Origin of the sequence: Ekhidna sp. (assembly GCF_965227465.1) — a bacterium.
Classification (GTDB): Bacteria; Bacteroidota; Bacteroidia; order Cytophagales; family Cyclobacteriaceae; genus Ekhidna.
The window spans coordinates 115,156-230,498 of record NZ_OZ245746.1 but is presented as its reverse complement, the minus strand read 5'-3'; the positions used below and the strand labels follow the sequence as shown (position 1 = coordinate 230,498).

Annotated in this window: 89 protein-coding genes (2 of these 89 only partly in view); 47 read left to right on the top strand and 42 right to left on the bottom strand. The window is 39.7% G+C overall.

The window, feature by feature from the left end:
* The 8 genes from leuC to ilvA form a co-directional block, all read left to right on the top strand.
* Positions 1-729: the 3' portion of a 3-isopropylmalate dehydratase large subunit gene (gene leuC / locus ACO05G_RS01005; RefSeq protein ID WP_421764292.1), read on the top strand. The gene continues 642 nt to the left of window position 1, outside the view; 729 of the gene's 1,371 nt are visible here — the last part of the coding sequence; the start codon falls outside the window, past its left edge; its stop codon occupies positions 727-729.
* Complete coding sequence (gene leuD, locus ACO05G_RS01000; protein WP_421764291.1) at positions 719-1,306, top strand: 3-isopropylmalate dehydratase small subunit; 588 nt, start codon at positions 719-721, stop codon at positions 1,304-1,306. Before leuC ends, leuD begins: the two co-directional genes overlap by 11 nt.
* A gap of 4 nt (positions 1,307-1,310) precedes the next feature.
* Entirely contained in the window at positions 1,311-2,429 is a 1,119-nt protein-coding gene (gene leuB, locus ACO05G_RS00995) for a 3-isopropylmalate dehydrogenase (protein ID WP_421764290.1), read from the top strand.
* 141 nt (positions 2,430-2,570) lie between these two features.
* Entirely contained in the window at positions 2,571-4,247 is a 1,677-nt protein-coding gene (ilvD, locus tag ACO05G_RS00990) for a dihydroxy-acid dehydratase (RefSeq protein ID WP_421764289.1), read from the top strand.
* A 1-nt stretch (position 4,248) separates the two neighbouring features.
* Positions 4,249-5,976 (top strand): biosynthetic-type acetolactate synthase large subunit, encoded by a 1,728-nt coding sequence (ilvB, locus tag ACO05G_RS00985; RefSeq protein WP_421764288.1) that lies wholly within the window; start codon positions 4,249-4,251, stop codon positions 5,974-5,976.
* Positions 5,976-6,533 carry an acetolactate synthase small subunit gene (gene ilvN / locus ACO05G_RS00980; protein WP_421764287.1) on the top strand — a complete coding sequence of 186 codons (558 nt, stop codon included), beginning with the start codon at positions 5,976-5,978 and terminating at the stop codon, positions 6,531-6,533. The genes ilvB and ilvN overlap by 1 nt, the downstream gene beginning before the upstream one ends.
* 19 nt (positions 6,534-6,552) lie before the next feature.
* A complete protein-coding gene (gene ilvC / locus ACO05G_RS00975; RefSeq protein WP_421764286.1) occupies positions 6,553-7,599 on the top strand; it encodes a ketol-acid reductoisomerase in 1,047 nt (348 codons plus the stop codon).
* A 3-nt stretch (positions 7,600-7,602) separates the two neighbouring features.
* Positions 7,603-8,862: a threonine ammonia-lyase gene (gene ilvA / locus ACO05G_RS00970; RefSeq protein ID WP_421764285.1), complete on the top strand. Its 1,260-nt coding sequence runs from the start codon at positions 7,603-7,605 to the stop codon at positions 8,860-8,862.
* 1 nt (position 8,863) lies between these two features.
* Here the strand turns inward: ilvA and ACO05G_RS00965 are convergent, their stop codons facing one another.
* The 3 genes from ACO05G_RS00965 to ACO05G_RS00955 are packed head-to-tail and all read right to left on the bottom strand — an operon-like array spanning position 8,864 to position 11,646.
* A complete protein-coding gene (locus ACO05G_RS00965; protein ID WP_421764284.1) occupies positions 8,864-9,814 on the bottom strand; it encodes a zinc dependent phospholipase C family protein in 951 nt (316 codons plus the stop codon).
* Positions 9,815-9,854: 40 nt separating this feature from the next.
* Positions 9,855-10,565, bottom strand: a complete 711-nt coding sequence (locus ACO05G_RS00960; RefSeq protein ID WP_421764283.1) for a zinc permease — start codon at positions 10,563-10,565, stop codon at positions 9,855-9,857.
* A gap of 52 nt (positions 10,566-10,617) precedes the next feature.
* A complete protein-coding gene (locus ACO05G_RS00955; RefSeq protein ID WP_421764282.1) occupies positions 10,618-11,646 on the bottom strand; it encodes an FAD:protein FMN transferase in 1,029 nt (342 codons plus the stop codon).
* Between the two features lie 69 nt (positions 11,647-11,715).
* Between ACO05G_RS00955 and ruvB the strand changes: the two genes are divergently transcribed.
* The 4 genes from ruvB to ACO05G_RS00935 all read left to right on the top strand — a co-directional run bounded on the left by ruvB (position 11,716) and on the right by ACO05G_RS00935 (position 19,038).
* Positions 11,716-12,741, top strand: a complete 1,026-nt coding sequence (ruvB, locus tag ACO05G_RS00950; protein WP_348280189.1) for a Holliday junction branch migration DNA helicase RuvB — start codon at positions 11,716-11,718, stop codon at positions 12,739-12,741.
* A gap of 42 nt (positions 12,742-12,783) precedes the next feature.
* On the top strand, positions 12,784-13,383 hold the full coding sequence (locus ACO05G_RS00945; protein ID WP_421764281.1) for a superoxide dismutase family protein: 600 nt from the start codon (positions 12,784-12,786) through the stop codon (positions 13,381-13,383).
* A 251-nt stretch (positions 13,384-13,634) separates the two neighbouring features.
* Positions 13,635-17,093, top strand: coding sequence for a two-component regulator propeller domain-containing protein (locus tag ACO05G_RS00940; RefSeq protein WP_421764280.1), 3,459 nt, complete (start codon positions 13,635-13,637; stop codon positions 17,091-17,093).
* Positions 17,080-19,038 carry a response regulator gene (locus ACO05G_RS00935; RefSeq protein WP_421764279.1) on the top strand — a complete coding sequence of 653 codons (1,959 nt, stop codon included), beginning with the start codon at positions 17,080-17,082 and terminating at the stop codon, positions 19,036-19,038. Before ACO05G_RS00940 ends, ACO05G_RS00935 begins: the two co-directional genes overlap by 14 nt.
* A gap of 287 nt (positions 19,039-19,325) precedes the next feature.
* Here ACO05G_RS00935 and ACO05G_RS00930 read toward each other — a convergent pair whose 3' ends face one another.
* Together ACO05G_RS00930 and mscL are read right to left on the bottom strand one after the other, a co-directional pair.
* Entirely contained in the window at positions 19,326-19,460 is a 135-nt protein-coding gene (locus tag ACO05G_RS00930; protein WP_421764278.1) for a hypothetical protein, read from the bottom strand.
* 171 nt (positions 19,461-19,631) lie between these two features.
* Positions 19,632-20,024, bottom strand: coding sequence for a large-conductance mechanosensitive channel protein MscL (gene mscL, locus ACO05G_RS00925; RefSeq protein WP_421764277.1), 393 nt, complete (start codon positions 20,022-20,024; stop codon positions 19,632-19,634).
* A gap of 64 nt (positions 20,025-20,088) precedes the next feature.
* Between mscL and queG the strand changes: the two genes are divergently transcribed.
* Positions 20,089-21,018, top strand: a complete 930-nt coding sequence (gene queG / locus ACO05G_RS00920) for a tRNA epoxyqueuosine(34) reductase QueG (protein ID WP_421764276.1) — start codon at positions 20,089-20,091, stop codon at positions 21,016-21,018.
* Here queG and ACO05G_RS00915 read toward each other — a convergent pair.
* A complete protein-coding gene (locus tag ACO05G_RS00915) occupies positions 20,999-21,901 on the bottom strand; it encodes a LytTR family DNA-binding domain-containing protein (RefSeq protein WP_421764275.1) in 903 nt (300 codons plus the stop codon). The genes queG and ACO05G_RS00915 overlap by 20 nt on opposite strands.
* Before the next feature lie 157 nt (positions 21,902-22,058).
* On the opposite strand from ACO05G_RS00915, the gene ACO05G_RS00910 reads away from it, so the two are divergent.
* The 9 genes from ACO05G_RS00910 to ACO05G_RS00870 all read left to right on the top strand — a co-directional run bounded on the left by ACO05G_RS00910 (position 22,059) and on the right by ACO05G_RS00870 (position 37,901).
* A complete protein-coding gene (locus tag ACO05G_RS00910) occupies positions 22,059-22,964 on the top strand; it encodes a DUF5694 domain-containing protein (protein ID WP_421764273.1) in 906 nt (301 codons plus the stop codon).
* 5 nt (positions 22,965-22,969) lie between these two features.
* A complete protein-coding gene (locus tag ACO05G_RS00905) occupies positions 22,970-23,743 on the top strand; it encodes a type II CAAX prenyl endopeptidase Rce1 family protein (RefSeq protein ID WP_421764272.1) in 774 nt (257 codons plus the stop codon).
* Positions 23,744-23,818: 75 nt separating this feature from the next.
* Complete coding sequence (locus ACO05G_RS00900; protein ID WP_421764271.1) at positions 23,819-24,181, top strand: VOC family protein; 363 nt, start codon at positions 23,819-23,821, stop codon at positions 24,179-24,181.
* 27 nt (positions 24,182-24,208) lie between these two features.
* Positions 24,209-24,811 (top strand): trimeric intracellular cation channel family protein, encoded by a 603-nt coding sequence (locus ACO05G_RS00895; RefSeq protein ID WP_348280182.1) that lies wholly within the window; start codon positions 24,209-24,211, stop codon positions 24,809-24,811.
* 35 nt (positions 24,812-24,846) lie between these two features.
* On the top strand, positions 24,847-30,297 hold the full coding sequence (locus ACO05G_RS00890) for an alpha-2-macroglobulin family protein (RefSeq protein WP_421764270.1): 5,451 nt from the start codon (positions 24,847-24,849) through the stop codon (positions 30,295-30,297).
* A gap of 73 nt (positions 30,298-30,370) precedes the next feature.
* On the top strand, positions 30,371-32,485 hold the full coding sequence (locus tag ACO05G_RS00885; RefSeq protein ID WP_421764269.1) for a M3 family metallopeptidase: 2,115 nt from the start codon (positions 30,371-30,373) through the stop codon (positions 32,483-32,485).
* Between the two features lie 19 nt (positions 32,486-32,504).
* Positions 32,505-34,808, top strand: a complete 2,304-nt coding sequence (pbpC, locus tag ACO05G_RS00880; RefSeq protein ID WP_421764268.1) for a penicillin-binding protein 1C — start codon at positions 32,505-32,507, stop codon at positions 34,806-34,808.
* 78 nt (positions 34,809-34,886) lie between these two features.
* Positions 34,887-37,325: a zinc-dependent metalloprotease gene (locus ACO05G_RS00875; protein ID WP_421764267.1), complete on the top strand. Its 2,439-nt coding sequence runs from the start codon at positions 34,887-34,889 to the stop codon at positions 37,323-37,325.
* A gap of 81 nt (positions 37,326-37,406) precedes the next feature.
* Positions 37,407-37,901 carry a phosphoglycerate mutase family protein gene (locus ACO05G_RS00870; RefSeq protein ID WP_421764266.1) on the top strand — a complete coding sequence of 165 codons (495 nt, stop codon included), beginning with the start codon at positions 37,407-37,409 and terminating at the stop codon, positions 37,899-37,901.
* Here ACO05G_RS00870 and ACO05G_RS00865 read toward each other — a convergent pair.
* Positions 37,898-39,010 (bottom strand): THUMP domain-containing class I SAM-dependent RNA methyltransferase, encoded by a 1,113-nt coding sequence (locus ACO05G_RS00865; protein ID WP_348280176.1) that lies wholly within the window; start codon positions 39,008-39,010, stop codon positions 37,898-37,900. The genes ACO05G_RS00870 and ACO05G_RS00865 overlap by 4 nt on opposite strands.
* A 154-nt stretch (positions 39,011-39,164) precedes the next feature.
* On the opposite strand from ACO05G_RS00865, the gene ACO05G_RS00860 reads away from it, so the two are divergent.
* The 3 genes from ACO05G_RS00860 (at position 39,165) to ACO05G_RS00850 (ending at position 42,890) form a co-directional block, all read left to right on the top strand.
* Positions 39,165-41,468, top strand: a complete 2,304-nt coding sequence (locus ACO05G_RS00860; protein ID WP_421764265.1) for a response regulator — start codon at positions 39,165-39,167, stop codon at positions 41,466-41,468.
* A gap of 118 nt (positions 41,469-41,586) precedes the next feature.
* Positions 41,587-41,736: a hypothetical protein gene (locus ACO05G_RS00855; protein WP_421764264.1), complete on the top strand. Its 150-nt coding sequence runs from the start codon at positions 41,587-41,589 to the stop codon at positions 41,734-41,736.
* Positions 41,737-41,747: 11 nt separating this feature from the next.
* Positions 41,748-42,890: a hypothetical protein gene (locus tag ACO05G_RS00850; RefSeq protein ID WP_421764263.1), complete on the top strand. Its 1,143-nt coding sequence runs from the start codon at positions 41,748-41,750 to the stop codon at positions 42,888-42,890.
* Between the two features lie 60 nt (positions 42,891-42,950).
* On the opposite strand, the gene dnaK is transcribed toward ACO05G_RS00850, so the two are convergent.
* The 3 genes from dnaK to ACO05G_RS00835 all read right to left on the bottom strand — a co-directional run bounded on the left by dnaK (position 42,951) and on the right by ACO05G_RS00835 (position 46,964).
* Entirely contained in the window at positions 42,951-44,882 is a 1,932-nt protein-coding gene (dnaK, locus tag ACO05G_RS00845; RefSeq protein ID WP_421764262.1) for a molecular chaperone DnaK, read from the bottom strand.
* 182 nt (positions 44,883-45,064) lie between these two features.
* Positions 45,065-45,259 carry a hypothetical protein gene (locus ACO05G_RS00840; RefSeq protein ID WP_421764261.1) on the bottom strand — a complete coding sequence of 65 codons (195 nt, stop codon included), beginning with the start codon at positions 45,257-45,259 and terminating at the stop codon, positions 45,065-45,067.
* A 49-nt stretch (positions 45,260-45,308) separates the two neighbouring features.
* Positions 45,309-46,964 carry a serine hydrolase domain-containing protein gene (locus ACO05G_RS00835; protein WP_421764260.1) on the bottom strand — a complete coding sequence of 552 codons (1,656 nt, stop codon included), beginning with the start codon at positions 46,962-46,964 and terminating at the stop codon, positions 45,309-45,311.
* A gap of 115 nt (positions 46,965-47,079) precedes the next feature.
* On the opposite strand from ACO05G_RS00835, the gene ACO05G_RS00830 reads away from it, so the two are divergent.
* Positions 47,080-47,841: a LytR/AlgR family response regulator transcription factor gene (locus ACO05G_RS00830; RefSeq protein WP_421764259.1), complete on the top strand. Its 762-nt coding sequence runs from the start codon at positions 47,080-47,082 to the stop codon at positions 47,839-47,841.
* Here ACO05G_RS00830 and ACO05G_RS00825 read toward each other — a convergent pair.
* Positions 47,825-49,429, bottom strand: coding sequence for a class I SAM-dependent methyltransferase (locus ACO05G_RS00825; RefSeq protein ID WP_421764258.1), 1,605 nt, complete (start codon positions 49,427-49,429; stop codon positions 47,825-47,827). The two genes, ACO05G_RS00830 and ACO05G_RS00825, sit on opposite strands and share 17 nt — an antisense overlap.
* Before the next feature lie 115 nt (positions 49,430-49,544).
* Between ACO05G_RS00825 and ACO05G_RS00820 the strand changes: the two genes are divergently transcribed.
* The 10 genes from ACO05G_RS00820 (at position 49,545) to ACO05G_RS00775 (ending at position 62,290) form a co-directional block, all read left to right on the top strand.
* Positions 49,545-51,125, top strand: coding sequence for a peptide chain release factor 3 (locus ACO05G_RS00820; RefSeq protein WP_421764257.1), 1,581 nt, complete (start codon positions 49,545-49,547; stop codon positions 51,123-51,125).
* 31 nt (positions 51,126-51,156) lie between these two features.
* The gene (locus tag ACO05G_RS00815; RefSeq protein WP_421764256.1) at positions 51,157-52,506 is read left to right on the top strand and encodes a glycoside hydrolase family 113; all 1,350 of its coding nucleotides are present in this window, start codon (positions 51,157-51,159) and stop codon (positions 52,504-52,506) included.
* Between the two features lie 38 nt (positions 52,507-52,544).
* Positions 52,545-54,305: a tetratricopeptide repeat-containing sensor histidine kinase gene (locus tag ACO05G_RS00810; RefSeq protein ID WP_421764255.1), complete on the top strand. Its 1,761-nt coding sequence runs from the start codon at positions 52,545-52,547 to the stop codon at positions 54,303-54,305.
* Positions 54,306-54,998, top strand: a complete 693-nt coding sequence (locus ACO05G_RS00805) for a LytR/AlgR family response regulator transcription factor (RefSeq protein WP_421764254.1) — start codon at positions 54,306-54,308, stop codon at positions 54,996-54,998.
* A gap of 97 nt (positions 54,999-55,095) precedes the next feature.
* Positions 55,096-58,254, top strand: coding sequence for a beta strand repeat-containing protein (locus ACO05G_RS00800; protein WP_421764253.1), 3,159 nt, complete (start codon positions 55,096-55,098; stop codon positions 58,252-58,254).
* Positions 58,255-58,258: 4 nt separating this feature from the next.
* A complete protein-coding gene (locus ACO05G_RS00795; RefSeq protein ID WP_421764252.1) occupies positions 58,259-59,398 on the top strand; it encodes a gliding motility-associated C-terminal domain-containing protein in 1,140 nt (379 codons plus the stop codon).
* Between the two features lie 4 nt (positions 59,399-59,402).
* Positions 59,403-60,305: a type IX secretion system membrane protein PorP/SprF gene (locus ACO05G_RS00790; RefSeq protein WP_421764251.1), complete on the top strand. Its 903-nt coding sequence runs from the start codon at positions 59,403-59,405 to the stop codon at positions 60,303-60,305.
* Positions 60,306-60,359: 54 nt separating this feature from the next.
* Positions 60,360-61,043 carry an RluA family pseudouridine synthase gene (locus tag ACO05G_RS00785; RefSeq protein WP_348280162.1) on the top strand — a complete coding sequence of 228 codons (684 nt, stop codon included), beginning with the start codon at positions 60,360-60,362 and terminating at the stop codon, positions 61,041-61,043.
* The gene (locus ACO05G_RS00780; protein ID WP_421764250.1) at positions 61,030-61,341 is read left to right on the top strand and encodes a DUF6787 family protein; all 312 of its coding nucleotides are present in this window, start codon (positions 61,030-61,032) and stop codon (positions 61,339-61,341) included. The genes ACO05G_RS00785 and ACO05G_RS00780 overlap by 14 nt, the downstream gene beginning before the upstream one ends.
* Positions 61,325-62,290, top strand: coding sequence for an aminodeoxychorismate synthase component I (locus tag ACO05G_RS00775; protein WP_421764249.1), 966 nt, complete (start codon positions 61,325-61,327; stop codon positions 62,288-62,290). Before ACO05G_RS00780 ends, ACO05G_RS00775 begins: the two co-directional genes overlap by 17 nt.
* A 46-nt stretch (positions 62,291-62,336) precedes the next feature.
* On the opposite strand, the gene ACO05G_RS00770 is transcribed toward ACO05G_RS00775, so the two are convergent.
* Entirely contained in the window at positions 62,337-65,585 is a 3,249-nt protein-coding gene (locus ACO05G_RS00770) for a WD40/YVTN/BNR-like repeat-containing protein (protein ID WP_421764248.1), read from the bottom strand.
* A gap of 226 nt (positions 65,586-65,811) precedes the next feature.
* Between ACO05G_RS00770 and ACO05G_RS00765 the strand changes: the two genes are divergently transcribed.
* Positions 65,812-66,918 (top strand): fatty acid desaturase family protein, encoded by a 1,107-nt coding sequence (locus ACO05G_RS00765; RefSeq protein ID WP_421764247.1) that lies wholly within the window; start codon positions 65,812-65,814, stop codon positions 66,916-66,918.
* Here ACO05G_RS00765 and ACO05G_RS00760 read toward each other — a convergent pair.
* Positions 66,915-69,842 carry a CHAT domain-containing tetratricopeptide repeat protein gene (locus ACO05G_RS00760; RefSeq protein WP_421764246.1) on the bottom strand — a complete coding sequence of 976 codons (2,928 nt, stop codon included), beginning with the start codon at positions 69,840-69,842 and terminating at the stop codon, positions 66,915-66,917. The genes ACO05G_RS00765 and ACO05G_RS00760 overlap by 4 nt on opposite strands.
* Positions 69,843-69,897: 55 nt before the next feature.
* On the opposite strand from ACO05G_RS00760, the gene ACO05G_RS00755 reads away from it, so the two are divergent.
* On the top strand, positions 69,898-70,509 hold the full coding sequence (locus tag ACO05G_RS00755; RefSeq protein ID WP_421764245.1) for an aminotransferase class IV: 612 nt from the start codon (positions 69,898-69,900) through the stop codon (positions 70,507-70,509).
* On the opposite strand, the gene ACO05G_RS00750 is transcribed toward ACO05G_RS00755, so the two are convergent.
* The 9 genes from ACO05G_RS00750 to ACO05G_RS00710 form a co-directional block, all read right to left on the bottom strand.
* The gene (locus ACO05G_RS00750; RefSeq protein ID WP_421764244.1) at positions 70,481-71,737 is read right to left on the bottom strand and encodes a CHASE2 domain-containing protein; all 1,257 of its coding nucleotides are present in this window, start codon (positions 71,735-71,737) and stop codon (positions 70,481-70,483) included. The genes ACO05G_RS00755 and ACO05G_RS00750 overlap by 29 nt on opposite strands.
* 40 nt (positions 71,738-71,777) lie before the next feature.
* On the bottom strand, positions 71,778-72,788 hold the full coding sequence (locus tag ACO05G_RS00745) for a hypothetical protein (RefSeq protein WP_421764243.1): 1,011 nt from the start codon (positions 72,786-72,788) through the stop codon (positions 71,778-71,780).
* Positions 72,789-72,833: 45 nt separating this feature from the next.
* Positions 72,834-73,433 carry a hypothetical protein gene (locus ACO05G_RS00740; protein ID WP_421764242.1) on the bottom strand — a complete coding sequence of 200 codons (600 nt, stop codon included), beginning with the start codon at positions 73,431-73,433 and terminating at the stop codon, positions 72,834-72,836.
* The gene (locus ACO05G_RS00735) at positions 73,423-73,965 is read right to left on the bottom strand and encodes an RNA polymerase sigma factor (RefSeq protein ID WP_421764241.1); all 543 of its coding nucleotides are present in this window, start codon (positions 73,963-73,965) and stop codon (positions 73,423-73,425) included. The genes ACO05G_RS00740 and ACO05G_RS00735 overlap by 11 nt, the downstream gene beginning before the upstream one ends.
* Before the next feature lie 179 nt (positions 73,966-74,144).
* Positions 74,145-74,396, bottom strand: a complete 252-nt coding sequence (atpC, locus tag ACO05G_RS00730; protein WP_348280150.1) for an ATP synthase F1 subunit epsilon — start codon at positions 74,394-74,396, stop codon at positions 74,145-74,147.
* A gap of 113 nt (positions 74,397-74,509) precedes the next feature.
* Positions 74,510-76,018: a F0F1 ATP synthase subunit beta gene (gene atpD / locus ACO05G_RS00725; protein ID WP_421764240.1), complete on the bottom strand. Its 1,509-nt coding sequence runs from the start codon at positions 76,016-76,018 to the stop codon at positions 74,510-74,512.
* Between the two features lie 86 nt (positions 76,019-76,104).
* The gene (locus ACO05G_RS00720; protein WP_421764239.1) at positions 76,105-77,322 is read right to left on the bottom strand and encodes a sensor histidine kinase; all 1,218 of its coding nucleotides are present in this window, start codon (positions 77,320-77,322) and stop codon (positions 76,105-76,107) included.
* 35 nt (positions 77,323-77,357) lie between these two features.
* Positions 77,358-78,674 carry an ABC transporter permease gene (locus ACO05G_RS00715; RefSeq protein WP_421764238.1) on the bottom strand — a complete coding sequence of 439 codons (1,317 nt, stop codon included), beginning with the start codon at positions 78,672-78,674 and terminating at the stop codon, positions 77,358-77,360.
* Positions 78,675-78,696: 22 nt separating this feature from the next.
* The gene (locus ACO05G_RS00710) at positions 78,697-79,620 is read right to left on the bottom strand and encodes an ABC transporter ATP-binding protein (protein ID WP_421764237.1); all 924 of its coding nucleotides are present in this window, start codon (positions 79,618-79,620) and stop codon (positions 78,697-78,699) included.
* Between the two features lie 281 nt (positions 79,621-79,901).
* Here ACO05G_RS00710 and ACO05G_RS00705 point away from each other — a divergent pair, with 281 nt between their 5' ends.
* The 3 genes from ACO05G_RS00705 to ACO05G_RS00695 are packed head-to-tail and all read left to right on the top strand — an operon-like array spanning position 79,902 to position 83,361.
* On the top strand, positions 79,902-80,480 hold the full coding sequence (locus ACO05G_RS00705) for a lysophospholipid acyltransferase family protein (protein WP_421764236.1): 579 nt from the start codon (positions 79,902-79,904) through the stop codon (positions 80,478-80,480).
* 8 nt (positions 80,481-80,488) lie between these two features.
* The gene (gene gatC / locus ACO05G_RS00700; RefSeq protein ID WP_421764235.1) at positions 80,489-80,776 is read left to right on the top strand and encodes an Asp-tRNA(Asn)/Glu-tRNA(Gln) amidotransferase subunit GatC; all 288 of its coding nucleotides are present in this window, start codon (positions 80,489-80,491) and stop codon (positions 80,774-80,776) included.
* 2 nt (positions 80,777-80,778) lie between these two features.
* Entirely contained in the window at positions 80,779-83,361 is a 2,583-nt protein-coding gene (locus tag ACO05G_RS00695) for a tetratricopeptide repeat protein (RefSeq protein ID WP_421764234.1), read from the top strand.
* A gap of 64 nt (positions 83,362-83,425) precedes the next feature.
* On the opposite strand, the gene ACO05G_RS00690 is transcribed toward ACO05G_RS00695, so the two are convergent.
* The 16 genes from ACO05G_RS00690 to ACO05G_RS00615 form a co-directional block, all read right to left on the bottom strand.
* Positions 83,426-84,103 (bottom strand): energy transducer TonB, encoded by a 678-nt coding sequence (locus tag ACO05G_RS00690; protein ID WP_348280142.1) that lies wholly within the window; start codon positions 84,101-84,103, stop codon positions 83,426-83,428.
* A gap of 107 nt (positions 84,104-84,210) precedes the next feature.
* Positions 84,211-84,585, bottom strand: a complete 375-nt coding sequence (gene gcvH, locus ACO05G_RS00685; RefSeq protein ID WP_348280141.1) for a glycine cleavage system protein GcvH — start codon at positions 84,583-84,585, stop codon at positions 84,211-84,213.
* Between the two features lie 56 nt (positions 84,586-84,641).
* A complete protein-coding gene (sprA, locus tag ACO05G_RS00680) occupies positions 84,642-91,769 on the bottom strand; it encodes a cell surface protein SprA (RefSeq protein WP_421764233.1) in 7,128 nt (2,375 codons plus the stop codon).
* Positions 91,770-91,794: 25 nt separating this feature from the next.
* Positions 91,795-92,388, bottom strand: coding sequence for a Holliday junction branch migration protein RuvA (ruvA, locus tag ACO05G_RS00675; RefSeq protein ID WP_348280139.1), 594 nt, complete (start codon positions 92,386-92,388; stop codon positions 91,795-91,797).
* Positions 92,385-94,667, bottom strand: a complete 2,283-nt coding sequence (locus ACO05G_RS00670) for an NADP-dependent malic enzyme (protein ID WP_421764232.1) — start codon at positions 94,665-94,667, stop codon at positions 92,385-92,387. Before ACO05G_RS00670 ends, ruvA begins: the two co-directional genes overlap by 4 nt.
* An 85-nt stretch (positions 94,668-94,752) precedes the next feature.
* Positions 94,753-95,838 (bottom strand): DUF4837 family protein, encoded by a 1,086-nt coding sequence (locus tag ACO05G_RS00665; protein ID WP_421764231.1) that lies wholly within the window; start codon positions 95,836-95,838, stop codon positions 94,753-94,755.
* Positions 95,839-95,920: 82 nt separating this feature from the next.
* A complete protein-coding gene (locus ACO05G_RS00660) occupies positions 95,921-97,291 on the bottom strand; it encodes a lytic transglycosylase domain-containing protein (RefSeq protein WP_348280136.1) in 1,371 nt (456 codons plus the stop codon).
* Positions 97,292-97,294: 3 nt separating this feature from the next.
* Complete coding sequence (gatA, locus tag ACO05G_RS00655) at positions 97,295-98,728, bottom strand: Asp-tRNA(Asn)/Glu-tRNA(Gln) amidotransferase subunit GatA (RefSeq protein WP_421764230.1); 1,434 nt, start codon at positions 98,726-98,728, stop codon at positions 97,295-97,297.
* 3 nt (positions 98,729-98,731) lie between these two features.
* Entirely contained in the window at positions 98,732-98,932 is a 201-nt protein-coding gene (gene tatA, locus ACO05G_RS00650) for a twin-arginine translocase TatA/TatE family subunit (protein WP_348280134.1), read from the bottom strand.
* Between the two features lie 91 nt (positions 98,933-99,023).
* On the bottom strand, positions 99,024-100,220 hold the full coding sequence (locus tag ACO05G_RS00645; protein ID WP_421764229.1) for a murein hydrolase activator EnvC family protein: 1,197 nt from the start codon (positions 100,218-100,220) through the stop codon (positions 99,024-99,026).
* Positions 100,207-100,950 (bottom strand): DUF4292 domain-containing protein, encoded by a 744-nt coding sequence (locus tag ACO05G_RS00640; protein WP_421764228.1) that lies wholly within the window; start codon positions 100,948-100,950, stop codon positions 100,207-100,209. Before ACO05G_RS00640 ends, ACO05G_RS00645 begins: the two co-directional genes overlap by 14 nt.
* On the bottom strand, positions 100,943-102,646 hold the full coding sequence (locus tag ACO05G_RS00635; protein ID WP_421764227.1) for a tetratricopeptide repeat protein: 1,704 nt from the start codon (positions 102,644-102,646) through the stop codon (positions 100,943-100,945). The genes ACO05G_RS00640 and ACO05G_RS00635 overlap by 8 nt, the downstream gene beginning before the upstream one ends.
* Before the next feature lie 4 nt (positions 102,647-102,650).
* Positions 102,651-103,649: a sugar phosphate nucleotidyltransferase gene (locus tag ACO05G_RS00630; protein ID WP_421764226.1), complete on the bottom strand. Its 999-nt coding sequence runs from the start codon at positions 103,647-103,649 to the stop codon at positions 102,651-102,653.
* 21 nt (positions 103,650-103,670) lie between these two features.
* On the bottom strand, positions 103,671-105,143 hold the full coding sequence (locus tag ACO05G_RS00625) for a lipopolysaccharide biosynthesis protein (protein WP_421764225.1): 1,473 nt from the start codon (positions 105,141-105,143) through the stop codon (positions 103,671-103,673).
* Positions 105,144-105,146: 3 nt separating this feature from the next.
* Positions 105,147-105,935, bottom strand: coding sequence for an enoyl-CoA hydratase/isomerase family protein (locus tag ACO05G_RS00620; RefSeq protein ID WP_421764224.1), 789 nt, complete (start codon positions 105,933-105,935; stop codon positions 105,147-105,149).
* Between the two features lie 42 nt (positions 105,936-105,977).
* Entirely contained in the window at positions 105,978-106,928 is a 951-nt protein-coding gene (locus tag ACO05G_RS00615) for an NAD-dependent epimerase/dehydratase family protein (protein ID WP_421764223.1), read from the bottom strand.
* 82 nt (positions 106,929-107,010) lie between these two features.
* Between ACO05G_RS00615 and ACO05G_RS00610 the strand changes: the two genes are divergently transcribed.
* Positions 107,011-107,265, top strand: coding sequence for a hypothetical protein (locus tag ACO05G_RS00610; RefSeq protein ID WP_421764222.1), 255 nt, complete (start codon positions 107,011-107,013; stop codon positions 107,263-107,265).
* Position 107,266: 1 nt separating this feature from the next.
* A complete protein-coding gene (gene kbl, locus ACO05G_RS00605; RefSeq protein ID WP_421764221.1) occupies positions 107,267-108,454 on the top strand; it encodes a glycine C-acetyltransferase in 1,188 nt (395 codons plus the stop codon).
* 50 nt (positions 108,455-108,504) lie between these two features.
* On the opposite strand, the gene cdaA is transcribed toward kbl, so the two are convergent.
* Together cdaA and folP are read right to left on the bottom strand one after the other, a co-directional pair.
* Positions 108,505-109,374 carry a diadenylate cyclase CdaA gene (cdaA, locus tag ACO05G_RS00600; protein WP_421764220.1) on the bottom strand — a complete coding sequence of 290 codons (870 nt, stop codon included), beginning with the start codon at positions 109,372-109,374 and terminating at the stop codon, positions 108,505-108,507.
* Entirely contained in the window at positions 109,371-110,204 is an 834-nt protein-coding gene (gene folP / locus ACO05G_RS00595; RefSeq protein ID WP_421764219.1) for a dihydropteroate synthase, read from the bottom strand. Before folP ends, cdaA begins: the two co-directional genes overlap by 4 nt.
* A 31-nt stretch (positions 110,205-110,235) precedes the next feature.
* Between folP and ACO05G_RS00590 the strand changes: the two genes are divergently transcribed.
* From ACO05G_RS00590 to ACO05G_RS00580, 3 genes are read left to right on the top strand one after another with little or no spacing between them, the layout of a single operon-like run.
* Positions 110,236-110,778 (top strand): DUF1599 domain-containing protein, encoded by a 543-nt coding sequence (locus ACO05G_RS00590; protein ID WP_421764218.1) that lies wholly within the window; start codon positions 110,236-110,238, stop codon positions 110,776-110,778.
* Positions 110,775-111,869: a BT_3928 family protein gene (locus ACO05G_RS00585; protein WP_421764217.1), complete on the top strand. Its 1,095-nt coding sequence runs from the start codon at positions 110,775-110,777 to the stop codon at positions 111,867-111,869. The genes ACO05G_RS00590 and ACO05G_RS00585 overlap by 4 nt, the downstream gene beginning before the upstream one ends.
* Entirely contained in the window at positions 111,866-112,336 is a 471-nt protein-coding gene (locus ACO05G_RS00580; RefSeq protein ID WP_421764216.1) for a shikimate kinase, read from the top strand. The genes ACO05G_RS00585 and ACO05G_RS00580 overlap by 4 nt, the downstream gene beginning before the upstream one ends.
* Here the strand turns inward: ACO05G_RS00580 and ACO05G_RS00575 are convergent.
* Together ACO05G_RS00575 and ACO05G_RS00570 are read right to left on the bottom strand one after the other, a co-directional pair.
* Complete coding sequence (locus ACO05G_RS00575; RefSeq protein WP_421764215.1) at positions 112,333-113,874, bottom strand: OmpP1/FadL family transporter; 1,542 nt, start codon at positions 113,872-113,874, stop codon at positions 112,333-112,335. The genes ACO05G_RS00580 and ACO05G_RS00575 overlap by 4 nt on opposite strands.
* Before the next feature lie 14 nt (positions 113,875-113,888).
* The gene (locus ACO05G_RS00570) at positions 113,889-115,109 is read right to left on the bottom strand and encodes a hypothetical protein (protein ID WP_421764214.1); all 1,221 of its coding nucleotides are present in this window, start codon (positions 115,107-115,109) and stop codon (positions 113,889-113,891) included.
* 132 nt (positions 115,110-115,241) lie between these two features.
* On the opposite strand from ACO05G_RS00570, the gene proS reads away from it, so the two are divergent.
* A protein-coding gene (gene proS / locus ACO05G_RS00565; protein ID WP_421764213.1) for a proline--tRNA ligase crosses the window boundary here: on the top strand, positions 115,242-115,343 show its start. It continues 1,368 nt past the right edge of the window; only the first 102 of its 1,470 coding nucleotides appear in the window; the start codon lies at positions 115,242-115,244; its stop codon lies beyond the right edge, outside the window.

Here is a 115,343-nt window from a genome sequence, read left to right as displayed (position 1 = left end):
GAGCGAATGACGGTTTGTAACATGAGCATTGAAATGGGTGCCCGTGGCGGCCTCATTGGAGTTGATCAAACCACAATCGATTACGTTTTAGAACGAAAAGAAATAAGTGAGGAAAAGATATCCTGGTGGACATCATTAAATACAGATCCAGACGCAAAATTTGATAAATCTGTGACCTATAGTGCAGAAAATATTTTTCCGATGGTGACTACAGGAACGGCTCCCGATACGGGTATTAGGTTAAATGAACGAATTGGAGCTGCTCCTCACCTATCGGAAAAATCCTTGAAATACATGCAATTCAGCTCCGATGAAAATGTAGCAGACCAAGCGGTTGACTATGTATTTATAGGCAGCTGTACAAATGGACGAATTGAAGATCTTAGAGCAGTTGCCAACCTCATTCGAGGCAAGAAAAAAGCAGATAGCGTAAATGCATGGGTAGTTCCTGGATCAATGAAAGTACGCTCTCAGGCAATAGAAGAGAATCTTGATCAAATATTTCGAGATAGTGGATTCGAATTTCGTGAGCCTGGTTGCTCAGCTTGTTTGGCAATGAACGACGACAAAATTCCTTCGGGTTCATTATGTGTTTCAACCTCTAATAGAAATTTTGAAGGAAGACAAGGAGATGGTGCTCGCACTGTATTGGCAAGTCCGTTGACTGCAGCTGCTTCGGCCTTAACTGGAAAAATCACGGACCCAACCATATTTCTCGATGCAAATTAGCTCAAAAGCCATACCGCTACCTATCAGTAATATCGATACAGATCAGATAATACCTGCTAAGTTTTTGAAACAAGTGGATAAGCTAGGCTATGGTAAAAATCTATTCTACAGCTGGAGATATTTGGACAATGGAGATTCTAATCCAGAATTTATTCTAAACCAGCCTGAAAGATCCTCAGCACAAATCTTAATCGCCGGTAACAATTTTGGTTGTGGCTCAAGTCGTGAACATGCTGCATGGGCTGTGGCCGATTATGGCATTAAAGCAATCATATCTACCCAGTTTGCTGATATTTTTAAAGGAAATGCCTATAACAATGGCATTCTGCCAATTGAGTTAGATAAGACCTCCGTAGATCAGCTGATGCAGAAGTCATTGGATTCCGCCAATGTGACGATAGAAATTGACCTGGAAAGTCAGGAGGTATCGTGCGATGATATTAACCTCAGACAAACTTTTGACATTCACCCATTCAAAAAACAATGCTTGATGCAAGGAATGGATGAAACAGAATTCTTAATCAATCTCAGGCCTGAAATACAAGCCTACGAAAATCAAAGAAGCATTCCTGTTTAAGCTCATGAAGAAGAAAATAACAATATTGCCCGGAGACGGCATTGGACCTGAAGTTGTAGATCAAGGATTGAAAGTAATCAATGCAATCAATCAATCATTTGATCATAAATTCGAATTAAAAGAAGCTGATTTTGGTGCAATTAGTATTGATAAGCATGGAACCCCACTGACTGACGAAACTCTTAAAGAGTGCCTATCCAGTGATGCCATATTTCTTGGAGCCATTGGCGATCCAAAATATGACAATAATCCGAATCTTCCTATTCGCCCCGAACAAGGGCTATTGAAGTTGAGGAAATCTCTGGAATTATTTTCAAACATTCGTCCAATTAGTACCTATGATCTGCTTTTCAATGTTTCACCTCTTAAAAACACCTTGCTGAAAGATGTTGATTTTGTAATCTATCGAGAGCTTACAGGTGGTATCTATTTCGGGGAGAAGCAGTTGTCTGAGGATAAGACAATTGCATCAGATCTCTGTGAGTATTCAGACAAAGAAATTAGCAGAATTGCATATCAGGCCTTTGAAGCTGCTGCTGCCAGGAGAAAAAAGTTAACCCTTGTTGATAAAGCCAATGTCCTCGAAACCTCAAGACTCTGGAGGAGAGTTATCCAAGAGATTAGCCAGGAATATCCGGACGTTGAAGTCGATTATTTGTTTGTGGACAATGCCGCTATGCAAATTGTTCTCAACCCAGGCCAATTCGATGTAATACTTACTGAAAATATGTTCGGAGATATCATTTCAGACCTTGCGAGTGTTATCACGGGATCTTTAGGTATGCTTCCTTCTGCTTCAGTTGGAAAGAAAGTTGCCTTGTTTGAACCCATTCATGGCTCTTATCCACAAGCGCAAGGCCTGGACATTGCAAATCCTATGGCTGCCATACTATCTGTAGCAATGATGTATGAGCATTTTGGTCTATTTCAAGAAGCCGACATGATAAAGAATGGGATTAAATGGGCACTGGCCAATGATGTTGTGACACAAGATCTCAGTGCAGATAAAGAAGCAAGTCCATGTTCTAAAATTGGAGATGTACTAGCGTGGTACATCGAAGAAAAAGGAGAACTTAAGATTAAAACTGATCCAGCCAACGTGTCTCTAAATTGTATCATCTAAACCAAACATTTTTCCATGCGCAGGCAATCAATAAATATTATCCTCTTCTACGTCATTATTATTCTAATATGAATTGAGAAGTGTATTGATATATAATCAAAACCCTTCTCAGAAAAGAGAAGGGTTTTTTCATACTTTTTTATGAAAGAACTAAACAAATACAGCAAAGTAGTCACACAAGATCCCTCACAACCAGCAGCACAGGCCATGTTGCATGCTATTGGTTTGAGCAAGGACGATCTTAAAAAACCATTGGTAGGTATTGGAAGCACAGGTTTCGAAGGGAATCCATGCAATATGCACTTAAATGACCTTGCTCTTCATGTAAAAAAAGGAGTAAATACATCTGGTGGAAATGGATTGATCTTCAACACAATTGGTGTAAGTGATGGAATATCAATGGGAACCCCCGGCATGCGCTATTCTCTCCCTTCTCGTGATCTGATAGCCGACTCGATGGAAACTGTTGTGAGAGGTATGAGCTATGATGGCCTGGTCACCGTAGTTGGTTGTGATAAGAATATGCCAGGAGCATTGATGTCAATGCTAAGGTTAAATCGCCCATCAATATTAGTTTACGGAGGAACGATTGCTTCCGGCTGTGTAAATGATAAAAAGCTAGATGTAGTTTCAGCATTTGAAGCCTGGGGTAAGAAAGTATCGGGAAAAATTGAGGAAGAGGAATTCCAACAGGTAATTGAAAATGCCTGCCCTGGAGCTGGAGCCTGCGGAGGTATGTATACAGCAAATACGATGGCTTCTGCCATTGAGGCTCTGGGAATGTCCTTGCCTTACAATTCTTCTAATCCTGCTGTAGGGAAGGAAAAAATTAGTGAAAGTGAAAAGGCCGGTGAATGTATAATGACGCTTCTCGAAAGAGATTTGAAACCGTCAGATATAGTTTCAAAAACATCCATAGAAAATGCCGTGACCCTGCTAACAGTCCTCGGCGGTTCAACAAATGCAGTATTACATTTTCTAGCTATTGCCGATGCAGCCGGAGTAGACTTTAGTCTTTCTGATTTTCAAAGAATAAGTGATCGTACGCCTTTTTTAGCTGACCTAAAGCCAAGCGGTAAATACCTAATGGAGGACATTCATAAAATGGGCGGAATGCCTGTCGTTCTAAAATATCTTATTGAGCTAGGTATGATAGATGGTAGCTGTATGACAGTGACAGGAAATACGCTCAGAGAGAATGTTTCTACAGTTCCTGACCTTTCTTTTGACCAGAAGATTATTCACCCTATAGATCAACCAATAAAATCTTCAGGTCACATCCAGATTCTGCATGGTAACCTGGCTGAAGAAGGAGCTGTCGCCAAGATCACCGGAAAAGAAGGCCTACAATTTACGGGTAAGGCGAAAGTATATGACGGGGAGTATTCGGCAAATGATAGCATCCAAAATGGAGATATAGAGAAAGGCGATGTGATAGTTATTCGGTATGAAGGTCCTAAAGGAGGTCCAGGTATGCCTGAAATGCTAAAACCCACTGCTGCCATTATGGGAGCTGGTCTAGGTAAAGAAGTAGCTCTAATTACTGATGGTAGATTTTCAGGAGGAACACACGGATTCGTCGTGGGTCACATCTCACCTGAAGCTCAAGAAGGAGGAGCCATTGCGCTTGTAAATACCGGTGACACCATTACCATAGATGCCGAAAAAAGAAGCATTCGATTGGAAATAAGTGATGAAGAGTTAGCGAAAAGGAAAGCCAACTGGAAAGCCCCTTCATTAAAAGTAGATAGAGGAGTCTTGTACAAATACGCCAAGGTGGTTTCATCCGCATCTCAAGGGTGCATAACAGATTATTGATATGGAAGTACTAGTAAAAAACTCAAAAAAGAAAATAGAATCAGAAAGACTATCAGGCTCTGAAGCGATTCTGAGATGCCTTATCAATGAGGGAGTAAATACAATTTTTGGTTACCCAGGTGGTGCGATTATGCCTGTATACGATGCGCTTTATGATTATGAAGCTCAACTGAAGCACGTACTTGTGCGACACGAGCAAGGAGCCATCCATTCGGCTCAGGGGTTTGCTAGAAGCTCCGGGAAGGTGGGTGTTTGCCTTGCAACATCTGGCCCTGGTGCTACAAACCTCATTACAGGAATAACTGATGCTCAAATTGATTCAACACCAATTGTTTGTATCACAGGACAAGTAGCGAGTCACCTGCTTGGCAGTGATGCATTTCAAGAAACGGATATCATAGGTATATCTATGCCCGTCACAAAGTGGAATTTTCAGGTAACAAGACCAGAAGAAATCCCAGAGGCACTTGCCAAAGCTTTCTATATCGCTCAATCCGGACGCCCGGGACCTGTATTGATCGATATCACAAAAGATGCACAGCAAGCTTTTTTTGACTTTACTTACGAACCATGCGAGAGAATTAGAAGCTACCAGCCGTATCCAGAGTTAAACGAAGAACCACTGAGAGCTGCTGCAGAGCTAATAAATAAAGCAAAGAAACCTTATCTCCTCTTTGGCCAAGGAGTGATTCTGTCAGGAGCTGAAAAAGAGCTTAAAGCGTTCATAGAAAAAACAGGTATTCCTGCAGCTTCTACCCTACTTGGTCTATCTGCTTTTTCAACTAGGCACCCACTCTATGTAGGCTATACCGGAATGCATGGAAACTATGGCCCCAATCTAAAAACCAATGAATGTGATGTTTTTATCGCGATTGGAATGCGATTCGATGATCGAGTAACCGGAGATGTGAATACTTATGCCAAGCAAGCAAAAGTGATTCATATTGAATTGGACCCAGCAGAGATTAACAAGAACATTCCCGCTGATGTGGCCATCAATGGAGATGCCAAACAAGCTCTTCAGTCACTACTTCCTTTAGTAGACAAAAAATCTCACGATGAGTGGCTTAAAGAATTCCGCGAATGTGATATGGTTGAAATGGATAAGGCAATCAGGAAATCAATACAGCCTAAATCCAAATTGATGACCATGGCAGAAGTGATTCATAAGCTATCTGAAAAAACTCAAGGAAAATCCATTGTGGTGACGGATGTAGGTCAACATCAAATGATGGCGGGTAGGTACTACAAGTTTGATCAAGTCAAAAGTCACATCACTTCAGGTGGATTAGGAACTATGGGGTTTTGTTTACCTGCTGCAATTGGTGCCAAAATAGGCAAATCCAATCGTGAAGTAATCGCAATCATAGGAGATGGTGGATTTCAGATGACCATACAAGAATTGGGAGTAATCATGCAATATCAAATAGGAGTAAAAATTCTAATTCTCAACAATAGTTTTCTAGGAATGGTACGTCAGTGGCAACAACTTTTTTTTGATAGAAGATATTCATTTACTGAGATGGATAACCCTGACTTTATAAAGATTGCTGAGGGCTATCGAATTCCTTCACAACGAGTACACGAAAGAGAAGATTTGGATGAAGCATTTAATCAGTGGCTAAATCCAGAAGGCCCGAGCCTCTTGGAAGTTGTGGTAGAAAAGGAGGAAAATGTATTTCCGATGGTCCCTTCGGGAAGTTGTGTATCCAAAATAAGACTGGACTAATGGAGCCTAAAGAATATACCATATCTGTTTTGACAGAGAATAAACCAGGTCTTTTGAATAAGCTCACAATCATTCTGAGCCGAAGAAAGATTAACATAAATAGCCTCAATGTTTCAACTACTGAAGTTGAGGGCGTGAGTAGATATACCATAGCAGCCACGGCTAGCAAATCAGATTTAGAAAAAGTTATCAAACAGATTCGCAAGCTAGTAGATGTATTGGGTGCCTTCCTATATGATGAAGATCAGATCTACTATCAGGAAATAGCACTTTATAAGCTTTCCCTCGAGGTATTTCAGAGAAACGGGCTTTTAGAGAAACTCATAAGGCAGTATGGAGCTAAGATTATTGCAATTGAGGAAAATCAGATTGTAATAGAAAAGACAGGCACCAAGCAAGAAACACATGAATTGTATGAAATCCTGAAGCCTTATGACATTCTGGAATTTGCACGCTCTGGTAGAGTGGCAATTTCTAAATCTAAAAGGCGAACTGAGGCATTCATTCAAGAATTGGAAACCTCACAGTCTAACACTTTAAGTATCAAAGAATTTTAACACGAATAAAAATAGAGACATGGCAAAAATTGATTTTGGAGGAACACTAGAAGAAGTAGTTACCCGAGAAGAATTTCCCCTGGAAAAGGCAAGAGAAGTATTAAAAGATGAGACCATCGCTATTATAGGTTATGGAGTGCAAGGTCCCGGTCAGGCACTCAATCTGAAAGACAATGGCTTTAACGTTATCATAGGTCAAAGAAAAGGAGGTCAATCATGGGAAAAAGCTAAAAAAGATGGATTCAAAGAAGGTGTAGATCTATTTGAAATTGGAGAAGCCTGTAAAAAAGGTAGCATCATCCAATACCTCCTCTCAGATGCAGGACAAATTGCACAGTGGGAGACAGTCAAAAATAATCTTACTCCAGGCAAGGCACTCTACTTCTCTCACGGATTTGGCATTACGTATAAAGATCAGACTGGCATCATTCCTCCTCATGATGTAGATGTGATTCTTGTAGCTCCAAAGGGATCTGGCACTTCGCTCAGGAGACTGTTCGTTGCGGGAAAGGGTTTGAATTCTTCTTTCGCGATTCATCAGGATGCTACAGGTAAAGCTAGAGATCGGGTAATAGCTCTGGGAATTGGGGTAGGTTCAGGGTACCTGTTTGAGACTGATTTCAAAAGGGAAGTATATAGTGATTTAACAGGTGAGCGAGGTAGTCTTATGGGAGCAATCCAAGGATTATTTGCTGCTCAGTACGATTTACTTAGAAAAAAAGGCCACTCTCCTTCTGAGGCTTTTAATGAAACTGTAGAAGAAGCCACACAATCCTTATATCCGCTTATTGCAGAAAATGGAATGGATTGGATGTATGCCAACTGCTCCACCACTGCTCAAAGGGGAGCACTAGACTGGTGGAAAAAATTCCGAGATGCCGTATATCCGGTTTTTGATGATCTCTATGAAAGTGTGGCCACTGCAAATGAAGCAAAGATCACAATTGAGGCTAATGAGAGAGATGATTATCGTGTGGGACTTGAGAGAGAACTCAAAGAACTTAGTGAATCAGAAATGTGGAAGGCTGGTGCAGCTGTCCGCAAGCTTAGACCTGAAAACAAATAATTAGTGCAAGCAACCACTCAACACATCTCTCTTCATGAAGTGCAAAGGGCGACCGGCTACTTAAAAGAAGTAGCTAGCCTTACACCTTTGTTGCCTAACCTCAATTATTCAGAGCAATATGAGGCTACTATTTTGCTGAAGCGTGAGGATTTGCAATCTGTAAGATCTTACAAGATCAGGGGAGCTTATAATAAAATGCGTTCATTATCGTCAAAAGAATTGGCTTATGGAGTGGTGTGTGCGAGTGCAGGAAATCATGCCCAGGGAGTAGCACTTTCCTGTCAAAGACTTAAAGTGAATGGCGTGATATTTATGCCTTCAACCACTCCTTTGCAAAAAGTGCAACAGGTTAGAATGTTTGGTAAGGAGTACGTTGAAATTCGGCTAATAGGAGACACTTTCGATCAATCCAAAGAAAACGCTCTTGCATTTTGCGAAAAAAGTAATACTACATTCATTCATCCATTTGATGATCCAAAAGTGATCGAAGGACAAGGCACAATAGGCCTTGAATTAATAAAACAATCACATGAACCAATCGACTATTTACTACTACCAGTTGGAGGAGGTGGACTGGCGGCTGGTGTGGGTAGTGTAATCAAAACACTTTCTCCTGCCACTAAAATAATCGGTGTAGAACCTGCGGGAGCTCCTTCTATGAAAACATCTCTGGAGAATGGTGAAAATATCGCTTTAGATCACATTGAAAAATTTGTGGATGGGGCTGCAGTTCAAAAAGTGGGTGATCTCACTTTTGAAATATGTAAAGAAGTGATTGATGAGATGTTGATCGTGCATGAAGGAAAGATTTGTGAAACCATGCTCGAGTTGTACAACAGAGATGCGATTGTTGTCGAGCCAGCAGGAGCACTTACACTCTCAGCGCTTGATCAACTTTCCGATAGAATCAAAGGGAAGAATGTAGTATGCCTGGTAAGCGGTAGCAATAATGACATCACCCGCATGGAAGAAATCAAAGAACGGGCGTTACTCTACAAGGGGTTAAAGCATTACTTTGTTGTACGATTTCCACAGCGAGCAGGAGCACTTAAAGAATTTGTAGCGGACATACTCGGTCCTAAAGATGATATCACTCATTTCGAGTACACCAAAAAAAACTCCAGAGAAACAGGTGCTGCTGTGGTGGGTATAGAGCTGAAGGATAAACGAGACCTCTCGGTGCTCATGGAACGAATGAAAGAGAAACAGTTTTTTGGGGAGTATTTAAATGATCGATCGGATCTTCTTAATCTAATTGTCTAGGTCAATTATCTATTCCGGCTTCATGATTTCTTAGTTTAACCTCTGGTCTCACAACAAACACTGAGTCTTGAAGCTCTATACCATTCATGATTTGACCTAGATCTGGTTGCCCTGCCTTAACCCAACACGTAAACCAGAAGTCGCCAACCATTTTTATTGAAGCCCTCATTCTTCTTTCGACCATCCCATTCAATCTTCTGTGATAATCGGAAGAGAAATCAAATGTGTAGGTTCTGATTGTCGCATTACCTCTTTCTTCATATCCATATTTTTTTGATTCAGGATAGCGCCTTGTAAGTTGTTTCTCAAACATAAAAACAGAATCCAGCGCTTCATGAGCTTTTACTACCGCATCCCATGCATATAATTGCAAATTCTCTACGTATTCAGCTTTGCCGGAAAGCAAATCATAATTCTCAAAAAAAAGCTCTGGGAGCCTCGACTCCCAAAATCCATGGATTCCGTATTGATTGGTTAACTGACCATTATAATTTTCGGTAGTGTGCAACGGAACATTCGCATCCGCTATGTAATGGCCCACATCAGAAGAAAGTCTCAGAATTTGAGCCGCATCTTTATTCTGAAATGCTTTAATCAACCAAAAAGACATTCTATTTATATGATAGGGCACGATACCGTATGCTTGTAAGGTATCCTCTGAGTATTTTTCAACAGCCTCACTCCAGTAACGCGGCATCTTATAAACCGCTGAATCCCCATAGACATCTACATCTATGTAATGTCTGGCCGCCTCTTCCTTCACGGCATATCGCCTCATATCCGGATTTACTGCTTTTTCCGTTATGTACTGAATATTTTCCTTATAAAACCCAATCAATTCCGGAGGTAAGGTGAATACTGCTAGCCTATTGATTTTTTGATGAGCGAAAAAACCCCAGCTTTGTGAAAGAATGGGCATTATGATTAAAGCTGAAAGTAGCAAGATTCGCATGGGTGAAAGGTAGAAAAAATATTATTTCTCTCCTTGGGAATCAAATCATAAACTCTACCAGAATGGCAAGTAATGCTCCCGAAATACTTATCAATATCTTATTTAATCCAAAATGATGCTCAGGGCTCGCTTCCACAAAAATGGTGGTAGAAATATGGAGAAAACTCCCACAAACGACTGCAAAAACTATGAGAACAGCTTCTTGTGATAACAACACAAAGTCACTTAATAAGAGACCAATTGGAGATGCCAGGCTAAATAGAACCAGCAGGTAAACCGCTCTTTTCCCTAAGCCCTGCATAGTTGCCATTAAAGCGAAGGCAGCTGGCATTTTATGCAATACGATTCCAAGTAATAAAGAATACGACTCGTGTTTTTCATGAAAAGGTGAATCATGTGTTAGTAAAGTTCCTTCTAAAAGTGAATGAATCATTAAGGCAGTGATAATTGAAAATCTTCCGCTAGTCGATACCGCCTTATTCGTATGCACATGTCCATGTTCTACTCCGGAAGAAAAATATTCGAGAAACTGCTGCATAAAAAATCCCACCAAAACAAACAATCCGATTTTAGATGGATTTGCACTTACAGAAAACAGTTCGGGAATAATGTGAATGATGGTAATAGCAAATAAGTAGGAACCGGCAAAAATGAGTGGTAGCCTCAGGTTCTTCCGCATTCCGGGGATGAGGTTCAAGCTCAAGCCCCCTATAAGTGTGCATGCGATTAGAATGATTATTGTAAGAAGCATGTAGGGTTTAGGTTGTCAACTTTACAAGGGTTCTAACTACTTATTTACTTTTTTAATTCCCTGTAGCAGTGTTCATCTCCAAAAATGGTCGAATCCCCTCTGAAACAAAACTTTCAATACCATTTTTTGATCGATAGATTAATATAGCGTCCAAACCTTCAGCGGAAATTACCTCTTTTGAATACTCTAGTCCAAGTACCATAAAAGCCGTTGCATATGCATCTGCGGTCATGCAATCATTCGCAAAAACTGATGCACTCAGCAAATTATGTTTAGCTGTATACCCAGTCCGAGGGTCTATGATATGAGCATAAACCTCTCCGTCCTTTTCATAATAATTTCGATAATTACCTGAAGTTGCTAAAGATAAATTTCTAAGTCTCACAATAGCCATCAATTGCTGTTCTGATTGCGAGACTGTAGGATCTTCTATACCCAGCGACCATGGTTTATCATCTTCATTTCGACCCCTGCAGCGTACCTCTCCTCCTATTTCGACCAGGTAATCATCAATCCCTTTTGATTCTAATAATTCGCTAACAACATCTACAGCATATCCCTTCGCTATCGCACTGAAATCTATTTGAAAATTGGAAGGTAATTCTACTTGTTGCTCATCAAAACTCACTTTATCAAAGCCAATTATTGACTTCAGCGAATCAATTTGTGCAGAATCAAGATTAGGAAGCTGCTTGTTGGGACCAAACCCCCAGGCTTGAACCAAAGGACCAATACTCGGATCGAATGTACCATCTGTTGCTTTAAAAATTTCTTTGCTTTTTTCAAGCACGGGCCAAAAATACTTAGACTCGTACCGCAACGTACCACTTTCATTAAGTCTTGAAATTTCAGATGAAGGGATGTAGGTGGAAAGCGATTCATTAAACGAAACCAACTCCTCTGCGATTTCTTCATCCAATCCCTCTTGCAGTGAGCCAATGTACTTGACATTGTAAATGATCGCACCCATGGTTTGCCCGGCAATATGATGTTGCCGAGGAGCATCTTTCCTGAGGTATGAGACAATTACAAATGCGATGGCCAGTCCTATGCCAAAAATGAGTAGTCGCTTTTTATTCATTCGTCTTTATCTAATCACAAAACTAATTCAATCGCACTTCAATCTCTTTGTGAGTTATATTTGAGGCTCATGAGAGAAGACTATCTACAGGCAGACGGTGAGGGAATGGAATCCTCAGAAAAAGAATTTGAAAAGGCATTAAGACCCCTTTCATTTTCAGACTTCACTGGGCAGCATAAAGTAGTTGAAAACTTGAAAATATTCGTTGAAGCTGCAAAACAGCGAACAGAACCACTCGATCATGTTCTACTACATGGTCCTCCTGGATTGGGCAAAACAACGCTTTCGTTCATTATCGCAAATGAACTGCAATCAAACATCAAAGTAACCTCCGGCCCTGTCCTCGATAAGGCTAGCGAACTGGCAGGTTTGCTGACCAACCTTGAACCGCACGATGTGCTTTTCATTGATGAAATTCATCGACTCAACCCGGTAGTAGAAGAATATTTGTATTCCGCAATGGAGGATTACCGGATAGATATCATGCTGGACTCAGGGCCTAATGCGCGTTCTGTACAAATCGAATTAAATCCATTTACACTAATTGGCGCTACGACACGATCCGGGCTGTTAACCTCTCCTTTAAGAGCCAGGTTTGGAATCAATTCAAGGCTGGAATATTATGATTCCAAGTTGCTAACAACAATTGTTGGCAGGTCTGCTGACATACTCAATTCAGTAATAGATCAGGAAGCTGCCTATGAAATTGCCCGCAGAAGCAGGGGAACCCCTCGAATTGCAAATAATCTACTAAGGAGGACCAGAGATTTTGCACAAATTAAAGGAGATGGAGCCATAACATTGGATATTTCAAAAATGGCCCTTAAAGCACTGGATGTAGATGATCATGGTCTCGATGAGATGGATAATCGAATTCTCTCCACTATTATCAACAAATTCAAAGGTGGTCCTGTCGGGTTAAGTACAATTGCTACGGCATGCGGGGAAGAATCCGAGACCATTGAAGAAGTATATGAACCTTTTCTGATACAAGAAGGATACATCAAACGTACTTCTCGGGGACGGGAAGCTACAGAACTAGCTTACAAACACTTGGATATTTTACCTCCTTCACAAACCGGATCATTGTTTTAATGGTTTAATTTTTGTGAATTGTTAATCATAAAAGATTTTCAAATGAAATTAACTCGTATTCTGCTGTTACTGATCCTGACATCTATTGGTTGCAAAAGTGATGATCCGGCACCCGAGCCTGGACCCTTGGTTTTAGCTAATGCAGCTATATTCTGGGTAGACTCTGAAGACGGTGTAACCTATGAATTAGGCGAGCAAATGGGATTTGCAACATTCGCTTATCAGGATGGAATAACCACCTTTGAACTAACAGTAAATGATATGGAGCCCAATACAGCCCATGCAATGCATCTTCACATGGGCACGCTAGAAGAGCCAGACCGACATTGGAATCAAGGGAAATTTGTTGCCTTTTGTGAAGTCGAGAGTATGGGCAGAGTATGGTTAAAACCATTTGCAGGTGATGTTGGGAACATTCAGGTAGATGAGAATGGTAATGGTGAGTTTGAACTACAAACAGATTTATGGAGTGTGGGCACTCAGAATGAAACTGATATCTTAGGAACCGTTCTATTTATCCATCATAAATCACAAGATTTCGCTAACGAATGTGATCCCAATCATACACACAACCCCGGATCACACACCAATGCCAAGATTGCAGGCGGAACAGTTACACTCGCTCCAACTTTTGGGGTCTAGGAAACACCAAAATGAGGAGGTATAAAATTTCTACTAAATAAACGTAGAAAGAACTAAAACTATCGCGTAAAGAGCAATTATTAATACCTTACCCATATGATGTTCTGTTGTCCTGTGCATGGTTTTATTATTTTTATTTCAAAGATCTAGAAGCAATACTTAGCATTCTTGTCGAAATACTTATAATATCCGCATTGTTCTATCTCAAATTTGTTGATTAAGAGAGATCAAATAGTAATAAATCGAAGAGTATGGCCATAAACAAAGCTATAAGGTCACTTTTAATGATTGTTTGTATACTATCAGCCAGTCTGGCAAATAGTCAAGATTTTTCTGTGGCTCCTAGCTTCACATTCGAGTCATTTTTCAAATCCGATGGATTAAATCAAAGCAGCACAAATAAGATTTTCCAGGATAGTGAGGATATGGTTTGGATTGCCAATTTTGGTGGGATCAATCGATTTGATGGATATGATTTTGAGTCTTTCACACATCAATTTGGTGATTCCACAACTATTCCGGATAATTCTGTTTGGACATTTTTTGAGGATAACAGCAACCGATTGTGGGTTGGAACGAAGGCAAGCCTTAGCTTATTTGACCGAAGTAGCAACAGCTTTGAAAATTACATTCTTAAAGAAGGGGCCTCTACGCTGGCCATCAAGACAATTGTTGAAACAGAAAGAGAAAAATTATTGGTTGGAACTGAAGGGGATGGTATCTATGAGTTTGATGCCAAAACTAAGATTTTCAAAAAAATTAGTGCATTCCCCAATAGTAAAGTGATGGATATTGAGATTGACCCTAATGGATATCTATGGGTAGCTACTGAAGATAAAGGTGTGTTTCGATGGAATCAAAAACATTCTGAAGCCGAAAAGGTGCTAGCAGAAATAAATTCAGCATGGGACATTCTGGTGGATAGCAATGGGAATATCTGGGTGGGTACTGACGAAAATGGTCTATGGTTTAAAGAAAAAAATGGGGATTCTTTTCAGGAAGTTAAAAACCTACACCCTTCCTATCGAGCCGGAGACCGAATTAAGTCTGTGACAGAAGCTAAAGATGGAAAAATATGGATTGGAAGCGCCACTGAAGGCATTTCCATTTTTGATCCTGACCAACGATTTTTTCATCATTATTTGCACGATCCTAATACGCAATTCAGCATTTCAGATAATGATGTTAGCACTGTTTTTCATGGCTCCAATGGCGTTACATATGTAGGGTATTACATGAAGGGTTTTCAAAAACTTGTAAGAAGTCCTTTTCACTTTATCAAAAATAATCCAGGTGATGAAGGCTCTTTGTCAAATAACAACGTCTACTGTATGTATAGGGACAAGTCTGACAATTTTTGGATGGGAACATTTGGTGGGGGATTAAATCTGATGGAGTCAAATAACCCGGCCAAGTTCAAGCGATATGTACATGATCCTGATAACCTTCAAAGTGTCAGTCACAACTGGATAAGGATCCTGTATGAGGATTCGAAAGGCCGGTTTTGGGTAGGGACCTGGGGTGGAGGTCTCAACATCTTCGATCGAAATAATGGAATATTTAAACGATATAAATCTTCGCTGTATGGCAATAAGTTAAGCATGAATATTATTACAGCGATTTTTGAGGATAGTAAAGGAACAATCTGGATTGGTACTTATGGAGAAGGTATTAATATTTATCAGCCAGAAACTGATGACTTCAAACACATACGAAGTATACCTGGAGATACTACCTCGCTTTCAGACAATCACATTACATCCTTCATGGAAGATGAAAGTGGATTATGGGTATGCACCTATGGTGGGGGACTCAATAGGTATAATTATGATACTAAAACATTTGAATCATTTGTTCCGGACGCTAAAAAAAAATCAAGCCTAAACAATTTCAAGGTACTTCATCTATATCCTGATGGCGATAATTACTGGTTAACCACCTTAGGAGGAGGACTTAATTACTTTAACCCTGCATCAAAAAGCTTTTCCCACTGGACAGAATCTGATGGGCTAAGTAATAATTCAACCATGGGGATGCTAAAAACAAAAACAGGCACATATTGGATTTCCACGAATAATGGGTTAAGCCACTTCAACCCTATAAACAATTCATTCAAAAACTACACAATGAAAGATGGATTAGGTAGTGATGATTATAACCTGGAGGCTTACATGGAGGATGCGGACGGGTATTTCTACTTCGGGGGCAAAAACGGCATCACCTTTTTCAATCCAAATGAAGTAAAAGTGCAGGCAACTTTCCCTAAGTTGGTCTTAAGAAATATCCTGATAGAAGATAGGAAGCATGAATCTTTAGAAAAGGAAATAGTGCTTCCGTATGACCAGCGCCTGACCTTTCAATTCGCCACAATAAATCCGGCAAGAAAATCTAATGTCTCATATTCTTACATGCTAGATGATGACCAAAATTGGCATCAGCTGAATAATCAAAACAGTTTGGAGTTTTTTGCTTTAGATCACGGCAGTCATATCCTCAAAGTTCGGAGTACTAATAGTGACAAAATATGGAATCCCGACGCAATTACAATAAACTTCTTTATCCCTCCCCCATGGTACGAAACATGGACATTTAGAATATCCTCCATTTTGCTGATCCTACTCGTTGGTATTCTTTATTACAAATCTCGGGTGAACGCTCTTAAGAGGAATCAATTGATTCTTGAGAAAAAAGTGGCAGACAGAACACATACTATTGCACAGAAAAATAAGGATCTTCAAAAGGCCTACGATAAACAAAAAGAATTGGAGCATTTCAAGGAATCAATGGTAAGTATGATCGCACATGATCTTAAAAATCCTCTTGTCTCGATTATCAGAAGAGTGGATGGAGACAAGAACGATGACATCAAACAAATTGATCGTTCAGGCAAACACATGCTCAATCTGATAGAAAACATGCTCGATGTTCTTCGTTTTGAAAAATCGAAAATGAAGTTAGATATCACCGATTTTGAAATATCAGAAACCATCAATGAGGTTATAGATGAGCTAAAGCCCGTTGCAGAAGAACGAAATATTCAAATAATGAACAAAATGAATCGGAAATACAGGGTACAGGCCGATCAGCAGCTCATTCATCGTGTGCTAAACAACCTGATATCGAATGCCATTAAATATTCTCATTTCAATTCCCCTGTTGAAATCCAGACAAGTGAATCCATTGCAGGAATCAAAGTATCTGTAAAAGATTATGGTGATGGCATCCCAACACAGGATCTAAAAAAAATATTTGAACAATTTGAACAATCTGAAGCTCGATCCTTTGGAGGAGCTTCTTCTACTGGTCTAGGGCTCTCTTTTTGCAAGCTCGCCATACATGCACATGGACAAAAAATGGAGGTAGATTCTACCAAAGGCAAGGGCAGTGTTTTTTCTTTTATACTACCTATGGTGAGTAAGGGCGCAAGCATGATCAGCGATCAATTAAACGATCAAACATTCTTTAATTTCAAAGATGAAGATTATCTTGTTTGGGAAGGAATAGCAGGAAAAATAAACGAATTGGAAGTTTATGAGGCAGGTAAGTGGTCAGAGTTAGTCGACTCACTTTTAGAAAAGAGCAGCAGCACTAAATCAATATGTGATCAACTCATGCAGCTGGTAACTGAATATGATCAAAACGGAATAGCTGAATTCAAACAAAAGTTAGGTGAATTTTTAACCACCACATCGGCGCATGAATCAAACTGAGTCAAATACAAGTATTCTGGTCATCGATGACAACCCTGACAATCTCAAGATTATTATCGATGAGCTAAAAGAATTAGGATTGCATAAACATGCACTCACAGCTCCAAATGGCAAAATTGGACTGAAATTAGCCAAAAAATACATTCCTAAATTAATCTTAACAGACTGGGAAATGCCTGTAATGGACGGGTATGAATTAGTCGAGGCGGTAAAGGCTGATGAAGCTCTCACACATATACCTATCATTATGGTAACAGCTGTGATGAAAAAACCGGAAGATTTATCAGAGTCTTTTAAAGCAGGAGTACACGATTTCTTATCCAAGCCCTTCATTAAACTAGAATTCCAGGCAAGAGTGAAGAATGTAATTCGCTTGTCTCAAACTGAGAAAGAGCTGAGGGAGAGTTATGAAAAGCTTTCTGAACTAGATAAGGCAAAGTCAACGTTTTTCGCGAATGTTTCTCATGATTTAAAAAACCCTATTGCCATTATTTTAGGACTCACTGATATGCTTTTAGCAGAACATGAGGATGTACTTCCATTAGACACGATGGATAAATTAAAAGCGATCCAACGATTCAGTCATAGTTTAAATAATCTTTCAAGTGAAATCCGAGAATTAATTAGGCTTGATGAGGGGTTGCTAAAACTTAACAAATCGAAATGCTATCTTAATGAATTCATTGATGAGTTCATTACTATTTTCAAACCAACTGCAGAAGCAAAAGGTGTTGCACTTGAAATGAAATCGTCATTGGACGATACTGAATGGATCATGCTGGATACCTGGCACTTTGAAAAAGTCCTTTTCAATCTCGTTTCAAATGCACTGGATTTTGCCCAACCTAATACCAAAATTGAAATTGAATGCAAAAGGGACGAAGAGGATATCTGTATCCTGGTATCTGATGAAGGGCCAGGAATTGATCCCTCAAAGACTGAGCAAATGTTTAATCGCTTTTATACAAGTGATGAACTGAATACCAAAAGAGAGGGACTTGGTATTGGTCTTGCAATAGCCAAGGAAATTGTGACGCTTCATGAAGGTACCATTTCTGCTTATAACCGAAGCAAGAAGGGGGCTACATTCGAAGTGAGAATTCCCATGCTTAAAACAAACGGTGATCATGAAGTATTGAAAGATAGTTGGATAAAAGATCAACTTAAGCACAATGAAGTATCAGAAGCACAAGCAGAAACATTGCCATCTGAAAATCAGAGCTCCGTACTTATTGTGGATGATAATCCGGATATTAGATTACTTATTTCGGAAATATTAAGAAAGGATTTTCGAATTCATGAAGCTGCTGATGGCAGGCAGGCACTTGAAAAATTAAAGGAACGTGACATCAATTTGATCATCATTGACCTGGCTATGCCAGTGATGGACGGGTTTGAGTTAATTGAAAAAATGCAAGAGACTAAATACAAAGACATCCCTTGTCTTATTGTTTCTAGCAGAGTAGGCAAAGAGCAACTTGAGAGAGCATTAGACCATGACGTAGAACATGTTCTTCCTAAACCTTTTGACACAAAAGAGCTCAAAATCCGAGTACATCACCTATTAAAAAAGAAAGGCGAGGAAAACAGTGTTGCTAGAACATTCTCCCATTTTGACCCGGAAAATACCAGAAAGGAAATGATCAGGCAGTTAGAAACATTAGTGATAAAAAACATTGACAACACCCTGTTTGGAATTCAGGATCTGGCAAGTGAAATAGCAGTTAGCCAAAGGAAACTCTTTCAGGTATTCAAAGTAGCATTGAATATTACTCCTCTTGAGTTCGTAAAAAAAATCAAATACCAATATGCCGCTCAACTAATCAACCTGAATAAAGTTGGGACACTAACAGATGCTGCAAAAGCAATTGGTATGACCAATGTAACCATGTTCAAAAAGCAGTATGAAAAATATATTGGTGAAGAGCCGGTTTTGAATAAATAAAAAAGTCCCGACACACCACTGTCGGGACACCATCGCGCAAGTTTACTTGCTTACTCACCATTATTATCTTTCTTATAAAGCAACTGGGTCCCCAAACCCAAGGTGCTAAGAGCTTAACGCTCCTTTACTCGCCTAAATAATTAGTCTTGAATCTTTAGGAAATTCAAAATTGACGGAATCATACTTTATAATTTTGCATAAATACTTCAATATTTTGCATTAATATATAAGAATTGATTGCTTCTAATTGAACAGATTTAGCTCCTATTTCAAGCTTCCAGATAGTCTTAAATGGATTGAATTAAGGTATGTAAAGCAAAAGTAACCAGTGTGTAGTAGGCGAGTACAGCTGCATTTGTTATTAGTATATCCATTTTTGATAGCGTAATTTCTGCTTCCTTAATTTTTGATATGTATTTCATCTCTAATTATTTAATTATCGATGCAAACATCCGACACTCAAGATTACTGATCCCGCATAGATACTTCAATTTCCTGCAACAGAATATTGGCAAGCAACCATGCTGAAGTCTAGTATATAGATTTAAAAAAAACCTATCATTTCCGACAGGCTTTTTTGTAATCCTATAAAATCACTTTTTGAGTAAATCTCTGATTTCACCTAGCAAAACCTCCTCATTGGATGGTGTCGGAGGCGCAGCAGGAGCTTCTTCTTTTTTCTTCTGCATGGAATTATAAGCCTTTAATACCATGAAGATCACAAATGCGATGATTAGAAAATCAATCAATGTCTGTGTAAAAGCTCCATAATTAATAGCTACTGCTTCCACACCGTCCGATGCTTCCTGTATGGTATATCTTAGGTCAGAAAAATCTACACCCCCTAGCGCCATCCCAATTGGAGGCATTAAAATATCATTGACAAATGAGCTAATAACCGTCTTGAAGGCAGCTCCAATAATAACAGCAACGGCCAAATCAAGGATGTTGCCTTTCATGATAAATTCTTTAAATTCTTTTAACATAATTATTAGGTTTAATTTGATGATCAATTTAACTACGAGGATATTTCCATAAATGGCTTATTAGATGAACAGTTCGTCATTCACGCCAGGCACACAAAATATTAAGGTGTGGGCAAAAGAGATTGGATTTAGCTTTTGTGGAATTTCCAAAGCGGAATTCTTAGAAGAAGAAGCGAATAAGGTAGAAGAATGGCTGAAGCGTGGATATCAGGGTAAGATGAGTTACCTGGAAAATCATTTTGACAAACGACTGGATCCTACTAAACTCGTACCTGGAGCAAAATCTGTAGTATCGCTGGTTTACAATTATTATCCCGAAAAAATCCACCAATCAGAGGATAAACCGAAAATTGCAAAATACGCTTACGGACAGGATTATCACTTTGTGATCAAGGACAAGTTGAAGACTTTCATGAACAGAATTCAGGAGGAAATTGGCGAAGTAGACGGCCGGGTCTTTGTGGATTCTGCCCCGGTGCATGAACGTGCATGGGCCGCTAAAAGTGGGTTAGGATGGGTTGGTAAAAATTCATTACTCCTAAATCGGGAGATGGGAAGCTTCTTTTTTTTGGCTGAACTCATCATTGATCTGGAATTGGAACCAGATGGACCAATGAAAGATTACTGCGGTACCTGTACGGCATGCCAGGATGCGTGCCCCACGGACGCAATACCAGAGCCCTATGTTGTAGATGGCAGCCGTTGTATTTCTTATCTAACAATAGAGCTAAAGGAAGAAATACCTCTTGAGTTTAAAAACAAAATGGAAGGATGGGCTTTTGGTTGTGATATCTGCCAGGATGTATGTCCATGGAATCGGTTTTCAAAACCACACTCAGAACCGGCATTTCAACCACAAGGCTGGGAAGATTTCTCGAAAAAGGACTGGCAGGAAATGACGGAAGAAGTCTTTCAAAAAGTCTTTAAGAAGTCCGCAGTGAAGCGGACAAAGTTTGAGGGTTTGAAAAGGAATATTAGGTTTCTTGAAGACTGAGCAGACGTGCTTTAATCTTATTCAACCTATCTCTGGACATGACAAACTCCGTTTGATCATCATCTTTCATTCGTAGGATATATTTATCATTTTCCCAAAAGGAATAGTTCAAAACCCATTCCAGGTTTACAATCGTACTTCTGTTGATACGTAAAAATTGCTCCGGGTTTAACATTTCCTCTAACTGTGAAATGTTTTCTTTTAACCGATACTTTTCAGATTCTGTGATCGCAAAAGTCTTTCGATCAGCTCGGACTGCCCACCTGATTCGTTCAACATCCAGGAATACTTCCCCAAACTCATCAGATGCCCATAGCCGCTCTTTCTTTTTTCGATTCTTTTCCTTAATCAGGTTTGTTTTTGTCTCATTTAGTTGCTGGTTGTACAGAACTATCAAATTCACATTCAATATTCCATAGCCAAATAGCAATGAAGGAAATAAATAAACAATATAGAGTTGTGCACTGTAAAAATATTCCGTGAAATACTCCTGCAAATTAGGATCAGGAAGTGTGTGATAAAGGAATCGTACCGTCAAGGTAAAGGGGGCGAATACAAAAAATGCTACTAAAAGAATCGGTAGAAATTTAAGTTCATAGAGCAATAGTTCTTTAGGTCTCAGCTTGAGCTGATCGAGTGAAAAAATCTGAGCATATTTCCTGATAAGGAAGAAAATGATTGTCACTGTAATGCACTCAATCATCATCTGATCAATCACCACAAACTGAAATAGATTAGACCAGGAAAAATATTTACTCTCGGTCCACCCCAGATTTTCAGGGTGAAAATAAACAAGTACCTGATAGATCAATACCACCGTTACTGAAGTTCCTATTACAGCCTTCCAGTTTTTGAGCAAATCATAATTTATCGATAGCCACATGATATCAGATTTCAGACATCAATATAGCTGTTTCAAGCAATCCAATTTGCATTACTGATTTCAAAATACCCTGATTTAAGACATTGAAATCAGGATTACAGACAATCTTTAAAAAATGAATTCTCTCATGAACGTCTTTTGAATAAAAAGAGCAATCATGAAAAACATACTGGCGTCAATACTCATTGGTATCTCCGTGCTGGCTTCCGGTCAAGATCAACTGAATGTGACCATCATTGGAACCGCTCATTATTTCAACCCTGATTATCAAACCATTCAAAACTTTGGTGCTGTCCAGGATTTCATTTTAGAACTCAATCCTGACATTTTTTGCATTGAATCAATTCCTGTGAATGACACCCTTAGTCTTCAGGAAATTTGGCCGAACACGATGAAAAGAGCCGATAAGCTAAAGGATAGCCTAAGGGCATACTCCATCGCTGATGTCGGAGCAACATACTATGCTAACTATGACTTTTGGAATGCCTATTATCAATGGCATCTTAAAATTCTAAGTGGAGATTCGTCTCAAGGATTCTCAAAATATCACAAAGACCAATCGAATTCAGAGTTTGGGTTAATGATTTTCCCAGCAGCTCAAAAACTAGGAATACCTTATTTATATGGCATTGATTATAGGGATGGTGAAGGTGAATTCATGTCAGCTAACAACAAGGTCCTAAAAAGACTGTTTTTCAGCTTAAAGTGGAAACCCCTAAGGATTTATTTAAAAACACAGAAACGTTATAAAAAAGCAGAAAAAACGGGGCAACTCATTGAATTCATTAACAGTCCTGAATTTCAAGATGCATTCAGTTCACTCATTGATAATCTCCCTCAGCGGCTTCCGAAATCGGAAGAAGCCAAATTCATTAAAGCTTATTGGCTTAATAGAAATAAAGTGATGGCTGAGCGTATCGTTGAGACCGCACAGGTCAATGGTGCTCGAAAGGTATTACTCACTGTAGGGAGTGCCCATGTCACCCACATTCAACGATTCCTGGAGGAGATGGGACACTCCGTAACGACCTATGGCCAAATCCTTAATAACTCAAATAACTAATCACCATGGAAACGATTATGCAGTCAAACTCATTTTTTATTTTACCACTTACTCTTGCGTACCTAAGTATCTGTATCGCATGGTTTTGGCTAGATAAAAAGGGAAAGTCATGGCCTCTGGAGTCAATTAAATCCACATCCAGACCATGGATTGATTTATGGATAGGACTATCCGCGTGTATTGCTATCATGGGTATTGGTCAGCTATACTCAGCAGGTTACCTAATACCAAGATCGGAGAGCACAATATTTAATCAAGTAGTTATTTGGCCGTTAAACAATGTAATCATCTTTTCTCCTATCTTTTTAATACTCATTATCAGAAGACAATCTCTAAAGACCATTTTTATATCTTTTAAAAGCATTGAAAGGAAGCTTCTATTTGGATTGATAGCATCAATCATTGGTATTTTAGTCTTTACCGGACTAAGAGGAGAATGGGCTAGAATCCCTGAAATAGCAAGATCATCCATACAATTGAAAACGTTATCCAATTTTCCGGCTATCTTCTTTGAAAACGTGGCACTCGCCTTTCTGTTCGTACGATTAAAATGGGCAACAGGGATCAAATGGGCTATTGGCATCCCTGCTGTCTTGTTTGCTTTTGCTCATGTTCCCGGCTCTATTGCTGAGGGTGATCCTGCTAGCCATATCCTCATCTTTTTCGTATTAACCGGGTGCCTGACTACATTCATTCTATACACCGCTTATCGTAGCAGAGACATTCTTTGGTTGGGAGTTGTCCATTATGTAATGGATATTGTAATCAAAGCGATTTGATAAAATCACCCAATAGTATGAGTCCATTAAGGAAACATTGTGCGATAATTGAGTCCTAATCAAATTATTAAGCAAATGGATTTAGGACAGTTCTCTTTAAGTCTTCCTGTTAAGAATATGGAAGCAAGTTTAGATTTTTACCAAAAACTAGGATTTAACATCATTGACGGAGGTCATATGAATGAAGGATTTCCGGATGGAGAAAATACAGCATGGAGAATTTTAAGATCAGATAGTGTCGTGATTGGCCTTTTTCATGGCATGTTTGAAGAATCAATTATGACGTTTAATCCGAAAGATGTTCGAAGCATTCAAAAAAAACTAAAGGCAAATGGGATAAAGTTGATCAAAGAGGCAGATAAATCAACTAAAGGGCCCGAACATATTATTATGATGGACCCAGATGGCAACCAAATTATGATGGATCAGCATAACTAGAATTTTGAAAGTAGCTACTTTCGCCATGTGACTATTCTCTATTTCATAGACATTGTCGGAACAATGGTATTTGCCATCTCAGGAGCTCTTGCCGGGAGAGACAAGAAACTTGATTTCTTCGGAATTGCTGCCGTTGGTTTAATAACTGCTATTGGAGGTGGTACTGTCAGAGATGTATTGCTGGGAAGCACTCCCGTTGGCTGGATGGAAGACCTGATATATATCACCATGATCGGTTCTGGCATCCTAATTTCCTTACTATTTGGCAAAGTCGTGTTGAAATTGAGAAGAACCTTCTTCATGTTTGATACTGTTGGGATTGCAGTCTTCACCGTCTTAGGTCTTCAAAAAGCATTAACACTTGGCGTTCATCCCATCATTGCTATTCTGATGGGGATGGTATCCGCCGTTTTTGGTGGTGTTCTACGGGATATTGTCTGCAACGAAATACCACTTATTTTCAGAAAAGAAATATATGCACTTACGTGTCTTTGTGGTGGCATTCTGTATGTAATCATGCAAAAAATAGGGCTAGAACAAGGATGGAATATTCTAATAACTGTCGTATTTATTGGTTCATTCCGAATACTTGCAGTCAAGTTTAAGTGGCAATTACCTGATATTTCCTAACTTCCCACTCTACCTATTACCAATTTCAATTTTCTATGAAAAAGCTATTTATAGTTCTTTTAGGAACGTTATTTCTAATTACTTCTTGTCAAAAAACACAAGAAACTCAGGTTTCACAGGATGCCAGATTTATGGATTACGTTGTGGGGTTCACCACAGGCATTATTTCTAAAAAAGATAACATAACCATCCAGTTCGCCAATGATGTTGTTTTCCCTCAGGAAGTATCTGATAGTTGGATATCAATCTCCCCATCTGTTAAAGGTGAAGTTGTACGATCGGGTCAATCATTGGTTTTTAGCCCAAGTATTCCGCTAAAATCCGGTCAGGAATATGCAGTTAAATTAAGTCTATCATCCATGGTAGAAGTTCCTGAGGCACTCAAAGAATTTGTTTTTAAGGTACAAACCATTCCTATGGACTTTGAGGTAGACTATGAAGGCCTGCGCACGACAGACAATGAAAATCCGAAGGTACTGGAACTCAACGGAGAGTTGAGCACCTCAGACTTTGTAGCAAATGAGGAAGTAGAGAAAATGATCAATGCCGGAGGAAAAAAGGTAGAGTGGGTTCACCGAACCAGCACCTCGCATAGATTTACTGTAAAAAACATTGAACGAACAGACGATGGATATGACTTAAAGGTGGCTGTTTCGGGACAAACAATTGGAGTTGAGAAAAAAGACGAAGAAACGCTATCTATCCCTTCTACCAAAAATTTTTCATTGACCTCCACAAGCGTACAAAAAACGGGTACTCCATACGTTTCTCTCCTGTTCTCCGATCCGCTACAACCTAACCAGAACCTAAAAGGGCTAATTACTATAGACGGAGAACCTAATCCCAAATTTGTAATAGATGGAAATCAAGTACAGGTTTATTTGACCCGGATGCTGGCCGGAAGCAGGCCGATTAAGATAGAGAGTGGAGTTAAAAATGTTTTTGGTCATCCGCTTCAAGAAACACTCAATCGCTACCTCGCTTTTGATCCTGAAAATCCCAAAGTCAGATTAATTGGGAAAGGAAGTATCCTGCCATCTACTGATGGCTTGGTGTTGCCTTTTGAAGCCATCAATCTCAAAAGTGTTCAGGTAGATGTAATTCAGGTCTTTGAACAAAACATCCCACAATTCTTACAAGCCAACTCGATCAATGGCAGTAACCAAATGCTAAGAACAGGTAGGCATATTATGTCTAAATCAATTGACCTTTCTGAGTATTCAAATGACCTTTCTAATTGGAATCGATTCACACTTGATATAGCCTCACTTTTTGAAACTGAAAAAGGAGCGATCTATCAGGTTCAATTAGGATTTGGACCTGAGGATTCAGTCTTTCCATGTGAGGACATCCCTACAGGTAGCATAAAATCTACCCCAAACGACTCATGGAGTATTTATGATAATGATGGCTTCAATAATTACTATTCTAACTACTACTACCCTCGAGGGTATCGATGGAACGAAAGAGATAATCCATGTCATATTTCTTATTACCACAGTGATCGGTTTGCCACACGAAATCTAATCGCTTCAGATATTGGGTTGATAACCAAGATCGGTGGCGATAATTCGCTAAATGTGTACGCAACAAATATGATATCAGCTTCTCCAGTAGAAGCTTCGGTCAAGGTACTCGACTTTCAACTTCAACTTTTGGATGAAGCAAAAACAGATGCTAATGGAATGGTCACTTTCAATCCTGTAAGAAGGCCATTTCTGATCATAGCGGAGGCAAACAATCAAAAGTCCTATCTCAAGCTCGATGATGGGTCATCTCTCACCATGAGCAATTTTGATGTTTCAGGAAATAGAGTTAGAAATGGCATTAAAGGATTTATTTATGGGGAAAGAGGCGTTTGGAGACCAGGAAATGACATTTTTCTTTCATTCATGCTGGAAGATACCGATGATCGTGTCCCAGCGGATCAACCGGTTATTTTTGAATTAAGAGATCCGCAGGGAAACCTAAAAGATCGACAGGTAGCAAATGCCAGCGTGGAAAACCTGTATTCTTTCATTACCAAAACCGACCCTACAGACATTACTGGTAATTGGAATGCTACCATTAAAGTCGGAAATGCCTCTTTTAACAAGCAGGTAAAAGTGGAGACAATCAAACCGAACCGATTAAAAATCAATTTGGATTTTGGGGCTGATAAAATTGCATTCGATAAACGAACACTATCTCCTAATATGTCAGTGAACTGGCTAACGGGAATCAAAGGAAATAATCTAAAAGTAGAAACATCGGTAAGCTACCGTCCAGTCAAAACCACCTTTGACGGACTGGCAAATTTCAAGTTTGATGATCCGGTAAAAAATGTAATTCGTGAGAAAAAAATTGCTTTTACCGGACGAACCGACGCAAGCGGAAGCACCACATTTAATTACACGCTTCCTAAACAAAAAGAAGCAGGAGGTGCTGTCAGAGCAACTTTCGAAACTAAGGCATTTGAACCCGGAGGAGATTTCAGCATCAACACCCAATCATTAATCTATTACCCGTTTGAGTCTTTTGTTGGACTTCAACTACCCGAAGGCGACAATTGGGGAAGATTACAGCGTGACGTGAATCACAAGGTCAACATTGCATCTGTCGATAGCGAAGGCAACCCAATTGCCTCCAAAAGAATTAAAATGAAAATCTACGAAGTGAACTGGCGTTGGTGGTGGGATGAATCAGAGGATAACTCCGTAAACTACATCCGTAGTTCCAATAGAAATCTGGTCACAGAAAAATGGGTGGACATTACAAATGGACGAGGAGTGGGAACATTCAATATTGATAATTGGGGAAGATACCTAATGGTGCTTGAAGATCCGATATCGGGTCATACCTCGGGCGACTATTTTTATATGAGCTGGAGAGGTGGAGAACAAGGTGAGCTGGGAGCTACTTTCATGTCCGTCTCAACGAATAAAACAGCGTTCGAGGTGGGTGAGGAAATTGAACTCACTATTCCTGGCACTTCTGGTGCCCAGGCATTGGTTAGTATTGAAAGTGGAAGCAAGGTATTGGACCATTTCTGGACTAAAACTGCTGACGGAAATACGACGGTTAAAGTAAAAGCCACTGCCGAGATGGCACCAAACATTTACGCACATGTAACATTGCTACAGCCGCATGCTCAAACAAAAAATGACTTACCAATAAGGCTCTATGGCATTGCTCCTATTAAAGTCGTAGACAATGAGACCATCCTTGAACCTGAAATTGCCATGAATGATGAGCTTGCACCTGGTAAAGAGGTGACTATCAAGGTTTCTGAGAAAAATGGTAAGGCTATGGCTTATACAATTGCAGTGGTCGACGAAGGACTTTTAGATATTACCAACTTTAAAACCCCTGATGCCTGGAATCATTTCTACAGCAGGGAAGCAATAGGAGTAAAAACCTGGGACCTGTACGATGAAGTTATTGGAGCTTACGGGGGTAGATTAGAAAAGGTACTTACAGTAGGTGGAGATGGTGAGGGCGCAGATGGTGAAAAAGGAAAGAAGCCTGATGAACGCTTCAAACCGGTAGTTCAGTTCATGGGGCCTTTTTTTACCACGGGAAAAGCACAATCTCATACGTTCACCATGCCGCAGTACATTGGCTCAGTTAAAACAATGGTTGTAGCAGGGATGAATGGAGCGTACGGAAAAGCTGATAAAGCTACTCCGGTTATTAAACCTTTGATGGTCTTGGGTACACTTCCTCGAGTGACCGGTCCCGGTGAAAAAATCAAGCTGCCTGTAAATGTTTTTCGATATAAAGAAAATATTAAGAGTACTACAATTACCATTGAAACAGAAGGCTTACTATCTATTTCAGGTAATAAATCTGTATCAGTTGACTTATCCACTTCAGAGAATGTGATTCAATATTTTGATCTGGAAGTGGCAAAAAGACTGGGAAGTGGTAAAGTGAAAATCACTGCGAAATCAGGAAAAGAAGTTGCTACCCATGAAATATATCTGGAAAGTAGAGCTCCAAATGCCGAGCAAACACAGGTAGAGCTCTTCACGCTAGAAAAAGGAAAGACGTATAAAGCAGAGCTAGCCACCTTTGGCATGGAAGGGACCAATACGGCCACTCTTGAAATAGCAACCGTACCATCATTGAACCTGGAGAAAAGACTACAATACCTCATCCGATATCCCCATGGATGTATAGAGCAGACTGTTTCTGCCATATTTCCTCAGCTATTTCTGGGTGACATCACTGAGCTTACAACCACACAAAAGATTAGAATTGAGCAAAATGTGAAATCAGCCATTGAAAGACTGAAAAAGTTCCAGGCTATTGAGGGTGGATTGGCCTACTGGCCAGGACAGAGTGAGGTAAACGACTGGGGGACTAATTACGGCTATCACTTTCTTCTTGAAGCAGAAGCTAAAGGCTATTTTGTTCCAAAAGAGCTGATGAACAGTATAAAAAAATATCAAAGTAGACGTGCGAAAAACTGGAGCAAAGGGGACACCCGGTATAATGATGATCTCATTCAAGCCTACCGATTGTTTACTCTTGCATTAAGCGGAAACGCTTCCCTTAGCAGTATGAACCGCATGCTTAATACTCCAAATCTTAAGAGTCAGTCGCTTTGGAAATTGGGAGCAGCGTATAGTCTAATCGGAAAGAAACAAATCGCCCTCGATTTGCTAAAAAAAGCGGGGACGCAACCTTCACGTTATAATTATTGGTATTCCTATGGCTCATCTATGAGGGACAAAGCCTTGCTTTTAGAAAGCTATACGTACTTGGCTCAAAAAGAAGAAGGCTTCAAATTACTGAGAGAGCTTGCAGACAATTTGGCTAGCAAAAACTGGTATAGCACACAAACGACCGCCTATACCCTACTTGCAATCAGTAAATATCTGGGACAAATGGCTGCCTCTGACCTGACAGCTAAAGTTACGTACGCAGGCAAATCAGAAAACTGGGAGAGTGAGCTGCCGATTATTCGATCCTCTATCAATGCAGAATCTAAAGACAAAAAGCTATCCATAAGCAATGAAGGGGATGGAATGTTATTCATCACACTCACCACTACCGGAACTCCTTATCCGGGAGAAGAACCAGCCACCAGTTCCGGTTTGAAGATGAATATCAATTATTTCAATCAGCGTGGAGAGAGTGTCAGTGTGACAGATATTAAGCAAGGGCAAACCTTCACGGCAGAAGTAAAGATTGCAAATGAATCAACCTCTGCGGTAAGAGATGTGGCACTGACTCAAATCTTTCCTTCAGGATGGGAGATCAATAATGACCGTCTAAATGATACAGACGCTTTCAGCAATTCTCGTTTTGATTATCAGGATATCAAAGATGATCGGATATACACGTATTTCTTTCTGAAAAGAGGTGAATCAAAGACCTTTAAAGTCAATTTGACTGCCACTTATGGAGGAGAATTCTATTTACCCGGCCCTTATTGTGAAGCCATGTATGATGCAAGTATCAATGCAAAAGGCAAAGGTCAGTGGATCATTGTTGAGTAGAAGAAATATGAGTTGAGAAATTGTCTCTGAGCTCTTTACTACATTTACCTATTCAACCTAAAGACTCTATACTATGAGAAAACTACTTTTTATCCTGGCTGGAGGAGTACTATTCAGCTGCCAAACTCAATCAGAAAATACCGAAATGCAAACAGAAAATCCATTCTATCAGGAATGGAATACACCCTATGAAGTACCTCCATTTGACCTGATCAAAGACGAGCATTACATGCAGGCTTTTGAAGATGGAATGACCGAGCAAATAGCCGAAGTTGAGGCAATTGCCAATAATGAAGAGGCTCCAACCTTTGAAAATACCATTACCGCTTTCGAAAAGTCCGGAGATTTATTAAATAAAGTAAGTAATGTATTCTTCAACTTAACTTCCGCACATACCAATGATTCCCTCCAGGGAATCTCAAGGGTCATCAGTCCAAAATTATCTGCGCATGGAGATAATATTTTCCTCAATGCAAATTTCTATGAGCGTGTAAAGACGCTATACAATCAACGATCGGAATTGGATCTTACGATTGAGCAGAATAAGCTTTTAGAAGATTATCATACCGGATTCGTTCGGGCGGGTGCTGCGTTATCTGATGAAGAAAAAACAAAAATGCGAGAACTGAATGAGCAGCTTTCTTCCCTCTCAGTAGCATTTGGTGAAAATGTGCTGGCAGAGACGAATAAGTTTGAGATGGTGCTGGAAGAAGGTGACCTTGACGGTCTCCCAGAAAGCGTCATCAATGCGGGAGCAGATGCTGCCGCAGAAAGGGGCTATGAAGGGAAATATGTTTTTACCACTCATCGCCCAAGCCTCTACCCTTTCATTACTTACTCGACTAGAAGAGACTTGAGAGAAACGTTGAAAAAAGGATACATCAATCGAGGCAATAATGATGATGAGAACGACAATAAAGATCTGGCTGTACAATTAGCCAATGTAAGACTAGAAAAAGCAAAACTTTTAGGCTACAACACGTGGGCGGATTATGTTTTAGCAGAACGCATGCTTGATACTCCCGATAATGTTTACAACCTATTAGATAAAGTCTGGCCAGCTGCTATTGAAGCTGCAAAAAATGAGCGAGACATGATGAAAGAAATGGCTGTCAAGGAAGGTTTTGACTTTGACGTCATGCCGTGGGACTGGTGGCACTATGCTGAAAAAATTAAGATGGAAAAGTATAACCTGGATGAAAATGAAATCCGACCATACTTAAAAGTGGATAATGTAATCAATGGCACTTTCACCCTTGCAAACAAATTGTTTGGAATGACATTCGAGGAACAAACCGATATTCCGAAGTATCATGAAGATGTCAGAACATATACTGTTAAGAATGAAAAAGGTGAACTGATTGGTATCTATCTGTCTGACTGGTTTTACAGAGGAAGCAAAAGAGGTGGTGCATGGATGAATACCTACAGAAGTCAAAGCAATATGGATGGCAACCGTATCATTCCAATTGTTACCAATGTAGGAAACTTTACCAAGCCATCAGGAGATACACCATCACTTCTTTCACAGGGTGAGGCAACAACACTTTTTCATGAATTTGGCCATGCGCTCCATGGCTTACTTTCCGAGTGTACCTATCCATCTATTTCAGGAACGTCAACTCCTCGAGATTTTGTAGAATTCCCATCTCAGGTAATGGAAAATTGGGTTTTTGAACCTAAAATGCTGGAGCTCTATGCCTTCCACTACGAAACAGGTGATGTAATGCCAACTGATCTGGTTGAAAAAATAAAAAATGCAGGTCAATTCAACCAGGGTTTTGGAACTGTTGAATACATGGCTGCCTCCTATTTAGACATGGCCTACCATACGGTTTCCGAACCAATCACCATAGGAGCAGATGAATTTGAAGAAGCTGAAATGAATCGAATTGGCATGATTGACGCGATTGTACCTCGTTACAGAACAGGTTATTTTTCGCATGCCTTCTCAAGCCCGGAAGGATATTCGGCTGGGTATTATAGCTACTTAAACTCTGAAGTGATGGATGCAGATGCATTTGGTGCTTTCAAAGAAAATGGTCTCTTTGATAAGGAAACGGCCAATGCATATCGTGAGCATATACTTTCTAAAGGAGGCACACGAGATGCCATGGAAATGTACGTGAATTTCCGGGGAAGAGAACCAAAATTCGAAGCTATCCTGGAAAGAAGAGGTTTTAATTAATCACCACTTCATAACAAGTATGAGCAGGCTTTTCAAACTCAATCGAACGAAGAAAAGCCTGCTTTTTTTATTTCTGGGGATTGGTTTCATCTTTTTTATTTATCCCCTGAATGAGCCCAGATATTCATATTCCACGGTTCTAAATGATCGAAATGGCAATCTTTTAGCCGCCACCATTGCGAAAGACGGACAGTGGCGGTTTCCTGAACCGGATTCTATTGCTCAAAAACTGAAACTTTGCATTCAATACTTTGAGGATCGCCATTTTTATAAACACCCGGGGGTGAATCCACTTGCGATTGGAAGAGCTGCAATTCAAAATGTCCGGGCAGGAAAGGTCGTTAGTGGAGCCAGTACGCTGACCATGCAGATTGCCAGAATGATGAGAGGTCGGGATCGAACGGTCTGGCAAAAACTCATCGAAATAGGTCTGGCGATTAAGCTTGAGTTGAAATATTCGAAAAAAGCGCTGATGACCAAATACCTATCCATGGCTCCATTTGGGGGCAATGTAGTTGGGATTGAAGCCGCAAGCTGGCGATATTTCAACAGACCACCACACCTATTAAGTTGGGGAGAATCAGCAGCACTGGCAGTCTTACCTAATAATCCTGGGGCCATATATCCGGGTCGATCCAATGCGCAATACCTAACAAAAAGAAATCGACTGCTTGAAACCTTAAAAGAGCATCAGATAATCGATCAAAGGACCTACGAATTAAGCCTCTTAGAGGAGCTGCCCGAAAAGCCTTATCCCATTCCACAAAAAGCTCCGCATTTGCTAACTACCATTCAGGAAACTAACCCTGAATCCATTATTCAATCTACACTGGATCCTTTTTGGCAATCGAGAGCCACACAAATTTTGGAACGCCATCATGCACAGCAAATGGGAAATGGTGTCGACAATTTAGCTACAATTGTCATTGATCTTCAAACTGCCAAAGTGCTGGCTTATATAGGAAATACCTCCGATCCTAAAGCCGAGGGCTATCAGGTAGATATCATTCAGAAATCGAGAAGTCCCGGCAGTAGCTTGAAGCCCATCCTTTATGCTCATGCCCTTTCCGAGGGTGAAATTTTACCTGAAACTCTACTTCCCGATATCCCTACCTTTTTTGGAGGCTTCAGTCCAAAGAATTTTTCCGGGGGCTATGAAGGTGCTATTCCGGCAAATCAGGCGCTGGCCAAATCACTCAATATTCCATTCACTTACATGTTAAGAGATCATTCCTATGAAAAATTTCATTTCGACCTTAAAAAATTAGGGATATCCACATTGGATAATCCGCCTGGACATTATGGATTGTCTATGATACTTGGAGGAGCAGATGTGAAGATGTGGGACCTGGCTAACGTTTATGTAAAAATGTATCAGTCTTTGGCTGGTATTTTAACTCGAGACATCTCATATACAAGCAACTCAATTCAATCTGAAAAAGTAAACCTGGATCCAGCTGCCATTTGGTGTACGTTTGATGCAATGACTGAATTATCACGCCCATCGGAGGAGCAGGAATGGAGGTCGTTTTCATCTTCGCAGCTTATCTCATGGAAAACCGGTACGAGTTTCGGATTTAGAGATGCTTGGGCTGTCGGGTTAAATGGAAATGTGTTTGTGGGGGTTTGGGTAGGTAATGCAGATGGTGAAGGGCGGGCAGGATTGACGGGTATCAATGCAGCTGCTCCCGTTTTGCTTGAATTGATGCGGCTGGCTGATCACGATAGAAATTGGCTTGAAAAATTGAAGCCACGCATGAAACAAATGATGATTTGCACAAAATCAGGAATGATCGCCAATGCCCTCTGTCCATCAGAGCAAAAAATGGTGCCTCTCAATGCGGAAAATAGTGGAGTATGCACCTACCATCAGGAGTTTCAAATGGATAAAAGCCTAACCTTCCGAGTAAACAGCTCTTGTTATTCATTGGCAGAGTCGGTTCCTCAAACCCATTTTGTTTTACCTCCATCTATGGGCTATTATTATTCAAAAACCCATGCTGATTACAATGGCATTCCGCAATTATTTCCTTCCTGCAAAGCAGGAACCAGAAACCCAATCGAAATCATCTATCCAAATGCTAATAGTAGGGTATTTATTCCACTTACACTCGATGGTGAAAAAGGCAGGATCGTGTTAGAAGCTTCTCACCAGAATGTGTCTTCAACCCTATTTTGGAGTATTGGAGAAGAATTTTATGGAAAAACCAGCTCCGATCATCAGTTAGAGGTCTTTCTCTCAAAAGGCATGCATGTCCTGCGACTTACAGATGAAAAGGGAAATGAAAGAAGAGTGACATTTGAGGTGATAAGTGAATCCTGATAGCTACCGCTCACATAAAACCAAATCCTTTTCACACACTTGGTGGTTAAGTTGCTACTAAATTTAACCCCCAGTAGTATGAGACAACTATTTACACTCATGTTGGCTTTGGTTTTTGTAGGATTTTCTATCGAGACTCAAGCTCAAAAAAAGAAAAAAAAGAAAGGTGATGATACCGAACAGGCAGCACCCAAGAAAAAGAAAAATGGCCTGAAGGATTACTCGGAGGTAATAACCGATGAGGCCATTTCCGATGAAGGCTTAATTACTTCACATCAAGTAGCTGACGATTTCTATTTTGAAATTCCTTCAGATCTTTTGGAAAAGGAAATACTGATTGTTTCAAGAATTGCAGGGCATGTCAAAGGGCTTAATTTCGGTGGAGCAGGCATGAAATCAAGACCGCAGCAAGTAATCAGATTTCAAAAAATGGGAGGCAAAATTCTTATGCGTTCCGTTTCATTCAACAATGTAGCTGATGAAGATGAGCCTATTTACACCTCAGTAAAGAACAACAACTTTGAGCCAATTATAGAGACTTTTTCATTAGAAACGATGAAAGAAGACTCTTCTGCTTATGTGATTAAAGTAACCGATTTCTTTTCCAGCGACATCCCGCTGATCGGCGGATTGAGAGACTTTGAAAGAAAGCGATTCAAAATCAAAGGAATCGATAAATCAAGATCACTAATCACCTCAGTAAAGTCGTTTCCGGAAAATGTGGAAGTACGTCACATACTTACGTACAGAGGTGATGAACTACCGGCAAATGGCCTAACTGAAACATTGTCGATAGAAATGAATCAGTCCATGATTCTTCTACCAGATGATCCGATGGTTCCCAGGTATCATGACGAACGAGTTGGTTTTTTCTCTCTTAGACAAATTGACTACAGCTCTGATGAACAAAAGGCTGCTCAACGCAGATTTATTACTAAGTGGAGATTAGAACCCAGTGATTGGGATGCATTCAACAATGGCGAATTAGTTGAACCCGTAAAACCTATTGTTTATTACATTGATCCTGCTACTCCTGAGAAATGGAGAAAATATATCAAACAAGGAGTTGAAGATTGGCAAGTTGCATTTGAAGCTGCCGGATTTAAAAACGCCATTCTTGCGAAAGACCCTCCCAGTAAGGAAGAAGATCCGGAATGGAGCCCGGAAGACGTTAGATATTCGGTAATTCGATACATCGCTACAGACATTCAAAATGCACAAGGTCCTCACGTGCACGATCCTCGTACAGGAGAAATTCTCGAAAGCGACATCTTATGGTATCACAACGTAATGAACCTGCTTAGGAATTGGTATTTCGTACAAACAGCTGCGGTAAATCCTGAAGCTCAACGAGTGAAATTTGACGATGATTTAATGGGTGAACTCATTCGATTCGTTGCTGCGCACGAGGTAGGTCATACACTAGGATACCCTCATAACATGGGGTCTTCTCCAGCCTATACGGTGGATCAACTTCGTAACAAGGAATTTACGGATACTCATGGAGTAGCTCCCTCCATTATGGATTATGCACGATTCAATTACGTCGCACAGCCGGAGGATGGAATTACTAATTTCTTCCCAAGAATCGGGGAATACGATCTATGGGTTACTCAGTATGGCTACCAACCAATAGCTAATGTGAGCTCGCCGGATGATGAGGAAGATATCCTAAATACATGGATCAAAGAAAAATCTGATGATCTTATTTACAGGTATGGTCAAGCCAACGGAGTAGATCCAACATCCCAAACGGAAGATATTGGGCATGATGCGATGATTGCTAGTGAATTGGGCATTAGAAACCTGAAGCGGATTACTGACAGGTTAATGGAATGGACTACAGAAGACGGTAAAAACTATGATAACCTGGAAGAACTTTATGGAAATGTCGTAAATCAATTCAACAGGTATAATGGTCATGTGGTTACACATGTGGGTGGTGTTTATCAATACTTCAAAACCTCAGATCAGGATGGGGCAGTATATACCCATGTGGAGAAAGACAAACAGCAAAGAGCTGTAAAGTTCTTAAATGAGCAACTTTTCGCCACTCCTAATTGGCTGGTCGATGCTGAAATCCTCAGCAGAATACAGCAGGATGGTTTGGTTGATCGAATGCGAGGCATCCAGGTTCGAATACTAAATCGATTGACCAGAGAAGAGATGCTTATGAGAATGATCGAAAATGAGGCATTAAATGGGAATGATGCATACACCATCACCAGTCTTTTCACCGACATGCGTCAGGGAATCTGGAGTGAGTTGTACAATGGCAGAACCATCGACACTTACAGAAGAAACCTTCAAAAAGAGCATGTAGATCGATTAGGCGAGTTGATGAATTTAGACGATGATGAATTTTCAAATTCAGATATTCCATCTATTGCCAGAGCTACATTAAGTAGGTTGGAGAGAGACGTAAGAAGTGGGCTGGCAAGACAAAACAATGCAACCTCGCGTTTCCACCTCCAGGACATTCAGAAACGCATCGATGCAATTTTGAATCCGAAATAAGTAGATTCAAGGTGTCATTCTGAGTGAAGTAAAGATTTTTTAAAACTCACTCAGGATGACATTTTTTAATTAAATTCCTATATGAAAAAGCTACTTCTTACTACCCTTCTTTTCGTTTTTGTATTAATCACTTTTGCTCAAGATCCAACCACATTTATTTTGGTCCGACATGCAGAAAAGGCTGATGATGGCACACGAAACCCTCCACTAAATGAAGAAGGGGTGAGCAGATCCGCCGACCTGGCTGAAATGCTTTCCAAGCAAGAAATTACCGCACTCTACTCCACCCCATTTAAGCGTACACAGGAAACGCTACAACCGATAGCTGACTTGAAAGGATTGGATGTTCTGGATTACGATCCTTATGCCAAAGGTGAATGGCTAAGCTCTCTAGCAGAAAAGCATGCAGGTGGAACAGTAGTAATATCTGGTCATTCTAACACCATTCCCTTATTAGCAAATGCGTTACTAGGCAATGAAACTTTTGCGCAATTTGATGAAAGCGACTACACTAACCTTATCATCATCGTGACAGATGAAGTAGGAAAAGGAAAGTTGGTCAGGTTGAAATTTTAATACAATTCATATTTGCAGAAATCGCATTCAAGCTTACCATTGTAAAGCTTGATTCTTTCGGAATCTTTCAGTCCGATTTGTTTCAATGCCTGCTTATTAGAACTGATCAGCCAGGCGTCATATCCAGTAAAATTTTGCTTAAATGCATCTCCCAGGGTTTTATAGAATTCCAGAATATCATCACCAATTCGTTCTCCATATGGAGGATTTGTGATAATCATGCCCTTATCATTGATCGGTTTAAACTCTCTGAAATCCATTGTTTTGATTTTCACTTCACGTCGCAAGCCAATCTTCCCTAATGCTTTTCGTGCCAGAGTTATTGCACTATCATCGATATCAATTCCGGTGATATCCATACTTGGCTTACGCATCTTGTTCAATTCCTCCGTTTTGACATTATTGAACAGGATGGGACTGTATTCCGGCCAGGTTCTGAATCCGAACTCTTTACGTTTCAAATTAGGCCCCATATTCATGGCAAGCATAGCAGCCTCTGTTAGAATTGTACCGCTACCACACATTGGATCAACCAATGGTGACTTCTTATCCCATCCGGACAAAATAACCATTCCGGCAGCCAGCACTTCGTTCATTGGAGCTCGGTGACCCTCCTCACGATATCCACGTTGATTTAAAGCAGCACCTGAGCTATCCATGGAGATCGTGAAAAAATCATTAGCACAATGTACATTGAATAGTACATCCGGTTTATCCGTATCGATTGATGGTCGCCTTCTATACTTGTTGCGATACTGATCCACCATTGCGTCTTTTGCTTTCAATCCAACATATTTGGAATGAGTGAATACCTCAGAAAAAATAACAGGATCAATAGCAAACGTTTGGTCTACATCCAAAAAATTAGACCAATCAAATTCCATCATTTTGTTGTACAACTGCTTCTCATCCCGAGCATGAAATGTATAGATCGGTACAAGTATTTTTAATGCTGTTCGTAGCGATAGGTTTGCTCGGTACAAAAAAGCAGGGTTCCCTTCGCATTTTACCCCCCTTGTGATTTTTTCAACTTTCTCTCCGCCCAGAGCCTTGACCTCCTCCGCAAGGATATCTTCAAATCCGAAAAGTGTTTTGATGGTTAATTTCACGCCTCTGTATCTTATTTATGCTCGCAAAGATGGGCTAAAAATCATGCCTGATAGAAATAATTAGTGATTGATTTGAATTCGCTTTATGGAAAGTAGACGGAAAGAATTCTAGTAAAAAAGCTCTCAAATTCCTCCATATTAGGTTAATTTAAGTATGCTATGGAGGTTAATTGGAGGGTTAATTCTCATATTTTCTTATGAGTTTACTTTTGGGCAAGCACCAAAGTCAGGACAATTAAACCTAATCAGTCATGATTTTCAGCGCCAGGAATCATTGAGCCTCAATGGTGAATGGAAATTTTATCAATCACAATTTATAGATCCGAAAACAGGAATTGGGAAGGATCCCATCCTCATCCAGGTACCTAAAAGATGGGATCAAAGTGGGTTATCCGCGATGGGTTATGGATCGTATGCTCTTACAATTATTAAGGATACGGACATTCCGCTAGCCTTAAAGGTTCCTGATCTCTTTAGTGCATATCAGCTATACATAAATGGTGAGCTTTTAGCTAACATGGGTGTCCCGGGCATCAGTAAGGAAGATGAACAGCCCGGACGAAAACACAACATGGTAGCATTCGGTCATATTAAAAGAGATACACTACATCTTGTCATCCACATTTCAAATTTTGTCCATAGTAAGGGCGGTCTTGGATCCACGATCACACTCGGAACGCTAGACTATATGATGAATGAAAAGTTCATCAACGACGTATACGATGTGTTTATGGCTGGATGTTTAGTTATGGGCGCATTCTTTTTTCTCGGCCTCTACCTGTACGGTAGACATGAAAAAATGGTATTGTACTTTGCTTTCTTTTGCCTGGTATATGCCTATCGGATTATTGGTTGGGGCAACTACGTTTTACATGACCTGATAGACATTCCTTATCGACTTGGAATGACCATCGAGTACAGTACTTTTTATCTAACGGCCTTCTTTTTCTGCTTGTATCTGAAGCACCTGTTTCCTGAAGAAACCCCCAGAAAAGTTGCGAATTTTTTCATTTACCTCTCCTTGATCTGGGCAGTTATGACACTTTTGCCAGTTCGGATATTTACCCGGTTGAATGAGCCTTTTTTACTACTCGTTTTGCTGGGAATGTTTTTCGCTGGGTCTGTTTTCTTTAGAGCCATAATCAGAGGCAAAAAGGGAGCAAGATATTCCATTTACAGTACCATTGGCATCTTAGTGGTCTTCTGTATGAAGTCCATGGCCTACCTCAATATCGTGGAAGAGATATTGTGGGTTTCAATGATCGGACAACTCATTTTCTTCCTCTTCCAATCATTGATACTTTCTCAACACTTTACTGAATCCTGGAGACTGGCACAACGTGAAGCTGAAAATGCCGCAAAAGCAAAAACGGACTTTTTATCCATTATGAGTCATGAGATACGTACCCCTCTAAACTCCATCATTGGAACCACCTATCACCTCATTGAAGAGAAGCCAAGAAAAGATCAGCAAGTAGACCTGAACAACTTAAGAAATTCCTCCGAATACCTACTTACACTTATTAACAACGTGTTAGACTACAGTAAGATTGATGCCGGTAAGCTTGAATTAGAGCTTGTAAACGTAGATTTAAGACAATTTTGCTCTAATATTCATAACGTCTTTAAATCCATTGCAGAAACCAGTAACATAACACTCAATTTCAATTATGACGATAGTCTACCGGCAATTGTTGAAATGGATAAGACACGAGTCAATCAGATTCTCACCAACCTTATTGGAAATGCAATAAAATTTACAGAACAAGGAAGTGTGAATTTCATAGTTTCAAAAGGAATACTGGAAGATTCAACAATCGAGGTAATCTTTAAAATTGAGGATACAGGGATTGGAATCAGTGAAGGCCTAAGAGACAGAATTTTTCAATCATTTCAGCAAGCCAGTTCATCAACTACAAGAAAATATGGAGGCACTGGCTTAGGTCTTTCAATCACCAAACAGCTTGTTGAGCAAATGGGATCCAAAATCTATCTGAAAAGTGAACTCAATAAAGGGTCCGTATTTTACTTCTCACTAAACCTTGAAATAAAAGATGAGTTGGAGGTAAGTGCAAAAAGAGATGCACTCAAACTTACTGATCATAAGGTTCTTTTGGTAGAGGATAATCAGATGAACGTACTTATTGCCAAGAGACTTCTTGAGAAATGGGAAATGCATGTTGATATAGCCAGCAATGGAAAAGAAGCAATAAGCATGGTAGAATCGTCAGATTATGACATAATTTTGATGGATCTTCAGATGCCGATAATGGATGGTTATGAGGCTACCCGGATTCTTCGTAAGAAAGGCTATGACATACCCATTCTCGCACTGACAGCCTCTGCCATGTTTGAGAAAGCGACCAAAACCAGCAAAGCTGGCCTTGATGGCGTGGTGACCAAACCTTTTAATCCGCATGATCTTTTCGATGCGATTAGTGGTCAGCTGAAAAAGTGAGCGAATATGAGAGATTGTTTGGATTAGGTTCAGATCCTTCACTGCGTTCAGGATGACACTTCGATTTTAATTCAATTTAAGACCTTAATCAATCTCCGCAATCAAGTCCTGTGCTGTCATGCTGAGGAACGAAGCATCTCTCTCTACATTAGCGTCATTCCTGAGACTGACGAAGGAAGGATTCAGGAATCTTCAACTCTTCATGGAAGATTCCGGTATTTCTCATTCTTCGAAAACCGGAATGACGTTTTTATACAAAACGGTTTAAGTCACCGATCTATGATACTTAGCTGGTTAACCTCTGCTGGAAACAACTTAGTTGAAAAAACAAAAAATCCTTTTTTGGGGACATTTACGCTTGTTTGGCTAGCAAGAAACTGGGAGCTTGTATTTGCTCTATTCAACTTTGATGACTCTTACAATCTAGATTCTAAAATTGAGTTTCTTTCTGAACGAATTAAGTATGACACTTTTTGGACAGAAGTGTGGTGGAATATTGTGTGGACTTTCACAGTTCTTGTCCTAACCTATCTCCTTATTAACATAGCAAGAGCGATTTCTAATCTTTTTGAAAAACGCTTATCACCATTGATTTATAAATGGACAGATTATAAATCTCTGGTTCCAAAATCTGAGTATCAGAGTATACTTGATCGGATGAATGATCTGCAAGTACGACTCGAAAAGGAGATTCAAGAACGGTTAAAAGCTCAATCGGAAAGAGATGAATATGAAGAGAAATATAATATCCAGATTCTCGAAAATAGTGGATCAGAAGATTCAACGGTTCCAATAGAAAATCCAGCGGAAAAAAATGAATCAATAGAATATTCAAAAGAAATTAGGGATTTAGTTGGAGGCTTTACTATTGAAGATCTTGAATACACATTGAACTTAGTAAAAAATCAAAATCCTATTTGGTTCAATGTGAAATATGAAGCTATAGCTCATAATTTATTTGAAAAAGGTTATTTCGAAAATCAAAGGAAAGAGGAGAATGGAACACGTTATGACTTGTCCAAAAAAGGAGAAAATCTAATTTCTAGTTTTTCAAACAATAGTGAATTCCTAACACTTTCTAAAAGCACAAATTCCCCAGATGTTACACACTCAATAAGTGGACAAATACAAAAAATCAAATCCGATTTGCGAAAGGTAAAAGAGGAACCACTGGACAATATTTTCGCCGAATTAAAAAAGTATAAAAAAAAACAGCAAGGTGACTTTCTTTACGTAATGAATTCCTCACTTACCAATCTTCCTATCGATACTGAATCATACATCGAGATTCTTGGCGATTTAATTAGATGGAATTTGATTCAAAAAATTGATGCAGATGAGAAAGGTGATATTTATGCAACAACAGATCTTGGAGTAAGATTTTTCAACTTCTATCAAAACAAAACCCTTCCTCCCAAATAGGGAAGAAGGGTATAATCTATATCTAGGGTAAGTAAGATAATTCCAACCGCCGCAGGCAGTTTACTTCTTATCCTCCTCTACCTCTTCGAATTCTACATCAGACACATCATCTGCAGAACCATTTTCTGAAGCTCCGGCTCCCGGATCAGCTCCTTCTGCGCCAGCGTCAGCTCCTCCAGCTTCCTGCTGTGCTGCATACATCTCCTGAGAAGCTGCCTGCCATGCCGCATTTAGTGCTTCCATTGCAGAGTCAATCTCAGCCAAATCTTGCTTACCATGCGCTTCTTTTAGCTTGGTTAGCGCACCTTCGATGGCCGTTTTGTTGCCTTCCGAAAGTTTGTCCCCAAACTCTTTCAATTGCTTCTCCGTTTGGAAAACCAATGAATCCGCCTGGTTGATTTTCTCTACTTTCTCTTTGGCTTGCTTATCCGCCTCAGCGTTTGCCTCCGCTTCCTGCTTCATCTTTTCGATTTCCTCATCAGTCAATCCTGAAGATGCCTCGATTCTGATTTTCTGTTCTTTACCAGTGCCTTTATCTTTTGCACTCACATTCAGGATACCATTCGCGTCGATATCGAAGGTTACCTCAATCTGAGGAACACCTCTTGGTGCTGGTGGTATTCCATCCAGGTGGAACTTACCGATTGACTTGTTGTCTTTCGCCATTGGTCGCTCACCTTGTAGTACGTGAATCTCCACAGATGGCTGATTGTCTGCAGCAGTCGAGAATGTTTCAGACTTCTTCGTAGGAATCGTCGTATTTGACTCGATCAGCTTCGTAGACACACCACCCATGGTTTCGATACCAAGTGATAGTGGAGTTACATCAAGAAGAAGTACATCCTTCACTTCCCCAGTCAACACACCACCCTGAATTGCAGCACCAATTGCTACAACCTCATCCGGGTTTACTCCTTTTGAAGGCTTCTTACCGAAGAACTTCTCAACCTCCTCCTGGATCTTAGGGATTCGCGTAGAACCACCCACCAAGATCACTTCGTCGATATCAGAAGTAGAAAGACCTGCATCTTTCAAAGCAGCTTCTACCGGCTTCATTGATCTTCTCACCAAATCATCAGCCAACTGCTCAAACTTTGCTCTCGTCAATTTTCTTACCAAGTGCTTTGGCACACCGTCTACCGGCATAATATATGGTAAGTTGATCTCTGTTTCAGAAGAACTGGAAAGTTCAATTTTTGCTTTCTCTGCAGCCTCTTTCAATCGCTGAAGTGCCATCGGATCTTTTCTAAGATCGATGTTCTCATCACTCAAAAATTCCTCTGCCAACCAGTTGATGATCACACCATCAAAATCGTCTCCACCTAAGTGAACGTCTCCGTTTGTGGACTTCACTTCAAATACGCCTTCTCCAAGTTCTAATATTGAAATATCGAATGTACCACCTCCAAGGTCATACACTGCGATCTTCATGTCCCGATCTTTTTTGTCCAACCCATAAGCCAAAGCTGCTGCTGTTGGCTCGTTGATGATTCGTTTCACATCAAGGCCGGCAATCTGTCCCGCTTCTTTAGTAGCCTGACGCTCTGCATCGTTGAAGTATGCGGGTACAGTTACTACTGCCTCTTTCACTTCCTGTCCAAGGAAATCCTCAGCAGTTGATTTCATTTTTTGAAGAATCATCGCAGAAATCTCCTGAGGAGTATATGTTCTGTCACCGATCTTCACTCGAACTGTGTCGTTACTTCCAGACTCTAGCCCGTAAGACACATTCTTCATTTCAGCTTTGACCTCAGAAAATTTCTTACCCATGAATCGCTTCACTGAGCTTACGGTGTTCTGAGGATTAGTAATCGCCTGTCTTTTGGCTGAATCACCTACTTTTCTTTCACCCTTACCGCCATCGAGAAATGCTACGATGGATGGGGTCGTTCTTCTTCCTTCACTATTCTGGATCACAACCGGCTCATTACCCTCCATTACCGAGACGCAAGAGTTGGTAGTTCCTAAGTCGATACCTATGATTTTTCCCATTTCTATGATTTATCTGTTATTCGTTAATTCAAGTTTCACATTTGAATTATCAATGGATGTGCCAAAGGAAAAATTATGACACATTGACAGGGATAAATAGTTAGTCTGGATTATTTCTTGCCAAAATGCTGGGGAATTAACGTTTTCAGAAAGATATGGCAGTTAAACAGTGTATCTGGAGATCATTCTTCTCCTCTGTTATCATATCTATTTTTGATTATACGGACTATCAGAAGGAGAATAAAAACAATCACCATTCCTATGATCAAAGTGGTTTTCACTTCGGAATGCGTAAAACCTGTTTCTCCTGAATCAATGATTTGGTAGATCAAAAATCCGATAACTATATAAAGAACATATCTGAATGGCGCTCTCATGACTCGAAAGTAAGAAACACCAACCACATTAGACTAGGTTTCCATAAAATCATTGACGCCTTCCGGAGACAGATCTATCCAACTGATAGAATACGATCTCACCTTCCAGAATTTTTAATTTGGCAGACTTTTCACCATAAGGCAATCCATCGAGGTAATACAAGTTATTTCCAAGTGGATATGCCAGCATCTCCATCTTTTTATCTCCATCGTACTTCCCATGCTCAAAAATTCCCTGAATCAGACCCTCCGAATCAAAGTAAACGATTAGGTCAAGAATCCTTTCCGTACCTTTCATACGTAGCAACCCATGACTTTCATCTACATAGTAGGGTATAATGTTCGTCATTTTTCCCACCTGATTCTTCATCATTCTCATGCCTATAGACATCATCCCTGAGTACATAACAAACTTCATTTCTCCATCACAATGACCTGCCAGACTCCAATATTTTCCTTTTTCGAGAAACCGTGCAATCTCAACCATTTTCAAGGACTGTTGATCATTTGCCTCCAAAGTAGTGTTGATAACAATTCTTGAAGGCGGCATTTCAGATGTTGAAACCCAAAGACTTGTGTCATTTTCGCTTACTTCTACACTTATCTCATCAATGATAAAACTCCCGGTTGTTAATGCCCCCTGGACTACCGCTGGTAGCACCTCAACATCTTCGCCATTAATCACGCTCCAAGATTTGGTTACTAGCCCTCTTATATAATCTGCACTTTTACCAAACATGCTGATATCCTCAAAGCTTCGATTGGTCAGAACAACAATGTGATCTTTTGTTTTTGGATGAAAGCTTAGAAAGCTAATGAACCCTGCATTTCCCCCATCGTGTTGTATGTATTCCCCATCAAACTGCCATCCATACCCGTAACCTGCAGGAATATGTGGCTTTAAAAACAAAGCTCTCAGCTCTTCATTTAAAAACTCATTTGATGTAATTATTTCAACCCATTTAGAAAGATCACCGACTGTAGAATAAACACCTCCTGCTCCTTTGAACCATGAATAATGGTAAATAGGTGCTTTTTTTAATAAATCATTACGATATCCATAAAACGGAAAAGCTGAATCGGAATCCCGTGAAAAAGAAGTCTCCTGCAGTTCATACTTGCTAAACATTTCAAGCATATAATCCTGATGGGTAAGTCCTGATACTTGTTCGATGATGGTAGCAAGTAGAATATATCCGGAATTGCTGTAGCTAAATTCTTCCCCTGGAGAGAAGAGTAACTTTGCTTCCGTAAATCTTGAGATTAATTCGTCCAGCGATATCTCTTTTGATTCTGGAAAAAATACTTCCAGCCCCTGCTCCGTTTGATATAGACTTGGTATACCCGAAGTATGTGTTAGAAGCTGGTGTATTGTAACCTTCCTCCATCGCTCGGAACGGTACTCGCCTAAATGTGAATTAATAAAATCATGCAACTTAATTTTATTATCCATTACCAAATGGAGAATTGCTGCTGCTGTAAACTGCTTGGTGATTGAGCCAATATCAAATCGGGTATGTAGCTCGTTTGGCACCTGACCATCAGAAGTCCCATAACATTCTGCCATCCTAATGCTATCATCAGATTGGATTAGGACTACTCCGTTGAAGTGTTGATAAGCGGCCTCCCGACCATATAGTTTTTTTTGTTGTCCATGGCATATGGTAGTCCAAGCCATCATTAAAATTAATATTGTCTTTTTCATTTAGTTAATTTTTGACTGTGCAACATTCGTGATAATGATGCACGCAAATAAGCTTGCGGACCAGGGTTGTGACAAACAACCGAAATTTGTATATGATCGACTATTATTGCGATAAATGAAGCTGAATAACTTATTTCCCATTCTATCAGCTAAGGAGAAAAAAGTGCATGCCATCATTTGGTTGGTGGGGCTGATCATGATTAACATACCCGATTGGCGTGTGACAATGGGTCCTTTTCACAGTGATGATTATTCACTGCTTATCCCAAGTTTTTATGGAGTAATCCTAAACATTTATCTGTTTTATAACAGTAGCACTCATATTAGAGATAACGCCAGGGAGGACCTTTCAAAAGCATTAAAAAAATCATCAATCACCTTGCTGAAGGTAAGTCTTATTGAAGCTGTTCTTGACATTATTTTCTATGCGCTATTCTACTGGAGTTTATCAAAAGAACTTTCGCTGGAGATTCTTTGGGGTCAGATTTTGATGAACGGAATTTTCTTTTATCTCCCTTCCATTATGTTCGGACTTATTAAGGCCTGGCAAAAGGAAGAGCCTGAAAAGCAATCGGAAGCTAAAATAATCCTGAAAGATGGGGCGCAGACCATTCACCTCAATCCGAATGAATTGACTCATGTAAAGAGCAATGGAAATTATTGCATTTACCATGCTGAGAAAAAACATCTTATTCGTCAAAGCCTTTCTCAAGCAGAAGTTTTACTTCCGCATTATTTTGCAAGATCTCATAAATCCTTCATTGTGAATTTAAGAATGGTAGAGAAGCACACTTATAATGACCTGATAGTAGGAGGTTTTATCATTCCGATTGGAAGGAAATACCGAAAGGAATTGAAAGCTATTTTAGATAGTTGATACTGACAGTCGCCAATTCTGAATTTGGAAATTTATACCGATACCTGGGATCTATTGAGAGACCTGCTTCATTTATCACCTTATCGAAACTATCGATTTCCAGGATATATTGATCCGAAAAACCATGTGTTGCTTCATATGCAGTACTCGCAGTTTTACCAAGGTTTGCAGCAGTCAGCTTTGGATCTAGCCCGTGCAATTCGATTACAATCAATCCAAATTTTTGAATATAAGGCTTCCATTTATTCAAATGGTTTCTGAGATTTGATTCAACAACATTGTTGCTTAGCAACCTACCCTTTGTCGCAAATGCTCCGGTGGAAATACTAGCATTATCAACTTGCTCATCAGCTTCTTCCCACATGCGGTTATGATCTAAAAAGGTTCGTACATTCAATAAATCAGACAGATTCATTTCGAAATTCGAATTTAGATCCTTGTCCAGTTGCTGAGGATTTCCAATATCACCCCAGACTACTTTAGCCCACACGTCAGCATTAATTAAGTTTTCTCTGGTCACCTTAAGCGCGGCTTCATTATAGTCTGCTCCAACTAGAAAGAGTGGATATTCTTCCAGTAGCTTACCTCGCTTGGTTTTATGATAAACCACATCAAAAATATGAATAAGAAATGCGCCATTGCCACAGCCCATATCCAATATTCCTTTTGGCTGCTCATCAATCGGCTTGTTAAACAAGTCAATGATGATATCATCGACTTTTTCAAAATAAGCAACATGAGCTCCCCCACTTCCCCATACATTCATTTCTCGATCTACCCCTTTCTCTTTTTCCCCTTTGCCAACCTTCAAAACTTCAGGATTTCCAAAGATGAGTTCATCCAGACTTCTGAATGTAGGAATGTAAGAAACCGTCACTCCGTAAGCGGGAGATCGCTTGGCAAAAAACAGACCTTTTTCAGTGAATTTATAGGTATTTGTTTTTTTCTTAAACCATCCCAAATGAGTGAAAAAATCCAATATATGTTCAAAGCTTTCTGGATCCTGATGATACTCAGACGGACTAAAGGACATATCCATAAAGTACTTATGAAACATTCCTCCCATACCCAATTGTACAGTACTTGGACCTACCAATACACCCTCTATGTGTTTAAGAACCTGCTCTTGAATGGCTTTCGTACTTTGATTATCAGAGATTGGGAAATAGCCATGCATAAATTTCTTTGCTATTCCATTCCAAACTTCAAACGGCTCTTTTTCAAACTTTCTGGTATGGAAGCTGGCTGAAAACTTCATTAAGTCTACAACTTCCTTGTAATGAATAGCCAAATTGAAAGCACTCTCGCTTTGCTCATTTGTTTCAATGGTAATTGTTTTTTCAGGATTGTTTACGCTGTAGCTCAGCCAACCTTGAGAAGCCAAAAGTCTAAGTGCTACATTTAGATAACCATCATTCGCATTGAATTTTGATACTAGATCTTGAATCGGTGAAGCTTTTACTTCAAATAAATGAGATAATACCCCATGATCATGCAGTTCATGGACTACCGGAGCTATTGCTATTCCATCCAGATGTCTAAAAAGCTCCTCACGGTAAATTTTGTTTCTCTCTTTTATTGAATCCATAGGTGACATTTAGTAAGTGAAATATATTTCAATTCTTACACATAAGGATCATTCTTTTAGTGAGTGATGCGATGATGGTACCTATTGGCTAATTTTGCGGTTCAATTTGATCAATATGACACTGGAGCAGGAAATAGGTAGACGAAGAACTTTCGGAATCATTGCCCACCCGGATGCGGGAAAAACAACATTGACGGAAAAGCTTCTATTGTTTGGAGGGGCTATTCAAACGGCCGGAGCAGTGAAATCAAACAAAATCGATATGGGCACTCGCTCAGATTGGATGGATATTGAAAAACAAAGGGGTATCTCGGTTGCGACCTCTGTCATGGGATTTGAATACAAAGACCTTAAGATCAACATTCTCGATACTCCTGGCCACAAGGACTTTGCGGAAGATACTTACAGGACACTTACTGCCGTAGATAGTGTAATCATGGTGATCGATTGTGTGAAAGGTGTGGAGGAACAGACAGAAAAACTCATGGAGGTGTGTCGGATGAGAAATACTCCGGTGATCTGTTTTATCAATAAGCTCGATCGGGAAGGTCAGGATGCATTCACATTACTTGATGAAATTGAAGAAAAGCTTGCCATTAAGGTTAGACCTATGAGTTGGCCAATAGGAATGGGGAAATCACTGAGAGGTGTTTACAACATTTACGAAAATAACCTAAACCTCTATGAGCCCAACAAGCAAAAGCGAGTGGACGATGTAGTCGAGATTAAAGGGGTTAATGATCCTGAATTAGATAAAAGATTGCCTGAATCCTTGGTAAAAGAGCTGAGAGAGGAAATAGAGTTGGTGAATGGGGTTTATGATGAATTTAATGCTGAAACGTATTTAAAAGGTGAGGTTGCACCTGTATTCTTTGGTAGTGCTGTTAACAACTTCGGGGTTCGCGAACTTCTTGACTGCTTTACCGATATCGCTCCTCCACCTAAACCAAGAGAAACGGAAGAAAGAGAGATTACTCCTGACGAAAAGGAATTTTCCGGTTTCATTTTTAAGATTCACGCAAACATGGATCCGAAGCATAGAAACAGAATTGCCTTCGTGCGGGTTTGCTCTGGGAAGTTTGAAAGAGGAAGTAACTATTATCATGTAAGAGACGATAAGAAGATTCGATTTTCAAATGCTACGGCTTTCATGGCTCAGCAAAAGGAAACGGTAGAGGTGGCATTTCCAGGCGATATAGTCGGGCTTTATGACACGGGTAATCTTAAAATCGGAGATACGCTTAGTGAAGGTGAAAAAGGATTGTACAAAGGAATACCATCTTTCTCTCCGGAAATGTTCCGTGAAGTAATAAACATGGATGCAATGAAATCCAAGCAGCTGGATAAGGGATTGAACCAACTAATGGATGAAGGTCTGGCGCAGTTATTCACCTTTGAGCTCGGCTCTAGAAAAGTGGTCGGCACTGTGGGTGCCCTCCAATTTGAGGTATTACAACATAGGCTGCTCAATGAGTATGGGGCAAATGCCAAATTTGAACCTGTCAATATTTACAAGGCATGCTGGATAAGCTCTGCTGATCCATCTAAGTTAGACGCGTTTATCAAAGACAAACAGCGTCATATCGCCAAAGACAAAGAAGGAAAGCTAGTTTTTATGGCAGAGTCTAAAGCATGGCTTCAAATGGTAGAGGACAATTTCCCGGATATTGACTTCCACTTTATCAGCGAGTTTTAACTTCTCAATCTTCTAATCGTTAATGGATGGAATGACTAAGAAAAAAATCTTTTGGTTTTTAGCATCTATCCTCATTTCCTTCTTTCTGGTACTGATAGCCGTTGGTATTCTATTCATAGTAAATGATTTTTCAATTTCTGAATACCTCGATAGGCTGCCTTCTATGTTAAGGCAGTTTATATCTGCGCCGCTTTTCTGGATCTTTCTTTGCCTACCCTATCTAATCATTCGTTTGATTCGTTTTTGGGTACTAGGCTACAGAAAAGGGGGATTTAGCGGATTAACTAAGCGTTTTGGTTACTCTTTCATACTTCCTGTAATCATCATTTTTCTGCTTGTTAGTTGGTCTACCTGGCATCAGAATAGTGAGCAATTCGAATACAAATGGGATGAAGCTGCATACAATACATCTGACATCAGCAATCGTTATCACTTTGAAGATCAAAAGGTACGAGGAATGCACGTATTTGGAAGAATTGACTCTGTCCGTTTACAAAAACTGAATTCAGCTAATATTGAACACATCATTTTGGTCCCTTATGCCTATCAGGAAGATTATAACTCACCTGATGTGGTATACAATAGCACAAATTCACGCAGAGACTCTGCTTATGCTGAATTTATTTCAGCCAGTAAAAGCTTGGGATTGGAGGTGATTATTAAACCCCACATCTGGATATCGAACCCGAGTGATGGAAAATGGCGTTCAGATATAGCGATGGCTACAGAATCAGAGTGGCAGCAGTGGGAAAAAAGCTACACCGAATTTATTCTACATTATGCTCGGCTGAGTGAAGAATATCATTTGCCTTACTTCTGCATGGGAAACGAATTTTATATTTCCACTACAAAACGATCTAAATTCTGGGTTTCGCTGATTGATAAAGTCAGAAGTGTATATTCTGGAAAGATCACCTATGGAGCCAACTGGGACAAAGAGTTCAAGGAGATCACTTTCTGGGATAAGTTGGACTACATAGGAATTCAGGCCTATTTTCCAGTAGCTGATACAAATTATCCTAAATACAATGAAGTGCTTTCCGGATGGGATCCACACCTTTCTGAAATTGATTCAATCAGCAAAATTTTTGACCGAAAAGTCATTTTCACAGAGCTGGGTTATAAAAGCACACCGGATGCTGCACGATATCCATGGGGATGGGAGAATTTTACCGAGAATATTTTTCAACAGATATCTACAAAAACCCAAGCCTACTGCTATCAAGCTTTCTTCGAAAAACCCTGGAAGCAAGAATGGATGGCTGGGGTCATGATCTGGCAGTGGCAAACAAGTGAGCGAGACGATGATGGTAATCATAATTTTACTCCTGAGGGTAAACCCGCCATAAATGAGCTTGCAAAAGGTTTTAAATCCAATTAGCCATATCCAGAGGATTGATTAATTTGATTGATCCTTTTATGATGAAATACCTAGCCACCATTTTTATGCTGATCTGGTTTTCGGCATTTGGTCAGAATTCTACATTGACTGACAGCCTTAAACTGCGCCTAAAGACCAGCACTTTAGATCAACAACATTCCATTCTTATTGACCTTTCCTGGGAGTATTCCTATTCTGATATTGATTCCGCAGAATACTACGCTGTGAGAGCACTGGAGCTCGGGGAGGAGAGAAATATCGCTTTGGAAATCACTCGGGCTAAGAGTATGCTGGCGATCGTTTATGACATAAAAGGTGAAGTAGAAAAAGCTGCGGAAACGTACTTAGAAGTTGCTACATTTTACGAATCTTCCGGAAATAAGTCTGAACTCAGTCGCGTGTATAATAACCTTGGCGTGCTATTCTTTTATAACGGAGATATGGATCAATCCTGGAAATATTATAGAAAAAGCATCACCCTCGATAGCATATTAGGTGATTCAATTGGAGTAGCTGCCTCACTTATTAATCTGGCTGCCATTTCAAATAAATGGGAAAAGCTGGACAAAGCCCATCAATACCTAAAACGCGGAGAGCGAATCGCTGAAAAGAGCGGTGATGAATGGATTATACGATCAATCTATGAAGGTCTCGCCAACAATTATTTGTATAAAGGGGAATATGATAGCAGCTTAAAATACATTAACAAAGCACTGCCACTCTTCAAAAAAATAAGTGATCATCACAGTACGCTCACCAACCTCAATGGGCTTACAATAGCATACATTGGACTAGAAGATTACGGAAAGGCTGAAGCCGCCTTATTAGAAGCTCAAAAACTGGCTAAAGTTTATGATGATATAAATATTCGAAGCAAGAGAAATAGTACGGCTGCTCGACTATATGCTGTCCAAAATAATTTTCAAAAAGCCTATAAGTATCAGAAATTATATCAAGCAGATCATGATTCAATTACAAATCAAGAGCGATTGCGTATAACAAGTGATTTGGAGAAGAAATATCAAACGGAACAAAAGGAAAATGAAATTGTAAAACTTCAAATCCAGCAGCAGCAATCGCAAAACCAACGAAATATATTGTTACTTATATCAGCGCTAGTCATTCTTGGATCAGTCATGTTATTCATTTTATTTAGATCTAAAGCCAAAGCCAACGCAATTATTTCTAAGTCTTTGTCTGAAAAAGAAACGTTGCTTAAGGAAATTCATCATCGTGTGAAAAATAATCTACAAGTTGTATCCAGTCTACTCAGCATGCAATCCAGATTCATCACAGACGAAAGTGCACTGGGTGCGGTGAATGAAGGGCAAACACGGGTTGAGTCCATGGCCCTTATTCATCAAAAGCTCTACCAGGAAAACAACCTGTCGGGTGTCAATGCCAAGGAATACATCGAAGATTTGGCTGAGATACTCAAGCAATCTTACGCCACAGATACCAACGTAGAGTTCGAGTACGATGTGGACGAGTTGATGATTGATGTAGATACAATCATCCCAATCGGATTGATCTTGAATGAATTGATTTGCAACTCGCTGAAGCATGCCTTCCCCGAGTCAGAAGAAGGATTAATTAAGGTTGGTTTGAAGGAGGTTGATAATGAGTTGAAACTTGAAATCAGAGATAATGGTATAGGCTCAAAAAGTGCACCATCTGAAAAATCTTTTGGAATGGTCCTGATCGATTCGCTGGCAATGAAGCTAAAAGCAACACTGCAAATAAATACTCAAAGCGGTACTTCAGTGATGCTTAATATTAGCAAGTATAAACTGGTCTAGATGGATAGAAAGATACTTATTGTCGAAGATGAGCCATTAATTGCCAAGGACCTGAGTTTCATTTTGGAAGATTTAGGTATCGATACTATCGAGTTTGCCATGAGCTATGAGGATGCTCAACAAGCGCTTGAAAAAAGGGAATTTGATTTGATTCTCCTGGACATTAATCTTTCCAGTGAAAAAGATGGAATTGACCTGGCTCATGAGATCAATGAGTCTCAGAAGACACCATTTATTTTCATCACCTCTTATTACAATCCTACAACAGTAACTCGGGCAAAAGTCACCAATCCATTGGCCTATTTGCTCAAACCATTCAACCAGCATGATATAAGAATCAATGTGGAAATGGCTCTTTACAAGTCGGATCAAAGCAAGGAAAACTCAACCATATATATACGTGAAAAAAGTGGAACCATCCAGCTAGAGTTGACTTCTGTGATATTCCTGGAAGCCCAGGACAATTACACAAAAATTGTATGCTCAGATAAAGCGTTATTAATTAGCCAGACATTAAAATCTATGTTGGAGAAGCTTCCCGAATCGGATTTTGTACGAACTCATAAATCCTTCGCGGCTCGAATTGATCATATCACTATGATCAAAGGCGGGTATGTTTTTTTAGGAGATGAAAAAATACCTATCGGAAGGACATACAAAACAGAGTTTCAAGAACGAATAGCTATCCTCTAATGTCGTTCACTCACAATTTCGGTTGTTCACTTAAAATATTATTAATCTAATTTTTAATTGGATAATTTGGTTAGATAGTCTCTAAAAGTTCTTAGAAATGAAACACCAAATCATACGCTATTTAGGAGTAGCACTGCTATTTCTATGCATAAAATCCTATTCTCAATCCGTTGGCATAGGAACTGAAACCCCCAATTCAAATGCCATATTGGAACTCGTAGCACCTGACGCGAATCAGGGTCTTCTTGTTCCGCGACTAAGCACTTCAGAAAGAACGGCTGCTACGTTCACGAGTAATCTTGCAGCAGCGGACAATGGCTTGCTTGTATATGATTCGGACGAGCAAAAGTTTTACTTCTGGATGACGGATCAGTGGGTTGAAATTGCCTCTGGAAACTTGGATACACTTCCAGATCAAGTCGGACAGGCAAACAGATTCCTGACCACAGATGGCACAAATGCGCAATGGTCAGATATTGATTTTACTAGTCTTGCAAATGTCCCGGCTGACCTTGCAGATGGCGATGATGACACTCAGTTGTCCGACGCAGACATTACAGCTCTTGGTTATATAAAAAGTGCAGATGATGCAGATGCAGATGCATCCAACGAATTTCAGGATCTTACGCTTTCAGGTAATACACTTTCACTCACTAGTAGTGCTATTGAAATCGATCTATCTCCCTTATCAGGTACCAATACTGACAACCAAACATTAAGTCTTTCAGCTAATGATCTCTCCATTTCTGGAGGTAATACCATTGATATTTCTAGTATTAATACAAATCTGACAGAAGTTGAAGTAGATGCATTTGTAAGTGATAATGGATATCTAACTTCTGAGGTGGATGGAAGCATATCCAATGAAATCCAGGACATCAGTACGGATGGAACAGCAGGAGACATTACACTCTCAAATGGATCATCACTCACCTTGAACGTCGACGATGCAGATTCGGATCCAACTAATGAAAATCAGACAGTTTCAGCAGGAACCGGCATCTCTATCAATAATGTGGGTGAGGATTTTGAAGTAACCAATACAGCTCCCGACCAAACAGTATCACTTACTAATGGTGGAAATGTAACTGTAACAGGCACCTATCCTAATTTCACTCTGTCTGTCTCTGACAACCTGGACAATGATCCTACCAACGAAAATCAGACCGTTACAGCAGGAACCGGCATCTCCGTAAATAATGTAGGCGAGGATTTTGAGGTAATTAACACTGCACCCGACCAAACAGTATCACTCACGAATGGTGGAAATGTAACTGTAACAGGTACCTATCCTAATTTCACTCTGGCTGTCCCTGACAACCTGGACAATGATCCTACCAACGAAGATCAGACCGTTACAGCAGGAACCGGCATCTCCGTAAATAATGTAGGCGAGGATTTTGAGGTAATTAACACTGCACCCGACCAAACAGTATCACTCACTAACGGTGGAAATGCAACCGTTACAGGAACTTACCCCAACTTCACCCTGACGGTCCCGGACAATCTGGACAATGATCCGAACAATGAAATTGAACTTCCCACTCAAACAAGTCAAAGCGGCAACTTCTTAACTACAGATGGCTCCACCCCTAGCTGGTCAGCCATTAACGAAACTCAATGGAACACCAATGGCTCAAGTATTAATTATACAACCGGAAATGTAAACATCGGAGCTGGAACTATTCCTTCTTCAAAATTGCAGCTTAGCACAAATAATGCCAGTAGTACTTCGCCTCAATTTACCATACAAGAATCAAATGCTACTTCTGATGCTTCCCTCTACTTTAACAGATCTGGCACGAACATTACCATGGGTATCGACGCTACTGACGGGTTTTTCAAAATAAGTGGTGCGAATTCCCTGGGCAGCAACGATCGAATCATCGTGGACAATCAGGGAACGCTCGGTATAGGAGTTTCACCTAATGCTCAATTTCATGTACAAACTAATTCAATAGAATCAACCACGGCCAGGTTGACCAATACTACAACCAGTGCTGCATCCAAAATTGGGATTATGAATGAGCTCGACAATCAAGGAACTGCAAACAAAACGGGTCTATGGAATGATATTGATGGTACGGCAAGTGAAACCGGAGATGTAAAAGGGATTTACAACATAATAACTCCTACGGACGGAACTACTTATGGTGTCCACTCTCAAGTTAATTCAGCTGGAACAGGCGTGAGATACGGTACTTTTTCCGATGTAAGAGGGGCCGGAGGCAATAGTTCCATCATCTATGGTTTCAGAGCCAATGTTGATCATGATGGCTCAGGAGATGCTTTTGGACTTCAGCTCAATATGCTTGGTACCACCTCAGGCAGGCAATACGGTCTTTATTCTTCGGGAGAAGATTTCAATTATTTTTCTGGAAATGTTGGTATTGGAGATGTAGAATCTGACGTGGAATTAACCATTCAGTCATTTAATATTAATTCAATTTTACCATTATTAAGGCTCAACTCAGGTGCAGCAACAAGCGATGCAGGTGTTAGCTTTAGTATTCCCGGTGGTAATGAATTTGTTGTTGGTGTGGATGCTACGGATAATTCTTTTAAAATCAGCGATAATGCTTCCTTAGGGTTTGGCAATCGTCTAACCATTGATGCAACTGGTAATATGGGTGTGGCCCAGCCTTCCCCAAGTGCTCGTTTGGATGTGGTAGGTACTACCGAATTAAACGGTGCAGTAGATGTGCAAAGTTCCATGGATGTTAGCGGGCTTCTAACTGTAACAAATGACATAGAAATACCAGAAACAAATGCCTATACTTATGCATCAGCTCAAACACGCTACATCACGTATCATCCAACAGATTTTAAGTTGATGAAATTTGACGGTGGATCTGTTGATTTGGTTGTTGGAAATTTCACAAATCCATATACGTATTACTCGGGAGGTGGTGGAAGCCTAGGGTACGCAACAGCACCAGTTAAACTTCCAAATGATGCAGTCGTCACGGAAGTTGAAGCGTGGATCCTAGACAATGATGCTACCGCAAGCAACTTTGCCAGAGTGAACCTTTACAGAAGTCAAATTGGAGTAATAAACTCAAACAATAATATGGCTCAGATGGAGACCTCTACTGAAAGTGCTACTGTACAGGCGCTCAATGACAATACTGTATTTTCTCAAACTATAGACAATAATAATTACACTTATCGATTGCTTTTTACCGCCAGGGATAACTCTTCGACGTTGCAACTCCATGGGGTTAGAATCACTTACACTGTACTTCAGGTAGACTAGGAACATGAAAAGATTTAAAATCCTTCTTCTGCTCATTATGGCTTGCTTTTTTAAGCTAAGTGCACAAAACCTTTTGACCAATGATAACAGCCTAGTAGTAGTTAATACCGGTGTTCCCTTCACAATTGAGGGTGATTTATCAAATAGCGGTATAATCCGAAACGAAGGAGCAATGAGACTACACGGAAACTGGGCAAATAGTGGTGACTATAGCTCAGTTTCTGGCTCCTTCTACCTAATCGGTCAAAATCAATTATTTGCGCCTGGAGAATCAACTTATAGCCAACTATCCGTAAACTCAGGTGGGGTGGTAATATTAAGCGATTTACATATTACTGAATCATTGGAATTGATTGATGGAATTGTATCTATTGTCGCAGGTTCGAAAGTTTTACTTCAGTCTAATGCACGTATTTCTGGTGGTGATGTAAATAGCTACATAGATGGATCACTATTCACAACAACTCAGGGAGACTTTACTTTTCCCATAGGAACAGAAGCTGAATATCTTCCTGTAACGCTAAAAAACATTCGGGCAACTGATTCTGTCGGAGTAAAAGCATTTAATTCACCCTTAAATGCAAGTATTTCTTCTGAATTGGATGCTTTCTCAGAGACCCGGTACTGGGAAGTAATGGGGGGTAGTTCATTTGAGGCACAAAGTATAGGTCTGCCGCTATTGAATGAGACATTCATTGAAAGTGAAGATGAAGCTGTCATTGCATTTACAACAATTGATGACCAAATTCTTAATGTTCTTGGCATTCCGAAAATAGTCGGATCTCTGGAATCAGGCACTATAAATACCCCTGGAAATATTTTAGCGGGTTATTATGTCTTAGGAGACCAAAGTATGATTGGACCTCCTATTACAGTAATCAATGTAGTCACTTCCCTTCAGGATGGTAAACATGATTTTCTAAGAATTGATAACATTGAATTCTATGAAAACAATCTAGTCGAGATATTTGATAGACAAGGTGTCAAAGTATTTGAAATGACCAGATACAACAATTCCGATCGGGTATTCAGAGGCAGTGCCAATGTTGGTTCCAGAGGAGACTTACAAACAGGTAATTACTATTACACCGTAAAGCTTACCAATAGCAAGCGAGAGTCGGGTTTTGTTTACATAAAAAATTGATGTCATGAAAAAAACCTTAGTCATTTTACTTGCGTGTTTTTCACTGGCATCTTATGCTCAGCAAGATCCTTTATACAGTCAGTACCAATTCAACCAGCTAATGGTAAATCCGGCCTATGCAGGTATATATAATCGACTTTCAGTTGGCGTCATCAGTCGATTTCAATGGGCAGGAATTGAAGGTTCTCCAAAAACAAATACAATCACAGCACAATCCGCTCTTGCTGATGGGAAAATTGGACTGGGTACTATGATTTTAAATGATCGATTTGGTGTAAGTAACAATTACGAATTGCAGATCGCTTCTTCCTACAATATCAAATTCAACAATACTACGAAGCTAGCAATGGGAATACAGGGTGGTTTCGTTCAATTTGCCTATGACTTCAGTAAAGTCGATTTAGATTTCTTTGATGACCCTGAGCTAATCAATGGCCATGATAATGTCACAAAGCCTAATTTCGGTGTAGGTTTTATGCTCATGAATCCAAACTTCTTCATTGGAGCATCTGTCCCTCGTATTCTTAATGTGTCAGTTACTGATGGATCTACACAGTCCCAACGCTACCGAAGGCATTATTACCTAACTGCAGGTGTTGCCGCAGAAATCCAAGGAACACCGGTAAAAGCCACAACTTTGATCCGATCCATGGCGGGCGAAACCTACTCTTTTGACATCACGATGAGTACTTTTTTAGATGATGTTTTGTGGGCTGGTGTAACCTTAAGGGATTTTAAACACTTTGGTGTCCTTGGTATTTTTGAAATTGGGGAGAGCTTAAAGCTAGGATATTCGTTTGAACTACCAACTAATAATCTAGTCTATGGGAATTATGGCACGCATGAGGTATCCGTATCATACAGCTTGAGATATGGATATGGGAGACAAGAACCGATATTCTTTTAAGCTTTTCTACTAAGACATGTATGGCACGACGCAATGGTTTAATTTTGCGGCTTTATGGCAAAGCCAATTATAATACATGAAGACAATCACCTGCTGATTGTGGAAAAACCGACGGGATGGTTGGTACAAGGAGATGAAACCGGGGATGGCACGCTTACAGGTTGGGCCACCGAATACATTCGTAGGAAATACAATAAACCCGGAAACGTTTTTTGTCAACCATGCCACAGACTGGATCGACCGGTAGGAGGACTTGTGATCTTTGCCAGAACATCAAAGGCACTTGAGCGAATGAACAAGCTCTTCAGGGACAGAACCATTAAAAAGAGCTATTTAGCTATAGTGGAAGGTGTTCCGGAAAATCCTGAGAAAACCCTTAAACATTGGCTGGATAAAGACTTTCAGAAAAACAAAGCTCATGCCTATACCAAGCCCAAAGGCAATGCAAAAGAGGCTATTCTCTCTTACCGCATGATCGCCACTCACAGTAAGATTTCCTTGTTGGAAGTAAACCCGGAGACAGGCAGACCTCATCAGATACGTATCCAAATGCGGGAGAACAAAACTTCCATCAGAGGCGATTTAAAGTATGGTAACTCAAAAGCAAAGCAGGACAAAAGCATTGACTTATACGCCTATAAGCTAGAGTTTGAGCATCCGGTAAAAAAGGAGCCGATAAAAGTAATTTCAAAACCTAAATGGCCGGATTTTCAGGCCTTTATTAATGAGTTGGATTGAGCGATTAAAAGAAAAGTGGGAGCTTGAGAATAACTGGCAGTTTCTGATGATCATGGTTGTTTTTGCATGTACAGGAACCACCGTAGTTTTAATTAAGAAGCCACTAATTAATTTACTGTTTGAAGATGGCGTTCGTCCACTCTGGTTCCAGATTGCATACTGGGTGTTGATACTCCCATTTTACAATATCATTCTGCTTTTCTACGGATTCCTATTTCGGCAATTTGACTTCTTCTGGAAATACGAACAAAAAATGTTGAGGAGATTTGGCATTAAGGTGAATGCTGACAAAAAGTGAAGCTATATCGAAGATAAATGATCTTGGGGCGGCCGGTAAGCCGTTTTCTTTTTATTGCAATTTTTTAGGAGAGGAGTGGTGTGTTGAGACAGGTAGCCAGCCAAATAAATTTCAACTTGAAATCTCAGAAAGTAATTCTAATAATCAATCGACAATTGACAGTCGACGGCTATTTTTCAAAAAAAAACCTATCTCTATTACTGATTTTAAATCAGCTTATAATTATGTCATTCATCAAATCAATATCGGCAACTCCTTTTTGACTAACCTCACCTTTGAAACTCCTATTGAAACAGACCTTTCGCTCGAAGAAATATTTCAACATTCTTCAGCTAAATACAGACTCTTAGTCCCAGATCAGTTTGTTGTGTTCACTCCTGAGACATTTGTGAAGATTAAAAATGATTGTATTTATTCCTACCCGATGAAGGGGACGATTGATGCTGATCAGCCCAATGCCAAAGAAAAAATCCTTAAAGACGTAAAAGAAAAGGCAGAGCATGTAACGATCGTTGATTTGATCCGAAATGATTTGAGCAGAGTAGCGGAAAATGTTGAAGTAACAAAATTCCGATTCATTGACGAGCTGGCTACCAATGACAAGAAGCTTTTACAGGTCAGCTCTGAAGTGAAAGGTGAAATGAGCACGGACTGGAATGAAAATCTAGGTAGCATCCTTTCACAACTCTTGCCCGCTGGATCTATATCCGGAGCACCAAAATCAGCGACTATTAAAATTATTCAGCAAGCCGAGAATTATAATCGCGGATTTTACACCGGCATATGTGGTCACTTTGATGGAGAATCGCTGGATAGTGGGGTAATGATTCGCTTCATCAAAAAAGAAAATAATCAACTTGTTTTCTGTAGTGGAGGTGGAATTACCTCATTCAGCAATGCAGAAAAAGAATATCAGGAGATGATTGACAAGGTGTATTTGGCTATTTGAAAATACGAGTGAAACAATTTTTGTTTCACTCGTATTTATTTTCAATTTATTGTCCTTCAATCCACGAACCTCCTGCAGCTTTTACCTGATCAGCCAGGCTTGAAGCCCTGGCTCTTTGAGCTTGAAGCTTCGTGTTCATAGCGCCCAGTTGATCTTTAATGATCTGCATGGTTGCCTTATGAGTTTCTGTTGGTCCATAGGTTGAAATTGAAATTCCACGATTCAGAGCAAATAGACGTCCACCTATATTCGGCTTACTACGTTCCCCAATTTGGTTTTTAGCCGGATGACCGTTAAGCTCGGTATCCAATTTGTCAAGCTCCATTTTCATGGTTACAATTTCACTCATCACATCATTTCCAACATTAGCTTTCCTAGCAGCTATAAATAGTTTTTCTGCCGTTTTACGTGCATTAGAGAGCTGAATGGCTGTTGTTCCAACATCTCGCCCCAAATCTTCATAGGCTCTCCAAAAAGCGACCACTTCATTCATCGAACTACCTTCAAGTGTTCCATCCCTTAATGGTGTAACCTCAACATTCACTGGGCCGGCAAGCTGAGAAAAGGTTCCTCGCTCATACTTGTTGAGTGTGGCGGTATACATCCCTGGTGCGCAAAGCAATCCATTAAGTTCCTGCGTATTTCCATTCAGTGTGAGTGCCTCTGTACCACCTACTCTCAGGTTCCAGGCTACCCTATTAAACCCTTTCTTATTCGGTGCTTGTACTCGATTCACCATATTGCCTTGCTGATCTTTGATTTCGACGTAAACAAACGGATCGATCTCACGGGTTTCATTTTCCAGCGCATCCCATCCCGGAAATGGAATATTCCCATTTTGGCCTTTCTCTCTTGCCTGACGTTGATCTTCCAGACTCTTAAGCTCCTCCTTCAAATAGTAGGTGAAAACAGCTCCAAACTCCGGATTCGGCGCAAGGTAAAGCTGCGAACCTTGTGATCCTCTTGCATCATCAAAATCCAATGTTGAACGCTCAATGTACCACCATGCTTTTCTTGGTTTGAAAAGAGTGGCTGATTCGTTGATCTGATTTTTGTTCACATTTCGCAACGCGGTATAATCATCCAGCACGTAAAATCCTCGACCAAACGAAGCTGCAACCAAATCATTTTCCCTTCGCTGAATGGCTAAATCTCTAAAGGAAATCGTTGGAATGCCGGCCGCTAATTTGGTCCAACTTCTGGCTCCATCAACCGTTACGTAAACGCCAAATTCTGTAGCCGCGAACATCAGGTCTTTGTTCACGTGATCCTGTACAATTCGCCATACCAGATTCTGAGTACCAAAACCATTTTCTATGCGGGTCCAGGTTGCTCCTTTATCTGTACTCTTTACCAGGTATGGCCGATAATCACCTTCTTTGTGATTGTCTAATGCTACATATAGCGTATTTTCATCAAATAAGTCCGCTTTGACATCATTTACATAACACCTTGAAGGAACACCCATTGCGCTCACTTCTATTTTCTTCCATGTTTGGCCTTCATCATTCGTGACCTGAATTAGACCATCATCTGTGCCAATAAAGATTACTTGTCCATTTTGTGGAGAAACCGCGATGGATGTAATCGTGTTGAAGTTGGACATGGCTCCCACATCCCATGGTGAATCCCAACTTTGAGTGCGTCCCATGATTGGTAGCGTTAAGCGCTCCTGATCTCTGGTCAAATCGTCTGAGAGAGCAGTCCAGCTATCTCCTCGATTGGTTGACTTCCAAAGTCGTTGTGAACCGTGATAAATAGTGGCAGGATCATGAGGAGAAACTAAAATAGGCGCATCCCAATTGTAGCGTTCATAGTCCTCGTCGGCTCCCGGTTGTGGCATCACATCAGTAACCTCTCCTGTAGCCAAATCAATTCTTGATAGCGTTCCTTGCTGGCGCTGACCATACATGATATTCGGATTTCCAGGTTCGGTGGCTGGCTGGTGTCCATCCCAATTTAGCACTACTTTCCAATCTGCGTTTCTAATGCCGTGATGGTTATCAGTTCGCACCGGTCCACCTTCGGTACTGTTGTCCTGAGTACCACCATAAACATTGTAGAATGGCTCAGCATCATCTACTGCCACCTTATAGAATTGAGTTAGTGGTAAATTTTCCATAAATCTCCAGCTAGCACCCAAATCAAAAGTCTCATAAACTCCCCCATCTGTTCCTACCAGCACATAATTTGGATCAGAATTTTTAAATGCAATTGCATGATTATCTCCATGCTTGGCAGTCTCATCCATATTTTCAAAAGTCTTCCCACCATCTTCTGATTTCATGAGACTATTGTTCATCATGTAAAGACGATCAAACTTATGCGGAGAAGCATATATCTCTTGGTAATAATGTGGCCCGGTAGCTCCAGCAACTGCATCAGACATCTTTGTCCAGCTGCCTCCGCGATTTTCCGACCTCCACAGGCCTCCTGTGGTTCTGTTTAACTCAATTGCAGCATAAAGAACATCCGGGTTAATTGGAGAAATTGCTAAACCAGTTTTTCCCCATTTTCCTTCCGGCAATCCGGTTTTTAACTGCTTCCATGTGTCCCCAGCATCGTCACTGACGTAGAGTCTGGATTTTTCACCCCCACCCATCCAGGCAGCAATGGTTCTATGATGATCCCATGTCACTGCATATACTCTGTCAGGATTTCTCGGATCTATAACCATATCAGTCACTCCAGTGTACTGATCATCTCCAAGGGTTTTTTTCCAGGTCCTACCGCCATCGGTAGATTTGAAGAATCCTCTTTCGCCTCCCGGGCTCCACAATGGCCCTTGCGACGCGACCATAATCACATCAGAATTTCCGGGATGCACAATGATTTTTGAAATATGCTCGGAATCTTTCAATCCCATATTGGTCCAGCTGGCGCCCCCATCGTCACTGCGATAAACGCCATCTCCAAATCCTGCGTGTCTGCCACCCACATTTTCTCCCGTTCCCACCCAAACGGTGTAGGGATTGTTGGGGTCCAGAGTTACACAGCCTATGGAATAAACTGGTTGATCATCGAATATCGGTTCGAAAGTTGTGCCTGCATTGCTTGTTTTCCAAACGCCTCCAGATCCTACAGCCACATACCATACATTTTCGTTGGTAGGGTCTATTGCTAAATCTGCTATTCGACCAGACATAAAAGCTGGGCCGATATTTCGGAATTTAAAATTTGAAAACAGCTTAGAATCGATAGGTTGAACGGTACTTGAATTTCTTCTTTGTGCAGCAACATGCACTGCAAGCATCAACAATACCATACTGAATAAGGTGAGGAATAAACGTTTCATGATGTTAGGATTTAGGTTTCTTCTAAATTTAGTCAAGAAAATAATTAATTATTTATCTCCATTGATGGAAGGTGACTCTGCTTTTAGAGCGGTCAATACTCGTTATATCTTCAATTTGCTCCGATGTATCAGGTTGGCGCTCAGATCTTTTGTTGGTAACTTTGCGGTTTCAATTAAAACCCTCTTGGGATTAGGGGTGTTGTATTGAAAATGAAACATTAAGAGCATGATCAGATACAAATTTGAAAATAAGCTTGACAGAGAATTTGCCGCCGCTATGAGGAAGCGGGTGAATGATTATTTTCAGGATAATGAGATTCAGCGAAATGCAAATTCTAAAATGATCGTAAAAACCATCGTAATATTATCGATGTATTTGATTCCTTTCTTCCTGTTAATATCTGCAGGATTTACCAATCTATTTCTGCTAATGGGGCTCTGGATGGTTATGGGGATTGGGAAGGCCTTTATAGGCACTACCATCATGCATGACTCGATCCATGGCTCATATTTTAAGAAAAAATCCATGAATGCAATTATGGAATTTTCTGCGGCTATTATAGGAGTAGATCGATTGATCTGGCACATTCAGCACAATGTACTTCATCATACATACACCAATATTGAAGAAACAGATGAAGACATCCTACCTCGATTCGTATTCAGGTATTCTAAGAACCAGCCCCATAAGTGGTTTCATCGCTTTCAGCATATTTATGCTCCTATTTTCTATTGTGTGCCACTTTTGGAGTGGATTACCACCAAAGATTTTATAAAAGCTTTTGACTACAGGAGAGAAGGCTTAATAAAAAAGGCTGACTTCCCTAAAGAGTTTACATTGATTGTTCTTCGAAAGGTTTTTTATTGGGTAGTCTTTTTGGCAGTTCCTGTTTTATTGATTCCAATTCCAGCCTGGATTACCATACTGATGATTTTTGTATCCCATTGTATTACGGGTATCATGCTTGCCATGATTTTCCAAACTGCACATGTGGTGGAGCCAGCCGAATTTTTCAAAGGGGAGTCTGAGCATGTTAAGCATAGTTGGGTAGTACATCAGCTAAGAACCACTTGTAATTATGGCATGGATCACAAAGTCCTTTCCTGGTTTTTAGGAGGCCTCAATTTCCAGATTGAGCATCACCTATTTCCAGATGTATGCCACGTTCACTATCCTGCTATTTCCAAATTCGTTCAACAAACTGTGAAAGAATTTGATTTACCATATTATGCATTTCCTTCTTTCGGAGCTGCAGTAGCAAGCCACTTTAAACATATGAAAGAGATGGGGAGTGCAAAAGACCTTAAGGTTGGAACTGTTCAGGCAGCTTAGTTTAGCATTACAAAAGCACCCCAATAATACGGCTCAGGGAATGACGCTCTGAGCATTCTTTGAGCTGCAAAGAATGCTTCTTCTTTGGGCTTACCTCCCATCCATTCCTTATAGAAATTAGTCATCAGCTGCATAGTTGCTTCATCGCTTACCTTCCAAAGGCTCATAATTACTGATTCAGCGCCTGCCACCTGAAAGGCTCGCTGCAAGCCATAGACGCCTTCCCCGGCTTTGATTTCACCGAGTCCAGTTTCGCAGGCACTCAAAACCACCAAATCCGTATTTTTCAAATCTAAGGTGATTACTTCGTAGGCAGTCAATACACCATTATTTGCGGTATTCACCTCAGTACCTTGAGTAGCCGCACCCATCGTCTGCTCCGCGTCTGCCAGCATAAGTCCTGAGCGTAGTAATGGATTATCTTTTGCCTGATTCACTTCCACACCAAATACCTTTTCTCCAGAGGTTTTACTTTCAGGCAAGAAAAATCCATGTGTGGCGATATGCAATAGCGAAGGAGATGTGATTTCCTTGAACTTGGCTTCTGTGGCCTGGCTTTGCATGTAGGTATTTGTCGCAAACCCCTTCGTTCTGGTGATTTGACTTGCTGCTTCTATCTCAGCTTTAGTGCCTGGAAGAGCTGCTAACAATCCTTTAGCACCAAAATCCGGGTAGCCGAAGAAATCGGCCTTTTTTGAAGCAAATCCAGCGCTCTTTGGTTTAACTAAATCTCTGGTGCTTGTATAAAGATGTAGGTCAAATGCATCCGAAACAAACGAACCATCCGGTCGCTGAAGTGCTCCCACATTTACCTGAAAGTAGATTCCATCCAGGCTTAAGTAAACATTTTGCTTACCACTCAATTCTATATCTACTGATTTCCAAAATTTATCATAAGTAATCCGGTCCTGGGCCTTCAATCTGACCATATTCAAGTATGCCTTGGCATACTTTGTATCCAAATCTTGACCTCCCTCGATCACGACCAATTTTGGATGGGTTAAACTTGGATCAGCAATTAAAAAAGCATACTTCTTATCCGCTGTAAAGCTTCTGTCAAACACAGGGTAACCAATTATTTCTATGGCGGCATCAGTAGATCTTAATTTTGACTTAACATCAGCAAGTGTAGTGGTGGGCAACTTATTAGAATTTGCAAATGCCGCCGATAGTGAATTAAGTTTTTTCTCTAGCTGATTTGCTTCTGATTCAAGTTTTTCCAGATCTATTTTCTGTTCGCTAAGCTGCTCTTTTGAAAAGGAATAATAATGAATCAGGCTTTCTTTTGCTTCTACCCATTTTTTATAAGTAGTTTTCAATTGCTCATCATTGCTGTTCAAAATCTGCTCTCTTACTTTAGTGGAGGCACTTAGCAGTATTCCTTTGGTCTTTAAGTGGATATTGTACATTTTAGTTAATAGGGAAGGGTTTTCGGCTCCATTCTCAACAGCAAAGGAGAAAAACTTCAATAAAGATGGTCTTACCTTAGCCCAATATTGACCTTTCTCATATTCGCTCATTGCTCCAAAATAGTCTTCAACCAATTGCAGGCTTGAAGCTATTACCTGTTCAAATCTAGTCGTAGCTTGAGCAACATTATTCTGTTTCCATGCGACAACTGCCAGGTCCTCAACTGAACTTAGATAGTCTGGATGCTTTTCTCCAAAAAGATCTTCATACTTTAGGTTGACTTCTTTGAGCAGCCTTTCTGCTTCTGGTAGGTTACCAACAAAGAGCTGATATCTGGCTAAGTTATGAGCGGTCTTGATGTATGCAGGGTGATCAGTATTGTACTTTTTCTCAAAAATTCTTAATGCGTCTGAAAGAAGTTCTGCAACTTCGGACGGCTTACCAGACTCCATCAGTGTTGATGCTAGATAGTTTTTAACATTCCCCACATCCGTTTGATTTTTTGCAAATCGCTTCTCTTTCAATTCAATAATCCCTCTAAAGATTTGTTCTGCGGTTTCGTATTCTCCTGCACTGTAGTGAATAAGACCCTGATTGATTTGAAAACTCACATTATCTCTACCTTTGCTCCGCAATTCTCCTGAAGCCATATCTATGGCTTCTGTAATTGCCGACTTTGCTTCCTCATATTGACCGACTTCATTGTAGAGTAAGGCACGATTGCTGGTGATTATTGCATGCGATATGGATCCAACTCGTTCATTTGACCGTATTATTTCCTCTGATTGATCAAAGTAGTTTTCAGCTTCAGTGTAGCGCCCCTGTGATTGCGCAATTACTCCATGATTATTGTAAAGTGAAGCTAATGCGATGCTTCTTTCCCCAATCTCTTCCTGAAAGTATTTTGTTGTTTGATTGATAAAAGCTTCTGATAAATCATACTTTCCCTCTGCATGAATCACAATAGAGATATTTGCTATGGTTTTTCCGAGTGCATACTTCTCTGGTAGGTTTAGCGTGTCCATATTGACAAGCTTTGTAATATCAAAAGCTGAATCCAATAATGCTTCAGACACCCCGAATTCATTCGTTAGTAAACTCAATGCCTCAATGAAGTTGGTATTGGCCACAATTGGATTTATGTAAATGGACATTTCGCCTGCTCGGTTGGCATCAAATGCCTGCTCATATATTTCCAAGTCAACCGCTTCAACGCCCTCTTCTTCATCTTCATAATTTTTTGCGAATGTGAGTAGTAGACTTTCCTTTCCTTCTCTGTTAGCGAAAAAGGAGGCTCTATTTCCCTGAGAAAATATGTAATTATAATTAGAGGTGTCTTTTTCGAGCTGCTTTGACCGAAATTCTGCCATCCGATCATCTTTATTCATCAATGATTCAGCGTCAACTTCCTCTACCTGCTCCTCTACTGCTTCTTTCAACTTCTTAAGGAACCCTTGAGAATAGGTGGTGAATGATATTGATAGTAGAACTAAAAGAAATAAAATACGAATCATGTCAATTAGGAATATTTTTATATAAAGTTAGAGTTTTGCAGGGAGACAGAAAACTATGAGATTCATTGAAAGTATACTTTTAAAAGATGGAGAGTACCAAAACTTACAGCTACATCAGTCTAGGATGGATGAGGTATTTAATAGACACCATTTGAAAAATGCATCTCATAACCTCAATGATATACTTCCTGACTTAAAAATGAATGGTACCTTCAAGGTTAGACTTGTATACGATATGGATTCTGAGGATGCTGAATATGACATTGAATTTTCAGAATACCACCCTCGTAAAATTAAAACTCTGGAAGTAGTTAGTTCACCGCCTTTCGACTACTCGATGAAATTTGAGGATCGGTCAGAAATAAATAAATTGGTCAAATCTTCAATGGCAGATGACATCATCATTGGAATAGACAACCACCTAACTGATGGGTCATACTTTAATCTGGCTTTTTGGGATGGAGAAGAATGGCTCACGCCGGACAGCTATTTGCTAAATGGTGTGCGGAGACAGCAACTATTAAATGAATTGAAAATCAAAGAGACCGCCATTAAAATTCATGACTTGAAAAATTTTGAAAAGATCAGTTTAATCAATGCCATGATGGACTTAGGAGAGTTAGAGTTGCCTATATCGGCTATTGATATTCCCAAAAACGACGGTTGATTTTAAAAACTTCTTTCCGACGCTCTTTTGAAAATAGATTTTTAACAACTCCATGATAAACTTCCAATGAATCCCCTGAGAGTGCGATGACGATCATTGATAGCGTAAAATCAGCTTTATAATTAAAAACCAACAGAAGATAAATCATTAACGTGGCAAGTCCTGCAACTTCAATCAATTGGAAGATCTTAGTAATTCCATCATACCATCTGGGCATAGCTCCATAAATGATTTTGAAGAGGAAAACATTGAACAGACAGAAAAATATAGCAAGGGCTATTTGAGCTTTTTCAGACATCTGATCAATGGGCTCATCATCCAAAATCTGGGAGACAATATTGGCATGAACGACTCCCCCGAACATATCATTTTTAGCCTTCCCAACATAATTTTCATTCATCGGGGTGAAGTAAAAATCCTCAGTAGTTTCTGTGTCACCAATGTATTTCCCTAAAAAACACATAATGACAATTTTGTCTTTAAAAAGATCCTCAGTGAAGTTTTCATCAATCACATCATATACATCTAGTGCGAAATACTTCATTCCATATTGGGCTGAAGAAAAGCTGATAATGTTTCCTTTATAATTAACGACTTCTAAATCGTTTCCTCTAGCTAAGAATTTCTCTGTCATTGCTGAATCATACGCATAGGCCAACCGTACCGGGAAAGAATATCGTGTCTCTCCAGCTACCATTTCATAAGGAGTAAACTCCCGACACATCTTTAAATCTTCTTGAGTTCTTGCATCTGTAATCATATTGACATACCCTAATGCTGACTCTTGTACGATATGGTCTTCAGGCTTGATGGTCGTTTCAAACTCTCCCAATTCCTCATTGTAGTTAATTAGTTTCTCCCCAATGATAATATTTGGTGTTTCAGATAAAACCCTTGTGAGCGCGCTATCCTCAGGCCATTCTTTCGGAGCATCCAGCATAACATCCAGTCCTATAACTTTCGGATTGTATTTATTAATTATCTCGATTTGACGTGCTATTCCTTCTCTGGGTATTTCACCAATATTCACTATCACGATTCGCTCATCTGCAATGGGATCATCCTGTAGCTGAGAGAATACGATATCGGTCAATTCAAAGTCTGAAAACATTTCACCTATTGGATCAAATGCATCAAATATTTTCAAAAAAGTAAGCGAGGCAAATGCCCCCATAATTCCGAAAATGAATAGGGAGCATAAGATGGTGTCGGTGATGAATCGTTTCATCCACTAAAAATAATTCATCACCGCATTTTTCAGAAATGGATTAAAACGACAAACCAAATTTCAGCGCTGGAATTACTTGCTTAAAGTCATCTGTGAAAATAAGTTCAGGGGTGAAGTTGATCTTTGAGTCTCTGCGCTCAGTATAAAGCGAAACCTTATATGTATTTCCTTTATAAAAATTCCCGTTTTGTTGAATTAAAGCTCCAATACCTGCTCCTATTTTGTATTGATCAGAAAACTCAATAGAAAAGAATCCCGTGAGAAATCCATTGATATCCAAATCGTATTCTTGCTCAGGTTTTCTCTCAAAGAAGTATTGTTGTGTGTACAAGAAGCCAAATTGAAGATCTTTATTTCCTAATCTATCGGGAAAATTAACCGCTAGCTTGAAGCTGAGATCCGGTACGAATCGATCTCTATAAAAACCAATTCCTACTCCTGCCGAAAGCTCCAGGTTGTCAAGCTTTATGGGGCCGCCTTTCGTCGGATCCAAATTGGCATTTCCGTATTTAAATACTCCGGTTCCCGTGTATAGATTCCTTTTACCTTCATTTTCAAATTTCTGATCTATTTGGTCCCATACTGACTCAACACTAAGCTCTTTGATTGACTGTAATTCTGATAGATCATTTATTGAAAAAGTGATAGACATTTTAGGTTGATAAATCACAAAGTCTATTCGATTAGAAAGCACCTCCTTCATCCCATCATTTCCAATTAAGTAAACATCCGCTTTACTTTTTAAAGGTTCAACACTCACTTGTGCAAGTTCCTCATCTTCCTTTTTAACCTTTTGATAGGAAACAACAATCCCGCTTTGATTAGATGAAGATTCAACAGCTGACTCCATCACATTTAATATTGATGCCCAGAGGTCATCTGTCAAGTAATCTTCTTTGTTACTCATGCGATAAAAAGAGAAAATAACCTCAACTTGAGCATCCGTCTTCATCCTAAGCGTATCCGGATATGGATTTTCTACATGCTGTGCTTTTGCTAAAAAAGTACTGAGTAGGAGCATCCCTACGACTAATATTTTATTCGTTTTCATAGTCTATTTTATTTAATCTTTGAACTCAATAGTGACTATACCACACTAATTATTTGAACCTTCAAAGAGTTTGATTTTTACAGATTGATTATTGAATTGTAAAGGCTGAGAAGAGGTGTGCAGCTGAGCTCTCACTGTAACCTTCTTCTCTTTTTCAATCGAAGGCCTCCCGAGACTGGCTTGAATGATCGAAATATCTTTTGATGAAAAAACGGACTTATTTCTTTCATTTTGAACTGGCTTGATAATTGGCTTCAGTAATAATTTAACTGAAGCCACTTCGGCCAATGCTGGTGAAACACCTTTCCGACTCACACGATTGGGAACTATTGCTGTCCTTTTCTCATGACTCTGCACCGGTATTTCAACAACTTTTTTCTCAATCACCACAGGTTCCAAATCATTTATAATCGCTCCTGTGTCAGTGATCATTGACGGATAGGTGCTGGTTTCTTTTAAAAGACCAATAGGTAATATGGTAAATCCTATCAGAAAACATGCTGCAGCTATCCACCAGTTCGCGTATGCCCTCTTAGAGCCAAGTCGTTGATCCAGAGCTGACCACACAGCAGCATCATCAAATTCAAATCCCAAATCATGCTGGGAGATATTATCCAATTTTTCTGAAAGTTTACTACGAACCATAATCCTGATTTTTTCCAATTAAATGATCTCTCAAAAGCTTCTTCGCCTTAAATAACTGCGACTTGGAGGTGCCAATGGATACACCTAGTTTATCCGATATTTCCTGATGAGAATAGCCTTCTATTTCGAACAGATTAAAAACCGTCCTATATCCAACCGGAATTGACCGAATCAATTTCAATAAATCTCTAGTCTCCAACTCTTCCAAAGGAGAAACATCTACTTCCTTATCTAAATCTTCATTGATGGCTAAGATTTGAATCTCTTTATTCTTTCTTAGCTTCATCAGTGCCTCGTTAATCATAATTCGCTTCACCCACCCGAAAAATGCACGCTCATTTTCATAAGTAAATTTTTTCAAATTCTTAAATACCTTATGGAACCCTTCCAATAACACATCTTCCGCATCTTCCGTATTTTTCATATACCTAATGCAGACTCCCATCATAGGCGCATTAAGCCTCGTATAAAGTTTCTGCTGAGATACACGATCCCCCGATTTGCTTTTATCTATTAAGTCTTTGGTGTTCAAGTGAAGCATTTGGTAGTAGAATGCGATTAAATAGCAGAAGGTTGTCCGCAGCTAAATTTTATTGAATAATAAGTTAGATCAGCTTTTCAGGAAAATCTGAATTTATCAGTTAAAGCTTGTTAAACAAAAAAAGCCATCCGCTGTTAGCAGATGGCTTTTAAAACTCTTTGTTCTATTTCTTATTCGGAAATAATTTTTTCGACAAGTACATTCACTTTGTTATTCATTACCTCAACTACTCCTCCTTCAACAAGTATATGAACTTCCTTCTCCTTTTCTTGCTGATAACGAATATCCCCTTTGCCCAGTGTAGAGACCATTGGAGCGTGATTGTTTAAAAGCTGGAACGAACCATCGCTTCCGGGAAATGATGCGCTGACCACTTCTCCTTCAAATACTTTCTCGTCTGGTGTTACTATTTCTAGAAACATAATTTTATTTTATTTCCTCTCTTAACCCCTCCAAAGGGTGATGATAAATTTATCCTTGAGATGAACTGTATATAGAAATCAATCCGTCTCAAATATTTCCTACCACGTAGTGGTTAGGCGTTTGCTTCAGCCATCAGCTTTTCACCTTTCTCGATCGCTTGCTCTATTGTACCCACAAGGTTAAAGGCTGCTTCCGGCAGGTGGTCTAACTCACCATCCATGATCATATTAAATCCTTTGATTGTGTCTTTGATATCAACCAATACTCCTTGAAGCCCTGTAAACTGCTCAGCCACATGGAAAGGCTGTGAAAGGAATCTTTGTACCCTTCTAGCTCTATGTACTACTTCCTTATCCTCGTCAGAAAGTTCATCCATTCCAAGAATAGCAATGATATCCTGAAGCTCTTTATATCGCTGAAGAATTTCTTTTACTTGTTGTGCGCAATCATAGTGCTCATCACCAAGGATATCTGCACTCAAAATTCTTGAAGTAGAATCCAATGGATCCACTGCTGGGTAAATACCTAGCTCAGCAATCTTCCTTGAAAGTACAGTCGTAGCATCCAAGTGAGAGAATGTTGTAGCTGGTGCCGGATCAGTCAAGTCATCCGCTGGTACATAAACCGCCTGTACAGAGGTAATTGATCCTCTCTTAGTGGAAGTAATACGCTCCTGCATCAGCCCCATTTCTGTAGCCAATGTTGGCTGGTAACCTACCGCTGAAGGCATACGACCAAGAAGGGCCGATACCTCAGAACCCGCTTGGGTAAATCGGAAGATGTTATCTACGAAGAAAAGAATGTCTTTCCCTTTTCCCTCGCCATCACCATCTCTATAATGTTCAGCAACTGTAAGTCCTGACAATGCTACCCGCGCTCTTGCCCCAGGAGGTTCGTTCATCTGACCGAATACGAAGGTTGCTTTAGAACCTTTCAGTTTTTCTTTATCTACTTTAGACAGATCCCATCCGCCTGCTTCCATGGATTCTTTAAATTCTTCACCGTAATCAACAATACCGGCTTCAATCATCTCACGGAGAAGGTCATTACCTTCTCTTGTTCGCTCACCAACACCTGCAAATACAGACAAACCACCGTGCCCTTTTGCAATGTTGTTGATCAATTCCTGAATCAATACGGTTTTACCAACACCTGCACCACCAAATAGACCAATTTTACCTCCTTTGGCGTAAGGCTCAATCAGATCAATTACTTTAATACCTGTGAATAGTACTTCAGTGGCTGTTGATAGATCCTCAAAAGGTGGGGCATCTCTGTGAATAGACATGCCATTGGTATTGTCTATCTGCTCCATGCCATCAATGGCTTCACCTACTACATTAAAAAGACGACCTCTGATTGCCTCACCGGTAGGCATTTTGATAGGAGAACCTAGGTCAACAACTTCGGTTCCTCTTTGAAGACCGTCTGTTCCTTCCATTGCGATGGTTCTCACCGCTTCTTCACCCAAGTGCTGCTGCACTTCCAAAATTACTTCTGTCCCGTCTGGACGAGTCACTTTAAGAGCGTCCATGATGTTTGGAAGCTTTGATCCTTCGGCGCTAAAGCTCACATCTACTACCGGACCAATAACCTGGGTTACTTTACCTGTATTTGCCATTATTCCTGTGGTTATATTTAATGGGGTTGTTTGAAATTTGGTGCGAAATTAAAGGAAAAAACTATAAGGAAAAAGGGATTTTGAGTTCATCCATTCAGGTATATTCGGAAAGTTGTTCCCTTATTAGTTTCTGACTGTTTTACAAAAATCTTTCCTGAGTGATATTGTTCTATAATTCGCTGAGCGAGCGTTAGTCCAAGTCCCCATCCCCTCTTTTTTGTCGTATATCCGGGCCGAAACACATTTTTGATTTTTGATTTTGAAATACCTTTACCTGTGTCCTGAACATCTACTGCAATTCTGCCCTCATTTGCTTTGAGAATACTTATATGAATCGAGCCTTTTCCATCCATAGCATCCGCGGCGTTTTTACAAAGATTTTCTATTACCCATGCAAAAAGTGACTGATTTATAAGAGCTCCAATGTCTCTATTTGGAAATGCTGAAACTGTTATTGTGATTTTAGTAGAAAGTCTCTTTTGTAGATAAATCACAATTTCATCAATGACATCAGCAATATTCATCATGGTCAATTGGGGTTCGCTTCCAATACTTGAAAAGCGATCGGTAATAACTTTTAATCGGTCAACATCCTTATCAAACTCAATTAAAACATCCTGCTGATCTTTATACAATCCTTTAAAATATTCTGACCATGCCATTAAAGAGGACAGTGGTGTACCCAGCTGATGGGCCGTTTCCTTTGCCAAACCAACCCAAACCCGGTCCTGCTCAACTCTTCGCATATAATTAAGCACCAGAAAGGTGATAATCCCAAATAAAGCAATCACCGACAGTTGGATGTAGGGATAAAACTTTAGTTGGCTAAGCAAAAATGAGTTTTTGTAGAATATATATTTATATCCATAGATATTGTCCTGGTCATCCTTTAGCGTCACTTCAATAGGTGGATGATCCTCTTTCATCAATTCAATCTCCTTTTTCAAAAAACTATTTCTTTGATCTTCCGAATCAATTTTATCTACCCTATCAAGGTTACGGTAGTCTTCAGGATTTTCATTCTCATCAGTGAGGATCACCGGGATTGAGTTATTCGCAGCGACAATCTCATCTAATATCAAAAAGAAATTTACGTTTTCACTTTCATTTGCCAGGAACTCCAAGGAACTGGCATATATCTCGATTTGCCTTTGCTCCCTAACTCTAATTTGATCCACTAGGCTATTGGTGTAATAGATTGATCCGAAACTTATAAATACAGCAAACCCCACTACGAGCCACTTTAAGTGGGGTCGTAGTGGGGCCAATGTATTGCCTGTTGCTTCTTTAAACTTCTTTTTCAAGAGTGATCGTTTAGTTAAAAATAACCACGATCAGTTTAATTCTTTTGCATGAGCCACTTTGCTAGTATTTTGTAATTGACTTTAGCACCGTGCATTAGGATTCCAATTCGGTAAATTCTTCCTGCCAGCCAAAGTGTGAATATAAATCCACCTACCAGTAGCACCATACTAAGAGCAATCTCCCAGGCAGGCACTCCAAAGCCAATTCGACCCATCATTACAATTGGAGATGTGAATGGGATAATAGATAGCCAAAAACTGACAGATCCATGGGGATCATTAAACACGAACATAAATAATCCCATAAGACCCACGATAATCGGCATCATGATCGGCATCATAAATTGCTGTGCATCTGCAGGAGTATCCACGGCTGAACCAACTGCTGCGAATAATGCACCATACAACAAGTATCCTCCAAGGAAGTAGAAAACAAATAACAATACAATCTGGGTAATTGGAATATCACGTATGATTGTCATGATCTCCTGAACCTTTTCATTTGCCTGCACAGCAGAGGCTTCATTGCCTGCACCCTGCACCATCTGTGCTGTTTCAGCAGGATCCATGCTCAAACCAAAGGCGGCCATTCCGGCAAAGGATATTACACTCATCAAAATCATCCATATCAGGAATTGAAAGATTCCCACAGAAGCGACTCCAACAACCTTACCGATCATCATATGGAAAGGGCGCACAGTAGAAACAATTACTTCCACTATTTTACTATTCTTCTCTTCAATCACTCCCTGCATCACCTGAGCTCCATAAGCAAACAGGAATATGTAAATCAAGAATCCCATCACATATCCGATTCCGAATGTGAAGCCTGCATCACTTTTCTTCTCGTCTCCAGTTTCGGAAATATTGAATGAATCAATACTCACATAGGTCTTTAATTGATCCAATTGCTCTTCAGTAAGTCCGGATCTAGTGAGTTTAATGTCTCTGATTTGTGCCTCAATATTGTTTTCAAATCGATCTACCAAATTCACTCCCGGACTAGTCTTTGCATAAAACAAAACTCCTTCCGGATTATCTATATCAATGTCTGGGATGTAGATAAGAGCAAAATCATCAGATTTACTAAATCCATCTTTCGCGGTTTCCAGTGGACCTTCGACTGACTGGTAAGAATATCGATCAGAGTCTTCAAAATTGATAAGTCCGCTTTCATCCAGTACCCTAACAATCTCAGTCTCTTTATTTTTCTCGTTTTGAATAGCTAGGTAAACCATCCCACCAATTATTGCTGGAAATATCAATGGTACGAGAATAGTAGCAAGTAAGAAGGACTTCTTCTTTACTCGGCTCATAAACTCTCTCTGTATTACTAAAAGTATCTTGTTCATCTTAATGTCTTTTTTTGGTGATTTAGGCTTCAACTAATTCCGGATTCTCCTTTACGAGAGAAATAAATATGTCATTCATACTTGGAATTCGCTCTAAAAATGAATGTATCTCGACTTGTCCTATTAACTGCTTTAAAAGGTCATTTGGATTTCCGTCAGCTGAATATTGAATAAGAGATCGTTTCAGTCCCCTTCCAATCTCCTCCGTTTCAAGGAGTTGAAAACCTGTACCTGACTTTAATTCACCTTCTTTGTATTCGACATTATAGGTCCCATCACGGAATTTCTCTTTGATCTCAACTTTTGAACCATCAAGTATCTTTTCAGATTTGTGGATCATGGCCACATGATCACATAGCTGTTCAACTGATTCCATTCTATGAGTAGAGAAAATGATCGTAGCACCTTTATTTCTTAGTTCGAGAATTTCGTCCTTAATCAGGTTAGCATTAACGGGATCAAATCCAGAGAACGGTTCATCCAAAATGATCAGTTTTGGCTCGTGCATGACCGTGGCTATAAATTGGATCTTCTGAGCCATCCCTTTTGACAGGTCCTCCACTTTTTTACCCCACCAGTCTATGATATTAAGTTTTTGACACCAGGCTTTTCCTCTTTTTGATGATTCTTTCATAGAAAGACCTCTGAGCTGGCCCAGATAGACAAGCTGTTCACCAACTTTCATCTTTTTATACAAGCCACGTTCTTCTGGCAAGTAGCCAATATTTCTGATGTGCTCAAGATTTAAAGGAGCTCCATCAAATAGAATGGCTCCTTGATCTGCTTCAATTATTTGATTAATAATTCTTATTAGCGTTGTTTTACCTGCTCCATTTGGACCTAAAAGTCCAAAAATGGTTTTTTCAGGAATCTCCATGCTTACATTGGCTAGTGCCTGATGTTCGCTATAAGATTTACTTATGTTTTCTACTTTTAATAAACTCACAGTGATTTCAGTTTAAGATCATTAGTGCACGAAACTATTAAAATATTACACAGCCCTTGTATTTTTTTCTACTGACTGGATTTTGCGACTAATTTAGTGGCTTAATTGCGTACCTAACCGGCAATATGATTTTGAGACGTTTTTATTCGATTTGGGCAATTTTCTCGATGGCCTTCTTTTTCTTTATACTCATTATTCCAATGATTCTAATGGTGCCATTCAAGCCGCTTCATAGAGTTGCTCTTAAAATAAATTGTATTTGGGCATGGTGTTTTTTGAAAATGGCATTTATCCCGGTTGAAAAAGAGTGGAGATTCAAACTTGATAAGAAGCAGCAATACATATTATGTGCCAATCACTTCTCTTATCTAGATATACCCATTCTGGGTTTATTTCCAATGGCTTTCAAGTTTGTGGGTAAAAGTTCATTGGCTAAAATTCCTCTTTTTGGATATATGTACCGTACACTTCATATTACGGTAAATCGATCCAGCTATAGAAGCAGAGCAAGAAGTTTGGTAAAGGCAAGAGAAGAAATACAAAAAGGTCATAATCTGGGATTTTTCCCTGAAGGTGGGATCAGACTTGAAAAATATCCGGATATGGTAGATTTTAAAGATGGGGCTTTTAAGCTGGCAGTTGAAAATAATGTCCCCATTATACCCGTTACTATGCCAGACAATTACCATATTCTTCCAGACGATGACCTGCTTAACATTAGAAGAAAAAAATGCCGAATCATCTATCATGAACCTATATGGCCGAGTGATAATGGGGACGAACAGGTAAAGCAACTAAAAGAAGAAGTTTTTCGTGTGATTCAAACCGAACTAACAACAGCTGACGCTAACGATATCTAAATACTTTTATGAGAATTACAAAAGCGATTGTTCGAAAAACAGCCCATCTAGCTCGTTTGCATTTTGAAGAAGATAAGGAGAAGCAAATGATCCAAGATTTGCAGCAGATGGTGGACTGGGTCGAAAAGCTTAACGAGGTGAACACTGATGGTGTGGAGCCGTTGACGAATATGTCATATGAATTAAATACTTATCGTGAGGATAAGGAAGCATCGCATCTACCCAGAAATAAAGTTTTCAAAAATGCTCCTAAACATAACTCTGAATACTTCAGAGTTCCAAAAGTCATCAAGTAATCGTGAGTACTACCTTTAAAAAAATCTTCACTGGAATATTTCTAGCTGGTTTGATATCCATGCTATGGGCACACCATCTAGGATATGATAGTTCCATAGATTGGGAAGTTACAACTACCGGGGAAGTCATTCAATTTCCAGCATGGAAGATGGAATCTAATCTCATGACTCATGAAATTAGTGGAGAGAAGTATTTGCTTCAGGAAAATTATTCTGGAAGTGAGATAAAACGAGACTTATCTACCGACAGTGTATTGCTAGGAATCATTTGGATGGGATTATGCCTATTTCTTGTCGCAACTACCTATCTAAAAAGATATGCCTTTTTTGCTGTCGTGGCACTCTTTGCAGTTCTTCTAAATCGATTGAATCTTTTTGAGATCGGTTTGTTTGGATTACAATCCAAACTCATCATTCTTATCCCATTTATTCTGCTGATTACGCCATTGGTAATCTTTCATGAATATAAAAAAAATACTCCTCTACTCATTAGAATAATTACGTTGATTACGTTGAGTGGAGTAATCCTCTTTGGCGTAAATAATTCACAGCTCTTTGTTGATCACATCATTGCAAACTCGCTCTTCAGCTTCAGCATATGTGGCCTTATATTTTTATTTATCATTTCCGAAGAAATCGTCTTTAGCATTTTATATGTGATTACTTCTGGAAAAGGTGGGAAGAGTAATCACCTCCACTTTTTAGCTCTTTCATTGATCTATTTAGGGAATCTAATCCTTTATTATCTCAACAAATCCGGCCTCTATGAAAACAGCTTTTTCTTTTTTGACCCATTCATTCTTTTAGCAATCACTTCGATTGTAAGTCTTTGGAGCATGAAATTTAAAGCAGGGTTCTTATCGAAGTTCTTAGATAACCCAACGCTATTTCTAATTACTTTTAGTTTGGGAATCATTACTTTATTCTTCCTTTCTTCTCAAATGATTCGAGGAAATGATGCGGTTTATCAAGCCTTTCATTACTTTATTTTGTACTTCCACATTGGTTTTGGAACGCTTTTCTTCCTCTACATTATTGGTAATTTCATTGATCCGCTTATCAAGGGTTTTGAAGTTCATAAAATCGTCTATCGAGAGAGAAATTTTCCATATTCGAGTGCTCGGTTAGGAGGGTTCTTTGCTATTCTGGCTTTTTATTTTTTGGCGGGCCAAGAACCATATAACCTGCTAAGATCTGGTTATTATAATTACCTGGCTGTTGAAGCTAAAACTGAAGAAAATGATTTACTTGCAAAAGAATATACCTTGCAAGCCAGCTATTTGGGGTATAATACCCATTATGCCAATTACGACTTGGGATTGAGAGAAATGGAAAGGGGAGATGAATACCCTGCCAAAATCTATTTCCATAGCGCATCACAAAGATTTCCCTCAGATTATGCACTTGTCAACTACGGAAATCTTGATGCCGAAATCAATCCCAATAAAGTCCAGGCGATCTACGAAGAAGCGCTTCGTACATCTTCAAGTGGTGAATTAGAAAACAACCTCGGTGTTCTACTTCTTGGAAAAGGGCAATTAGAACAATCACTTGCGTATTTTGAAGAAGCAAATAAAGTAGACGAATGGAACAATGCTCCTCTCATAAACAAATGGCATGTTTATAAAAGATTAGAGGTAATTGACTCCTCCTCTCTCTCCGAAGACTATTTAAATGGGAATTTTGGTGTTAGAAGCAATATGCTAACTACGCAATCAAAGGAATTGGAGCTTGGGTTTGAGTTTGAAAATTTGGAAAATGCAAAACCTCTTCATAGACAGTCCTACCTACTCAACAGTGCTACATTATTCAACCATGACTCTATAGAAGCATTTACAAGGAGAGAACTTGAAAATTCATCTGATGGGACTTTTAATTTTCGGCTTAGAAAAGCTTTGGCTATACATCTTTATAATAAAGGTGAAATCAATAAGGCATTTCTAATGCTTGATTATTTGCAAGCTAACTCACACCAATTTTTTAAGGGTGAGTACCTAAATGCCTTAGGTAAGTTCGCTTTGGATCAGGAAGCATATCAATTGGCTTTAGATTTTTTCGAACGAGCACTCGAGGTTAAACATAATGAGTCTCTATTTGGAAAAATAGACGCACTAGCACATCTGAGGAGATCCAATGAGATTCCAGGAATACTTTTGAAAAGTTTAAAGAAAAACCCGGAGCTAACAGATCAGTCAAATATTGTTTTGGCAAAGCTTGAGTCTTTCCAAGTTCTCGAAAATCGAAAAAGAGACATTCCACTTCTCGATTCACTTGATGAAAGGGCGTTAGTCAAGCTGGGAAGAATGAATGCATTCCATGAAGATCAGGTAATTGCTGTTGTTGAGACCCTTAATCAAAAAGGAATGTCAGGCGGTTACGAATTGTTAGTTGATGCGACAGAGATAAATCCATATAGCATCAAACTACTCAAGAAATATGCACTTATTGCTTTGGATTGGAATCTGATTGAATATGCTGACCAAACACTTCAAAAACTTGAAACACTTCAATCACCTGAAGATTATAATTCTTTCACCAAACAATATTTCGCTAAAAAAGAGGAGCTGGAGGACAGTTCATGGTAGCATGATAAAATAAAAAAAGCCTCTTGAAATTCAAGAGGCTTTCTATATTATAATTTCTATCTATTTAGTTCGCAAACTTGAATAGAATATTCTGAATCATTTTTTGTCGTACAGGCTTTCCTCTTTGCTTTCCAGGCTTCCATTTTGGAGACTCTTTAAGCACTCTTACCGCTTCTTCATCACATCCAGCTCCGATTCCTTTTACAACATGGATATCAGTAAGTGTTCCATCTCGCTCCACTACAAACTGCACGAACACTCTGCCTTCAATACCCATACGCTGTGCTTGTCTTGGATACTTAAGCTCTTTCTTTAAGTACTCGTAGAAAGCAGTAATTCCACCTGGGAAAGAAGCAGATTCTTCTACAATTGTAAAAATCTCATCTACGTTCTCCTCTTCCGGAGCTTCTTCGAATACAATTTCTTCTACTACTGTCTCTTCTGTAACCTCAACATCAAGTTCAACTTCAATTTCTTCCTCGATTTCTTCCTCATCCGGAACTTCGATAATCTCAGGAACTTGAACTTTTGGAGGTGGGGGAGGTGGTTGCTCGGTAGGTGGAATATCGATGATATCTTCAAAGTCATCATCCACGTTTCCTAGGTCCATAAGACCAGTATCATCATATGACCTCCACTCGAAAGCCACAATCACCAACAATAAGCTGGCCGCCATTCCAATATTCAGGAACATACCTGACTGTCTGGATAGGTCTATTTTTGGATTTTTTTTCGGTTCCATATTCCTTCTTTTATGAAGTTGAACATCAAATATATGCCCTTCAAATTTTATATACCAAAAGGACGAAGGTATTTACGCTATTAAAGCAAAAAACATTCCAAAATTTCCTATCCTCCGACTTCTGCCTTATAATCTTCGGCTGAAATCAAGTGGTCTCCCTGATCAGAAATTTTTATCTTAATCATCCATCCCTCTCCGTAGGGATCACTATTCACTACCTCAGGATTTGATTCAAGTGCATCATTTATTTCGATCACCTCACCGGAAAGAGGCATAAAAAGATCTGATACTGTTTTTACTGCTTCAACTGTTCCAAAAACTTCACCTGCATCAAGTGACTCGCCTTCGGTTTCAATTTCTACATATACAATATCTCCTAATTCACCTTGTGCAAAATCGGTAACACCAACAGTAGCGATATCACCTTCTATTTTTACCCATTCGTGATCTTTGGTATAATGTAAATCTGATGGAATGTTCATTTGGTTAAATGGTTTTGATAATAGCAGCCAAAAATAAACCTTAGAATGGAACTCCCCTACTGTGCGAGACCAAATCTTAACTGAACACCAAATGCAGTCGTCGCGCGCTTATATGAACTAAGCACTTTTGGGTCAGTCACATTTCTTTCCATATAAAAAGTGAAATCAAGCTGATTATTGATTTTATAAGTAATTGTGGGTCTTACTTGCCAGGTTAAATTTCCATTGGTAATCGTGCTACTGTCGTTAATTTTTCTCTGCACAGTTTTACTATCTCTTACTGATGCTGCAACTCGCATGGTTAAGTCGTTTTCCAAAGTCACAGTTCTTCCCTGAAACTTCCAAGGTAACTTGAAACCTACTTTTGAGTACCCAATATCAAGAGTTACGTCATTATTTACCGTTTCGGTAACCTGTGCATTGGACATATTTAGCGCCAGGTTTCGACTTTTCCGGAATTCCAATCTTGTAGAAATATTATTCTTTGTTCGCACATTGAATCCGATCAAAGGCACAAATTGCTCTGAAATCATTACCTGATTAATGATGTAAACAGGAACCAACCTCCCAGTGCTATCGTCCTCTGCTAACGGATAATTAAGTATGTCATTTTGAAGCCCTATTTTATCCACACCATATTCCAAAGAATTTGTAAAACTTGAAACGCTATAGGTCGAATTATAACCATGCGAAACAGTGAAGGAAGAAAACAATTCGGAAAGAGCCGGAATATTAATCAGCCCTGTATAATCAAATCTCCAGTTTGGAAGCGGTGTTTTTGGGAAAGGTGTAAGAGATACATCATTTACGTTTTGTCCTGAATAGGCAGCAAGGAAAGAAGGAATTAGCACATCTTGTGATAAGGTATCATATTCACCATCAGTATTGATTCGATTTAATCTTTCACGAATCTCAATTAGATTTTGCTCGAACTGGCTGAACGCATCCGATGAGTTTTCAGGACCATCTTTTTGAAACGCCGTATTAATGGTTAAGTATGATATCGAATAACTGCCGCTTCTCGAAGGTGTCAAGGTTTCAAACCCTCCCGTCTCATTGAACCGAAATATTTCTTGATATTGATTATTCAACCCTCGATTCCAGGTCAATTGTACCCTTAAGTCTTTAGCCGGTTCAAAGTCTGCCTTAACATCAATATCCGTACCGAACGTTTGTTTGAATTGTGAGTTTAAATTTTCATTTTCAACTAACCATCCACTTGTAGCCGCTTTTTGCTTAATCCCAGGATCCTGACTACCCAATATGAACTCAAAACCAGGTGCATCAAACTCATCATCCAGACCAAGTAAAAAAGCGTTTGGTTTGAATCCAGGCAAAGTAGTGCTTTCATTGATGTTATATGTTCCGTTTATGGACTTTAACATCATAAGAAATCGCAATGCACTATTACCCGGACTGACTGACTCCCCTCTGGCAGGAGGATCATTCGCATTTTTAAGGAAAGTGACTTTATTGTAAAGTTTATTCATATCAACTCTACTTGTAAATCCAATTGTGCGTTGGTTGTTAATGGTGTTACCAAAGAAAAGATCAATTTCCTCTCCCTCATCGTCAAAAAGTGGAGTCCCATCTTGACCTCCCTGATCGATGGCACCTGCAATCCAGCCATAGCCTACTGAATACCGCGAATCGGCACTTAACCAATCGGTAAATGGTAACTTATCCAATGGGAGAGAATAGTTGAGTTGTAAGCTCTGACTGAAATTCTTCATTCGACCGAGAGAGAAAATTTGATCCCAGATAAAGTCTCGCTCAGCTTTAGTATTGATGTCGCCTTCAATTATTCCACTTGGTTCATCTATCAGTGCATTTGCTGTTGCACCATATGTAAAACCAAGACTCTTGGTGATATCCCATCGTAGATTATAGTTTCTAGCAAAAGAGAAGGTTCTTTCGTAAAAAATCTCATCTTTTTCATCTAAGGGCTCGAGGTTGTCATCATAATAAATAATCGACCTAAAATCTCTTCTCAGATTGGTGGAGAAGGAAAAATTTGTTGGTATTGGAGAAAAATTGAAGTCTTTGATAAGTGCAAAATAGGGTGAGCTCAATTTCTCCGATTCACCGAATGGTTCAATACTTAAAGCAGCTGGCGAATAATTATAGTTCACACCTCCGCTCACCGTCTTATTCAATAATGTTTGGGTGTTTACATTACTTGAAATTCGATCACTGTAGGCATAGCTAAAAGACAAATTCTCAACATCATAAATATGACTTCTCGCATCCGGATTCACTTTTTCCTTTCGGACATTTGTAAAGTTGATACTCCGCCGTGTCGTTCGGTCCTCTACAATTCTTCTATATTCTTCCCGCTCCTGAGAACTATCAAAAGCCTCCAGGGATGCTTCCAAAGGGACATCTGGATCCAGTGGATCAAACTGGGGTGTGATTCTAGTTTTTTCATAGCTAACAAACATTGGTACGACGAGCCCGGTCTTATCTGGTCTTAGGAATTTTTCCAGATTCAAATTTGCAGATATATCATACTGCCTGGTCTCAGCTCTTGATCGCTCTGAGATACGTTGTTGAATTCCTCCAAAACCTATTGAAGTGTACCTGGTCGATGCGGAGATTGTTCCAAGGTCTGCAAGTTTGGTGCTTACTCTTGCGTTGGCTGCCCATCCTGCATTTGTGTCAAAATCTGTCACCCTTAATTCGTTGGCCCAGATGCATACTGATTTTGGTGAGGTAGACTCATCTCCAGGATTTTTCACGCCAATCATCATAATCTTAACTGCGCTAATATCCGGTCGCCCCTTTACTGTGAAGGTATATTTTCCATCATTTGACGACACTGAGTAAGGAATATTTTCGTCCAGATTAGCCCTGTTTCTTTCAGATTTAATCCCCAGAAGCTCCTTTATAGAAATATCTATTTCATTTTGTTCTGGCCAAACCTGTCTTCTAATCTCCTCCTGCGAGCCTGAAACGTCGGGAGGCGTAATTACCAATGGGACTTCTATTTCATAGTAGTTTTCATCAAAATCTGTCCCCAAACGAATAAAAGCAGTCACTTCATCATCAAGAACCATATCATTATTATATGCTTCGGCATGAAAAAACATTTTCATCCGACCATAATTGATCAGATCATAGCTTACATTTTTATACACAGCCCTGGCATCTTTATCGTCAAGATCTTCCACACATACCTGGAGCGATTGTTCGTTGATTCTTCTGTTTTGAGGTGTAGTGTTATCAATATCACGGTCTAATCCAGGTGGGAGAACATACCGCACTCCACCTGTAGTTGACGTACTATTTTCTTCGATGCTAACAACTGAAATGGAAAAATCTGAAGTTTCAATATTTGGAATTGCATCTAATCCGGGCTCATTTAAAGCACTTTCGAACTTTCGCCACTGGCTTCCGACCAATCTCATTTGAGCGAAACGTAAGACTACAGGTTGACTCCAGTCAGTGAGGTACATCCGGATGTACTTAATGTTTTCAAATGAAGGGGTTCCCCGAGGGGTTCCTACGTTCTTTATTGGTATTCTAAAAAGATACCACGAGGATTCTCCATTCCCACTCTCAATTTGATCTACTATGTATTCGCTAAGTTCCAGATTTCCTCCATCCAGATTAGAAACACCTGGCTTTGGAGTAAGGTCAATTTCGTATTCAAAATATTCTTCCAAATCCGAAATGGTGTTATCCTGATTAATATCTTCATTATCAGGAAGAGTTGTTGAAGCGGGGATGAAGTCCCCTCCTCCTGCAGCTATTGGGGAGTTATTCTCCATCCCATTCCAATTTTTGTAGCGCCTAACTATGTCTGCGTCTGCATCCTGATCGTAAAAGGAATCAAGAATGTACCTGAAGTTATCTGCTGAAATATCAGTCTCTTCAGGGTTAAGGTTTAAGGTAATGTTATTCTGTTGGAGAATTAATGCTTCATCAGCGTCTGTCAATCCATCAATTCCTACATCCTGATTATCCCTTGCTCCCGGTGAATTTTCGAAAAAGTTAGTAAGATATTGATCTTGGGTAATTTGACCCCACGTAGTGATCTGACCTACATCACCATCGGCTGGTAAGCCGTTTTCAAATGCATGCATATCATCAGGAGCGATATCTTCAGACACGCTACCAAGATTAAAATATAGTTTTCCTCCACCTGTTTGCCGTGGGTTTCCATTGACAATTCCATCTTTTACAATCCCATTAACACCATCTATAAATGGATCCATCAGCCAAAATTCCAGGTACTCAATATTTGTTTTATTGAAGTTTACTTCATTCGTGATAGCCCGTGTGATACCTCCCCAGTTTTCTTCAGGGTTTGGTAATGTATTGTCTGGGTTAGTTTGTGGGTTATAATTGTACTGTCCTCTTTCGCTTGGGAAATAAGCTACATCAAAAATCGGCTCATTAAAGTTGACGATGGTTTGATCTCTTTGTCTGAAAATCTCCTGAGGTAAAACCGCCCGTTCATAATGGTTATCTAGATCAGAATCTGAAATAGTTGCAGGTCTGGCATTGCCCCCCGCCCGGTAGAAAATGCTGTTATCAACTGTATACCATGCAATTTTAGCCTTCTTGTAATTATAGCTCAACCCCTGATTTCCACTTTGTGCCTCAGGGAAAACACGAGGTGTTGCAGCCAGTTTCCAGGCCTGCCATCCCATGATGTTAATTGGTGTTATCGCATTTTCGAAATCATCGATATACGAGGTTCCTTCACCATTTACAATGTTACTTGTGCCCGGCTTTAACTGAGCTAATTCTGCATTAATGGTGATGGTGGAAGGCTCTTTTGTATTTACCATGGGCAGAGCATCCACCATTTTTGTAAGGAATCTTGATTCGTTCTGATAATTGATATCGAATCCGTATTTGGTATTACTGGTAGGCTCATTTCCCACAGCATATCTGGAGATTCCTCCCGGTCGTTCATTGAGATGGAGGACCGTAGCTCCAATATTGAAATTATCGTTAAATCGATAGTCAAATCGCGCCCCAGTCAACGTCCTGGTCTGAAAATTGAATAGATCCGCCTTTTCATAAGAAACCTGTAGTGTCTTGCCAGAACTGAGTATTCCTTCATTCAGTATCCTTACCCTTCCGAGGTTGTAGTCCACCGTATAATCAAGTCCTTCTGTAAGCGGAGTATTTCCGGCAGTAACGATTACAGACCCTTCTGCAATATTGATTCCTGGCAGTGTAATCTCACTTGAAGAACCCGCAGTTAGTAATCCTGAGATAACAAATTTATTTTTAGTTGCATTAAGCTCTGCAGTGGCTTTTGGTTCCTCATAAAGCTCATCGAAAACATATTTTTCTACCAGATTTCCCTCATCAGGATCAAACTGATTTTCTAAGGTTTGACCAAAGGGTTCCAGCACTGGAAATATGATATTGCCATTTTGTGGATCGATGGTAAATCCCTCGATAAAATCGAAATTTCCATCTGGCTGCCTGTCTCCATTTGGATTCAATCGATCCAAACCGAAAACTTCAACCAATGGCTCATCTTTTAATTTCCTTCCTTCATGAAGGGAAGGGTTGTCCTGACCTGTAGCATCATCCCGATAAATTATCCGAAGTTGAAATCCTTCCTGACCTACCTGGGCAGCATTCAAGCTGTAAATATTCTTCATCATGAGGTCCCAGGTTGGTACCTCTGTATTTATCTTATTCGGACGAATAAGTTTTAAATAAATCACCTTGTCATCAGATCTACTCTGATAGTCCTCAGTTAACTCTCCCACTTTATAGGCGGTCCCGTCAAACGTGTATTCATAGGCAACTGCTAAGATTTCATCGCTTTGCAGGCTTCTAGTAAGTGTGATGTAACCGAGCTCACGATTAATCTTATATTCTGATTCTTCTAGTTTTCTGGCGGTCGTCACTTTTACATAATCGACTGAGCTTTCAAATGAAGGGAAGGTGGCATTGATATACTGATCTACCCCATCAGCTGATTGGGTTGTTAGATTTCCAAATAGATCATTTGCACTATTTCTGGTTGGACCACCTCTACCGGGTTGAACATTATCATCAGAACTGTAGATAACAGTTCCTTCACCTAAATCCATGAATCCAACAATATTCCGGGTTGTCTCCGTATCATTATTTCGATTAAGTACGTAAACCTCTGCCCTCGTCACATTTACCCCGGAGGTAGGTTGGGGAAGTGTAGCAAGCCATCTTTCATAATTGTCTCTAAAAAAGTGACCTAGAAAAAAGTGTCTGTTTTCCTCATAATCTGCAGCCTGAACTTCGAACTCTCGTCCTTGAAATCCACTTTCAATGGTTAGCGTTTCATTTCTACCCCGCTGCTGTGACAATACTGTGGTCACGTACAGTTTTCCGAACTGCAACTCGGCTTTAATACCGAATAAAGACTGAGCTCCACTCATCAAAGAATTAGAAACCGGCATGCTTACATTACCAATCTCAATACGTTTGATAATATCCTCTTCATATCCTGTGTACTCGACCTTCAGATTGTTCTGGAAATCAAAAGTATTATTGTTATCAAAATTTGCTGTAATGGCTAATTTCTCCCCCACTTTTCCAACGACATTCATACTTATCTGCTGATTGAAGTTGAATGCTCCATTTTTTTGCTGTCTTAAGGGGATTGCGGGATTATCAATTCGCTGAAACCGGGCTCCAAAATCCAGATTTACAAATCCATTAGGTTGGATATCTACATAGCTCCCTCCAAAAATTCGATCAAAAACCGGGCTTATGTAAAGTCTGGGGATTAAGCTTCTGCCACTGACTGCACTCTCACCATCAAGTCCTGCGGATCGATCTTTGAAATATTCTCTGTTTAATTGAGAATTATTGTATCGATTGAATTCTTCAAAGGTCATAAATGAAGCTGGTCGAAAATCAAGCGATCCGATATTTTCATAAACCGAATAGGTTACCCCAGCATCATCTGAAGTTGTGTCCGGATTAAACCTAACCTGAAGATCGAGCTGGGATGGGTCTCTCAGGAAAAGAGGCGAACGTGAACTTCTAAAAGAGAAGGGGTCGCCAAATCGATAACTTGGTTGGTAGGTGGGTTTTTTACTTGGTTCATATGGTCCAAGTGTGTCCCCCCTGACCGTATCCTGTTCCTGAAGGTATCCTGCATATCCTTCTGAACAAAAACCCAGAATCAGAAAAGCAAAAAGGAATCGTATATGCAGATTTACTCTCAAAAAAAGCGCTTGTAGTTAGATTAGGTTATGACCGCTTTAGTGCTTGCTTGATTAATTCTTCAAGTTTAATCTCCTCTCCGTGTTCTTTCAAAATCTTATCAACAGTTTTTTCAGCTGCAGACTTATTTATTCCCAAAGTAGTCAAGGCTGATAACGCCTCAAAACGCAGTGTATTATCAAACCGTGGCTGAATTTCAACAGATTTATCAAGTAATCCTTCTTTTTTCATTTTATCCTTTAATTCAAGGATAATTCGTTGCGCAGTTTTTCCACCTATGCCCTTTACTGATTGGATGGTTTTGACGTCCTCTTGAATGATGGCCGCTTGTAATTCTTTTGCATCAAGGGATGACAATATCATGAGCGCAGTACTTGGTCCAACTCCATTTATGGAAAGCAAATCAAGAAATCTCTTCTTTTCTGATTTTTCATAAAAACCAAAAAGGGTGTGAGAATCCTCCTTTACATGAAGATAAGTCTGAATTAAAATATCTTCCTTATCCTTTACCTGAGAATAGGTGATGAGACTTATTTTTACTTCGTATCCGACACCTCCAACATCAACGACCAAATGGGTTGGGTCCTTGAATGCCAAACGTCCTTTTAAGTATGTAATCATAAGCCGTCTCTATTTTCCACGCCTGCGTCAACAACGGCAATCGCCACCATATTATAAATCTCTTTTACTGAGCTACCCAATTGAAGGACCTGAACAGACTTTTTCATTCCCATCAAAATAGGTCCGATAACTTCTGCTCCACCAATTTCCATTAAGGTTTTATAAGCAATATTTCCTGACTGAAGGTCAGGGAATATCAGTGTATTAACACTGTGTCCTTTCAGGTCACTAAATGGATAAAGTTCTTCAAGTAAGTTTTTATTTAGTGCCACATTCGCTTGAATTTCCCCATCTATTATCATGCTAGGCCATTTTTCTTTCGCTAGCTTAACTGCTTTTGCCATTTTCTGTGGCACATCTCCTTTCGCAGAGCCAAAGTTTGAAAACGATAATCCGGCAATTTTTGGCTCATAATCGAAGAACTTAACAGCGCGATGTGTTAAGCCAATTATTCCAACTAACTCTTCCGCAGTTGGATTCATATTAACCGTTGTATCCGCGAAGAAGTAGTTGCCTCGTGGAGTATTCATGATGTACATTCCAGCCACTTTATTAACACCCTCTTCCATTCCAACAATCTGTAGTGCTGGCGATACGGTTTTAGGATAGTCATTAGATAGGCCAGAGATGAGGACGTCCGCTTCACCTTTCTCTACCATCATCATTCCAAAGTACGTACGACTAGTCATGGCTTTGCGGGCCAAGTGCATAGTCATTCCCTTTCTGCGACGGATTTTTGTATACTCAGCAGCGTATTCTTCAACTTTATCTATATGCTCGTTTGGGTCGATGATATCGCAATCTTTAATTGCATCTAGTTCATGTTCCTCAATGAGGCCTTTTATAATTTTTTGTTTACCCATTAGAATTGGCGTACCAATGCCTGAATCGAGCGTCATTTGCGCCGCTTTCAAGATATTGACATGGTCAGCTTCCGCAAAGACTACTTTTTTAGGATTCTGTCGAGCACGATAGACAAATCTTGAAATCAATCGTTGATCCAATCCAACTCGTTCAAGTAATTCATCCTCATATTTTTTCCAATCCTTAATTTGGATTCTAGCCACACCAGTGTCCATGGCTGCCTTAGCTACAGCTGGAGAAATCGTGGTTATCAACCTTGGATCCATAGGTTTAGGGATCAGGTAATCACTCCCAAATTTGATACTTGCTTTTCCATATGCTTTAAGCACAATATCAGGAACCTGCTCTTTAGCCAGCTCTGCAATCGCTTTTACAGCAGCGAGTTTCATCTCTTCATTAATGGCGGTAGACCTTACATCGAGTGCACCTCTAAAGATGTATGGGAAACCAAGAACATTATTAACCTGATTTGGATGGTCAGAACGACCTGTGGCCATTACGACATCTTTCCGGGTTTTTATGGCCAGATCATAAGCTATCTCTGGATTAGGATTAGCCAATGCAAATACAATAGGATTGTCCGCCATAGATTTCAACATCTTGGGTGTTACCACATCTGCAATAGATAATCCGAGGAACATGTCAGCATCCTTCATCGCATCCTCAAGCGAATCTATTTTTTGCTTAGTTGCATATTTGGATTTGATCTCATCGAGCCCTTTTCTACTCTCATTGAGGATCCCTTTGCTGTCAGCCATGAGAATATGCTCTTTCTTAGCTCCCAAAGAGACATAAAGGTTGGTGCAAGCAATGGCTGCAGCACCTGCCCCACTCACTACGATCTTCAAATCCTCAATTTTCTTATCGACAACTTCTAAGGCGTTCAAAAGTGCTGCACTGGAAATAATGGCCGTACCATGCTGATCATCATGCATGATGGGTATGCTCATTTGCTCCCTCAGCGTTTGTTCTATTTTGAAGCTTTCAGGGGCCTTAATATCTTCAAGGTTGATACCACCAAACGTAGGCTCCAGCGACTTTACAATCTCTATGAATTTATCCGGATCTTGTTCATTAATTTCAATATCGAACACATCAATTCCAGCGAATTTTTTGAATAATACTCCTTTCCCCTCCATTACAGGCTTGGAAGCCTCAGGCCCAATATTTCCTAATCCTAAAACAGCGGTTCCGTTTGAAATAACACCTACTAGATTTCCCTTGGCAGTGTATTTGTAAACATCATCCGGATTTTCAGCAATCTCTTTGCATGGTTCAGCAACTCCTGGAGAATAGGCAAGTGCCAAATCATGTTGAGAACTCACCGATTTGGTAGAGTTTACTTCAATTTTTCCGGCTGGTTTATTTGAATGATATTCTAATGCTTCTTTAGGTCTAATCTTCGTTGTACTCATCCGCAATTGGTTAAAGTTGGATTGGACGATTGTCCAACCTTCAAAGGTCACCAACTAAAAAGGAATAAGCAATTATTCCGGAAGATTAAGAAGGATCTGGAGTGGTCGCAATATCACTCTTGGTTTTAAATGTGGATAAGATTGCTTCGAGTTCCCGAACAAGGTGTTTTTTTCTGGTTCCAGGAGAATCCACATAGCCTTCAATGTAATAAATCAGCCCCTCTTTTTCGTCAACAATTGTATAACTCAAAAAAGGACCCCCACGGGAATTGTCACTAATTTTCCATAGTCCTCTTGCCTCGACAGCAAAATGACCGTTGAAATTAACTCGCTCTGTGAAAACTGGAATAATTTCTTGTCGCTGTATATACACATCTGGGTTTTCCCCATCATAGAGATTCGTTTTAGTGACCTTATCCCTAAAAGCACCTATCTCGTTGAAGACCCCCTGATCGGTATATGGCTCGTAGTATATGAAAATGCTTTGCTCGGTTTCTGCATCCATTTTTCTCAACCAAACAAAATTTTTGAGATCTCGTGCTTTTTCCCAGCCATACGGAACCGTCAGCTCAATATTGTGACTTTCCTTAATTCGATTAGCTAATTGCTTTTTGGGGCTATTAAACAGTTTTTCTTTAATTGTTTCTCGTGCGGAAGTTTCAAAGAACTCTCGAATCTGCGATCTATTGTAATTGATTTTCTTAGCAAGCTGATCTTCTGTCGATGAGAAAAGAAACATCACCGTTTGTCCTTTGGCGAATAAGTCTCTTTGAGATCGCATAAACATGGAAGTATCTCGCTTAATTTGATTCAGGGATTGATCGGTAAAGAATTGCCGAAGCACTCGACTATCTGCTGTCTTGCTATCTAATGTCATAACAAAAACCATATTCTTGGCAGACTTAAGAACTGAATTCAGCCTTCGGGGATTGACCTTACTTACATTAAATAGCGACTCATCCTGAGGCAGTCCCAACATTGGAGCCATGAATGTTTTTTTCAATTCAGCAGAAAGACCAAGGGTATCTGCCCAAAGGGTTGAATCAACTACCAGAATGATTTCATCTGCTTCTCCTCTTGCGGTTGGAAGCATGTCTTTTCTTCTATTTTCCCTGGCCGCCTCACTGCAACTAAAAGTGATTGCGATGAATAGAAATATGTATTTGTACATTAGATATTATTTAAAATCCGGAACAAACCAAGCAAAAACTATTCCGTTCGATTAAAGCTGGTTACTTGAATCTGAAGAATAGTTAATTGGGTATTACAAGCGACTGACCTGGTTTTATCACATTTGAACTGAGTTGATTCGCTCGCTTTAATTTTTCAATACTTGTGTTGTTACTCTTACTTATGCTCCATAAGGAATCTCCATACTTCACGGTATATAATTTACCTGAAGAATTCTCCGGAACTGTCGCTTTTTTGGTTGTGGCCGTTGGAGTTGATGGTGAAGATGATGAGGCATAGAGATTCTTGGTTTGTGAATTATACGTAGGCAACACCCAAATACTCAACCTTTGACCTACTCTTATTAGGTTCCCTCTGATTCCATTCCAGGATCTGATATCAGAAACACGAACTCCGTATTGTCTGGCTATTGTTCCCAGAACATCTCCACTCCGCACCCTGTAATAAAGTCGCTCTCTTCCATAGGTACTACCTGGGGTATTTCGTGCCAAATAGTCCAAGTGCTCTTTACCAACTTTTGAGGCTGTATCATATAAATGGTTTCTGTTGGATACAATCTCTTCCTTCCATTCTACAGGAATTTTTAGTGCAAAGTTTTTTGTTCCTTCCGGTAGTGCACCTCGCTTAATTTGTGGATTCCACAAAAGCATATCATCGAGGCAAAGGCCTAATTGATTGCAAAATGTCTCAACATGAAAATATTGTGAAATCATTATGGTATCCATTTCTGGATAATACATCTCAGGCTGCTCCTCAAAACCATGTTCTTCCAGATGGTTGAATAGGTAGGTAATTGCTACAAATTGAGGAACGTATGATCGCGTCTCTCGTGGAAGGTATCTGTAAATTTCCCAAAATTCCTTTTTATAGCCACTTCTTCGAATAGCCTTTCGGACATTACCGGGACCACAATTGTAAGCTGCCAAGGCAAGTTCCCAACTATTAAACATCCTGTAAAGATCCCTAAGATGTCTGGCAGCAGCATCGGTAGCTTCTACCGGATCCATCCGATCATCTACATACCAGTTGCTATGCAATCCATACATTTTCCCTGTTGAAGAAATAAACTGCCATAAGCCAACAGCATTTGCCCTGGAAATTGCGTTTGGTCTGAGGCCTGATTCAACTATCGCCAGGTACTTCAGCTCATCAGGCATGTTGTGGCGCGCAAGAGTTTCTGAAAATAGGGGAAAATAAAGCTCCTTTTTGCGGATGATATCCTTGGTGTATTCCCGGTCCTTTACAGCAAAATATTCAATAAAAGCCTTGACCCGCTCATTGAAAACAAGCGGCACTTCTTTTTCAATACACGACATCCGATCCGCAATCTCATCGTACGTATTGTCGGGAATTACCTCAGTAAGCTGAAATTCCTGTCCTTTCGCTGCTAATGAAATGAACATAATCCCTGTCAGGAACCATTTTCGTATCATATCCTATCTATTTTGATCTTTGAAAGTAATGATTTGATTTGAAACATCAAGCAATTCTAACTCATTAAAGCTTTTAGACATTACCTGAACTCCCATTGGCAATCCGTCTTTATCAATTCCTATTGGCAATGATATAGCAGGAATGCCTGTAACGTTAGCCTGAACGGTATATAAATCTTCAAGATACATTCGAAGTGGATCTTTGTTTAACTCACCAATTTTAAATGCAGTGGTAGGAGTAGTAGGGGAGATCAAAAAATCGTATTCTTCAAATAATTTTTCGGTTTCATCTTTAATAATCTTTCGTACTTTTTGTGCCTTTGAATAGTAAGCATCATAATAGCTTGCACTCAAAACGAAGGTCCCAGTCATAATCCTCCGTTTTACTTCATCACCAAATCCATCTGACCTGGATTCTTTGTACATCACCTCCAGATCATTGCTTGGTGTTCTGCGTCCATATCGCACTCCATCATAGCGTGACAAATTTGAGCTCGCTTCAGCTGCTGTTAAAACATAATAGGTTGGAAGTATATAATCAAGTTTTGAAAAATGAGTTTCTTCCACATGATGCCCCAGAGCAGCTAGTTGCTCAAGTATTTTACTTGTCGACTCTTTGATTTCGATAGCTAAACTTTCATGTGAAATCGCTTCACTTAGATAGCCAATCTTATATTTCTTCGTTGATTGAAACTTGTGATAATTCGGAACCGGATTATTAGATACGGTACTATCAAAATCATCTGGGCCAGACATTATTTCCAGCACCAATGCAGCATCCTCTATACTTTTTGAAATAACACCTACGGTATCGAACGAGCTGGCGTAAGCAGCCAACCCATGTCTTGATATACGTGAATACGTTGGCTTGAGCCCAATAACACCACAAAAAGATGCAGGCTGACGAACAGATCCTCCGGTATCTGAACCTAATGAGACCTGACACATGTCTGAAGCAACAGCCACTGCGGACCCCCCTGAAGATCCTCCAGGTACTTTAGTCTCATCAACTGGATTTCTAGCTAGTCCAAATGCTGAATTTTCATTCGATGAACCCATTGCAAATTCATCGCAATTTTGATGCCCTATGATAATTGCGTCCTCATCGAGCAAACGCTGAACGCAGGTGCCTGAATATTGAGATTCAAATCCCTCGAGAATTTTACTTGCACATTGTAGCCTATGACCTTCAAGTGCAAAAACATCTTTTATCCCGATAATCATACCGGCCAACCTTCTGGCCTTTCCTGACCTTATTTTCTTATCAATTAAGAGAGCTCTTTGTAAAGCAGAGTCGCCATAAACAGAAAGGAAGGCATTTAGCCTTCCGTTTTTTTCTTCGATCTGATTAAGATAATGCTGCACTAACTGATGAACAGTCAATTTACCAACAGCTATCTCGTCTCTAATTTCAGAGATGGATTGGAAATTTTTCAAGGATTACGCCTTTTGTTCGTCGTTAGAGCCTTCGTTTATTTCGTTCTTAATTTCTTTAGTAGCATCCTTGAACTCTCTTATCCCTTTTCCCATGCCACGCGCTATCTCAGGAATTTTCTTCGCTCCGAAGAAAATGATTATAAACAGAGCAATAATCAGAAACTCTGTCCATCCGAGACCTCCAATAAATAGTAAGTATTGCATTTGTCCTTGATTTAGAATACAAAGATAAGTATTAAACCAGCCAGCTTACAGAAAAGCTACAATTATTTACTATTTACCTACAAGCAATGGCCTATTTAAAAGCCAGCCAATTTTCCGGATTTAGCTTAGTTGTACCCTTATAAACTTGAAATTCTAGCTCCGAAATTCCGTCACGGTCAGTGTAGACTTCACCTATAATATCGTTGGACCTTACTCTTTGGCCTTTTTTAACATTGATATTTTTTAGTTGGGCGTATACGGTCAAATAGGAGCCATGCCTGATAACAACCACATTGTTTTTTCCAGGTATCGTGCCGATAAGTGTTACCTCACCTTCAAAAACAGCCCTAACGGGAGAATCTTTTTCAGTTTGAATTCCCACTCCATCATTTACGACAGTGATCCTTTTTAGTACAGGGTGCGGCTGTTTTCCGAATTTTGCAGAAATAAACCCCGAACCCACTGGCCAGGTCAGGTTGTTCTTTTTAGACTCAAAAAGCTTTGTAAGCTCTGCTGCACTCGCGGCTTCAGCTGTAGATGCTGTCGAAGATTTTCTTGCTTCATCTTCAATAATCTTAGCTATTAAGGTATTTAGCTTTCTATTAGCTTCTCTTCTATTCTCAAGCTCTTTTCTTAGTTGACGTTCCTTTTTGGTTAGCTGGGCCACTAATTCAGATTGTTTTTTCTTAGATCTGGCTAGCTTCCTGCTTTCCCTGACTTGCTGGTTTAACAAACGTTGCTGTTCTGCCCGCTTCGCTTCGACCTTGCTGCGCTGGTCATTTAGCTCTTTAGTTACTACTTCAATTTGCTCAGCCTGTAACCTTCTGGCGTCTGAATATTGTTCTAGATATTTTAATCGCTGTAAAAGTTGGTTGAAATTCGTGGCAGAGAATAAAAACATCAACTTACTATTACCCCTATTTGCTTTGTATGATGAATAAATCTGGTCGGCATATTCTTCTTTCAATTGAATAAGATCATTTTGGAGCGATGAAACAACGATTTTTAAATCAATGATTTCATTATCTAGAATTCGGATTTCCGAGCCGATAGATCGAATCAAAGATTCTCTGGCATTTATCTGTTGATTTAACGCTTGTAATTGTCCTAATGTGGCTTTCTTTTCATCAGCAGTTTCGCTCAATATACGTTCCGCTTCAGCTATTTTTCTGAGGTTTTCTTTTTTTTCCTTTTCCAGCTGACTTTTGGTCTTCTGGGCATGAGCATCTATGCTGAAAAAAAGAGTAGGAATAATCAGTAAAATAAAGAGGTATCTACTTCTTCTCATATTTACTTGGTACAGCATATGGGAAGCTGATTGGCCCATCCACAATAGCCATTTTACTGTAAGAAATATTGATCTCTGTATTTGGCTTTTTTTCAGATTCATAATCGATAACTGCAGAAATTTCATTTGGAAAAACCTGATCCTCTACCAAAATAAAATCTCTGTAATTTACTGAAATCGTATTTCTTGTGTCCTCATCAAATACTTCAACTTTCTCAAGTTTCATACTCTTGGCCCCAATAAAATTATGAAAGAGATATACCCCTTTAGAGGCAGTGTAAGAAAAATAATTGTCAGACTTATCTACTTTCTGTTTTTTGTAAGGTTCAACCAAGTTTCCCAAAATGACAGACTGAATCATTTTGAAATTAAAGTCAAAATCATACTCCTTGGAGAGCTCATCAAACGTATATTCATAGTACTGCTTATTGAGCTTATCCAATACAAAAACATTTTCTGTATCCATAAGTACCCGAGCTACCTCAATGCCAAATCCGGGCGTAATCGAAAGCCAAATAATGGAGTCTTTTTTTATCCTAAAGTTTGCAGTGGCTGAGATATCCTTTTCTCCATCATCAAATTTGAATTTAGCTTTGGCCGTAAAAAACTTGAATTGTGGGTCTACGACTTCAAGTTTTTCTGACTTCTTACCAAAAATAGCTCCTACCTTTCTATTACACGACGATAAGGCCAGCACACCGACAACACATATTACAATCAGCTTATTCATATAGCTTGCGATCCGCGATTTTCTTTTCTATTAATTCAGATGCGTTACCTAAGTCCCTGGCTTTCTCCCATTGTTTAATAGCTCTTTCGACTTCCCCAAGCTGAAATAATACGTCTCCGTAATGTTCAATGACTGTGCCATCCTCATCCAATGATGCTGCTTTTTCCAGATATTTTTTAGACTCTTTGAATTTTCCGTTGGTATACAACACCCAGCCATGGGTATCAAGATAAGTTGGATTGTTTGGATGCTGCTCTACAAGTCGAGTTGACATCTCCAGTGCTTTATCTAAATTTTCATTGGCCAGCGACAGAAAGTAGCTATAATTATTAAGTACATGGTCATTATTGGGACCATTCATAAGTGCCTTATCATAAGCTTGGTAGGACTTATCTGATTCCTTAAGCCCGTTATAAGCATCTCCCAACTGCCCATAAATTACCGTTAATAACTTGGGGTCAATTGTATATTTCCTTCCTTGTTCCAGCATCCTTACCGCCTTCTTAAAATCTTTTTGAATTAAATAACCGGTTCCTGAGAAATAATAGAGGAGTGCCTGATTAGGAAAATATTCAAGCGCCTTTTCGGCATGGATTACAAGACTATCATATTGGCTGAGGTCAGCTTCAATATTTAAAATATTTTGCCATACTGAGTAGTTGGCAGGACTTAGGTTTACAGAATTCAAGTAGTAGCGAACTGCATCCTGACTTTTGCCATCCTGATATAGTAGATCTCCAACAAATGCCTGAGCCTTAAACTCATCCTGATGGTGATCTGCCAGCTTTACCGCTATCTGAGTTAAGATACTTCTTTCGGCAGGGTTAGGCTTCATTCCCAAGTAATTTGAAAGAATTTGAAATTTTGATTGAAAATCAATTGAACTTGTTTCAAATGCATCCTCTAAAAGATCTAGTGACTTAGCTCTCTCACCATTCATCCAGGCTAGTTCACTTTTCATAAGTGTAATTCGAGAAGATGCTGACTCAGAGCTTTCATACTCTTCAATTGCTTTGGCTGCTAGATCTAACCTCCTGTTTTGAATTAAGAAATTAATTAATTCTGCTTTGTAAGAAGCCTCATTTGGATACGCATCAATCAATTTCTGGAACTCTGCTATTACGTTATCAAGCTTGCCCTCTTTCATATAGATACGCTGCTTTTCACGTGTAATTTCTTCTTTGACACCAAGCTGAGCTTCGATTAAATCAAACACTCGAAACATATCTTCTCTTCTACCAGTGAGTTGATAAAGCTCAGCAAGCTCATAAAGCGCGTTTTCTTCAGAAGGAAATTTTTCCAATAACTCTTCATATGTTTTTGCAGCATCTATGTAGAATCCGATTGATTGATAAATACGAGCTAGTCCTAACCTGTAATATTTGTTTTCGGGATCTAAATCAATTGCTTTTAACCCGTAAGGAAGAGCCTTTTGACCTTCATTACTTTTGGCAAGTACCTCAGCTATTTTAAAATGGATTGCGGCGCTTTGGGAGTTCATTTCCATTGCGACATGGAAGTTTTCTAACGCTTTAGCATAATTCTCAAGAATTAATTGTTTTTCAGCTTCGACTATTACTCCTTCCAGTTTAAGCGAATCCTCTTGGGTTTGAGGAATAATAACATCCTTCTTTTTCCTTTGAGAAAAAGAAAGAAGTGATGTCATTAAGAGTACTGAAAAAAGTAGTATACGCATTGCTTTACCATTCGCTGTAGTCTCCCAAACTAACTGATTTGGGCTGGCTTTTCAAATTAACGAAGTTTCCAATCATTGAGTTGGTTAAATCAACGTCTTCTAACGTCGTGTTATTTTGAATGAGCGATTCAGAGAGTTTAGAGTTACTAATCTTGCATTTTTTACCTATGGAAACATTAGGTCCAATAGTAGAGTTCGAAACAGAGCTATCTTCATCTATGAAAACCGGCTCAATAATCTCGCAATTTTCGATACTTGCCTTTTCAGAAATTAGATTTTTCCCTTTCAGGAATGAAAGATATTTTGAATTGGACGCCACCGTAATAGCTTTATTCCCACAGTCCAACCATTCATTTACCGTGCCAATTGTGAAGTTCGTGCCCTTATTTTTCAAGCTTTCAAGTGCCATTGTCAGTTGAAACTCACCTCCACCTCTGATGTTGTTCTTGATTAGATAATCAATTTCGGCCTTCAAATCTTCTCCTTTTTTAAAATAGTAAATTCCAATAATGGCCTGATCGGAGATGAAATCTTTCGGCTTTTCAATAAAGTCAGTAATAATTCCTTTTTCATTTGTCTTAACCACACCGAATGCACTGGGATCCTCAATCTGCTTGGTCCAAATGATTCCATCATCCTCCGGATTAAGCTTAAAATCTGCTCTAAACAACGTGTCGGAGAAAGCAACTGTGACTCTACCTTCCAATATTTCATTGGCGCAAGCAATGGCATGCGCTGTTCCCTCTGCGGTTTCCTGAACATAGAAATGAGCTTTAGCGCCCACTTCAGTTGCTATTGTTCGTAACTGGTTCTTGATTTCTTCATCGAAATCGCCTGTTACAAATCCAATATTTTCAATTTTTTCAGGAGTGACTTCTGCAATATCCTCCACCAACCGTTGAACAATAGGCTTACCAGCAATGGGGATTAAAGGTTTCGGAGTAGTCAGTGTATGTGGCCTAAGTCTCTTTCCTTTTCCGGCCATCGGAATGATCAAATTCATGAAAAAAGTTGTTGAATTTAGCTAATTAGCTTTACGCTTTTGAAATGATTTTCTTTCTAAAATTATTAGCAAAGTTAGATAGATTAATACGATCAAAACAGTCTTAAAGATTGATTGTTGTGTCACCTCATTTAAAATTATTCCTAAACCAGCCAAACTTACGTATGTAAGCACTTTAACAATCTGGTACGGAACCGGATAATGCCGCATACCCCATAGATAGGAAATAATAACCATCAATAAGTAAGTAACAAACGTAGCAACTGCACTTCCTAGATAACCCATAACCGGAATCAGTATCCAGTTGAGAAGAAATGTTACAAATGCACCAATAAGGCCAATGTAGGCCCCATAAAGTGTTTTATCAGTCAGTTTATACCATAACGACAAATTGTAAAACACTCCTAAAAATAATCCTCCTCCAAGCAACCAAGGCACAGCATTTAGGGCCAATAAATAACTCTCCTGTCTTAAGAAAATTGGTGCATAATACGGCATGAATACAGATAGGGTGAGCCAGCTAAAGGCAGTGAATAGCACAAAACCTGTCATTACCTGGCTAAAGACCTGCGGTGATTTTTTTTCTTTTGCTTGGCTAAAAAAGAAAGGTTCAAAAGCATACCTGAATGCTTGAACGGCCAACGTCATAAAAACCGAAAGCTTATAACACGCTCCAAAAATTCCCAGAATTTCCAGGTTAGTATATCCTTCATAAAAGCCTTCAGGTAGTCTGTATTTCAATATAGCACGACTTAGCATTTCATTCGTCACTCCGGCAAATCCTATAATTAATACCGGCCAGGCATACTTCATCATTCGCTTCCACTCCGATGAATTGAAAGTGAGTTTTATCTTTAGCCAATCCGGAATAAAGAAAAAGAGATACAATCCGTTTGCAATCAGGTTTGAAAGAAAAACATAGCCTACTCCAATTTCAGGGTTGTAAATCTTACTGATAAAACTACCCGGATCATCTTCCAAAATCATGGGACATAGAAGGATGAAGAATAAATTCAACAGAATATTGATACCAATGTTTGATAATTTAAAAACCGCAAAGTGGTATGCTTTTCCGTTTTGGCGTAAACGGGCAAAAGGGATAGCTACAATTGCGTCTATGGCTAAAATTGCTGCGAGCCATTTAATGAAATAGGCCTTATTTGGATATTGTAAAACTCCGGCTATTGATTCTGAAAAAAGCCATATAATTCCTGAAAACAATAGCGAGGAAATGAGAATACTTGTAAATGCGAGATTGAAATAATTGTATCCGATATCCTGAGAAGAAAATCGGAAATAAGCTGTCTCTAAACCATAGACATATAAGATGTTTAGAAATGCCACATATGCATAAAGTTCTGTGACAATTCCATACTCTGCAGGAAGAAAAACGGATGTGTAAAGTGGGACTAATAGATAATTAAGCATGCGACCAAGCACGCTACTCAGGCCGTATACTGCTGTTTGGCTGGCTAGCTTTTTGAGAATTGACAAAAATTATTCGCCTTTAAAATCAGCTTTTCTTTTCTCTAAGAATGCGGAAACACCTTCTTTGAAATCTTGTGTTCCGAAACACCCTGCAAAAGCGTTGGCCTCTGTTTGATACCCTTCAACTCCAGTTTCGAAGTATGCATTTACCGCATCTATAACCATACCAATTGCCAGCGGAGCTTTAGATGAGATTTTTGAAAGTAATTCAACTGCTTTTGCATGAGCCGTTTGTTTATCTGCCTCCACATAATTAGCAAGCCCCATTTGCTCAGCTCTTTCAGCTCCAATCATGTCTGCACTCATTAAAAATTCGAATGCTCTACCTTTTCCGATTAATTGAGTCAATCGTTGAGTTCCTCCGTACCCAGGAATTAATCCAAGGTTAACTTCCGGCTGACCGAATTTGGCACTTGAAACAGCTACTCTCATATGACAAGCCATTGCCAATTCACATCCACCTCCTAAAGCAAATCCATTTACCAATGCAATTACTGGTGTATGACAATTCTCAATTTCCTGAAAAATCTCCTGCCCTTCTTCAGCAAACTTACGGGCATGCATTTCGCTCAATCCCGTAAACTCACTGATATCAGCACCAGCAACAAATGCCTTTTCTCCGGCACCCGTAAGGATTACTCCCCTAATATCTTTAGGATTATCCTGAACATATTGAAAGGCATCTCGGATTTCGAGCATTGTGGCACGGTTTAATGCATTCATTTTACTTTCTCGGTTGATCGTAATTGTGAGAATGCTATCTGTTAAATCAAGTGCCAGATTTTCGTAAGATTCCATGGTTGCTTGGTTTTTCAGGTGGAAAGAAAGTGGAAAATTGCCTTAATCAAAAACAATTGTCTCTTTCAAATTCTCAATCATTACTTCAACAAGCTCAGTAAGTCCATGAGAATGTTGCCACCCCCAGTTATTCCTGGCAGCACTATCATCAATACTTCCAGGCCAACTATCGGCTATTTTTTGCCTAAAATCCGGATGATAGGTAATCTCAAAATTCGGATAGTGTTTTTTTATTTCTTCTGCTATTTCTTTCGGAGAAAAACTCATGGCTGATAGGTTGTAAGAACTCCGAACTTTTACATTTTTAGGAACTGTTTCCATGAGCTCAATAGTCGCCTTTACGGCATCATCCATATACATCATAGGAAGCATACTATTTTCAGATAAGAAACAATCATATTTTTCACCGGCTATCGCTTTATGAAAAATATCAACAGCATAATCTGTTGTACCTCCTCCAGGAAGTGCCTTATACCCAATAAGTCCCGGATACCTTAGACTCCTTACATCCACCCCATATTTTTCATGATAATACTCACACCATCTTTCACCAGCTAATTTGGATATACCATAGACAGTGTTGGGACTCATTATCGTATTTTGAGGCGTATTTTCTTTTGGAGTATCCGGTCCGAATACAGCAATTGAGCTTGGCCAATAGATTTTTTGAAGTTTATCCTTACCTGCTTCCAGTACGGTAAGCAGACTATCCATATTCAGTTGCCATGCAAAATGTGGGTTCTGCTCCCCTTTAGCTGATAAAACAGCTGCCAGATGATATACCTGAGTGATGTTATGTTCCTCTAAAATGATCTGAAATGATTCTTTATTGAGAATGTTAAGCTTTTCATAAGGACCACCACTTAACAACTCTACAGGCTCATCAAGTAAATCTGAAGCTATCACATTTTCAGTTCCTTTTAGTTCTCTCAATTTTAGTGTTAGCTCCGTGCCTAACTGTCCGCAAGCACCTATGATTAGGATTTTATCCATGGGTTAAAGGTTATTCGTATGAGGTTTTAGAATTGCAAATTTACAACCCGTTAGAAAACTTGCTTCCATTAAATTTGTTCCCATGAAGTTTGATGAGTATCTGGCCGCAAAAAAAATTAATCCGGCAAAATTTAAGGAGGCAGAACCCCTTCAATACGAAGAGTTCAATCAGATTTTTTCTCAGGTTCATCCAGATAGCTTCACACAACAAAAACTTTTTTTGATTAATAAAATTCGCAGAAATTATAAGCTTTTAGAAGAGGTTGACGTAAAAAAGACTACCCCACCAAAAGCCATGCGACCTAAAATAAAACCATTAAAACCGAAAACAAGCTAACATGTATAAATCGCTAAAGCCAAGATTAGAAAAAGAGATCGAAGAGATTAAAGAAGCAGGTCTGTACAAGAAAGAACGTATTATAGCGTCCCCTCAAGATGCTGACATTACGCTTTCTGATGGCTCGGGGGTGATTAACTTTTGTGCCAATAACTATTTAGGATTATCCTCTCACCCAAAAGTGATTGAGGCTGCAAAAAACACCATCGACTCTCATGGTTTTGGCATGTCTTCAGTAAGATTTATCTGCGGTACCCAAGACATCCATAAAGAACTTGAGCGGAAGATTTCAGAGTTTCTTGGAATGGAAGACACCATTCTTTATGCTGCGGCTTTTGATGCAAATGGTGGTGTGTTTGAGCCCCTCCTTGGACCAGAAGATGCCATCATCTCTGACTCATTGAATCATGCATCAATTATAGACGGAGTAAGGTTGTGTAAGGCGGCCCGATACAGATACAAAAACAATGATATGGCTGACCTTGAGGAGCAGCTGAAATCGGCTTCAGAGGCTAAAGTTAAAATTATTGTAACTGATGGAGTCTTCTCAATGGATGGCACCATTGCTCAATTGGACAAAATTTGTGACCTAGCTGATAAATATGATGCATTAGTAATGACGGATGAATGTCACTCAACCGGGTTTATTGGAAAGACCGGACGGGGTGTGCATGAGTTTAGAAATTGTATGGATCGGGTGGATATTATTACAGGAACGCTCGGTAAAGCAATGGGTGGCGCTTCCGGTGGATTTACTGCAGCCAAAAAAGAAATTGTCGACATTCTCCGTCAGCGTTCCAGACCGTACTTGTTCTCTAATACGCTGGCTCCATCTATTGTAGGAGCTTCCATTGCTGTGATTGATATGTTGAGTGAAACCACAGAGCTTAGAGATAAGTTAGAGGACAATACCAAGTATTTCAGAGAACATATGACTGCCGCAGGCTTTGATCTTAAGCCCGGCGAGCATCCGATTGTTCCTGTTATGCTTTATGACGCTAAATTATCACAGGAAATGGCTGACAGGCTATTGAAAAAGGGCATCTACGTGATTGGCTTTTATTACCCGGTAGTTCCGAAAGAGCAGGCAAGAATCAGGGTTCAAATCTCTGCTGTTCATGAACGTGAGCACTTAGACAAAGCCATCCAGGCATTTACTGAGGTGGGGAAAGAGCTTGGAGTGATATAAATTATGATCTCATAGAATAATTCGAATCCTCACCTAACGGTGAGGATTTTTTATGCCACTTCCTCTTTTACGGTAACCTCTACCTTCGATTCCTCTTTCTTTTCTTTTTCCTTTTTCGAATCCTTCGGCTCATTAAGGTATTTATTGATATGCCTTCTTAGCTCTTGTGCTGAGATGTTGTGCATGGTAACACCATCTTGCATAGCTGAAATTTGGCCGGTCTCCTCTGAAACAACTATGATAAAAGTCTCTGTATTCTCAGACATACCAAGGCCTGCTCTGTGCCTTAAGCCATATTGTGCGGGCACGTCCCTTTCTGTAACCGGGAGAATGCATCTTGCAGCTACGATTCGATCCTTATGAACAATGACTGCTCCATCATGGAGTGGGCTATATTTATTAAATATCGCTAACAAGAGTCTCTTGGATAAAAGGGAATCCATTGCATCACCTGACTCGGCGTAAAATTTCAATGGAGAGTCGTGAGAAAGCACTATTAATGCTCCTGTATTAGACCCAGCGAGGGATTTTACCGCTTCAACAATAGGAGTGATATTGGCTCTTCGTGCATTTCCATTCTGTGACCAGAAGCGCACATTTTTGAAGAACTTACCGTCTTCAAAAATATTTGTTCTACCGACTAAAAGTAAGAATTTTCGAATCTCCTGTTGAAACAGTATGATTACCGCTAAAACTCCTACTCCCATGAATTGCCCTAAAATTGAACTTAAGAGTTCCATTTGCAAGGCACTCACAACCAGATAAATCAGGTAAATCGAAAGGAAGCCTACAAATACCTTGATAGCCACACTCCCCTTCATCAGTTTGTAAACCTGAGTCAATAGGATAGTGACCAGAAGAATATCTAATGCATCCTTCCAACTGATATCTAAAAATCCTATTTGAATTGCTAAAATCAACTCAGTTTACTTATAAGTTTTATTGCCTCAGCAGCCTCCTTCACGTCATGCACACGAAGTATAGAAGCACCTTTCAACAAAGCTATGCTATTTAACACCGATGTACCATTCAAAGCTTCCTCAGCGGTCAAATTAAGTGTTCGGTAGATCATAGACTTCCGTGAGAGTCCAACCAATATTGGCTTGTCAAGGCGGTGAAAATGATCAAGCTTGCTCAATATCTCAAAACTTTGTTCTGCAGTCTTAGCAAATCCGAACCCTGGATCTATTATGACATCCTTTATACCCAACCGGTTGCAATCGTAAATAACTGATGAAAGATATTTTACAATTTCATTTAATGGATCTTCATAGTCAGTCAGGTTTTTCATGGTTTGAGGTGTGCCACGCATGTGCATCGCAATGTATGGGATGTTCATTTCGGCAATTGATACCAACATACTGGTATCCAATTGGCCTCCTGAAATATCATTTACCATAGATGCCCCTGCATCGATCGCCTTTCGAGCGACTTCAGATCTAAACGTGTCGATAGATATTATTGCCTCAGGAAATCTTTTAACTAAAACCCCAATTGGATCTATCACACGCTTTAACTCCTCCTCAACAGAAATATCTTCTGCACCAGGTCGTGAGGAGTATCCTCCAATATCCAGAAATGTCGCACCATCATCCAGCATTTGTTCAGCACGTTCAAGTACATCACTTACAACAGATTTTCTGCTATCTATAAAAAAAGAATCCGGAGTTACATTAATAATTCCCATCACCTTAGGTAATGAAAGATCGATAATTTCTCCTTTGATATTGATGGTATGTTTGCTACTCAATGGATTAGTTTTGCTTGCCAAGTAAAATTACATGAGACAGGAAACTGAGCAGCAATACAAAGAGATCATTTCTGAATGCAAAGAGATTTTTGCGAAAAAAACGAAAGATTATGGTACCGCCTGGAGGATTTTAAGGTTGCCATCTATAACCGATCAGATCTTTATCAAAGCCCAACGCATTAGATCCATTCAGGAAAAAGGTGAGAATAAAGTCGGTGAAGACATAAGTGACGAATTTATTGGCATCATCAATTATTGCATAATCGCTATCATTCAAATGCGGTTAAACGAGATAGAAGAAATGGAAATTCCTTTTGATGAGCTGGAACCAAAATATGATCAGGTAGCCAATGATACGATGAATTTGCTCTCTGCGAAAAATCATGATTATGGTGAGGCATGGAGAGAAATGCGAGTCAGCTCAATGACCGACATCATTCTCATGAAATTGATGAGAGTTAAACAAATTGAAGATAATGCTGGTAAAACCTTAATATCTGAAGGAATAGATGCCAATTATCAGGACATGATCAATTATTCTGTTTTTTGTTTAATCAAATTGAAAGAAGCATGAAAATCTTAAAAGAATTTGCTCGCTACGCTGTAGGTGCACTTTTCATTTTCTCAGGGATTATCAAAGTGAATGACCCGGTAGGAACTGCAATCAAGCTGGAAGAATATTTTCAGGTTTTTGCATCAGATATTGCGCCATTTTTTGAGTGGTTTGTTCCGGCGGCACTTTTTCTGAGTGTTGTTTTAAGTGTTTTGGAAGTTGTCCTTGGAATTGCGCTAATCATTGGGTTTAAAATGAAACAAACATCATGGATTCTGCTCGCCATGATCGTTTTCTTTACTTTCCTCACTTTCTATTCAGCCTATTTCAATAAAGTAACTGATTGCGGTTGTTTCGGTGATGCCATAAAGCTGACCCCTTGGCAATCCTTTTATAAAGACATCATTCTTCTTGTTCTGATTGGAGTGATTTTCTGGAAGAGAGATAGCTATTCTTCATTATTAAACAGGAAAGTAGGGATCATAAGTGTTGGTGCCGCCACCATCGTATTGGTAGTAGTTGCAATAATTGCAATCCAACATTTACCCTACATTGACTTTAGGGCTTATAAAGTAGGCAATCATTTACCTACACTCATGCAAAATTCAGAACCTCTGAAATATGTTTATATCATGGAGAAGGATGGAGAAACTTACGAGTTCGAGACTTACCCTTCTGAAGGAGGTTATGAATATGTGGAAGCTAAGCTGACCAACCCGGACGCTGCGGCTAAAATTACAGACCTCAATGTCTGGCGTGACGATACTGATTATACAGAGGAGCTTCTTACCGGAACCAAACTTGTTATCATTATTCATCAAATTGAAAAGACTTCTTTGAAAAAGATCGATCGATTAAGAAATCTTACCTTCAAAAACCCTCGATTTACAACATGGATTCTTACTTCTTCAGGTTATGAGAAATTTGAAGCTTTCAGGCATACTAATCAATTGGCAGCTCCATATTTCTTCGCTGATGCAACGGTTCTGAAAACAATGGTTCGGTCAAATCCTGGAGTGGTATTAATTAAAGACGGAGAAGTATTGGCTAAATGGCACTTTAATGATACGCCTCTAACTGATGATGTTATTGAAATCTTAAATCGTCAGTGAACCGTCGAATTTTTTTGATTGGTCTTCCTGGTGCAGGAAAAACTACTATGGGTCTTGATCTTGCGGTAGATCTGGGCATTCAATTTGTTGATCTAGATCAGGATATTGAGAAGAGTGAAAAACGCTCCATATCTGAGATTTTTGAAATAAAGGGAGAAGCTCATTTTCGTCAACTTGAAAAACTTCAGCTTGAAAAAGTGATCTTGGAATTAGACTCATTTGTTATGGCTACCGGAGGTGGAACTCCATGTTTCTTCAATAATTTGAAGTCAATGAAAGACGTAGGTGAAGTAGTTTATATTGATACTTCAATTGAAGAAATTGAAGCTCGACTTGTTTTAGATGAAACCCGTCCCTTAATGAAGTCAAATAGCCTTAAGGATTTGCTTGACAAAAGAAAAGGATGGTACAATCAAGCTGATCATACCATCCGGAAATACAAAGATCTTTTAGCACTTTTCTCTTAAAAATTAAGTCCGAAAGTGACGGATACAGTGGTGTTATTGATATCGCTGGTCGCAACCGGCTGATCACTTGTAATAAAATATGGTACAGCTTGATGCTGTCTCGAGCTCGAGACCATCGCAAAGTCTAGAAAATAATCAGAGGTACGGTAACCGAAACCGAGTGACACATTCGTTCTTTCATTCAGATTGGAACCTTTAACGGGATCTGGCAGTATTGCATATCCTGCTCTCAGTCTGAAATTATCAAATCGGTATTCTCCACCTACACGGATATTCATTACAGATTCGTAAACATCCTCAATTATGTCATTGTCTGATGCCGTGGAAAAGTCTTCAGAGTTAAGATTAGCCTTAGCATAATCTACGAATTCAAGATCTCCAGATAAAAACCCATCCTTTCCGATAAATAAAGCTGCTCCTAAACCAACTTTTGAAGGAGTTCTTAATCGATATTGATTTACAAATAAACTGCTCTGATATGGGTCGATTGTGGCTAGGTCATAGGTGACTTCTTCTCCGTCTACGGTCTCAGTATAAGTAGTCCCTGCATCCCAATCTGCTGCTAAATCCAAATAGCTTTCTTCATCCATGGTGAAGAATGAGGGAGAAGTATAACTAGCACCAATGGTCAAAATTTCTATCGGACGGAAGATCGCTCCAAAGTTGAAATTCACCCCTGATCCTCTCACGTTTATTTCATCATCTATTCTTATGGCATTTAAGGAATCTAAGTCAGAACCGCCTTGTAAAAAATCAAACTCCTCGTAAGCTCTTTCTTGCTTATAGTTAAGAATTTGAACCCCCATTCCTCCTCCAAAATAAAATTTATCATCATAGTTTCCTCCCCATGCCATATTTAACTGATAGTGAGATCCACGTTCCTTTATTGTCTCTCTTTGAATCGGAAATCCACCAACAAAAGCGTCATAAAACTGGATGTTACCACCACCGTCAGCTACAGGTGTTATCAGGAATTGATCAAAAGTAGCATAGCTTAATTCACTAAGGTCATCAATACCTTGTGCCCCGGCATCTTGAAGAATATTATCTACAATTGAATTGTATCCATTTTCACCCTGATAACTCCTATTCAGGTGAAACGTATTATTTCTACTTAATGAAATGGCCAGAGATCCGCCCTTGAATTTATCCTCAGAGAATCTGCCTTTATTAAAATTGATCACCGTCCCTATGTTGGCAAAGTTGAAATTGTTTCTAAAGTTCTCTTCGGAACCCTGTCTCTCAAACCCATCATCTCTTAAAATTCCATATTCAGTATCTGTGTTTATAAAATCAAGCGATGGGGTCAGAACGAAAACACTCTTGTTGAAAAACCCTAAACCTGCCGGATTTGATACAGCAGAGCTAATATCACCGCCTAAAGCTATCTGAGCTCCTCCTATCGCCTGCATTCTGGCAGTGCTGCCAAAAGAATAGTTTGAATTACTGAATCTAAATGCATCCTGATAGTACTGAGCATTGGACATAACTGAATATCCAAAAAATGAAAGTAAGAGTATGATTAACTTATTTTTCATTGATGTCATTTTTTTTAGTTCCCTCCTCGTCTTCCAGAACTTGATCTTCCAGATGAAGATCTTGAACCTGATGATCGACTTCCTGATGATCGACTAGATCGACCCACGGATCCTGAACTTCTGGAAGAGCCGGATGATCTTACCGAAGAACTTCGACCTGATGAACTCCTTCCGCTTGAAGCAGGAGGTGAGTAGCTGCGTGTTCTCGAGCTGTTGCTTGACCGACCGTAGTTCGAATTAGAATTTTGTCTGCTAGAATTAAACCTACTATTTGAATTCGTTGACCTTGAATTATTAATGGAACTCGAAGATCTCGAATTAATTGAACTGGAACTACGCGAGTTTCCATTGGCAATTCTTCCAGCACGCGATCGATTTAAATAATCTGCCTGCTGTCTGCTATAGCTTCTTCCATTATTTGAATCAGTTGTTGCTGCCACCCTTCTTCCAGATGACGATCTACTCTCTCTCGACGACACAGAACCTCTGGAAGGTCTGGCACCTCTCACGACACCTCGTCCTCTCCTTGAATTGTTATCAACCAGGTAAACTGGCCTTCTGTAGTAATTTCCATAGTATACTGGCGGGCACCACAGTGAATTATAAAATCCACCTCCCCAGGCCCAGGAATTCCAGCCCCAGCCAGCGTTCCATCCCCAACCCCGATTCCAACCCCAGCCAGCATTCCAACCCCATGGATCCCAAAAAGGATCATACCAAGGATTTCCCCATGCATTACCATAGGATACTGACCAAAAGTTTCCACCCCAGCTGTTCCATCCCATACCAAATCTGAATCTTGGTCTATTCCATCGATTGAAATCATTCCAATTGTCATTGTAATAATTGTTTATAACAACCGGCTGTTGAGAAGTATTATCATAGGAGGCTTGTGGATCACTATAGTTTTGATTGTCATACGAATTGTAATCGGTATAATCCCGATCAGACCTATAATCTTCCTGTGTTCTTTCAGGCTCATAGTAATCAAGTGATTCCTCACTCACATCACCTGAAACCTCGGCATTATATTGATATTGCCTACCCAGAAAGCTTAGCTCTTTATCATTTGAAGGCTGATTTTGGTAACTTTGAGCTTCCTTATCCTCGTTCTTCTTCTGCTTCTTGACCCGGTCCTTTTTCGTAAAGTATAAATCGTCATACTCTTGACTGAAAGCCATTGAAGTGGATAAACCTAAAATGGCTATTAAAAAAATTTTAAGATACTGTCTCATGATCAACCTCCTTTGTTTTTAATTAAACGATTCTTGAGGGCTCTCTGTTCTATAGCTCCGCTATATTTGCGTCCCTTATTAAAATCTTATTTACCTAAGGAGCAAACTCCATACCAAAAGAAATATTTATACATGGCTAAAGCTATTCCATCTCGTTCTGAAGATTATTCATTGTGGTATAATGAATTGGTAAAAAAGGCCGGATTGGCCGAAAATTCTCCTGTAAGAGGATGC

What these genes read in the sequence shown, in the direction of transcription:
- queG (WP_421764276.1), top strand. Translation starts at nt 20,089, where the DNA reads ATGAACAGTTCGTCATTCACGCCAGGCACACAAAATATTAAGGTGTGG.
- ACO05G_RS00640 (WP_421764228.1), bottom strand. Translation starts at nt 100,950, where the DNA reads ATGAATAAGCTGATTGTAATATGTGTTGTCGGTGTGCTGGCCTTATCG.
- ACO05G_RS00825 (WP_421764258.1), bottom strand. Translation starts at nt 49,429, where the DNA reads ATGGATTCAATAAAAGAGAGAAACAAAATTTACCGTGAGGAGCTTTTT.
- leuB (WP_421764290.1), top strand. Translation starts at nt 1,311, where the DNA reads ATGAAGAAGAAAATAACAATATTGCCCGGAGACGGCATTGGACCTGAA.
- gcvH (WP_348280141.1), bottom strand. Translation starts at nt 84,585, where the DNA reads ATGAACATTCCATCAGATTTACATTATACCAAAGATCACGAATGGGTA.
- ilvB (WP_421764288.1), top strand. Translation starts at nt 4,249, where the DNA reads ATGGAAGTACTAGTAAAAAACTCAAAAAAGAAAATAGAATCAGAAAGA.
- ACO05G_RS00885 (WP_421764269.1), top strand. Translation starts at nt 30,371, where the DNA reads ATGAGAAAACTACTTTTTATCCTGGCTGGAGGAGTACTATTCAGCTGC.
- ruvB (WP_348280189.1), top strand. Translation starts at nt 11,716, where the DNA reads ATGAGAGAAGACTATCTACAGGCAGACGGTGAGGGAATGGAATCCTCA.
- kbl (WP_421764221.1), top strand. Translation starts at nt 107,267, where the DNA reads ATGTATAAATCGCTAAAGCCAAGATTAGAAAAAGAGATCGAAGAGATT.
- ACO05G_RS00800 (WP_421764253.1), top strand. Translation starts at nt 55,096, where the DNA reads ATGAAACACCAAATCATACGCTATTTAGGAGTAGCACTGCTATTTCTA.
- ACO05G_RS00850 (WP_421764263.1), top strand. Translation starts at nt 41,748, where the DNA reads ATGATACTTAGCTGGTTAACCTCTGCTGGAAACAACTTAGTTGAAAAA.
- ACO05G_RS00770 (WP_421764248.1), bottom strand. Translation starts at nt 65,585, where the DNA reads ATGAAACGTTTATTCCTCACCTTATTCAGTATGGTATTGTTGATGCTT.
- leuD (WP_421764291.1), top strand. Translation starts at nt 719, where the DNA reads ATGCAAATTAGCTCAAAAGCCATACCGCTACCTATCAGTAATATCGAT.
- ACO05G_RS00875 (WP_421764267.1), top strand. Translation starts at nt 34,887, where the DNA reads ATGAGACAACTATTTACACTCATGTTGGCTTTGGTTTTTGTAGGATTT.
- ACO05G_RS00935 (WP_421764279.1), top strand. Translation starts at nt 17,080, where the DNA reads ATGAATCAAACTGAGTCAAATACAAGTATTCTGGTCATCGATGACAAC.
- ilvN (WP_421764287.1), top strand. Translation starts at nt 5,976, where the DNA reads ATGGAGCCTAAAGAATATACCATATCTGTTTTGACAGAGAATAAACCA.
- gatC (WP_421764235.1), top strand. Translation starts at nt 80,489, where the DNA reads ATGAGAATTACAAAAGCGATTGTTCGAAAAACAGCCCATCTAGCTCGT.
- ACO05G_RS00905 (WP_421764272.1), top strand. Translation starts at nt 22,970, where the DNA reads ATGGAAACGATTATGCAGTCAAACTCATTTTTTATTTTACCACTTACT.
- ACO05G_RS00815 (WP_421764256.1), top strand. Translation starts at nt 51,157, where the DNA reads ATGACTAAGAAAAAAATCTTTTGGTTTTTAGCATCTATCCTCATTTCC.
- ACO05G_RS00805 (WP_421764254.1), top strand. Translation starts at nt 54,306, where the DNA reads ATGGATAGAAAGATACTTATTGTCGAAGATGAGCCATTAATTGCCAAG.
- ACO05G_RS00740 (WP_421764242.1), bottom strand. Translation starts at nt 73,433, where the DNA reads ATGGTTCGTAGTAAACTTTCAGAAAAATTGGATAATATCTCCCAGCAT.
- ilvD (WP_421764289.1), top strand. Translation starts at nt 2,571, where the DNA reads ATGAAAGAACTAAACAAATACAGCAAAGTAGTCACACAAGATCCCTCA.
- ACO05G_RS00955 (WP_421764282.1), bottom strand. Translation starts at nt 11,646, where the DNA reads ATGAATAAAAAGCGACTACTCATTTTTGGCATAGGACTGGCCATCGCA.
- ACO05G_RS00945 (WP_421764281.1), top strand. Translation starts at nt 12,784, where the DNA reads ATGAAATTAACTCGTATTCTGCTGTTACTGATCCTGACATCTATTGGT.
- ACO05G_RS00585 (WP_421764217.1), top strand. Translation starts at nt 110,775, where the DNA reads ATGAAAATCTTAAAAGAATTTGCTCGCTACGCTGTAGGTGCACTTTTC.
- atpD (WP_421764240.1), bottom strand. Translation starts at nt 76,018, where the DNA reads ATGGCAAATACAGGTAAAGTAACCCAGGTTATTGGTCCGGTAGTAGAT.
- ACO05G_RS00810 (WP_421764255.1), top strand. Translation starts at nt 52,545, where the DNA reads ATGATGAAATACCTAGCCACCATTTTTATGCTGATCTGGTTTTCGGCA.
- ACO05G_RS00765 (WP_421764247.1), top strand. Translation starts at nt 65,812, where the DNA reads ATGATCAGATACAAATTTGAAAATAAGCTTGACAGAGAATTTGCCGCC.
- ACO05G_RS00615 (WP_421764223.1), bottom strand. Translation starts at nt 106,928, where the DNA reads ATGGATAAAATCCTAATCATAGGTGCTTGCGGACAGTTAGGCACGGAG.
- ACO05G_RS00665 (WP_421764231.1), bottom strand. Translation starts at nt 95,838, where the DNA reads ATGTACAAATACATATTTCTATTCATCGCAATCACTTTTAGTTGCAGT.
- pbpC (WP_421764268.1), top strand. Translation starts at nt 32,505, where the DNA reads ATGAGCAGGCTTTTCAAACTCAATCGAACGAAGAAAAGCCTGCTTTTT.
- ACO05G_RS00870 (WP_421764266.1), top strand. Translation starts at nt 37,407, where the DNA reads ATGAAAAAGCTACTTCTTACTACCCTTCTTTTCGTTTTTGTATTAATC.
- ACO05G_RS00575 (WP_421764215.1), bottom strand. Translation starts at nt 113,874, where the DNA reads ATGAAAAATAAGTTAATCATACTCTTACTTTCATTTTTTGGATATTCA.
- ACO05G_RS00630 (WP_421764226.1), bottom strand. Translation starts at nt 103,649, where the DNA reads ATGAATTTGATCATTCCGATGGCCGGAAAAGGAAAGAGACTTAGGCCA.
- ACO05G_RS00855 (WP_421764264.1), top strand. Translation starts at nt 41,587, where the DNA reads ATGCTGAGGAACGAAGCATCTCTCTCTACATTAGCGTCATTCCTGAGA.
- ACO05G_RS00645 (WP_421764229.1), bottom strand. Translation starts at nt 100,220, where the DNA reads ATGAGAAGAAGTAGATACCTCTTTATTTTACTGATTATTCCTACTCTT.
- ACO05G_RS00960 (WP_421764283.1), bottom strand. Translation starts at nt 10,565, where the DNA reads ATGCTTCTTACAATAATCATTCTAATCGCATGCACACTTATAGGGGGC.
- ACO05G_RS00590 (WP_421764218.1), top strand. Translation starts at nt 110,236, where the DNA reads ATGAGACAGGAAACTGAGCAGCAATACAAAGAGATCATTTCTGAATGC.
- ACO05G_RS00760 (WP_421764246.1), bottom strand. Translation starts at nt 69,842, where the DNA reads ATGATTCGTATTTTATTTCTTTTAGTTCTACTATCAATATCATTCACC.
- ACO05G_RS00835 (WP_421764260.1), bottom strand. Translation starts at nt 46,964, where the DNA reads ATGAAAAAGACAATATTAATTTTAATGATGGCTTGGACTACCATATGC.
- ACO05G_RS00795 (WP_421764252.1), top strand. Translation starts at nt 58,259, where the DNA reads ATGAAAAGATTTAAAATCCTTCTTCTGCTCATTATGGCTTGCTTTTTT.
- ruvA (WP_348280139.1), bottom strand. Translation starts at nt 92,388, where the DNA reads ATGATTACATACTTAAAAGGACGTTTGGCATTCAAGGACCCAACCCAT.
- tatA (WP_348280134.1), bottom strand. Translation starts at nt 98,932, where the DNA reads ATGCAATACTTACTATTTATTGGAGGTCTCGGATGGACAGAGTTTCTG.
- ACO05G_RS00830 (WP_421764259.1), top strand. Translation starts at nt 47,080, where the DNA reads ATGAAGCTGAATAACTTATTTCCCATTCTATCAGCTAAGGAGAAAAAA.
- ACO05G_RS00660 (WP_348280136.1), bottom strand. Translation starts at nt 97,291, where the DNA reads ATGATACGAAAATGGTTCCTGACAGGGATTATGTTCATTTCATTAGCA.
- ACO05G_RS00840 (WP_421764261.1), bottom strand. Translation starts at nt 45,259, where the DNA reads ATGAGAGCGCCATTCAGATATGTTCTTTATATAGTTATCGGATTTTTG.
- ACO05G_RS00610 (WP_421764222.1), top strand. Translation starts at nt 107,011, where the DNA reads ATGAAGTTTGATGAGTATCTGGCCGCAAAAAAAATTAATCCGGCAAAA.
- ACO05G_RS00910 (WP_421764273.1), top strand. Translation starts at nt 22,059, where the DNA reads ATGAAAAACATACTGGCGTCAATACTCATTGGTATCTCCGTGCTGGCT.
- atpC (WP_348280150.1), bottom strand. Translation starts at nt 74,396, where the DNA reads ATGTTTCTAGAAATAGTAACACCAGACGAGAAAGTATTTGAAGGAGAA.
- ACO05G_RS00900 (WP_421764271.1), top strand. Translation starts at nt 23,819, where the DNA reads ATGGATTTAGGACAGTTCTCTTTAAGTCTTCCTGTTAAGAATATGGAA.
- ACO05G_RS00775 (WP_421764249.1), top strand. Translation starts at nt 61,325, where the DNA reads ATGCTGACAAAAAGTGAAGCTATATCGAAGATAAATGATCTTGGGGCG.
- ACO05G_RS00940 (WP_421764280.1), top strand. Translation starts at nt 13,635, where the DNA reads ATGGCCATAAACAAAGCTATAAGGTCACTTTTAATGATTGTTTGTATA.
- ACO05G_RS00570 (WP_421764214.1), bottom strand. Translation starts at nt 115,109, where the DNA reads ATGAGACAGTATCTTAAAATTTTTTTAATAGCCATTTTAGGTTTATCC.
- mscL (WP_421764277.1), bottom strand. Translation starts at nt 20,024, where the DNA reads ATGTTAAAAGAATTTAAAGAATTTATCATGAAAGGCAACATCCTTGAT.
- ACO05G_RS00755 (WP_421764245.1), top strand. Translation starts at nt 69,898, where the DNA reads ATGAGATTCATTGAAAGTATACTTTTAAAAGATGGAGAGTACCAAAAC.
- ACO05G_RS00785 (WP_348280162.1), top strand. Translation starts at nt 60,360, where the DNA reads ATGGCAAAGCCAATTATAATACATGAAGACAATCACCTGCTGATTGTG.
- ACO05G_RS00915 (WP_421764275.1), bottom strand. Translation starts at nt 21,901, where the DNA reads ATGTGGCTATCGATAAATTATGATTTGCTCAAAAACTGGAAGGCTGTA.
- ACO05G_RS00705 (WP_421764236.1), top strand. Translation starts at nt 79,902, where the DNA reads ATGGCATTTATCCCGGTTGAAAAAGAGTGGAGATTCAAACTTGATAAG.
- ACO05G_RS00750 (WP_421764244.1), bottom strand. Translation starts at nt 71,737, where the DNA reads ATGAAACGATTCATCACCGACACCATCTTATGCTCCCTATTCATTTTC.
- ACO05G_RS00890 (WP_421764270.1), top strand. Translation starts at nt 24,847, where the DNA reads ATGAAAAAGCTATTTATAGTTCTTTTAGGAACGTTATTTCTAATTACT.
- ACO05G_RS00860 (WP_421764265.1), top strand. Translation starts at nt 39,165, where the DNA reads ATGCTATGGAGGTTAATTGGAGGGTTAATTCTCATATTTTCTTATGAG.
- ACO05G_RS00780 (WP_421764250.1), top strand. Translation starts at nt 61,030, where the DNA reads ATGAGTTGGATTGAGCGATTAAAAGAAAAGTGGGAGCTTGAGAATAAC.
- ACO05G_RS00965 (WP_421764284.1), bottom strand. Translation starts at nt 9,814, where the DNA reads ATGCGAATCTTGCTACTTTCAGCTTTAATCATAATGCCCATTCTTTCA.
- ACO05G_RS00745 (WP_421764243.1), bottom strand. Translation starts at nt 72,788, where the DNA reads ATGAAAACGAATAAAATATTAGTCGTAGGGATGCTCCTACTCAGTACT.
- dnaK (WP_421764262.1), bottom strand. Translation starts at nt 44,882, where the DNA reads ATGGGAAAAATCATAGGTATCGACTTAGGAACTACCAACTCTTGCGTC.
- ACO05G_RS00620 (WP_421764224.1), bottom strand. Translation starts at nt 105,935, where the DNA reads ATGGAATCTTACGAAAATCTGGCACTTGATTTAACAGATAGCATTCTC.
- ACO05G_RS00790 (WP_421764251.1), top strand. Translation starts at nt 59,403, where the DNA reads ATGAAAAAAACCTTAGTCATTTTACTTGCGTGTTTTTCACTGGCATCT.
- ACO05G_RS00690 (WP_348280142.1), bottom strand. Translation starts at nt 84,103, where the DNA reads ATGGAACCGAAAAAAAATCCAAAAATAGACCTATCCAGACAGTCAGGT.
- ACO05G_RS00635 (WP_421764227.1), bottom strand. Translation starts at nt 102,646, where the DNA reads ATGCGTATACTACTTTTTTCAGTACTCTTAATGACATCACTTCTTTCT.
- ilvC (WP_421764286.1), top strand. Translation starts at nt 6,553, where the DNA reads ATGGCAAAAATTGATTTTGGAGGAACACTAGAAGAAGTAGTTACCCGA.
- ACO05G_RS00715 (WP_421764238.1), bottom strand. Translation starts at nt 78,674, where the DNA reads ATGAACAAGATACTTTTAGTAATACAGAGAGAGTTTATGAGCCGAGTA.
- ACO05G_RS00930 (WP_421764278.1), bottom strand. Translation starts at nt 19,460, where the DNA reads ATGAAATACATATCAAAAATTAAGGAAGCAGAAATTACGCTATCAAAA.
- ACO05G_RS00670 (WP_421764232.1), bottom strand. Translation starts at nt 94,667, where the DNA reads ATGAGTACAACGAAGATTAGACCTAAAGAAGCATTAGAATATCATTCA.
- ACO05G_RS00820 (WP_421764257.1), top strand. Translation starts at nt 49,545, where the DNA reads ATGACACTGGAGCAGGAAATAGGTAGACGAAGAACTTTCGGAATCATT.